At 49.9% G+C, this 100,219-nt stretch carries 79 protein-coding genes and 2 tRNA genes; 41 read left to right on the forward strand and 40 right to left on the reverse strand.

Annotated elements, in window-relative coordinates; all coding sequences use genetic code 11:
• Window positions 1–443: 443 nt before the first annotated feature.
• Entirely contained in the window at window positions 444–584 is a 141-nt protein-coding gene (locus tag C7379_RS12710) for a hypothetical protein (RefSeq protein ID WP_165815037.1), read from the reverse strand.
• A gap of 336 nt (window positions 585–920) precedes the next feature.
• On the opposite strand from C7379_RS12710, the gene C7379_RS06655 reads away from it, so the two are divergent.
• The 13 genes from C7379_RS06655 to C7379_RS06715 all read left to right on the forward strand — a co-directional run bounded on the left by C7379_RS06655 (window position 921) and on the right by C7379_RS06715 (window position 17,168).
• Entirely contained in the window at window positions 921–3,662 is a 2,742-nt protein-coding gene (locus C7379_RS06655) for an AAA domain-containing protein (RefSeq protein ID WP_116616583.1), read from the forward strand.
• Window positions 3,663–4,261: 599 nt separating this feature from the next.
• Window positions 4,262–4,972 carry a DUF169 domain-containing protein gene (locus C7379_RS06660; protein ID WP_116616651.1) on the forward strand — a complete coding sequence of 237 codons (711 nt, stop codon included), beginning with the start codon at window positions 4,262–4,264 and terminating at the stop codon, window positions 4,970–4,972.
• A 190-nt stretch (window positions 4,973–5,162) separates the two neighbouring features.
• Window positions 5,163–5,477: a hypothetical protein gene (locus C7379_RS06665; RefSeq protein ID WP_116616584.1), complete on the forward strand. Its 315-nt coding sequence runs from the start codon at window positions 5,163–5,165 to the stop codon at window positions 5,475–5,477.
• A 36-nt stretch (window positions 5,478–5,513) separates the two neighbouring features.
• Window positions 5,514–5,915: a hypothetical protein gene (locus C7379_RS06670; protein ID WP_133241879.1), complete on the forward strand. Its 402-nt coding sequence runs from the start codon at window positions 5,514–5,516 to the stop codon at window positions 5,913–5,915.
• A gap of 199 nt (window positions 5,916–6,114) precedes the next feature.
• Window positions 6,115–6,423: an IS66 family insertion sequence element accessory protein TnpB gene (gene tnpB / locus C7379_RS06675; RefSeq protein WP_116616586.1), complete on the forward strand. Its 309-nt coding sequence runs from the start codon at window positions 6,115–6,117 to the stop codon at window positions 6,421–6,423.
• A gap of 187 nt (window positions 6,424–6,610) precedes the next feature.
• Window positions 6,611–7,996, forward strand: coding sequence for a transposase (locus C7379_RS06680; RefSeq protein ID WP_473234642.1), 1,386 nt, complete (start codon window positions 6,611–6,613; stop codon window positions 7,994–7,996).
• Between the two features lie 622 nt (window positions 7,997–8,618).
• Window positions 8,619–8,912 (forward strand): hypothetical protein, encoded by a 294-nt coding sequence (locus C7379_RS06685; RefSeq protein WP_116616588.1) that lies wholly within the window; start codon window positions 8,619–8,621, stop codon window positions 8,910–8,912.
• Between the two features lie 9 nt (window positions 8,913–8,921).
• Window positions 8,922–9,242, forward strand: coding sequence for a cell division protein ZapA (locus C7379_RS06690; RefSeq protein ID WP_116616589.1), 321 nt, complete (start codon window positions 8,922–8,924; stop codon window positions 9,240–9,242).
• A 20-nt stretch (window positions 9,243–9,262) separates the two neighbouring features.
• Window positions 9,263–10,798: a ribonuclease Y gene (rny, locus tag C7379_RS06695; protein ID WP_116616590.1), complete on the forward strand. Its 1,536-nt coding sequence runs from the start codon at window positions 9,263–9,265 to the stop codon at window positions 10,796–10,798.
• 319 nt (window positions 10,799–11,117) lie between these two features.
• Window positions 11,118–12,539: an NAD-dependent epimerase/dehydratase family protein gene (locus tag C7379_RS06700; protein ID WP_116616591.1), complete on the forward strand. Its 1,422-nt coding sequence runs from the start codon at window positions 11,118–11,120 to the stop codon at window positions 12,537–12,539.
• Window positions 12,540–13,045: 506 nt separating this feature from the next.
• Window positions 13,046–15,277 (forward strand): anaerobic ribonucleoside triphosphate reductase, encoded by a 2,232-nt coding sequence (locus tag C7379_RS06705; protein WP_116616592.1) that lies wholly within the window; start codon window positions 13,046–13,048, stop codon window positions 15,275–15,277.
• A 167-nt stretch (window positions 15,278–15,444) separates the two neighbouring features.
• Window positions 15,445–15,939, forward strand: coding sequence for an anaerobic ribonucleoside-triphosphate reductase activating protein (nrdG, locus tag C7379_RS06710; protein ID WP_116616593.1), 495 nt, complete (start codon window positions 15,445–15,447; stop codon window positions 15,937–15,939).
• A gap of 671 nt (window positions 15,940–16,610) precedes the next feature.
• Window positions 16,611–17,168: a hypothetical protein gene (locus C7379_RS06715; RefSeq protein ID WP_116616594.1), complete on the forward strand. Its 558-nt coding sequence runs from the start codon at window positions 16,611–16,613 to the stop codon at window positions 17,166–17,168.
• A 24-nt stretch (window positions 17,169–17,192) separates the two neighbouring features.
• Here the strand turns inward: C7379_RS06715 and C7379_RS06720 are convergent, their stop codons facing one another.
• The 3 genes from C7379_RS06720 to C7379_RS06730 all read right to left on the reverse strand — a co-directional run bounded on the left by C7379_RS06720 (window position 17,193) and on the right by C7379_RS06730 (window position 21,731).
• Window positions 17,193–18,590, reverse strand: a complete 1,398-nt coding sequence (locus C7379_RS06720) for an MATE family efflux transporter (protein ID WP_116616595.1) — start codon at window positions 18,588–18,590, stop codon at window positions 17,193–17,195.
• A gap of 794 nt (window positions 18,591–19,384) precedes the next feature.
• Window positions 19,385–20,065 carry a BamJ family beta-barrel-assembly machinery protein gene (locus C7379_RS06725; RefSeq protein WP_116616596.1) on the reverse strand — a complete coding sequence of 227 codons (681 nt, stop codon included), beginning with the start codon at window positions 20,063–20,065 and terminating at the stop codon, window positions 19,385–19,387.
• Between the two features lie 97 nt (window positions 20,066–20,162).
• Window positions 20,163–21,731 (reverse strand): glycine--tRNA ligase, encoded by a 1,569-nt coding sequence (locus tag C7379_RS06730; RefSeq protein WP_116616597.1) that lies wholly within the window; start codon window positions 21,729–21,731, stop codon window positions 20,163–20,165.
• A gap of 875 nt (window positions 21,732–22,606) precedes the next feature.
• Here C7379_RS06730 and C7379_RS12715 point away from each other — a divergent pair.
• The gene (locus C7379_RS12715; RefSeq protein ID WP_165815038.1) at window positions 22,607–22,777 is read left to right on the forward strand and encodes a hypothetical protein; all 171 of its coding nucleotides are present in this window, start codon (window positions 22,607–22,609) and stop codon (window positions 22,775–22,777) included.
• Between the two features lie 41 nt (window positions 22,778–22,818).
• On the opposite strand, the gene C7379_RS06745 is transcribed toward C7379_RS12715, so the two are convergent.
• The 5 genes from C7379_RS06745 to C7379_RS06765 form a co-directional block, all read right to left on the reverse strand.
• Window positions 22,819–23,094, reverse strand: a complete 276-nt coding sequence (locus tag C7379_RS06745; protein ID WP_116616600.1) for a type II toxin-antitoxin system YoeB family toxin — start codon at window positions 23,092–23,094, stop codon at window positions 22,819–22,821.
• Window positions 23,091–23,351 carry a hypothetical protein gene (locus tag C7379_RS06750; RefSeq protein WP_116616652.1) on the reverse strand — a complete coding sequence of 87 codons (261 nt, stop codon included), beginning with the start codon at window positions 23,349–23,351 and terminating at the stop codon, window positions 23,091–23,093. The genes C7379_RS06745 and C7379_RS06750 overlap by 4 nt, the downstream gene beginning before the upstream one ends.
• Before the next feature lie 650 nt (window positions 23,352–24,001).
• Complete coding sequence (yfcE, locus tag C7379_RS06755) at window positions 24,002–24,556, reverse strand: phosphodiesterase (RefSeq protein WP_116616601.1); 555 nt, start codon at window positions 24,554–24,556, stop codon at window positions 24,002–24,004.
• 4 nt (window positions 24,557–24,560) lie between these two features.
• The gene (locus C7379_RS06760) at window positions 24,561–25,286 is read right to left on the reverse strand and encodes a sigma-70 family RNA polymerase sigma factor (RefSeq protein ID WP_116616602.1); all 726 of its coding nucleotides are present in this window, start codon (window positions 25,284–25,286) and stop codon (window positions 24,561–24,563) included.
• 8 nt (window positions 25,287–25,294) lie between these two features.
• On the reverse strand, window positions 25,295–25,492 hold the full coding sequence (locus C7379_RS06765) for a hypothetical protein (protein WP_116616603.1): 198 nt from the start codon (window positions 25,490–25,492) through the stop codon (window positions 25,295–25,297).
• Between the two features lie 214 nt (window positions 25,493–25,706).
• Here C7379_RS06765 and C7379_RS06770 point away from each other — a divergent pair, with 214 nt between their 5' ends.
• The 4 genes from C7379_RS06770 to C7379_RS12720 all read left to right on the forward strand — a co-directional run bounded on the left by C7379_RS06770 (window position 25,707) and on the right by C7379_RS12720 (window position 26,695).
• Entirely contained in the window at window positions 25,707–25,952 is a 246-nt protein-coding gene (locus C7379_RS06770; protein WP_116616604.1) for a hypothetical protein, read from the forward strand.
• A 55-nt stretch (window positions 25,953–26,007) separates the two neighbouring features.
• A complete protein-coding gene (locus tag C7379_RS06775) occupies window positions 26,008–26,289 on the forward strand; it encodes a hypothetical protein (protein WP_116616605.1) in 282 nt (93 codons plus the stop codon).
• Window positions 26,290–26,393: 104 nt separating this feature from the next.
• A tRNA-Tyr gene (locus C7379_RS06780) sits at window positions 26,394–26,476 on the forward strand.
• 78 nt (window positions 26,477–26,554) lie between these two features.
• Window positions 26,555–26,695, forward strand: a complete 141-nt coding sequence (locus C7379_RS12720; RefSeq protein WP_165815039.1) for a hypothetical protein — start codon at window positions 26,555–26,557, stop codon at window positions 26,693–26,695.
• 132 nt (window positions 26,696–26,827) lie between these two features.
• Here the strand turns inward: C7379_RS12720 and C7379_RS06785 are convergent, their stop codons facing one another.
• On the reverse strand, window positions 26,828–27,703 hold the full coding sequence (locus C7379_RS06785; protein WP_116616606.1) for a sigma-70 family RNA polymerase sigma factor: 876 nt from the start codon (window positions 27,701–27,703) through the stop codon (window positions 26,828–26,830).
• Between the two features lie 209 nt (window positions 27,704–27,912).
• Window positions 27,913–28,989, reverse strand: a complete 1,077-nt coding sequence (locus C7379_RS06790) for a hypothetical protein (protein ID WP_133241880.1) — start codon at window positions 28,987–28,989, stop codon at window positions 27,913–27,915.
• A gap of 254 nt (window positions 28,990–29,243) precedes the next feature.
• Here C7379_RS06790 and C7379_RS06795 point away from each other — a divergent pair, with 254 nt between their 5' ends.
• From C7379_RS06795 to C7379_RS06820, 6 genes are all read left to right on the forward strand, one after another.
• Window positions 29,244–30,431, forward strand: coding sequence for an ATP-binding protein (locus C7379_RS06795; protein WP_116616608.1), 1,188 nt, complete (start codon window positions 29,244–29,246; stop codon window positions 30,429–30,431).
• A gap of 113 nt (window positions 30,432–30,544) precedes the next feature.
• On the forward strand, window positions 30,545–34,150 hold the full coding sequence (gene nifJ / locus C7379_RS06800; RefSeq protein WP_116616609.1) for a pyruvate:ferredoxin (flavodoxin) oxidoreductase: 3,606 nt from the start codon (window positions 30,545–30,547) through the stop codon (window positions 34,148–34,150).
• 244 nt (window positions 34,151–34,394) lie between these two features.
• Window positions 34,395–35,180, forward strand: a complete 786-nt coding sequence (locus C7379_RS06805; RefSeq protein ID WP_116616610.1) for a hypothetical protein — start codon at window positions 34,395–34,397, stop codon at window positions 35,178–35,180.
• A 413-nt stretch (window positions 35,181–35,593) separates the two neighbouring features.
• Window positions 35,594–38,677: a SusC/RagA family TonB-linked outer membrane protein gene (locus C7379_RS06810; RefSeq protein ID WP_116616611.1), complete on the forward strand. Its 3,084-nt coding sequence runs from the start codon at window positions 35,594–35,596 to the stop codon at window positions 38,675–38,677.
• A 43-nt stretch (window positions 38,678–38,720) separates the two neighbouring features.
• Complete coding sequence (locus C7379_RS06815) at window positions 38,721–40,466, forward strand: RagB/SusD family nutrient uptake outer membrane protein (protein WP_116616612.1); 1,746 nt, start codon at window positions 38,721–38,723, stop codon at window positions 40,464–40,466.
• Between the two features lie 57 nt (window positions 40,467–40,523).
• A complete protein-coding gene (locus C7379_RS06820; RefSeq protein ID WP_116616613.1) occupies window positions 40,524–41,399 on the forward strand; it encodes a T9SS C-terminal target domain-containing protein in 876 nt (291 codons plus the stop codon).
• 117 nt (window positions 41,400–41,516) lie between these two features.
• Here C7379_RS06820 and C7379_RS06825 read toward each other — a convergent pair whose 3' ends face one another.
• The 5 genes from C7379_RS06825 to C7379_RS06845 all read right to left on the reverse strand — a co-directional run bounded on the left by C7379_RS06825 (window position 41,517) and on the right by C7379_RS06845 (window position 45,783).
• Window positions 41,517–42,476 (reverse strand): C10 family peptidase, encoded by a 960-nt coding sequence (locus C7379_RS06825; RefSeq protein WP_116616614.1) that lies wholly within the window; start codon window positions 42,474–42,476, stop codon window positions 41,517–41,519.
• 26 nt (window positions 42,477–42,502) lie between these two features.
• Window positions 42,503–43,807, reverse strand: coding sequence for a leucine-rich repeat domain-containing protein (locus tag C7379_RS06830; RefSeq protein WP_133241881.1), 1,305 nt, complete (start codon window positions 43,805–43,807; stop codon window positions 42,503–42,505).
• A gap of 290 nt (window positions 43,808–44,097) precedes the next feature.
• Window positions 44,098–44,547 (reverse strand): DUF4293 domain-containing protein, encoded by a 450-nt coding sequence (locus C7379_RS06835; RefSeq protein WP_116616616.1) that lies wholly within the window; start codon window positions 44,545–44,547, stop codon window positions 44,098–44,100.
• Between the two features lie 20 nt (window positions 44,548–44,567).
• On the reverse strand, window positions 44,568–44,888 hold the full coding sequence (locus tag C7379_RS06840) for a DNA-directed RNA polymerase subunit omega (protein WP_116616617.1): 321 nt from the start codon (window positions 44,886–44,888) through the stop codon (window positions 44,568–44,570).
• A gap of 61 nt (window positions 44,889–44,949) precedes the next feature.
• Window positions 44,950–45,783: an outer membrane protein assembly factor BamD gene (locus C7379_RS06845; RefSeq protein ID WP_116616618.1), complete on the reverse strand. Its 834-nt coding sequence runs from the start codon at window positions 45,781–45,783 to the stop codon at window positions 44,950–44,952.
• Window positions 45,784–45,897: 114 nt separating this feature from the next.
• Between C7379_RS06845 and uvrB the strand changes: the two genes are divergently transcribed.
• From uvrB to rodA, 7 genes are all read left to right on the forward strand, one after another.
• Window positions 45,898–47,949: an excinuclease ABC subunit UvrB gene (gene uvrB, locus C7379_RS06850; protein ID WP_116616619.1), complete on the forward strand. Its 2,052-nt coding sequence runs from the start codon at window positions 45,898–45,900 to the stop codon at window positions 47,947–47,949.
• Between the two features lie 478 nt (window positions 47,950–48,427).
• Complete coding sequence (locus C7379_RS06855; protein WP_116616653.1) at window positions 48,428–49,024, forward strand: IMP cyclohydrolase; 597 nt, start codon at window positions 48,428–48,430, stop codon at window positions 49,022–49,024.
• Window positions 49,025–49,168: 144 nt separating this feature from the next.
• Window positions 49,169–50,191, forward strand: coding sequence for a rod shape-determining protein (locus C7379_RS06860; protein ID WP_036891564.1), 1,023 nt, complete (start codon window positions 49,169–49,171; stop codon window positions 50,189–50,191).
• A gap of 146 nt (window positions 50,192–50,337) precedes the next feature.
• On the forward strand, window positions 50,338–51,204 hold the full coding sequence (gene mreC / locus C7379_RS06865) for a rod shape-determining protein MreC (protein WP_116616620.1): 867 nt from the start codon (window positions 50,338–50,340) through the stop codon (window positions 51,202–51,204).
• 2 nt (window positions 51,205–51,206) lie between these two features.
• The gene (gene mreD, locus C7379_RS06870; protein ID WP_116616621.1) at window positions 51,207–51,710 is read left to right on the forward strand and encodes a rod shape-determining protein MreD; all 504 of its coding nucleotides are present in this window, start codon (window positions 51,207–51,209) and stop codon (window positions 51,708–51,710) included.
• A complete protein-coding gene (locus C7379_RS06875; RefSeq protein WP_116616622.1) occupies window positions 51,707–53,557 on the forward strand; it encodes a penicillin-binding transpeptidase domain-containing protein in 1,851 nt (616 codons plus the stop codon). The genes mreD and C7379_RS06875 overlap by 4 nt, the downstream gene beginning before the upstream one ends.
• Complete coding sequence (gene rodA / locus C7379_RS06880) at window positions 53,538–55,007, forward strand: rod shape-determining protein RodA (protein WP_116616623.1); 1,470 nt, start codon at window positions 53,538–53,540, stop codon at window positions 55,005–55,007. Before C7379_RS06875 ends, rodA begins: the two co-directional genes overlap by 20 nt.
• Window positions 55,008–55,119: 112 nt before the next feature.
• Here the strand turns inward: rodA and C7379_RS06885 are convergent, their stop codons facing one another.
• Genes C7379_RS06885 through C7379_RS06895 form a run of 3 tightly spaced genes read right to left on the reverse strand, consistent with a single transcriptional unit; the run spans window position 55,120 to window position 58,029 of the window.
• A complete protein-coding gene (locus C7379_RS06885) occupies window positions 55,120–55,584 on the reverse strand; it encodes a gliding motility lipoprotein GldH (protein WP_116616624.1) in 465 nt (154 codons plus the stop codon).
• Entirely contained in the window at window positions 55,581–56,882 is a 1,302-nt protein-coding gene (locus tag C7379_RS06890) for a PSP1 domain-containing protein (protein ID WP_116616625.1), read from the reverse strand. Before C7379_RS06890 ends, C7379_RS06885 begins: the two co-directional genes overlap by 4 nt.
• A gap of 1 nt (window position 56,883) precedes the next feature.
• Window positions 56,884–58,029, reverse strand: a complete 1,146-nt coding sequence (locus C7379_RS06895; RefSeq protein WP_116616626.1) for a DNA polymerase III subunit — start codon at window positions 58,027–58,029, stop codon at window positions 56,884–56,886.
• 809 nt (window positions 58,030–58,838) lie between these two features.
• Here C7379_RS06895 and C7379_RS06905 point away from each other — a divergent pair.
• The 5 genes from C7379_RS06905 (at window position 58,839) to C7379_RS06925 (ending at window position 62,936) form a co-directional block, all read left to right on the forward strand.
• Window positions 58,839–59,183: a type II toxin-antitoxin system RelE/ParE family toxin gene (locus tag C7379_RS06905; protein WP_165815040.1), complete on the forward strand. Its 345-nt coding sequence runs from the start codon at window positions 58,839–58,841 to the stop codon at window positions 59,181–59,183.
• Between the two features lie 4 nt (window positions 59,184–59,187).
• Window positions 59,188–59,520: a helix-turn-helix domain-containing protein gene (locus tag C7379_RS06910; protein WP_036891555.1), complete on the forward strand. Its 333-nt coding sequence runs from the start codon at window positions 59,188–59,190 to the stop codon at window positions 59,518–59,520.
• Between the two features lie 107 nt (window positions 59,521–59,627).
• Window positions 59,628–60,155: a sugar O-acetyltransferase gene (locus C7379_RS06915; protein WP_336469920.1), complete on the forward strand. Its 528-nt coding sequence runs from the start codon at window positions 59,628–59,630 to the stop codon at window positions 60,153–60,155.
• A 219-nt stretch (window positions 60,156–60,374) separates the two neighbouring features.
• Window positions 60,375–62,066, forward strand: coding sequence for a sigma-70 family RNA polymerase sigma factor (locus C7379_RS06920; RefSeq protein WP_116616629.1), 1,692 nt, complete (start codon window positions 60,375–60,377; stop codon window positions 62,064–62,066).
• Window positions 62,067–62,141: 75 nt separating this feature from the next.
• Window positions 62,142–62,936 (forward strand): class I SAM-dependent methyltransferase, encoded by a 795-nt coding sequence (locus C7379_RS06925; RefSeq protein ID WP_116616654.1) that lies wholly within the window; start codon window positions 62,142–62,144, stop codon window positions 62,934–62,936.
• Window positions 62,937–63,888: 952 nt separating this feature from the next.
• On the opposite strand, the gene C7379_RS06935 is transcribed toward C7379_RS06925, so the two are convergent.
• Window positions 63,889–64,437, reverse strand: a complete 549-nt coding sequence (locus tag C7379_RS06935) for a glutathione peroxidase (protein ID WP_116616631.1) — start codon at window positions 64,435–64,437, stop codon at window positions 63,889–63,891.
• A gap of 440 nt (window positions 64,438–64,877) precedes the next feature.
• Here C7379_RS06935 and C7379_RS06940 point away from each other — a divergent pair, with 440 nt between their 5' ends.
• Window positions 64,878–66,302, forward strand: a complete 1,425-nt coding sequence (locus C7379_RS06940) for an amidophosphoribosyltransferase (RefSeq protein ID WP_116616632.1) — start codon at window positions 64,878–64,880, stop codon at window positions 66,300–66,302.
• 247 nt (window positions 66,303–66,549) lie between these two features.
• On the opposite strand, the gene C7379_RS06945 is transcribed toward C7379_RS06940, so the two are convergent.
• The 8 genes from C7379_RS06945 to C7379_RS06980 form a co-directional block, all read right to left on the reverse strand.
• Complete coding sequence (locus C7379_RS06945; RefSeq protein ID WP_116616633.1) at window positions 66,550–67,641, reverse strand: UDP-N-acetyl glucosamine 2-epimerase; 1,092 nt, start codon at window positions 67,639–67,641, stop codon at window positions 66,550–66,552.
• A 110-nt stretch (window positions 67,642–67,751) separates the two neighbouring features.
• Window positions 67,752–68,708: an SPFH domain-containing protein gene (locus C7379_RS06950; RefSeq protein WP_116616634.1), complete on the reverse strand. Its 957-nt coding sequence runs from the start codon at window positions 68,706–68,708 to the stop codon at window positions 67,752–67,754.
• 10 nt (window positions 68,709–68,718) lie between these two features.
• Complete coding sequence (locus tag C7379_RS06955; RefSeq protein ID WP_165815041.1) at window positions 68,719–69,171, reverse strand: NfeD family protein; 453 nt, start codon at window positions 69,169–69,171, stop codon at window positions 68,719–68,721.
• 246 nt (window positions 69,172–69,417) lie between these two features.
• A complete protein-coding gene (porX, locus tag C7379_RS06960) occupies window positions 69,418–70,992 on the reverse strand; it encodes a T9SS response regulator signal transducer PorX (protein WP_116616635.1) in 1,575 nt (524 codons plus the stop codon).
• A 2-nt stretch (window positions 70,993–70,994) separates the two neighbouring features.
• Window positions 70,995–74,222 (reverse strand): type IX secretion system periplasmic lipoprotein PorW/SprE, encoded by a 3,228-nt coding sequence (gene porW / locus C7379_RS06965; protein WP_116616636.1) that lies wholly within the window; start codon window positions 74,220–74,222, stop codon window positions 70,995–70,997.
• A gap of 115 nt (window positions 74,223–74,337) precedes the next feature.
• Window positions 74,338–74,724 carry a hypothetical protein gene (locus C7379_RS06970; protein WP_116616637.1) on the reverse strand — a complete coding sequence of 129 codons (387 nt, stop codon included), beginning with the start codon at window positions 74,722–74,724 and terminating at the stop codon, window positions 74,338–74,340.
• A 97-nt stretch (window positions 74,725–74,821) separates the two neighbouring features.
• On the reverse strand, window positions 74,822–76,069 hold the full coding sequence (locus C7379_RS06975; RefSeq protein ID WP_116616638.1) for a 3-phosphoshikimate 1-carboxyvinyltransferase: 1,248 nt from the start codon (window positions 76,067–76,069) through the stop codon (window positions 74,822–74,824).
• 47 nt (window positions 76,070–76,116) lie between these two features.
• Window positions 76,117–77,325: a zinc-dependent metalloproteinase lipoprotein gene (locus C7379_RS06980; RefSeq protein WP_116616639.1), complete on the reverse strand. Its 1,209-nt coding sequence runs from the start codon at window positions 77,323–77,325 to the stop codon at window positions 76,117–76,119.
• A gap of 255 nt (window positions 77,326–77,580) precedes the next feature.
• Here C7379_RS06980 and C7379_RS06985 point away from each other — a divergent pair.
• Window positions 77,581–77,653: transfer RNA gene (locus C7379_RS06985), tRNA-Pro, on the forward strand.
• Window positions 77,654–77,808: 155 nt separating this feature from the next.
• Here the strand turns inward: C7379_RS06985 and C7379_RS06990 are convergent.
• A complete protein-coding gene (locus C7379_RS06990) occupies window positions 77,809–78,627 on the reverse strand; it encodes a M48 family metallopeptidase (protein WP_116616656.1) in 819 nt (272 codons plus the stop codon).
• Between the two features lie 278 nt (window positions 78,628–78,905).
• Here C7379_RS06990 and C7379_RS07000 point away from each other — a divergent pair, with 278 nt between their 5' ends.
• Both C7379_RS07000 and C7379_RS07010 read left to right on the forward strand, forming a co-directional pair.
• Window positions 78,906–79,667, forward strand: a complete 762-nt coding sequence (locus C7379_RS07000) for an amidohydrolase (RefSeq protein WP_116616641.1) — start codon at window positions 78,906–78,908, stop codon at window positions 79,665–79,667.
• Between the two features lie 560 nt (window positions 79,668–80,227).
• Window positions 80,228–80,950: an HAD family hydrolase gene (locus tag C7379_RS07010; RefSeq protein WP_116616643.1), complete on the forward strand. Its 723-nt coding sequence runs from the start codon at window positions 80,228–80,230 to the stop codon at window positions 80,948–80,950.
• A gap of 59 nt (window positions 80,951–81,009) precedes the next feature.
• On the opposite strand, the gene C7379_RS07015 is transcribed toward C7379_RS07010, so the two are convergent.
• The 10 genes from C7379_RS07015 to C7379_RS12725 form a co-directional block, all read right to left on the reverse strand.
• Window positions 81,010–81,360 carry a DUF488 domain-containing protein gene (locus C7379_RS07015; RefSeq protein ID WP_116616657.1) on the reverse strand — a complete coding sequence of 117 codons (351 nt, stop codon included), beginning with the start codon at window positions 81,358–81,360 and terminating at the stop codon, window positions 81,010–81,012.
• A 175-nt stretch (window positions 81,361–81,535) separates the two neighbouring features.
• Window positions 81,536–84,760 carry a S41 family peptidase gene (locus tag C7379_RS07020; protein WP_116616644.1) on the reverse strand — a complete coding sequence of 1,075 codons (3,225 nt, stop codon included), beginning with the start codon at window positions 84,758–84,760 and terminating at the stop codon, window positions 81,536–81,538.
• Between the two features lie 412 nt (window positions 84,761–85,172).
• Window positions 85,173–86,150 carry a bifunctional methionine sulfoxide reductase B/A protein gene (locus C7379_RS07025; protein WP_243406740.1) on the reverse strand — a complete coding sequence of 326 codons (978 nt, stop codon included), beginning with the start codon at window positions 86,148–86,150 and terminating at the stop codon, window positions 85,173–85,175.
• Between the two features lie 137 nt (window positions 86,151–86,287).
• On the reverse strand, window positions 86,288–89,137 hold the full coding sequence (locus tag C7379_RS07030; protein ID WP_116616645.1) for a M16 family metallopeptidase: 2,850 nt from the start codon (window positions 89,135–89,137) through the stop codon (window positions 86,288–86,290).
• 61 nt (window positions 89,138–89,198) lie between these two features.
• Window positions 89,199–90,509 carry a thioredoxin family protein gene (locus C7379_RS07035; protein WP_116616646.1) on the reverse strand — a complete coding sequence of 437 codons (1,311 nt, stop codon included), beginning with the start codon at window positions 90,507–90,509 and terminating at the stop codon, window positions 89,199–89,201.
• A 105-nt stretch (window positions 90,510–90,614) separates the two neighbouring features.
• Window positions 90,615–91,079: a hypothetical protein gene (locus tag C7379_RS07040; protein ID WP_116616647.1), complete on the reverse strand. Its 465-nt coding sequence runs from the start codon at window positions 91,077–91,079 to the stop codon at window positions 90,615–90,617.
• A 2-nt stretch (window positions 91,080–91,081) separates the two neighbouring features.
• The gene (locus tag C7379_RS07045; protein WP_116616659.1) at window positions 91,082–91,711 is read right to left on the reverse strand and encodes a fasciclin; all 630 of its coding nucleotides are present in this window, start codon (window positions 91,709–91,711) and stop codon (window positions 91,082–91,084) included.
• A 32-nt stretch (window positions 91,712–91,743) separates the two neighbouring features.
• Complete coding sequence (locus C7379_RS07050) at window positions 91,744–93,291, reverse strand: RagB/SusD family nutrient uptake outer membrane protein (RefSeq protein WP_116616648.1); 1,548 nt, start codon at window positions 93,289–93,291, stop codon at window positions 91,744–91,746.
• 6 nt (window positions 93,292–93,297) lie between these two features.
• A complete protein-coding gene (locus tag C7379_RS07055) occupies window positions 93,298–96,783 on the reverse strand; it encodes a SusC/RagA family TonB-linked outer membrane protein (RefSeq protein ID WP_419185308.1) in 3,486 nt (1,161 codons plus the stop codon).
• A 433-nt stretch (window positions 96,784–97,216) separates the two neighbouring features.
• Entirely contained in the window at window positions 97,217–97,384 is a 168-nt protein-coding gene (locus tag C7379_RS12725; RefSeq protein WP_165815042.1) for a hypothetical protein, read from the reverse strand.
• A gap of 141 nt (window positions 97,385–97,525) precedes the next feature.
• Here C7379_RS12725 and C7379_RS07065 point away from each other — a divergent pair, with 141 nt between their 5' ends.
• Entirely contained in the window at window positions 97,526–98,911 is a 1,386-nt protein-coding gene (locus tag C7379_RS07065; RefSeq protein WP_243406739.1) for a leucine-rich repeat domain-containing protein, read from the forward strand.
• Here the strand turns inward: C7379_RS07065 and C7379_RS07070 are convergent.
• Window positions 98,829–99,776, reverse strand: a complete 948-nt coding sequence (locus C7379_RS07070) for an IS30 family transposase (RefSeq protein WP_103003484.1) — start codon at window positions 99,774–99,776, stop codon at window positions 98,829–98,831. The two genes, C7379_RS07065 and C7379_RS07070, sit on opposite strands and share 83 nt — an antisense overlap.
• Window positions 99,777–100,219 lie beyond the last annotated feature (443 nt).

Consider the following 100,219-nt stretch of genomic DNA (forward strand, 5'->3'; position numbering starts at 1 on the left):
TAGGGGAGTAACGGACATTCCTTTCTTCCTTTACAGGCTTATGAAATTATGTGCCTGAGAGGAGAAGGCTTGCAACTGGGTTTTACGACTGACCCCTATTAACTTTCGCTTCGGCACGCTCCGGTACCTATCGAAAATTAATTTTGCGATGTTTGTGCTTGCCATAAGCTCCTTGAAAGAAGCCATGGAGCATGGTAGCGCGTTTTCCCTCATCATCACTTCCGCTACGCGAATGACGCGCCGCGGGAGAGTTCCAGCTGATTTTTGTGCCTTGCCTGGCAACGCGCGAGCTTGTTATACCACTTGACATCACGAAAGCGAAACTCAATTTGGAAACATGAGTGGTATGCGCGCAACACATCCTCACCCCAACATGGATGTCTTTGTGGAGAAGACACGCGGAGTCTTCTTGCCTTACTTGCTGATGTAGCTCGGGGCAATGGCTATATAGCCAGCAGCCCGCCCATGCTCAGACAACGCTGGGAATGGGAAAGGTTGAGCCTAACCCTGTTGATGCACTTAGCTCGCATGCGGTTGAAATTCATCATGTAGGTCCGCTCGCAATGGGTGTCGCAACGCTCCATCTGAGTGAGATTTATCTTTTTTTGTCGCCATATACAAAAAGAGTATTTCCAAGAGTAGGCTCTCAAAAGTTTCGCCTAATTTCGCAGATGAGCTTTTGATGGCATCTCCGCAGATTTCCATATTTTGGTTGAGTGGTACTGATATCATTTACTTGATGTTTATTCCACAATAAAATTACTGATAATCAGCCACATGGTCAAACTTTATTAGTTGTATATAGTTAATTAACTCACTCTCTAATTTCCAAACGATTACATTAGAATTAACGGAGTGTTGGATTAATAATATTGACAATAATTCCTTTTGGCTTACCGTAATATTATAATAGAAATAGCATGGACTTATCAAAATACTTCATTTTACTCAATGGTGAACCAAAGACGTTACAGATTGATGTCATACAAAGGAATGGTACCAATGGTTATAGCGTGCGTTTTAAAAATAACAAGCGAACCTACAACTATGGCCGTGACAAGGTTGTTTGGCTCAACAATCCAGAATGGAAAGACCCTGCTCAATGTAAAGTCTTTGTGGATAGCAAACTGCAGAGTGGCATTCGCGAAATTTGGAGATTTGATAATAATGGACAATCCTGTTGGAGAATCATCAACCACAATGGTATTATACAGGATGATATAACAGGTAGAATTGCTGTTACGCAATCTTGTCTTCAAGAGGTTGTCAGCAAGGATGTGTTCGTTTATATGAAAAATGTGGCAACTGTCAACAATTTGGGCAAGGATGAAAATAATTCAGATGGTACCTTGTCTAAGATATATAATATGGTAGATTTCGTTGCCGATGATTTGGCTGCTGCCTGTTATCTCAATCCTGCAAAAAACAAACCAAAGAAGTTGAGCCACTCTGACTTGATATATCCTTTCGGTTGCAATGCTAGCCAGAAAGTAGCCGTTGCTAAAGCTTTTGAGCATCAAATAAGCGTTATTCAAGGACCTCCGGGTACGGGCAAGACGCAAACCATCTTGAACATCATTGCAAATATCGTAAGGCAAGGAAAGACTGTCATGGTCGTGTCAAACAACAATTCTGCTACAGCAAATGTACAAGAGAAGTTAGACAAATATGGTATAGGTTTTATAGTCGCATCCTTGGGCAGCAAGGATAACAAGGACCATTTCATTGCCAATCAGCCAACATTACCTACAATGTTGAAGCAATGGAACTTATCGCTGCAGGACAGTTTCAAGACCAAGCGTATGCTGCATGACTCACTCAACCAACTTGACAGAGTGTATGCCTTACAAAACAATCTGGCAGAACTAAGTCAAGAGAAGCAAGCGGTAGAATTGGAATGGAAACACTTCAAGTTGGAACAAGGCATCTCACAAAATGAGGTCTCCTTTCCCAATGCCAACTCTGCTCATGTCATTTGGCTTTGGTTGAAACTGCAGTCCATAGCCGAGACCGCGGGCGCGAAGCAGTTGAGTATATTCCAACGCGTCAAATTATGGTGGCTGAAACTTGTGTGCAAATACAAATGGCACATACAGCATAGCTTCGATGCAGCGAACTTGCAATCACTGATTGTAGAGTTACATACTCTATATTATGTCAATCGTCGCAAGGAACTTGATGCCAAAATAACAGACTATGAACAACAATTACGTTCATACGATGCGAAAAGTTTAACAAAAACGCTCACGGACTGTTCGCTGACCTTGTTGAGAGCAGCCTTGAATGACAAATATAAGAATGGCAGAACATCCTTTGTGGATACGAAGGATATGTGGCGACAAGCGGAAGAGCTCCATAAGCAATACCCCGTTGTACTCAGTACCACATTCTCAGCAAGGTCGTGTATGTTGGGAGATACGCCCTACGACTATCTAATCATGGACGAAGCATCCCAAGTGTCGTCATATACGGGAATATTGGCTCTTACCTGTGCCAAGAATGCGGTGATTGTAGGTGATACAAAACAATTACCAAATGTGGAGACAGAAGAAGACCGAATGAAACTCCGAGAGATAGCGAAGCCATACAACATCGCTGATGGTTATGACTGTGCTGAATATAGTTTCTTGGAGTCGGTGCTGAAAGTTATACCAAACGTGACGGAAACTATGCTACGCGAACATTACCGTTGCCATCCGCGTATAATCAATTTCTGTAACCAGAAGTTTTATGGCGGCAATCTGTTGGTTATGACGGAAGACAATGGTGAAGAGAATGTACTGTCGGCTTATAAGACTGTCAAGGGAAACCACGCGGTTGAGCATTTCAACCAACGTGAGATTGACGTGGTGAAGACAGAAGTGTTACCAACATTGCAAAATACCGGTTGCGTTGGCATTGTCACACCCTTCAACAACCAAGTGGATGCTTTAAACCGACAATTAAAAGATATTAAGGTCGGCACAATACATAAGTATCAAGGTCGCGAAGAAGATGCTATTATAATGAGTGTTGTGGATAACCAGATTTCGGAATTTGCCGATGATGCCAGAATGCTGAATGTAGCAGTGTCAAGAGCGCGAAAGCGCTTTTGCCTTGTTGTCACTGGCAACGAACAAGAGAAACACAGCAATATCATGGACTTGCTTGACTATATTGCTTACAATAACTGCATCGTGACGGATAGCAAGTTGGCTTCCATTTTTGACTATCTCTATGAACAATACACGGAGCAACGCATAGCGTTTCTCGAAAGTCATGCGCATATATCGGAGTTTGCATCTGAAAACCTGACGTATGCTTTAATAAATGAAGTGTTAGCATCCGACTCCGCGTACAGTTGCTTGAAAGCGCTATGCCACATTCCGCTTCGTCAAGTTGTGAAAAACACTTCCATGATGTCGGCAGAAGAACTGAAATATGCCTCCAACTATAACACGCATCTGGATTTCCTCATCATTAACAAAGTTAGCAAGCAACCGGTGCTTGCCATTGAAACGGATGGATATTCCTATCATAATGATAAAACCGAACAACACAAACGTGACATGATGAAAGACCATATTCTCTCAAACTATGGCCTTCCTCTTTTGCGCCTTTCTACAAAATGCAGCGGCGAACGAGAGAAAATCATCAGTTCTTTAAATATGGCTGTCTGTTGAGTTATTACCAATGGATTGATACAATCAATACTCCGTTAAAATTTAAGATAATGGCTACGCAACTTGCCGCTGCCCGCCATGGAGTTCCTTGATGGTATGACTAATCAGGGGTATTCCACGAATTTCTAACTAATTGTTTGTCAGCGTGATATATTACTTGTACCTTTACATAGAAAATTTCAACTTATTCCCTAATTAATTATCTCATTTTCAACGATTATATCAAAATTAACAGAGTCTTGATAAATTAGTGTTTACTGAATAAATTATAATCTCTTGATATACAAAAAATATATCTTTTTTATCTTTGGTTGTTTAACATAAAACTCGTACATTTACAGTGTTAAATCATAAGTGAGATGAAGTATACTTCATCCTTGGAACAGTTATCGGTCGATATGTTCCGTTCATCTTTTGATGAGCTGGACAGGAATGTGCTACTTTGTCAAGAACGTGATGAGGTTCCTCAGGGAACTTTGTCTTACCCTTTTCGAAATTAAGCTCAATTTATGGGCAAATGCAATTGCAAAGTTTAGAGTCCGCTGCTTTGCAGCCATGGCAATTTATTAATTCAGCGAGTACGAAATAAAATAATGATTATGGAAGTAAAGGAATTTATTCAGAATTACAAGAAGGCTTTTGGTAGTAATGCTCCATTGCCCTTGCTGTTTGGCTATAGCGAAAAACCGATAGCTGCAACAAAGAAGATAGGTGGTTGCTTTTTCAAAGGGCTTCAAGATGCGAGGGATGGGCAGCCCGTCAGCCTGAGTATCAATGTCATTGGATGTGGCGGCGGCAAACACTACACCGGTTTTACTGATATGCCAGAACGAGTGCCAGGCTTCGTGTCGTTGAAAGAGAAATACAAGAAAACACCTGAAATGGTTATTGACTTCGTTCAGGGACTTGGGATCAAACGACCTGTGAAGCCTTATCTCAATTTCATCAGGATAGACAAAACCGAATCTTTCGATGGGACGGAAGGTGTACTGTTCTATGCAACTCCCGATTTGCTATCTGGACTGTGTGGTTGGGCATTCTTCGACAATAACGCTCCTGATGCAGTTTTATCTCAATTTGGTTCGGGTTGTAGTACGGTCGTTTCGAGGACTGTCGTAGAGAATGAAAGGAAAGGCCAAAGCTGCTTTATCGGCTTGTTTGATCCTTCTGTTCGTCCTATGGTCGGCAAGAATGAGTTGAGCTTTACCATTCCATTCAGTCGATTTTTATCGATGATGGAGACAATGAGAGACTGTTTCCTATTCGATTCACATGCTTGGGATAGAATTAGGGCAAGAATGGAAGAATAATAGGCCCAAAACAGAATATACATAGGGGGGCATAAGTGACAAGAAGCGACCTTAAACAGCTTGTATTTCCTTTATCTATGGTCTACTAAATAAGTATAACCCACTGACATTCAATAATATATACCTTATATTATTTGTGTAATTCACGAAAAATGACTACCTTTTGGTGTTAAAACATAAACGAAGCAAAATGAAATACTACTCACAATATCGCAGTCACGACCTGTTTGAACTTCAGGAGTTGCTTTCGGGATTGAGCAAATCCAACCGTTGGGTCAAGCTGGCCGACCACCTTCCCTGGGACAGGATAGAGAAGGAATACAACAAACGTCTGAGGAACAGTCACAATGGTGCCGGCAACGATCACGGCGGTACGATGAAGATTGACGCCACATGCTGCAACGCCGAGGTACGCTATCCAACGGATTCCAACCTGTTGGAGGACGGCAGCAGGCTGATAGACCGTCTGCTTGACAAGTTCTGCGCACGCCACAAGGTTGTATGAAAGAAATAAATTAGCAGACCCTAAATAATATAAAATATGATAGATTTTTATTATATCACACACTACATAGTGTATCGCTATTACAGAAGGCATAAAGAGAGCTATACTATGTCGATGTTATATGCTTGCGGTTTGCATATGATTTTATCATTTACATTAATAGGAAATATTGATTATTTCGTGTGTTTATTACTTGGAACTCCACTTCGTGTTGACAAACTTGTTGCTTGGGGATATATTGTCTTCTGGGTGATTTTTGAATACATGATATTCTTTCGAAATGATATATATAGAGAGATTTTTGATGAATACAACAAGCAAAGCAATACTCAAGAAATGAAATCGAAATGTAAGAAAGCAAAAATATTCAACTTTAGCTTACTTGCTATCAACTTATTATTGCTTATAATAGCAGATTATTTAAATCATCACAAATAACAAGTGTCTGTTTCTTTGGGAAAAGCATGTAGGAATATAATGATTTTGGCGTAATGGACATTTGGTAAGCCGAAAAGCTCCAGATGTCCATTATTTATTACCTATGTGGTATTTGAAAACTTATGAATAAAAAAGTAAGATCCAATATTAGCCGCCTTTGTGTAGCTTTCTTGCTTTACTACCTTTGCCCGAAAAACTTATGTTTGTACTCAACGAAACAAATGTTTTTCGGGTTTGTTGCACTCCTGTGGACATGCGTCAGGGCATCCTTCGCCTGTCCCAATTGGTACGCAGCAATGACTTCAATCCTTCTGATGGTGCTGTCTACGTTTTCTACAATCGATCCCGTAACCGAATCAAGTTGCTTCACTGGGAGCGCTGTGTTTTTGTCGTCTATCACAAGCAGATGGCACAGGGCTGCTTGAGTCCTAAAATCAAACGGGCGAGAACTGGATTTTATGAACTTCGCTGGGACGAATTGGTACTCTATATAGGGTCTGCTAATTAACTATAACTATCTGACAATTAACTATTTATGTTGTATAAAATTTGGTCAATTCGCCCAAAAGGACTGCCTTTGGATGTTAAAACATTCAAGAATCGAGATGAAATACTACTCACAATATCGCAGTCACGACCTGTTTGAACTTCAGGAGTCATTTTCGGGATTGAGCAAATCCAACCGTTGAGTCAAGCTGGCCGACCACCTTCCCTGGGACAGGATAGAGAAGGAATACAACAAACGTCTGAGGAACAGTCACAATGGTGCCGGCAACAAGCCCGCCCGCATGGTGGTGGAAGCGCTAATCGTGAAGCATGTGGAAAAACTGAGCGATGAGAAAACCATTCAAGCCATTCAGGAGAACCCCTACATGCAGTACCTGCTTGGGCTTGAGAAGTTTACGGAAAAGCCGGTATTCGTTCCAGAGTTGTTCGTCCTTGTCCGCAAGCGACTCGATCATGACTTCTTCAACATGCTGACCCTGATGCTGGCGGAAACAGACGGGAGCAAGCCGAAGAAGGAACACACCGACGAGGACGGCAACGATCACGGCGGTACGATGAAGATTGACGCCACATGCTGCGACGCCGAGGTACGCTATCCAACGGATTCCAACCTGTTGGAGGACGGCAGCAGGCTGATAGACCGCCTGCTTGACAAGTTCTGTGCACGTCACAAGGTGAAGAAGCCGCAGACCCACCGCACGGAAGCCCGCCAGGCCTTCATCGGACTGATTAAGAAGAAACGCAAGGGAAAGAAATTCATTGACAAGACAAAACTGATCCAGATACGATGCCTGCAGGCAGACTTCCAGCTGTTTCTTGACTTCCTGGGCAAACAGTCAAGCACACTTCTTGCTTGCTTCAGCCGCCATGACTACAAATGTCTTCAGGCTGCGTTCAAGATGTATGAACAGCAAAAGATGATGTTCGAGCAGAACGTCCGCAGATGTGCCGACCGCATCATCAGCATCTACCAGCCGCATCTCCGTCCCATTGTCAGGGGCAAGGCGAAGGCCACGGTTGAGTTCGGGGCTAAAATCGGTGCCAGCATCGTGAGCGGTTACACCTACGTGGATCATGTCAGCTGGGATGCCTATAACGAATCATCCGACCTCGGCATGCAGCTGGAACTCTACAAAAAGCGTTTCGGCATGCTCCCGCGGGAGGTTCAGGCCGACAAGCTCTATCTGGGGAAAGAGAATAGGAAGCACATCAAGTCCTGCCATGTCAATTGCTACAACCGTCCATTGGGCAGACCTCCCAAGGAAGAGAACGACACACACGCAGAGGATAAGAAGAGAGACATCGGCAAGCGAAATGAGATAGAAGGCACATTTGGAACAACCAAGAGAGTTTACCGAGCCAACGACATCCGAGCGAAACTTGACCAAACGGCTGACACTTGGATAGGAGCTTGCTTCTTCGCTAAGAACATCATGAAGTTCCTAAGGGGATTTCTTTGTCTCATTTTCGAAAAATCGGGCTTAGAAACCTTCCAAAAGAGGATAATGAGCATTTTTGACAGCATGGAGGCTGTATTACCCACACCACAAGGTTGTATGAAAGAAATAAATTAGCAGACCCAAATTAGCCTTGTTTTTTGTTTATGTTCGAACTCAAAATGCTAAGCGAGAGAGGGAATATGGCTATCCAGCGTGACATTCGCGACGACCCTACAACATCACAGGAACGCCATACACTCAATGCTGAAAAAACCCGACAAACATCCTCTGAAAAATCGCATATTTGCAAAAGACTGGCTCGCCGCTCGCAAATACGCGATTTTTCAGCGTTATTCATAACCTGCTTTCAACAAGCCATTTACAAAGTTTCACGACCATTTCGATCAAAACAAATCGCCTCACATCACACCTTTAAGTACTATTCGCATGCCGGTTAGGCACTATTCACACGCCGCTTGGGCCTTAATCACGATATGAATAAGACCTAAACGCCACGCCATTAGATAGCAATCGCCCAGAGAAAATGACACAAGCGATGCTCAGAACGCCAGAAAACATGACTCCTACCCATTAAAATCACCGTAGAACAGTCTACCGTCAGGGGGCCAATTTTATGACTTTCTTTGGACAAAAAAACGCCCTCCATACCCTCCGAGACGTGGGCTGAACAAAGAATTAAGCAAAAATACTTGCATTTGTCAAGTAAAATCTTTAAATTTGCAGAAAATGTATCGTCATGGACGCAACCGAACAAACCATCAATACCTTTGCCACTCGCGTCAGGCAGATGATCCTCCAATATAACGAATTGAAACAGGAGAACGACCGTCTGTATGCTATGGTAGACGAAAAAGACGCTCAAGTGAGACAATTGGAGGTACGGTTAGCGCAGCTCAAAAACGACTACGATATGTTAAAACTGGCCAAAATGCTCACCGTGACCGACGGAGACTTGGAGGTTGCCAAGAAGCGCGTGGCCGGACTTGTCAGAGACGTTAACAAATGTATCACTCTGCTGAGTGAGAAATAAACGGGCGCGATGGCAGAAGATAATGCAAACAAGATAAACATAAGGCTACACGTCTACGACACAGACATTATGGTTCGGGTTCCAAGAGAAGACGAGCACCTGTATCGTAAAGGCAATGAACTCATCAATGAGCTTATGAACGCTTACAACGCTAACTTCAAAGGCAGCAAGAGCGATCGTGAGATTACATATTTTGCTATGATTGACTTGGCGCTAAGATTGCAACGACAACTCGAGCGCAACGATACCAAGCCTTACAAGGATATTCTTTCGACGTTAACTTCTGAGATCGAGGCTATGCTCACCGACAAAAACGCTAAAGAATATTAACCCAAAAACGTATATTTTTAATGATAAGTATTATAATCGCGGTAATTGTAGCCATGCTCATAGGCGGCATGGCCGGATACGCCATATTCCGATACGTAGCTACCGGAAAATACAAACAGATTATTGACACGGCCAACAAAGAGGCCGAGGTGATCAAAGAGAAGAAGCTCTTGGAAGTAAAAGAGAAGTTCCTTAATCAAAAAAGCGAGCTTGAAAAAGAGGCCCAGCAGCGAAACCAAAAACTGCAACAAAATGAGAATAGACTGAAACAACGAGAAATGTCGCTAAACCAACGACTGGAAGAAATGGGCCGAAAAAAGCAAGAGTTGGACCAAAACATAGCCTATGTGGACAAAGAGCGCAAGGGCATTGCCACAAGGCAAGCCGAGCTCGAGAAAATGAAAGAGCAAGAACGCGTCAAGTTAGAGGAGCTCTCTGGCTTGTCAGCCGAGGAGGCTAAAGAGCGATTGGTGCAAAGCATGAAAGACAAAGCGCACATGGACGCTGCCGGATATATCAACGAGGTGATGGACCAAGCCAAACTCGACGCTAACCAAAAGGCTCGCAAGATAGTGATACAAACCATCCAACGCGTGGCGACGGAGACCGCCATCGAAAACTCGGTGAGCGTGTTCCACATTGACAACGACGAGGTGAAAGGACGTATCATCGGGCGAGAAGGCCGCAGCATCAGAGCCTTAGAGGCCGCCACGGGTGTGGAAATAGTGGTGGACGACACGCCAGAGTCTATCGTTATATCAGCCTTCGACCCTGTGCGCCGTGAAGTATGCCGCTTAGCCCTGCACCAATTGGTGGCCGACGGCCGCATCCATCCAGCGCGTATCGAAGAAGTGGTGGGCAAAGTGAAAAAACAATTGGATAACGAGATACTCGAGACTGGCAAACGAACAGCCATCGACTTGGGCATCCATGGGCTGCATCCAGACCTCGTGCGCATCGTGGGCAAGATGAAATACCGTTCGTCTTACGGCCAAAACCTGCTGCAACACGCACGTGAGACAGCCAATCTTTGTGGAGTGATGGCAGCCGAGTTGGGGCTGAACCCCAAGAAAGCCAAACGCGCCGGACTGCTGCACGATATAGGCAAGGTGCCCGACGAGGAAAGCGAGATGCCCCACGCCCTGCTTGGTGGCAAGATGGCCGAGCGATATAAGGAGAAGCCCGAGATCGTGAACGCCATCGCCGCACACCACGATGAGGTGGAAATGGAAACACTCTTGGCACCTATCGTACAAGTGTGCGATGCCATCTCTGGAGCCCGGCCGGGAGCCCGCAGGGAGATAGTCGAGGCATACATCAAACGCCTTAACGACTTGGAAGCGCTGGCTATGAGCTATCCCGGTGTAACCAAGACCTACGCCATACAGGCTGGACGCGAGCTGCGCGTCATCGTCGGGGCCGACAAGATGACCGACGACGAGAGCACAAGCCTGAGCAACGAAATTGCCGAGAAAATACAAAACGAGATGACATATCCCGGTCAAGTCAAGATTACGGTTATCAGGGAGACTCGGTCGGTGGCTTACGCCAAATAGCACGCAAGTACCACCATACGTCTACAAACGGTCGCGGCACGCCAACAAGGCATGTCGCGACCGTTTGTTTTGCACAAGTGGCAGAGAGAAACATACCCCTCCACGGGCGCGAACAAGGCTCCAAGAGTGATCGCTCGTGGCAAATAGGACAAAAGAACAAAACCACAGAATGTGAAAAAACAATATTTTTAAAATACAAAACAATAGCATAAATCTTTTTTTTCGTATCTTTGTCATAAAGCGAGGCATGCCATACCAGTGCCACGCGAAATATGAACGGCTATCAAATAACACACAGCAAAACATATAAAAAAACACGATGAGACACACTATCTTCTTGACAGGGGCCACTGGGCACATGGGCAGCGAGACGCTCAAGCAACTGCTTGAGAAGCCGGAACGCTTTTTTGTAAAAATATTAGTGATGCCCACAGAAAAAGACAAGAAGGTGGTTCGCGCCTGCAAAGATTACGACAACGTGGAAATTATCTATGGAGACCTGACAAACTACATTGACGTGGAGCAAGGTGTAAAAGGCGCAGACTACGTGTTGCACGTGGGAGGGATGGTGTCGCCAGTTGCCGACTATATGCCTGAAAAGACTATGGAAGTGAACGTGGGTGGCGTGAAAAATATCATCAAGGCCATCAAGGCACAACCAGAACCCGACAACACGCGACTGGTCTACATTGGAACAGTGGCACAGACTGGCGACAGGCGCATGCCACTGCATTGGGGGCGCACAGGCGACCCTATCAAAGTGAGCAAGTTTGACTATTACGCAGTTTCTAAATGCAGGGCGGAGTTGGCGGTCATAGAGTCTGGATTGAAACACTGGGTGTCATTGAGGCAGACGGGGATGCTACATCCCGACTTGTTCAAAACATCAGACCCTATCATGTTTCACGTGCCAATTAACGAGGTGCTGGAATGGTCGTCTGACGTGGACTCGGGCAGGCTGTTGGTCAATCTCTGCTCATCCGATCCAGATGAGCATTTCTGGAGACACATATATAATATAGGTGGCGGCGAGGACTACCGCGTAACCAATTGGGAATTTCTCAAGATCTCATTCGCGGTGATGGGCATTAAAGACTTCACCAAATACACAGACAGCAGGTGGTTCTGCACACGTAACTTCCACGGACAATGGTTTTCAGACTCAGATAAATTAGAAGACTTGTTCCACTTTCGCAGCGCATCGCTCCGCGAATACGTGGAACAATGCAAGAAACAAGCACCGTGGTATACGTCATTGGTCAAAATAATGCCTGCCAAATTAGTCAAAACATTTTATTTCGAGAGATTGGCCTACAAAGAGCTGGGACCAATGCATTGGATCAAAACAAACAACCAAGAACGCATCAAAGCAGCATTCGGCTCTAAAGAAAAATGGCAAAAACTGTCAGAGTGGGAAAACTTTGAGCTCCAAAAACCCTCAAAAAAACCTATAACGCTCAACCACGGATACGATGAAAGCAAACCTGCGCACGAACTTAACATCAACGACATGAGGCAAGCAGCCGAGTTCAGAGGTGGAAAATGCTTATCACCATCCATGGAGAAAGGCGACCTCACAACACCTTTGGAATGGGAAAACTGCCTCAAAAAACGATTTAAGCTGTCGCCAAGGGCCGTACTCTTAGGCGGATATTTCTGCCCACAAAACATGCCCGAACCTTGGGAGTATGAGCAGGAGACAGCGCACAACAAGTTTTTGGCGCAAGTGTGCCAGCCCTGAAAAGCTCGACACCCAACTCTACCAGTGCCCAAATAGCCCCCAACCCACTATGGATACTCCATGCTAAAACAACATGGACAACGACATTGCATGACGGAAAAAAAACGTCTAATACAGCATGGAGCAATGGCTCGGATCAGAAACATTGCACCTTAAATCGAACTGCCTACGAATATCGACCTGAAACGTAACTATCAAACTATGAAATGGATAAAGCACCTAACCCAAAAATAGGATTGAAAGGAAAGCGCACAACTATCTAAATGGTAAAGAAATAGACATGGCGAGACCCAAAATGTTAACCAAAAACAACAACTACAATTTATATAAAATAGCCAAAGTTTTCTATTTTATTTTACAACTGTTTATAAATCAACCGTTTAACATTTATTAATACGACAAAAGTTGTCCAAAAAGAACAACGTATAGATTATTTTAGTATATTTGCATCACAATTCAACCAAAGATTATTTACTACAATAATTACACCTAATTAAATTAATGAAATGATACAAACAGTTGTCAAACGCGACGGCAGAATCGTGGGTTTCAACGACCAAAAGATACAAGCCGCCATTAGAAAAGCCATGCTTCACACCGAGAAGGGCGAAGACGAAAGGCTCATCGTTCGCATCAGCGATCACATCTCGACCAAAGGCAAATCCCAAATGTCAGTGGAAGACATACAAGATGCCGTGGAAGTGGAACTGATGAAGAGCGCCCGCAAAGACGTGGCGCAGAAATATATCGCGTATCGTAACCAGCGCTCCATAGCCCGAAAAGCCAAGACGCGCGACATATTCATGGAGATAGTGAACATCAAGAAGAACGATGTGACACGCGAAAACGCCAACATGAACGCTGACACGCCAGCCGGCATGATGATGAAATTCGCCTCGGAAAGCACCAAACCGTTCGTAGACGACTATCTTTTGTCCGAAGATGCGCGCGATGCTGTCAAGCACAATCTTATCCATGTGCACGACAAAGACTACTATCCCACCAAGTCGCTCACCTGCGTACAGCATCCGTTGGATAACATATTGCAATACGGTTTCGTGGCTGGTCACGGATCGTCAAGGCCCGCCAAGCGCATTGAAACAGCAGCGGTCTTGGCATGCATATCACTCGAAACATGCCAAAACGAGATGCACGGCGGACAAGCCATACCTGCTTTCGATTTTTATTTGGCACCTTATGTGCGCTCCTCATATATAGAAGAGGTGGAGACTTTAGAGCGTCTTACCGGCAAAGATTTGACACAATTGAAGCATGCGGAGATAGACGACTTCGTAGAAAAAGACTTGCAAGGCATGGAGGGCGACGAGCGGTTGTTGCAGCATGCCATCAACAAGACAGTGAACAGGGTACACCAAGCTATGGAGGCTTTTATCCATAACATGAACACCATACACTCGCGCGGCGGCAATCAGGTGGTATTTTCATCCATCAACTACGGCACGGACACCTCTGCCGAGGGACGATGCGTGATGCGCGAGCTGCTCAAATCCACCTACGAAGGGGTGGGAAATGGCGAGACCGCGATATTCCCCATACAAATTTGGAAAAAGAAACGAGGCGTAAACTATCTACCAGAAGATCGCAACTATGACCTATACTGCTACGCTTGCAAGGTGACTGCCAGACGCTTCTTCCCAAATTTCCTCAACCTTGACGCCACATTCAACCAAAATGAGAAATGGAAAGCCGACGATCCCGAGCGTTATAAGTGGGAGATTGCGACGATGGGTTGCCGCACTCGCGTGTTTGAAGACCGCTTCGGCGAGAAAACATCAGTGGCGCGTGGAAACCTGAGTTTCACCACGATTAATATCGTGAAATTGGCCATCGAGTGCATGAGCGTAACCGATAAAGACGAGCGTATCAACCTCTTTTTTGCCAAATTGGATCATCTTTTGGAGCTAACCGCCAAACAACTGGACAACAGATTTCAATTTCAAAAGACCGCCTTCGCCAAACAATTCCCATTGCTCATGACCAAGTTATGGACTGGGTGCGAGAAGCTCGGACCAGACGACACGATAGAAAGCGTTATCAATCACGGCACGCTGGGCATCGGATTTATCGGCCTCGCGGAGTGTCTCGTGGCTCTGACAGGCAAGCATCACGGCGAGAGCGAGGAGTCGCAGGCATTGGGATTGAGAATAGTGACTTACATGCGAGACCGCGCTGGCGACTTCTCGGAGCGCTACCACCACAACTACTCTATACTCGCCACACCGGCAGAAGGCCTGAGTGGCAAGTTCACCATGGTAGATCGCAAGGAGTTTGGCATCATCCCGGGCGTGACAGACCGCGATTATTACACCAACTCTAACCATGTTCCCGTTTATTATAAGTGCTCAGCGCGCCACAAAGCCGAAGTGGAGGCGCCCTATCACGACCTCACTCGCGGTGGCCATATATTCTACGTGGAGATTGATGGAGACGCCACGCACAACCCCGACGTAATCAAAGGCGTGGTGGACATGATGGACAAGTTGAACATGGGCTATGGCTCCGTAAACCATAACCGCAACCGTTGCATGGAATGTGGGTACGAGAACGCCGACACAAACCTTGAGACTTGCCCCAAATGTGGCAGCCATCACATAGACCGCCTGCAACGAATAACGGGCTATCTCGTGGGAACGACAGACCGATGGAACCATGGCAAGCTGGCCGAACTGAACGACAGGGTGCAGCACGTGAACCGAGACTTAAACTCACAAGTGTAACAAGCGCCACCGAAGACTACACTATGTGGCGTGGTGGAACACCTCATGCGCAAGCCACAAGCTGGCATGCCGGACATATTTAGAATGTCCGACATGCCGGATTTCACCTCACCACCCCACCCTTTTTTGTTTTTTATTTTCTATTTCTCAATTTCAAACTCTCACAGATGCTCTCCATTTTAGACATCGTAGAAGACACCATGGTGGACGGTCCGGGCTTCCGCACCTCGATATACTGTGCCGGATGCCCGAACGAATGCCCCGGATGCCACAATCCGCAGTCGTGGAACATCGCCAACGGGCACACTGTCACCACTGAAGAGATTATGCGAGTGATAGAGGCCGACCCCTTTGCCAACGTCACTTTCTCGGGTGGCGACCCGATGTTTCAGCCCGAAGGCTTCGCCGAATTGGCCGAAGCCATTCGCGCGAGAACAAACAAAGACATCTGGTGCTTTTCCGGATTCAAGTACGAGGCCTTGCTCAACAATCCGAGACAACGCAGGCTTTTAGAGCTAATCGATGTCTTGGTGGATGGCCCTTACGTACAAACATTACGCGACGAAAGCCTTATTTTTCGTGGCTCGAGCAACCAACGCATCATCGACGTGCGGCAATCGCTGCGCAAAGGAACCGTGGTGTTGCAACAACTATCAGCTTAAAAAGAAAAACAAAACCTTTTTACCTTATTTTTTTACCCCAATTAAAGAAGCCGAGAACATTCGCGGCCAGCACGGAAAACACCATTGTCTCATCCCCTCAAGTTTGACCTACATCAAAGAAAATTGATTTTACGACACATTTCAACATTTATTTTTGTATATATGGGGTAAGCGTCCTTATCTTTGTCAGCGGATAATATTTAAGGTAAAAAGAACATTATGGACAAGTTGACAATCATGAACGCACAGGCAGACTTGCAAACTTACAGTCGCCTTGAGAAGATTCTTGCCGACCGTCGCGCCACTTTGGCTTGCAAAGAAGACAAGAAAGTATAATATCAAACGCCCCACTCGCGATAACAATCAGAGTGGGGCGTTTGATTTTATGGGCATCATTCATCATTGACAACTTCCCAATCTCACCATATCAGCGCCATAACATGCTGGCCATGACTATGTCAACACTACATCTCCATGACCAGTTTGCCCATACACACCTTACTCATCCATGACCTGTCAGCGTCAAAACAAACGTATCCCCTATCAGTTTTAGGGGAAACCTACGCTGCAAATAGGGGTTTACCCTTGCTCAAAAGCGACCTGATGGCTATCTTTGCCTTATATCAAAACAAATCTAAAGCAAAGAGTGCAACCATTTAAACCCTAATAAAATGAAAAAGATAATGATGATTTTGGCCATGATATTGGTCACCGTGACAGACTCCACCGCCATGCCATACCATCAAGCCAAACGTGAGGCACTGTTCTTAGCTGATAAAATGGCATATGAACTTAACCTCACCGAAGACCAATACGAGGCTGTGTACGAAATCAATTTAGACTACCTTATGACAGTCAGCCATCAGTCTCGGTCATACAGACGCCCATGGATTAGGCGCGACAACATGCTGCGATACGTGCTCTCGCCATGGCAATACCGTGCCTATAGGCGCGCGGATTATTTTTACAAGCCCATTCGATGGATAGGCAACAACTGGAGATGGGGTGTTTATAGCAGATATGATCGGGGCAGGTTTTACCGTGGTCGACCCTCTGCATTCATCTATTACAGAGGCGGGCGCCCATCACGCTATTATCAAGATCGCGTCTGGTACCAACGCCCAAGAACCAACAACCGATGGGACGACGATGTATACATGGATAAAAAGTCAAAGCACCGTGGCAACAGCCGCCACGATTGGCATGAACACAAGCATGACAGACGTTAGGAAAAAAATTAGGTAAACCCTTGTTTAGGATTTGACAACTTTGGAAACCTTCATCGTTTTCATCCATCCGCCTCGCCATATACGTGTCAAGAAGATGGTGCCACGAAACGTAAGCTCGCACGCCATAGCCACCCACACGCCACGCAAGCCATGGCTTTGGGCCAACCAATAAGCCAAAGACAAGCGCACGCACCACATGGACAGCAAGTTCATCATGGCTGGCTTGAGCGTGTCTCCCGCACCCACGCACACACTATAGCTCACTATCGACGCCGCAAAGAACGGCTCGGCAAAAGCCTCAATGCGCAACACGTCGGCGCCCAAAGACCTTATTTCGTCTACAGGAGATAAAAAACCTATCATCTCGGGGGCAAATATATACATCACCAAACCCATGAAAGCCATCACGACCATGCCCATACCGATGGTCATATGGGCAAAACTTTTGCACAAATCATTGCGCCCCGCACCGTGCGTCTGCCCCACAAGCGTGGTGGCGGCGTCGCCAATGCCATAGCCGGGCATATAGCACAGGCTCTCGGCGGTGATGGCAAACGAGTTGGCAGCGATGGCAAAATTGCCCAGCGGGGCCACAATGAGGGTGCTCACCACTTGCGCACCACTCATAAGCACACTCTGGACCGCCATTGGCAAACTAATTCTCAAAGCTTTATAAACATAGTCCCACACCCACACAAAGCGTTCTTGATCCAAGCGCAAAGCCAATATTTTGTTCCGGTGCATGGCCATGTACGACATCGGCACCACTGTCACCACGTACGCGCACATTGTTCCGAGAGCCGCTCCCATCACCCCAAGATGTAGCATGTAAATATAAAAATAGTTGAAAGCCACGTCGAGTGTGCACAGCACAATGCTCAACACGCTGGGCATCCGCATGTCGCCCGAGCTTTTTTGCATGCCAGCCATCAGATGATAGAGCAGCACCACAGGCAGCGTCATGGCGTAAATGAGAAAATAAGTGGATGCGTTGCCAGCGATGTCAGCTCCACCACCGAGCCAATACGGCAGCGGACGGTGTATGGCAACGCCCACGGCGCACATCAACAACCCAAAAGACAAACCGAAGACGATGGCGTGCCTAAACACCGCGCGAGCCTTGACAAAATCGTTCGCGCCAATAAAGTGAGCCACCTGAACCGTGAACCCTATGCCCATTGCCGCCATCACCGATCCCATGAGCCACGTGGTGGTCTCTATAAGTCCGATACTTGCCGATGCCTCCGCGCCGAGATGCCCCACCATGGAGGCATCGATGAAAAACATCATCACGGTGGTAATCTGGGCCAACATGGAGGGAATGCTCAACTCCACGATGAGATTGAACTTTTCCCTGCCGCTCAGAGGCAGCTGGTCGCGTATCTTGGCCAAAAGTAGTTCGCTTCGTTTATTGCTTAACATATATATTATTTGCGGATGTAAAGTTACGTCGTTTTCACCGTTCGACAAAACAATCACGATATAAACAGGGCGATTTCCCATTGAGAAATCGCCCTGCCATTATAATTTAACACTTCGATTGTCTATCGCGACAACCTGAAGTGGCGTTATCTAAAAACACCTTCCTTCTACCTCTCCTCACATTCTCGACCTATCGTCGTGTTTTTGTTATCCCATGAGACGGGCCTTGATAGTGGCCGTCCCCACAACCTTTCTTCCTTTACTAATACCTTATTTATTTCTCTGCTATCTTGATAGCTATCTATATACTTGCTATTTTCGTTTACCTATCGAGTGTTTTGTGCATTTTCTATCTTTCTCTCTGAATAGTATTTATATCCTGAACCATCTTTGCCTATGGGCTATTTTTACAGTTTTCCTATTGATCATACTAAACGTAGCGGGACATTCGCATGCGCCCAAATGTCTTCTAAAGACAATGCAAAGATAGAATGAAAAGCATGAACAACCAATGCTTTGGGTATGTTTTCCACCTGAAGATACTCAATTCTTGATTTATATCAAAACGCCGTGTGCGCAAACAAATAGCCAAAAAGATGGAAAATAAAGGCGATAATACCAATTGCCAACGCTTCCAAACAGCTGCTTAACGAAGGCACTAAGCAGAAAATAAAAAGGGGTAACAAGTAAGAAAGAGTGGCAAACGATAACCGGAAAAAGAACAAGGGAATATGGAGGATACACCAAGGCTTTCACCCTAAACCATATATAGAGTGGAAGCCTTTTGTTTATGATTATTCAACAAGCCATCCTCGCTTGGCCTTGAAATCCGGAACCGGCGTGCCAGGTCGATAATAAGACACTAACTTGATGTTGAAAATCAGCATGGAATAGGCGGGTATAGTGCCGCTCCCCTCCGCGCCATAAGCCAAGGTCCAAGGCATGTACACCTCCCACTCATCGCCAACGTGCATGTGCTGCAACGCCGTGGCAAAGCCTTCCTTGAGCGCACTCACCGCGAATTTGGCTGGAACAGCCATATCCATGGAGTTGGCATGTTTCCAACTTGAGTCAAACTCATAGCCCTTGGGGTAGGATGCCGACGGCAGGAGCCTGCCCGCGTAGTGCACACGCACACTGTCCGTATAGAGTGGGCAGCCAGCCCCTGTTCCCTCCTTGAGCACATGAGCCACGATATATTGTGTGTTGTCGCCATGCTGCGTCTCCTCATAGTTCCAACTTCGTATCACTTTCCACGCTGGGTCTCCAGCGGCAGCGCGCTCTTTGGCCTGCGCGTAAACCCTGTTCCATTCTTTCAGGTTGGTTTCTTGCCAATGGGGAAATTCGTCTTCCTTGTCCGCGTTCTCCGCACACGACGCAAAAAGCAGCAGCGACGCGAATGTCAATGTCGAGGCAACGGCCCACGATCTTATGCGAGCAGCGCTGTTTGTAATGATATTTTGTATTCGAGACATTTGTTGTTATGCTTTATTAAAGTTGATGGTTGACGGGGCATGGCAGACACGCCACAATGGTTTGGCAAGTTGGGCACACTGCCCCATTCTCCTCGTGCTATTTATCCCAACCAGCTATTTGCGCGCCAAGCCTCTTGAGCAGCGATGTCACGCTCACACGGTTTTCTATCAGCGAGCGCAGATCGGCTATGTCCACACGCTGCTGCTCCATGGTGTCACGGTATCGCAACGTCACCTTGCGGTCCTTTGGCGTGTCGTGGTCCACGGTCACGCAGAACGGCGTGCCGATGGCGTCTTGGCGGCGGTAACGCTTGCCGATGGAGTCTTTGGGGTCTCCATAGTGGGTGTTGAAGTGGAATTTCAGCTCGTCCACCACCTCGTGGGCTATCTCGGGCAGCCCGTCTTTCTTGTCCAACGGGAACACGGCGCACTTCACCGGGGCCAAGGCCTCGGGCAGTTTGAGCACCACGCGCGTCTCGCCGTTTTCCAAAGTCTCCTCGGTGTAAGCGTGGCACATCACGCTGAGGAACATGCGGTCCACGCCGATGGATGTCTCCACATCATAGGGCGTGTAGCTCTCTTGTGTGTCGGGGTCGAAGTATTTGATGCTACGGCCGCAGTATTTCTCGTGCTGCGAAAGGTCATAGTCGGTGCGACTGTGTATGCCCTCCACCTCCTTGAAGCCAAACGGCATCTTGAACTCAATGTCGGTGGCTGCGTTGGCATAGTGGGCCAACTTCTCGTGGTCATGGTAACGATAGTTCTCGTCGCCCATGCCCAATGCCTCGTGCCAAGCCAAGCGCACCCGCTTCCAGTACTCAAACCACTTCATCTCGGTGCCGGGCTGGCAGAAGAACTGCATCTCCATCTGCTCGAACTCGCGCATGCGAAACACGAACTGGCGCGCCACTATCTCGTTGCGGAACGCCTTGCCTATCTGGGCAATACCAAAAGGCAGCTTCATGCGCCCCGTCTTCTGCACGTTGAGATAGTTCACAAAGATGCCTTGCGCCGTCTCAGGCCGCAGGTATATCTTGTTAGTGGCGTCGGAGAGCGAACCCATTTCGGTGGAGAACATCAGGTTGAACTGACGCACGTCGGTCCAATTCTTGGAGCCACTAACGGGGTCGGCTATGCCCTCGTCCTCGATTATCTGCCTCAAAGCCACGAGGTCCGGTCCTTGCATGGCCTCGGCGTAGCGAGCGTGCAGCTCGTCACGCTTTTGCTGGTTGGCTATCACGCGGGGGTTGGTGGCCCTGAACTGAGCTTCGTCAAAACGCTCGCCAAACTTCTTGGCGCCCTTTTTCACCTCCTTGTCTATCTTTTCCTCGTACTTGCCGATTTGGTCTTCTATAAGGTTGTCAGCCCGATAGCGTTTCTTCGAGTCGCGATTGTCTATGAGGGGGTCGTTGAAAGCGTCCACGTGGCCGCTGGCCTTCCACACCGTGGGGTGCATAAAGATGGCCGCGTCTATACCCACTATATTCTCGTGCAGCAGCACCATTGACTGCCACCAATATTGCTTGATGTTGTTTTTCAGCTCCACGCCGTTCTGTCCGTAGTCGTAAACGGCGGCCAGCCCGTCATAGATGTCGGAACTTGGAAAAACGAAGCCATATTCCTTGCAATGGCTCACTATCTTCTTGAAAACATCGTCTTGTGCCATGTTTGTGTCTTGTTGTTTTATGTTCTAACCTTGCAAAGGTAGCGTTTTTTCTGGTATTAAAGGAACAAAACGCCATTAATTTAATGTCACTTGCCACATAACGTTGGCCGAAAACTTATGGATGGCGCCATGCGAAAGTCTTACGGCCACCAATAAGCAGGACGAAAAATACGAAATAATCATACCAAATTTAACATTTATGATTAGAGACAGCGTGTACAAGATAGCGCTAACCTTGTTCGGTCGGGAGAAAACCATGCCTACTGCAAATATACTTCGTAAACCATATTGGGCACGTCATCAACGTCATCAAGAGGTAAAACGCCAAGATCCGAACAAGACTATTTACAAAGACAATTTCAAAATAGCTAACACAATTTTATAACAGCTTTATAAAAAGGATGTTTTTTTGCTTTTATCAAAAAATTACTTTATTTTGCAAAATGTCACAACCCCGAACACATATAACATCAAGCGCGCACAAAACAACTATATTTGAACATACAAAAAATTACAGAGTTTGTTCAATTTGTACCCAAAACGTCATAAAGAATTTCTTCAAGCCTTTAATGAAACCAGTGCAGAAAGACCATCTTTTATTATGCACCATGATAATAGTTGGTATATTGCCGTTAGGAATTGCGTCTATTTTTAATTCAGTAACCATCATCACCCTGCTTTCTTTATTAGGATTCTTTGCATGTATCCTCACTTATTGTTATACCAAAGATTATATCAGCAAGCATCAATAGTTCGCTTAAAATTTGGGATAATGGCTACGCGCTATCCGTTGCCAGCCAAAGAATTCTTTGATAGTATAACTAATTAATTTTCGGTTCGGTATGCCCCGATACCTGTCGAAAATTATTATTGCGATGGATAAACGCCCTTTCTCTTTCGTCATTGAGGGCGATGCAGGCGATGCCGAGAAACTGAAACATGCAACCTATTACAGGCGCGGCGTTATAGAGCAGTTTCAATACGGCTTGAGATGGGAACCGGGCAGAAAGGGATTTGAGAAATACGGGCAGCAAAGTAATGGATGAAGAATAGCAGCAACGAAGCAAAGGGACCAAGAAGTACCCCCCTACTTATCGTTATAATGTCCCTCCACCTCCAGCACATAGACCTCAACGACATTATCGTATATGTCATAGATTATTCGATCGTGGGCAGTGATATGCCGAGACCACGTGATATCCCCACCGCCCTTTAACGCTTCTGGATGGCCAATGCCAGTTCTTGGATGTTCCAAAAGCTCATCGTAGATTTTCCTATACTTCTTGAACAAGTTGAAATTTGACTTCTTCCATTTAGAAATCACCTTGTCCGCACCATCGGAAACTCTAATCGTGTATATCATAGACTGTTGAAATAAGCGTCAATGTCCGCATGGCTTTTGAGAGTTTTGCAATTCCCTGCCTTGATTTCCGCCCTTGCTTTGTCTATTCTTGCTTGCAGTTCGGGGGTGATGCCTAAATCGTCTTCCTCAATGGGAACAAGCGTGTAAGCCTGCTTTTTGTTCCTGTGAATAATGATTTTCTCGCCCTTGTCTGCCAGGTCGAACACGTGTGCCTGCTGGCTCCGAAATTCTCTCGATGTGAAATTTAATACTGCCATAATTCTATTTTTCGACAAAGTTAAATGGTTTTCTTCAAATTTCCAAAAATAAATGTACCAAATTTGGTACACGTAAAAGACTTGCTCCACAAAAAAATTACGTCCTTCCCCACAAAGGAAATTGTTTTTGTCTTTTTTCATTTTGTTTCCTTTCCATTTTTCGGGAAAACAAATCGATAAAGGCTTTATTTCTGTTATAGACAACGTCTGTTATGCCCATTCTCGCGCGCCAAACGCGACCAAGCTTGCCTCGTGCCTGCCACACGGTGCGATTAAGGGTTATTCAGCGCGCGATTAGGCCCTAAACACAGTGCGATTAGGCTCTAAACACGGTGCGATTAAGCATTAAACGCAGTACGATTAGGCCCTAAACGCAGTGAGCGAAAAAAGAAAACGAAACAGCAGAAAAACAAAATCACCATAACTGACCGTTGCAAAGCGAGTTACTCCAAACATAAAATTGAACGCATATTCACGGCCAAAGGCTTGCCAAAATCGTACAGGCTCGGTATTAGGAGACGTTTGTCAAAATAATTCAGCAATGTGATGACAAATCCAAAAGAAAGAATGACAACGAGCGTCACTCGCCTTTTGATAAAAAGCGACCGCCAAATCAGAATATGAAAAAGGGGGCAAGTCCTACTCTTGCTCTAAGCGTGCTTCCCCATATCGGTTTGTGCGAGCGTCTCGCCGTCAAGCGTACGTATGGTGACGACACCATGCTCCATCATGCCAAAGGTGGGCGGATTGCCGCCTTTGGGGAAGGTGATGGAGCCAAGGTTGCAGAAAAGAGTGCCCGTGTCGGCCGCGCGCAGCTCCCACAAATGGGTGTGGCCAGTAATCACCGCGTCAAAATGGCCGGGTGGCAATTTCTCCTTATTATATATATGGCCATGCGTGAGCAGCACGCGCCGCCCCTCATCCACCAACAGTGAGTAGGTGGAGAGCATGGGAAAATCGAGCAGTTGCTGGTCCACCTCCGAGTCGCAGTTGCCCCGAATGGCCACGATGTCGGCGGCCATAGCGTTGAGCGTATCGGCCACGCCGCGCCCGTCAAGCCCCTCGGGCACACGGTTGCGCGGCCCATAGTTGATAATGTCGCCCATGACGAGCAGCATATCGCACCGCTCGTCGCGGTAAAACTGGAGCGCGGCACGCAATCGTGGCAGAGAGCCATGAATGTCGGAAATCATCATGTACTTCATGGTTTCAGCCCCTTAGATAGTCTTTGAGAGAAGAGTTCTTGGTCATTTTGCCAATCCTCCTGATGGCCTTGTCACGTATTTGGCGCACGCGCTCGCGCTTGATGCCCATGTCTCGCGCCGTTTCCGCCATCGTCTTTGGAGAGCCGCCGAGCCCATAGAGCGAGCCCACAACCCGTTGGTCGCGCTCGTCCAAACGGGCCACCAACGATCGTAACTCTTCCATCAGTCCCGCCCGCTCGACAGCCTCATTTGGGATGGGAGCGTCACGGTCTGGGATAACACGGCCAAGACTCAACTCTGCACTACCGCCTATGGGTTGGTCTATGGACAGGGCGTGGCGGCGTTTGTTCTCCAATGCCACGTCCTCCGCGTTGCGCGGCACACGGTAGAGCCCGCCCTGCTGGCGCACGGCATCCTCCATAGCCTCACGTATATAAGGTGCCGCGAAAGCCACGAAGCGCTTGCCGCTGTCGGCGGTGTATTTGGTGGCGGCGCGAAGCATGCCTATATTACCCTCGCTGACAAGATCCTCAAACGCCAATCCACGGTTGGTGTACTGGCGAGCCAAAGACACCACGTAGGTGAGATTGGCTTTGGTGAGACGGTCTATGGCACGGCTGTCGCCAAGCTGTATGCGCTGGGCGAGCTGCCGCTCCTCGTCATCGGTGAGGAGGTCAGGACGGTCTATCTCGTCCATGTAACGGTCAAAAGCGTTTCTGTCTTTGTTCATAGTGCTGATTATAAACCGGAATCTAAGAGCAACTCGGCCACCTCCTCGGGCGTATTGAACGGCATACCGTCAGACAGCTCGTTGTCAGACAGCTCCGCCACCAACGCCTCAGCCTCGGCTTTGGTGAGCTTGGGCGTGCCGTCGGCGTCGCTGGCTTGCATCAACGCCCGCAATATGGCAGCGCGATATTCTTCCAAATCTTTCACGGTTCGCAATTTTTATTTGCGGTAAAGTTACGCATAAATTATCAAACAACAAATGATTTTAAGTACCAATCATGAGCCAGACTCACTTTTTTTGTATAATTTTGCGCATTGACAACCAAAAAGGCCGCGCGTACGAGCATACCAAAGCGCAAGGCGACGGGCCACGCCCGCACCGGCGGTACATTGTGACGATGCGCGCGATGAGGCATAGGATATGATTAGCAAAGACAGCATAGAGCAGGCTTACGCATTCTTTCACCAGAAAGAGCGCGTGTACTCGCGGGCCACAGACCCCACGCAGAGAGACGAGATAGAGTATGCCATAGACATGTACGTGCAACAAATGAGTGCCGAGCTGTACGCGCTGCTGTCCGACGGGCACCGTGAGTACCTGCTCACCCACGCCACGTTCGGCCGCGACCTCGCGCAAGCCGTGGAACGGCTGGAGAGCATGCTGTGAGCAACAAGTCAACGACAAACACCAAACCACCTTGACACATTACACCAAGAAAACCATGAGGACGATTGCGAGCAACATCAAAGCGCGGCTGGGCCGACTGTCATATCGCACAGGCGTGACTGTGCTCGCGATGTGCATACCTTTTTATATATTGTCGTTCGCGCAGATGGCGTTGCCCATCCCCACCGCCGCCAAAGGCGCATTGTGGGTGGCACTGTTCGGGATGGCCAAGACGTGCCAATACTGCGGCATCACCATCGTGGGTGCCAAGGGCATCAAGGCATGGTGGCAGAAACGCAAAAAGACGACGCGAGACTCCGGGCGACAGGAAGCGTAAACCACGATGCGAACACTTAAAAAATGTAAAACATCGTGCGTTCCTTCGCTTTTTCGCTTGAAAGACATTATCTTTGCACTCGCTTTCAAATTTTAAAAGCAACTGGGTGGTTACCAGAGTGGCCAAATGGGGCAGACTGTAAATCTGCTGGCTCTTGCCTACGGTGGTTCGAATCCATCACCACCCACATCCGAAACGAGAAAGCCGCGCGCCATGACCGAAATGGGCAACACGAGCGAGACGGCTATCCCAACATCTCCCCAACATGAATTTATACATACTGATAGCGGTCTTTGCGCTGCTCACTATTATCATGGTGTGGCTCGCAGCAAAGACATGGATAGACTTTTACCGACGTAAACACGGCCGCAAGAATGGCAGACGACGGTCCAGCAATGAGATTTAGACCGAGAGCGCAAGGGTCTCACGACGAATAAGCGACAGCCCCCTTGACAACCATCTGTGGTTGTCAAGGGGGCTGTCGCTATGGGTGATGGGCAAGGTAAAGGACAGAGAGGGCACGCCTTCTTATGGCCGCTTATCCCAAATATTGGCGCAGTGTGTTGGCATACTTACTGAAACGTATCTTGCGAATGGCTTTCTCGCGCAACTGGCGGATACGCTCGCGCGTCATTCCCATATCGGTGGCTATCTCCTCAAGGCTTTTTTCCATCACGCCGATGCCAAAAGATTCTCTGACAATCTTTTGCTCACGATCACTGAGCACCTCTCGCAGCAAGTCGTTGACAAACTGCACCATCGATTCCTTTTCGAGCGAACTGTCTGACTTCAGGTCGTTATCGTCTGACAATAACATGTCGGCCATAGACCCGTCATCGTCATCTCCAAAAGGGGCGTCAATGCTTGTGGTATGCGTGTTGGCACTGACGGCCGTGCGTATCTGCGCCTCATCCACATCAATCAGCTCTGCCAATTCGTGCAGCGATGGCATGCGGCCGTGCTCTTGCAAGAACTGTTCGGTCACCCTGTTTACCTTGCCAGAGATGCCCACCTGATTGAGCGGCATGCGCACAATGCGACTTTTCACAGCCAAGGCCTCCATGATGCTCTGCCTAATCCACCAAACAGCATAAGAGATAAATTTGAAACCCCGCGTCTCGTCAAACTTCTCGGCAGCCTTGACCAACCCCATGTTGCCCTCGTTGATAAGGTCTATGAGCGAGATGCCTTGGTGCTGATACTGCTTGGCTACCGAAACGACAAACCGCAGGTTGGCATTGACCAATCGATCACGCGCCCGGTCTCCCTCGGGGCCTCCCTTATGAATGGCTTGCGCCAACGCAGCCTCCTCGTCAGGGGTAAGCATAGGCTCGCGCGCTATCTCCGAGAGATAACGGTCAAGAGACTCACTATTGCGAGTGGTAATGTTCTTGGATATCTTCAGTTGCCTCATTTCTTACAAGTTGTAAAGGTGGGTTAGTCTTTTATAGATGTAGTGACAAAAGTACAAATAAATATTAAACGAACAAAAGATATTGAAGAAAATACGCCCTAATGGGCAATTATATTAAGATTGTAAGATGCGTTTCAAAACAAGGAGCGTGCCAACATATCGACTCGATAGGATGGCAAGACGAGAACGACAAGATGTGGCGCCAAACTCTATGACAACTCAAGATGGTACGAGCGTTCGTAAGCCACTCGCATGACGGCGGGCAAAGGCCTTCGCAGTTGGGCTAACGCGAGTGCCACATGCCCCATCGTGGTGCGCAAATTGAGTTCCACACAGGGATGCAGCCTTAGGCCGCTCTCGGTTCTCACAACCATCATGTCCACGCCGAAACGCTCGCAACACGTGCCATCGAGCAGGGGTTCCATAACCGCGCAAACAGTCTGCCGCACCCTCGCAAGCAGCGACGAACTGACGTATTGAGCCAAAAAATCACCTTTGGCCTCCTCTGTGTCAACCACATTGCCCATATACGCCCCATTGACTGTTTGAAACACCGACAACCCCTCGAACATAACGCCTACTCCATCACGATGGGCGAACTCCATACCGAAGTCGACTACCTTGTCGTACCAAGGTTCCACCATCACCCCACCCTGTCGCTCGATGACATGCTTAGCCCAATTGAGCAAAGGACTGGCGACGGCAAAATCGTCATGACCATCATGGCAGCGCATACGTCGCACGCCTCGGCCGCTGCTGCTCCACGGCGCTTTCAACATGAGGTCGCGGTGCGTGCGGCACATGGCAGACACCTCCTCCAAGCACGTGGCGAGACGCGCTTGCCCAACCGTGCCCATTTGACGGGTCAGCGTGGGCAACAAATGTTGGGCCGCCCAAGCGCGATGGCTCATGGTACGCACACGAGCTATCTGGTCGGCTGAGGGCAAACTATCCGCAGGCACACCGCAATCCAAAAGCTCTTGGCGTATGGCCGCGTCCCATCCCCATGGCGACACATGAACAGGCTGCCCCGAATGCGCTCTCATCAGAGCCGATAACGCGCGCTTGTCGAGCAGGCGAGCGTCGGTGTCAAGCGCAAGCGCCCTTAACTTTCGGTGCGCGTCCGCGGGACTTTCCACCAACACTACATCACCACGCTTGGCCCAAAGCGATGGCAAGAAGTCCAAGTCGCGACGCAACCACCGTCCGGCGCGAGGAGCCGTGAAACGGGCACACCCCACAGCTAATGCAATATCGTGTTCGGGATTGAAAATATGAATTGTCATCTTAACGACGGAATAATGCGCAAAAATAACTATTTTTTCAACAAAAAACATACGAATGACCACTAAAAACGCCATTAAGCGACAAGGCATAGTGAGATGATAACAAAAAGACACCCCTGCGTACACATAGGGATAAAACAAATGTGGATATAAAAAATGATAAAAATAGAAAGTTTTGCAATGTGTAGTTTGCAAATATAAAATAAATGAGTATCTTTGCATATGTCAAAGACAGTAAAACAAGTACACTGTAGATGGAAGCTTTTTATCGCACCCACACTTATCTTGTAGAGCACACCAATGCTCCCGTTCGTCGCACCTTGATGGACGAGATAGATTGGGGAGACCGCATGATAGGCATCAAAGGGACGCGGGGCGTAGGCAAAACTACTTTCCTGCTACAATATGCCAAAGAAAAGTTTGGCAAGGACGATCGCAGGTGCCTGTATGTAAACATGAATAATTTTTACTTTCAGGGAGTGGGGATAGCCGACTTCGCGCGCGATTTCGTGGCGCAAGGTGGCAGAACATTACTCATTGACCAAGTGTTCAAACAGCCCCACTGGAGTGCCGAGCTTCGCAAATGCTACAACGAGTTTCCCAATCTCAACATTGTGTTTACTGGCTCAAGCGTGATGAGACTAAAAGAAGAGAATCCTGAGCTGAATGGCATCGTGAAGAGCTACAACCTGCGAGGCTTGTCGTTCAGAGAGTTTGTCAACCTGAAGTCGGGACAAAATTTCACCCCTTTTTCACTATACGACATACTGCACGACCATGAGCGCATCGAAAAAAGCATATTGCCACACGTGAGCCCAACGACATATTTTCAAGACTATCTGCATCATGGTTTCTACCCTTTGTTCATGGAGCAAAGCAATTTCTCTGAAAACCTGCTCAAAACCATGAACATGACTACCGAGGTGGACATTCTGCTCATCAAACAAATAGACCTGAAATACCTCAACAAGATAAAAAAACTGTTCTACCTGTTGGCCGTGGAGGGCATCCACTCACCCAACATCAGCAAGCTGGCCGAACAGATAGACACCAGTCGGGCCACCGTGATGAACTATATAAAATATCTCGCAGACGCTCGCTTGATAAACATGATCTACGCCCAAGGGAAAAAGTTTCCGAAAAAACCATCAAAGGTCATGTTGCACAATCCCAACTTGATGTACGCCATATATCCCATAACGGTACAGCCACAAGATGTCATGGAGACATTCTTTGTGAACAGCTTATGGAAAGATCACAAGGTGAACGAAGGAAACTGCGCGCACAGTTACACCATTGACGGAAACCTGCACTTTCGCGTTTGCGACGCACACGCCAAAGCCAAACAGCGTTTTAACGATGAAACCATATACGCACCATACAATACCGAGATAGGACACGCCAACCATATACCATTGTGGCTGTTCGGTTTTTTGTACTAAGGCAATCTCGGCATAGCGTTCAATCATGGCGACGCCAAGTGGAAACCACATGGACAGGATAAGCCAATTTTTAACATTACAACAACATTATAAACTTTATTATCTATTTTAAAATGGCAAAAGAAAAGAAATTTATGACTTGTGACGGTAATACCGCAGCAGCCCACGTGAGCTATATGTTCAGCGAGGTGGCCGCGATTTACCCCATCACGCCATCTTCTACCATGGCTGAGCACGTAGACGAATGGTCCGCAAGAGGACGCAAGAACATTTTCGGCCAAACGGTAGCCGTACAGGAAATGCAGTCGGAGGGTGGTGCCGCAGGTGCGGTGCACGGATCTTTGCAAGCTGGTGCGCTAACCACGACATTTACAGCATCGCAGGGTTTGCTGCTGATGATACCAAACATGTACAAGATTGCCGGTGAGTTGCTTCCTTGCGTCTTCGACGTATCGGCCCGCACGCTCGCTAGTCACGCCCTATGTATCTTCGGAGATCACCAAGACGTAATGGCGTGCAGACAGACAGGCTTCGCCATGTTTTGCTCTGGCTCAGTGCAAGAAGTGATGGACCTTACAGCCGTTCCCCACTTGGCCACACTCAAGACATCGGTACCTTTCGTCAATTTCTTTGACGGTTTCCGCACATCGCACGAATATCACAAGATTGAGGCCATTGACCAAGAAGACTTGGAAAAACTCATTGACCGCGACGCTCTGAAGAAATTCCGTGACCGCGCGCTCACACCCGCGCACCCTGTAACACGCGGCACTGCTGAGAACCCAGAGACATTCTTCACTCATCGCGAGGCTTCCAACGAGTATTACAACCGCGTACCCGAAGTGGTGGAGGAATACTTAGCCAAGATTTCCGCTATCACCGGTCGCGAATACCACCTCTTCAATTACTATGGCGCCAAGGATGCCGAGAATATCATCGTGCTCATGGGATCGGCCACGGAAGCCGCTCGTGAGGCCATCGATTACTTGGCGAAACAAGGCAAGAAAGTGGGCATGGTGTCCGTACACCTCTATCGCCCATTCTCGGTGGAGGCCATTCGCAAGGCCATACCCGACAGCGTGAAGCGTATCGCCGTCTTGGACCGCACCAAAGAGCCGGGCGCAGAGGGAGAGCCTCTGTATCTCGACGTGAAATCCGCGCTCTACGACGACCCACGCAAACCGCTCATCGTAGGTGGACGCTATGGATTGGGCTCACGTGACACCACGCCTGCTCACATCATCGGCGTATTCAACAACCTTGAGATGCCCGAGCCCAAGAACCATTTCACCGTAGGAATCGTGGACGACGTGACCTTCACTTCGCTGCCAGAGGTGCCTGAAATACCAATGGGTGGCGACACGATGTTTGAGGCTAAGTTCTTCGGTCTGGGATCTGACGGTACGGTAGGAGCCAACAAGAACTCCGTACAAATCATTGGTAACAACACCGACAAATATTGCCAAGCATATTTCGCATACGACTCCAAGAAGTCGGGCGGTTTCACTTGTTCTCACCTCCGCTTCGGCGACGAGCCCATTCGCTCCACCTACTTGGTGAACACACCTAACTTTGTGGCTTGCCACGTACAGGTTTACCTGCACATGTACGATGTGACCCGTGGTCTTCGCGATAATGGCACTTTCTTGCTCAACACCATTTTTGAGGGTCAAGAATTGGTTGATTTTATACCTAACAAGGTGAAACGTTATTTCGCCAAGCACAATATCACCATCTATTATATCAACGCAACGAAGATAGGCCGCGAGATTGGATTGGGCAATCGCACCAACACCATCCTGCAATCGGCATTCTTCCGCATTACAAAGGTGATACCAATCGACCTCGCCGTGGAGCAGATGAAAGCTTTCATCGTGAAGTCTTACGGCAAGAAGGGTGAGGATGTCGTTAACAAGAACTATGCTGCCGTGGATCGCGGAGACGAGTACAAACAGCTGGAGGTAGACCCAGCATGGGCCAATCTACCAGACGACGAGGACAAGAACGCCAACGAGCCGGCTTTCATCAAAGAACTCGTACGCCCCATCAACGCGCAGGCTGGCGACTTGCTGAAGGTTTCAGACTTCGTGAAGCATGGCACCGTGGACGGTACTTGGCAAAACGGCACATCCGCTTATGAGAAGCGTGGCGTAGAAGCCATCGTGCCAGAGTGGCATCCCGAAAATTGTATTCAATGTAACAAGTGTGCTTATTCTTGCCCACACGCTACCATTCGCCCATTTGTTCTTGACGAGAACGAGGCAAAAGATTGCGACTTGACGACCATTGACGTGAACGCTCCAAAACAGCTCAAGGGCATGCAGTTCCGCATACAGGTGGCTGTCATGGACTGCTTGGGTTGTGGCAACTGTGCCGACGTTTGTCCTGACAAAAAGAACAGAGAAACTGGCGAGGTGGAGAAGGCTCTTAAGATGATCCCATTCAATGTGGATTCTGACGAGATGCAACAAGAAGCCAAAAACTGGGAGTACATGATTAAGAACGTATCTTCTAAGCAACACTTGGTAGACATCAAACAATCGCCCAAGAACTCACAGTTCGCCACACCGTTGTTTGAATTCTCTGGAGCATGCGCAGGATGCGGTGAGACTCCTTACGTGAAGCTCATCTCACAACTTTTTGGTGACCGTGAGATGGTAGCCAACGCCACAGGATGCTCTTCTATTTACTCCGCTTCTATTCCTTCAACTCCTTACACCACCAATCCCGAGGGTCATGGACCAGCTTGGAACAACTCGTTGTTTGAGGATTTCTGCGAGTTTGGATTGGGTATGGTACTTGGAAACAAGAAGATGAAAGAGCGTATCATGGTGCTCTTGAACGAGAAAATGGCCAACGAGGGCACATCAGAAGCCTTTAAGGCCGCTGCCCAGAAGTGGATTGAGAATAAAGACGACGCCGATGCCTCCAAGGAAGCAGCCGCAGAATTGAAACCTCTCATCGCGAAAGAGGCCGAGAGCGGATGCGCCATCGCAGAAGAACTGAAGACGCTCGACCACTATTTGGTGAAACGTAGCCAGTGGATTATCGGTGGCGACGGTGCTTCTTATGATATTGGTTACGGTGGTCTTGACCACGTGTTGGCCACGGGCGAGGACGTGAACATTCTCGTGCTCGACACCGAGGTGTACTCCAACACCGGCGGACAGTCGTCCAAAGCTACACCATTAGGCGCCATCGCACAGTTCGCAGCTTCGGGCAAGCGTATTCGTAAGAAAGATCTTGGACTCATGCAGACCACATACGGTTACATCTACGTGGCACAGATTGCCATGGGCGCAGACAACGCCCAAACGCTGAAAGCTATTCGTGAGGCTGAGGCTTATCCAGGCCCGTCACTCATTATAGCTTATGCGCCATGTATCAACCACGGCATTAAAGGCACCAAGAACATGAAACGCAACATGGGCACTTCTCAGCGCGAGGAAGCACTGGCTGTGGAATGTGGATATTGGCACTTGTGGCGTTACAACCCACTGTTGGCTGAGGAGGGCAAAAACCCATTCCAGCTTGACAGCAAGGAGCCTAAGTGGGAGAATTTCCACGAGTTCCTTATGGGTGAGGTACGCTACTCATCAGTGGCTAAAGCCTACCCACACGAGGCCGAGGAACTCTTCGATGCCGCCGAGAAAATGGCTAAATTGCGCTATCAATCATACGTGCGCAAAACCAAAGAAGATTGGAGTGAAGAAGCATAACGACTCTTCTTACCTATTTATATAAATAAGTCCGGGGCCCCCAAGCCTCGGACTTATTTTATAAACTTAAATAGACAACGTGATAGAAGCAAATAAAAAAAAATTATATCAATACAAACAAAAGGTTAAATCGTATAAAAAAAAGAACCGTTTCTGATAATATTTCATTACCTTTAAACGACAAAAATATATGGGATGTTACTAAATAACATGCTTTTTGTGTTTAACTAAAATAAAAAAGAAGATGAAAAAACTATTTTTTTCGATTATTGCAGTAACTGCATTAACCCTGACAGGGTGTGGAAACAAAGCTAAAAACAATGCCAATGCGCCAGCTGGCAATACCAATGAGACAGAGGTTGTCGATGCTTCTACCCTCTCCGCAGAAGCAAGGGAAAGTATGGACGCTGTCACCAAAGAACTGACCAATGTGTTGAACACCAATAACACAGAGGCTCTTCCCACCGCCCTGGCAAACATTGCCGCCACTTATAAGGCTTTTGTCAATGCTGGACAACTTGAGAATGCAAAGACCTATGGCGCTTTGATCAAGAACTTTGTTAATCAAAACGTTGAGAAAATAAAAAAACTTGCGCCAAACAATGCCACTATCAACAATCTGCTTACAAATATTAACAATTTGCCAACAGCCACTGCCACAACGCTTGAAGAAGCAAAAAATGCAGTGTCTAATGATATAGTGAACTTAGCCTCAGATGGCGTTCGCAAGGCCGCTGGCGCTGGCGTTAGCGCAGAAGAAGCTGCCGAAGCCATCAAAAGCATGCCCGCCGCTGTGGCAACAGAGACAGCAGGCAATGCCATCCAGAATGCTAAAGAAGCTGTAGACGAAGCCGCCAACAAAGTGACCGATGACGCTAAGCGCAAGGCCAACGACGCTGCCAAACAAATGGAGCAAAAAGTAGACGAAGCCAAACAAAAGGCTAACAAAGCTGGCGAAAAAGCCAAAGCAGAGGCTGGAAAAGCCATTGACAACGCCGCTGCTAAAGCCAAGAAAGGCTTAGGACTATAAAATACTGATAAAATACATGCCGTAAGCAGGATGTAATATTCCTGATAAAGTGAGCATCATTAAATCAACCTTGACTGATTTCAAAAACGTTTAAAATTCAAAGTGAAAGTAAACCGTAGAATATAGCAAACTACATGACCGAGTTTACTTACCCTTTGCATGATGAACCAAACGAAATCAGGCAAGGTTGATTTAATATTATACACATACAAATTGCTCGATGAGAAAATAATTATGCCGTGGCCATTAGACAAACTCAAAAAACACACAAGCGCGTTAGAAAATATTAAATACAGAAGCACAAAACAAACATTTCTCAAACTAATTGTTTAAATTTGCAAACGATAATTTACACACGCTCTATTATACACTGAAAATATAGCACAATATTCAAGTAACAATATCAAAAAATAATGAAAATCAATCATTACATACTTTTAGTGGCAATGATCTTACTGCCGTTTGTATCATATGCCCAACAGCCAAACACCAATCAACCGACACTCTCGGGGCGGATCGTAGATGCGGGTGGTGAGCCATTGGTGGGCGCGCAGGTCAGGTGGAAAGACACCAAGACGGTCACGGTGACCGACGCGGACGGAAATTTCCACATTCCACAAATACAAGGAGGGCGCTCCATCGTGGTGTCATACATAGGCTACAAGTCTAAAACCATCACTGTGAAAAACGCCCAGCAAGCCATAAACGTCATCATGGACGACGACGCACAAAACTTAGACGAGTTGGTCGTGGTGGGCTACGGCATACAAAAAAAATCGGCTCTCACTGGCTCCGTGGAGACTATCAAGCAAGACGAGTTGCTGATGATGCCCACCGTTAACATAGACAAAGCCCTGACCGGACAGGTGGCGGGCTTGCAAGTGATGCAAGCCACGGGCGACCCAAGCTCGGCCAAGGAGAGCAACATGAGCATTCGGGGCATTAACGCCGCGCCATTGTTGGTCATTGACGGCGTGCCAAGGTTTGGAACCAACACCTCGGATGGCGAGACGAGGCTCTCAGACCTCAACCCTGACGACATAGAGAGCATATCCATTCTCAAGGACGCGGCAGCGGCCGCCGTCTATGGAGCGCGCGCGGCCAACGGCGTGATATTGGTCAAGACCAAGGGAGCCAATGGGGACAGAAAAAACCGTGTGAACTATCGCGGACAATACAACATGGTGATGGCCACCCAAATGCCACAATTCTTGGACGCATACCAGTTCGCGTTGCTCAGGAACAGGGCCGTGGAGAACTCACCCGCCACCACCATCAAACCGTTTACCAACGAGCAACTCGAACAAATAAGGAACCACTCCAACCCCAACGTTTATGGCAACGAGGACTACATGAGCTATCTCAACAACACGGGATGGAGCACCTCGCACAGCGTATCGGCCAACGGCGGGGGCAAGACCATGAGCTATTATCTCTCATTTGGTTATGCTGACAGCAAGGGGTTGTATAGCGGCGTAGGTCGCAAACGCCTCAACTACATGGCCAAGATAGATGTAAACGTGGCGCGCGGGTTGGCTCTGTCGGTTTCGTTTGACGGTTCAAAAACACGCGCCAAGAACAGCAGTTATTTCACCATAGACAACGCTTACGCCTTCTCGCCGCTGCAAGTGGCGCGTTTCGACAATGGCATGTTGGCGAGTATCGACGGCACCAATCCCCTGATTAGCGTCCAAGGATTGGGTGGATATATCAAGGACAATGGCAGCATGAGTTCCATTGCCGTGAACCTCAACTACACGGCATCATGGCTTAAAGGGCTCACGGCTTACGTCAGAGGCGTGTTTGACGATAACAAGCGTGTCAAATCCACCGTCGACAACCCCGTGACGCTCTACACCTACGACGCTGACAAAGGGAGTTACGATGTTGATTCCAAGACCGTTTACCCCACGGCCAAAGCCACACAGGGGCAGGACGACTTTTTCTTTGACAGCCAACTGTACGAGGCGGGCGTCAACTTCAACCGCACATTCGTCGAGAAACACGACGTGGAAGGAATGTTAGTGGCCAACTACCAGCGCACGCACACACATTATATGAATGGTATAAACCTCGACAAAAGCGTCTACCCGGAGGTTATCGGCACAGCACAAAAAGCCAGACTGAACGGCAATGAGATTTACAACCAGCGCGCCTCGCTCATTGGCCGCGCCAAATATGGCTTCGCGAACAAGTATTTTTACGAGTTCAGCTTCCGTCTTGACGGCAGCAACAACTTTCACCCTGACCGCCGATGGGGTTTCTTCCCGTCAATGTCAGCGGCTTGGGTCATCTCCAATGAAGAGTTTTTCCGCAATTGGAAACAAGGCATCCTATCCAACGCCAAGCTCAGAGCCTCTACAGGATGGCTCGGCAACGACGGTCTTGTGGGCGCTTACTCATACCTGCGCACGTACACAGAGACCGTCAACAGCGGCTACAACGTCGGCGGAAACTTCACGCCCGGACTGATGATGTCAAGCAATCCAAATATCTTCCTCACTTGGGGCAAGAGTCACGACTACAACGTGGCGGCCGACTTGGGTTTTTGGGGTGGACGATTTGGGCTGTCGTTCGAGTACTACCTGCGCTACGAGACTGACAAAATCACAGCCGTGCCAGACTATCTATACCCACCATCGACTGGCGTGGACGGCATGGTGCCCAACAAGAACTTCAGCAAATTGAAAGCGTGGGGATGGGACTTGACGCTCAACCACCGCAACACCATCGGCAAACTGAAATACAGCTTGGCGATCACCTTGGCCAAAAACAACGACAAATACATTGATTTCGGCGACGAGTCGACACAGCTCCCCAACCTCAGACGTAAGGGACGGAGCAGCATGGTATGGACCATGTACCAAGCAGACGGACTTTTCAAGAGCCAAGAGGAAATAGAATCGTATGGCGTAGACCAAGATGGCATGGGCAACGCGACGCTCGCACCCGGCGACATCAAATACGTGGACCAAAACGGCGACCACAAAATCGATGCCAACGACCGTGTTTATGTAAGAAACTCCTCACGTCCGGACCTCGACATGGGGCTTCGCGTCAACCTGCAATACAAGGGATTTTTCATCAACGCCATGTTCCAAGGCGAATGGGGATACAAGCAGAACATCAGCGAGCTGTACACGCTCGACAACGGAACGTTACAGAAATTTCAAAAATACCACCTCACCGACACGTGGACACCCGACAACCCCAACGCACGCTATCCACGAATCAAGTTCGCCACCAAGAACGACAACAATCGACGTCAATCCACGTTCTGGATTAGCGATTGCAATTTCATGCGCCTCAAACTGCTCAGCTTGGGCTATCAATTGCCGTCCACTTTGGTTCGCAAGCTAAAGATAAGCTCGGCCAGCGTGGCATTGCAGGGCAGCAATATCTTCACGATTACCAATCTGAAGAACATGGACCCAGAGTCTTTGCGAGGCTATCCCGTACAAAAAACCTATGGCATAACGCTGAGCCTTGGCTTCTAAAAAAGCCATACTTAATTTTCACACAATCACAATAGCATATCAAATGTTTAGCTTCAAATATAAGTTTTACACCGCACTCGCCACCATCGCAATCTCTTTGACAGCCTGCGACAATCTCTTTGACGACGCGCCAAACGACAAAATATCAGACAACAAGGTGTGGCAAAACAACCAACTGTTAGACGAATACGTCAACGGCTGGTATCGCAACATGAGCGACGGCTTCAAGACATTGGTTCCCTCCAATGCCTTGCTAAAGGGCATGTCGCGCTATTACATGCCATGGTTCACCGATCAGCTCTCCGTGGGCAAAGCCGATTGGCTCAACGCGGGCTATGGCGACATTCTCCAAGGCAACCAAGAGACCATCACAAACTGGGCCAAAAGCCTATGGACCAAGGACTACAGCCAACTGCAATACATCAATTCATTCCTTGCCAACGCAGACAAGGTGACCAACGCGGAGCGGCGCAAGCGCATAGAGGGCGAGGCCCATTTCTTTCGTGGCTATTATTATTACATGCTCTGGCGGCAGTTTGGCGGCGTGTTGCTCATAGACCATCCTTTCGATCCGCTCAACCACCCGGAACAATTCCCACGCGCAAGCTACCGGCAGATGGTGGATTTTATCGTGGCAGAGGCTGACAAGGCTGCCGAATCGCTCCCCGAGAAACACGAAAAGACGCAAGCGGGGCGCGTGACCAAGGTGGCCGCGCTCATGCTCAAGGCCAAAACCTACCTGTGGGCGTCAAGCCCCGTGTACCAAAACAAGACGCAAGAATATCTCGGGTTCAAGGACGACCAAAGCAAGGCAATGCTCCAAAAGGCCAAACAGGTCTACGAGCAACTGCTGGCTCTCAACGCCGTGTCGCTCGTGCCCATCGACGCCAACACCGAGGAGGACATCGCGAAAGCCTACCGCAAGATTTTCTTGACCAAGAACTCGCAGGAGTCTATCCTTGAGTTGCAACACGCCGATGACGGCAACTACGCCACCAACTTCGGGCACAAGCTCGACCGCGACGCCGCCCCACCATCGGCGACAGGCACCGTAGCCGCCTACACGCCCACCCAAAACCACGTGGACGAATACGGCATGCGAGCGGGAGCCACCTATGATCGCGCCAACCCCTACGCCAACCGGGATTACCGTTTCTACGCCAACATCGTGTACAATGGCGCCATGTTCCGCGGCAAAAAGATTGACGTGGCCACCACCGACGGCAAAAAGGGCGTGGACCTCAAGCCCTACGGCACCTCAGAGTCGGCCGCGGCAACCCGCACGGGCTACTATTTGGGCAAGTTCGTGGACGAGGACCAAACCATAGATTATAACGACACCTATGCCAGCAAACAAAATTACATCATCTGGCGATTGGCCGAGGCCATGCTCGACTATGCCGAGGTGTGTTACCGACTTGGCGACGAGGGCACGGCGTTGAAGATGGTCAACGCCATCAGGCAGCGCGCGCACATGGACCAACACAGCCACATCACATGGCAACGCATCGTGAACGAGCGGCGCGTGGAATTGGCTTTCGAGGAAACCACCTATTGGGACCTGTTCAGGTGGGGCATCGCCGAAGAGCGTCTTAACGGCAAGCAGACACCGCTCAAGAAAATGGTTATCACCGTAAAAGGTGGCAAAACAAAATACAAAGTGGAAAACTGCAACCGTTTCCCGGGTCGCGTGCGCAAATTTCAAAGCATGCAATATTACCTGCCCATCCCATGGAGTGAAATCAAATACCACCACATAGCACAAAATCCTGAATGGAGCGAGGTGTAAACGATGCCATCAACAAGTTTTAAACAATTATTCATAACATACAAAAAACAATAGATTATGAAGAAAAAAATAACGCTATGCTTAGCACTCTTGGCCTTGCTGCCCATCGGCGCATCGGCTCAAACCACCTACAACCTGTTCCCCAAGTCGGACGTGGACGCTGATGGATGGCTATGGCTCGACTCAGAAGAGAAGATAGAAAAATATGTAGGCCTTATCAACGAGGATGACTACCGGGTGGACCCCAAAGGTAAAGTGATACAAATGGTGTACGCCAATCAGCAGCCCGACTATCCACCTACCGAGGCAGATGCCAACATTCAGGGAGCGGGCACTGACGGCGAGACTGGCTCAGCGGGCTGCCGCACAGGAGCTTTGGTACTGCAACCAGCCAAGGGTTTTGCGTTAGTCAATGGTGGCGGTTTCGTGGTGTGCTTGCCATCATGCGCCACTTACGCCATCTGCTATTCGTCCAACAGCAAGATGACTGCCCGTATTGTGGCCACGAACAACGCTAACGCGGACATGACAAAAACGAGTAACAACGAGACACCGATGGATACCGATGAGGGATGGCACGTGATTTCCGCCAAATATGTCTCGGTTTTCAATACCATGCCCAAGGGTATCAACAATTGGGATGGTATCGAAAAACTCAACAATAACGACAATATAACCATTGCCGGTGACAAACCGGTGTACGTTTGGTTTCAAAGTTCCACGCGCGACACCGTGTACATACACGGCATCAAGGTGACGACCCCGAAAGAGCAAACATTGGGAATAGATCGCCACGCATGGCTGCCAAACGGCCATGCTCCACAAGCCGTCTATAAAATTGACGGCCGTCGTATGGACAACAAAGCCGCGCTCCAACCGGGTCTCTATATCGTGACCACGAACAAAGGCAACCGTAAGGTGGTCGTGAGGTAATCCACCATCAAACGCCATCGAACAATCCCCGACACACACCGCATAAGGCGTGGGCCGGGGATTGTCATTAACGCTGGGTGACACATACGACATGCACCGCGAAAAAATCTTCAGTAATTATCGCACCACTACCTTTCGCGTGGTGCCATCCATGTACTTCACAATATTTACACCCTTTCGCATTCGGGGCAAAACGCGCCCATCCAATCCATAAATGGCTTTGACACGTCGTGGAGACGTTGTAGTGTTCAAGCCCATACTGTTTTTGGGCGGCATGATACCTATCACCATCGACTGCTGTTGCGAGTAGTTATTCTCGCCCATGGACAAGTCTATGTCGAAATAGTCATCGCTTTTTCCGCGCCATCCCCAGTTGATGTGCACTTCGCCCATGGCGTTGTAGCCATCCACCACCCAAGCGTGGCCACCCTGCGCGGGACTGTTGCCCGAATAGAAGACAGGACGTCCCTCGGACAGCTCGGTGAAAATGAGATCCATCCATTGCTCCTTGGTGTAGTCCGCACGTTTCAGATAGCGTATCTTCTCACCGTCATAACGGAAATTCTCCACCATATCACGAGGGATATTGCCATAGGCAAAGGCCGAGCTGCCTGACAATTGGTACATCATGCCCACCGACACGCCAACGTGAAAACAGAGCGTCGACACCGCATCGGCCTCATCGTCGGAGTAGTTTCGGTAACTTGCCAAAGAAAAATAATTGTCGCGCATCTTATCCCAAAGATACTTTGTCTCACCAAAATTGGCCGAAAGCTCGCCGCCACCAAACAGTGGCTTGTAAGTCTTGGAGCCCTGCCCCATCTCAGGATAGTTGTAATACTTCATGATTTGGGCCAAAGCCAAGGCGACGCAGCCCACCGGACAATGACGCTCCACGCCGTCTTTGTCTTTCTTTGTGGGGCATTGCTCATTGAAAGGCTTGCCTTGCGCCCATGTCGTTTTTAGCAGCGGCGCCACCGAAGGCTTATGCCGCGAAGGGTTGGGAGCCACCAGTTGCGCTGCCGCCGTCAAGGCGGCGAGCAACAGCGTGGCCACGCACAGAGCGTATCTTCTCATCTGTCGTAGTTTAAAATACTTTTAGCTTACTTGACCACCTTCATTGTTTTGCCACCTTGGCGCACCACGTACACACCCGGTGTCAGGGTTTGCCATTCGGCGGCCACACGCTTGCCATCAAGCGTAAAGATATCAACCTTGCCTTCGCTTACAACGCTCGCGGCATTGATGCCTACTGTCCCGGTCACTTTGGTCAGCGTGGTGGTAAACGCATTCTTGCCACTGAATTTAGGCAACTTGGCGTTAGTCATCTCGCAGTAAACGCCCTCGGGATGGTCAGCGACGAACGTAAACACGCCGTTGGCCTCCGTATAGTCGGTACCCGCCACAAGCGCGGTGCCATCTTTCTTGTGCCAAGTGAACTTGGTGGCCTCGCCATCAACGCTGCTCTGGGCTGAGAGGTCTACAGTTTTCTTGCTGGTCTCGTCTATTTGCAACTTTTCTTGCGGCGCGTAAAAAAGCGTCTTGATATTCTTCGTGGGCAGCGTGGCAAGCGTGAAATAGTTGTTTGAGATGTTGGCCGTTTTTATCTCGGTGTATTTCAACTCCGTCAAACGGTTGTTCATGGCAAACAGTCGGCCGGTCTTCAAGCCTGTGTTGGCAGTCAAATCCAATGTCTTGAGGTTGTTGTTGTTGACGCTAACATAGAGGCCAGCCGTGGTATTGTTGCCCAAATTGAGTGTTTCCATCTCACAATTCAATGCGTAAATATCTCTCAGTTTGGTGTTATGGCTCAGATCAAGGTTCACAATCTTGTTTTGGGTAAGCATGAGCTTGGTCAGATTTGTGAGCGCGGAAGCGTCAAAACCATTCAACTTGTTGTTTTGCAAATTAAGTTTTGTCACCGATGATGGCAACTTAACAGATGTGAGCAAGTTGTTGCTCAGGTCCACATCGTTGAGTTTGGTGTTCTGGCTCAAATCCAGCTCCGTCAGTTTGTTGCCGTTGGCGTATAGCCATACCAACTCGGTGGCCTTGCTCACGTCGAGCGCCGTGACGCCAGTTCCTTTCACGTTGGAGGTGCACTCAAAATCGTTGAGTGGCTTGGTGGCGTATATTTTCACCTTGCCCTCGCCTTTGGGAGTGCCTGTTACGGCCTTGGCCTTAACGTCATAATTGTCATACACACCTACGAGCTTGGCAGCCTCCACAATAGTTCCGTCGCCCCAATCGATGGAGACGATATTTTCCTCGGCTACGGCACTGCCAAAATCGAGCTCGTGCTCTGTACCATCCGCGGTGTAAGTCAACGTGATGACCGGTTCTTGCTGTTGTGCGTTCGCAGACACTACCAACGCAAAAAGAATGAATAATGAGTAAAATTTCTTCATAAAAATAATGTTAATGGTGTTTGTAAAAAAAGTTATTAAGCGTTCTTTCAAGCATAATGCTTTGATAGTTGCAAATATATATATTTTTATTGACAATACAAACAATAAAAAAAACATTTTCAAACATAAACTCCCGTTTATCACCTTTAATTTCAGTTTTAACCAACATAAACGTTCTCAAAACAGGAGGAGGGAATTTCTGCGCATCAGAAATTCCCTCCTTATATTATTAGGACCATCTAAAAGCAGCGTCCAAAGACGCAAGCCGATCGTCCCATCCAAATGTTTTCTTATCTTATTCTGTCCATCGACCGCACCAATTTCTCGTCTGCCAAGATGCCACGACGAGCCAAGGCGAGCAACACCACCGTCACAAATGGCAAGCAAGCAGCAAACGACACGTGAAAAGTGCCGCCCGTTTGAAACTCGTTGAGCGCACAAAATGCGTAATACACATACCATGCGAAGCACAACACCATACTCACGGCGCAGAGCTTTGCTTGCGTCTTACGCCGCTTATACAGAAAAATAGTGACAAATGCCAACACACCCGTCACCACCAAATCAACGAATGGTAAAGGGTAGGCGCGAAACGTGCCGTCCGTATAGAGACCAAGGTTATACCATACCATCGACAGACCCATGCCTTTAGGCTCTATCTCGCCGATAGGCAAACATAGGCAAGCGATAAGTGCCATCAAGGCCAAAAGCAGGTATATGGTTTGCTTACGCTGTATCATTTACATGGCCTCCTATAGCATTATCCTTTCGAGGTGTCTCTGTAATAGATATTTCCCTCTATAAACTCTTGAGTGGCCAACATCGTGGGCTTAGGCAATTTTTCGTAGTAGCGGCTAATCTCTATCTGCTCGCGATTCTCAAACACCTCCTCGAGCGAATCGTTGTACGAAGCAAACTCCGCCAACTTCTTGCTCAAGTCTTGCTTGATTTCCACAGCTATCTGATTGGCGCGCTTGCCAATGATGGCCACACTCTCATAAATGTTTCCAGTCTCTTCACAAAGATCCATGACATTACGGGTCACGGTGTTAACTGGAGCGTTTGATTTTTTGTAATCCATTATATAATAATTGATATTTAGTTTTTATCTGTTGTTATCCACATCGCACACAGGCCAATCGTCAATCTTTGACAGTAGCCGTCACTTTCTTGCATTTTTGAATATACCGCTCAGCTTCATTGCGCAACTTAGAGTCAGGATATTCGTTGATAAACCCATAGCATTCGTCTTCTGCGTCTTGGTAACGCTCCAACTTCTTGGCCTCAACACTTTGCTCGGCCAACTCAAACTTGCTCTTCATCACCAACGAGGCAAAATCTTCCCGACGCGAGGAGTAAGGGTAATCTTTGAGTGCGTTTTGCGCCGTTACAATGCAAGCCTCGTAGTTGTTGCCGCCAAAACTGCAATTGCCAAAATAGGATCCAAGGTCGTAGTACAATCGGGCAGAGTACAATTCTTTCTCCACCAACTTGTCTTGCAACTTAAACAGTCTATGCTGCGCTTTATCTTTAAGTCGCGCTTCGGGATAAATATCAAGGTATTCTTGAAACGCTGTAATAGCCCTGATGGTCTGACTTTGATCCAAACGCGACTCGGGCGTGCACATGTAAAGACTCTCACCAACATAAAACTTGGCCATCTCCGCATACACCCCACGTGGGTACGACTTGACATAGCGACCAAACACCTCTGCGGCCGTCTCATAACTTTTGTCCATATATTGGGCCAAACCCAACAAATACAAGCTCTCCTGCGCATCAGAGGTGCCCTTTTCTTGCACGATCAACTCCTGCAACAACAATGCGGCACGGTTATACTTGCCCTTGGCAAAGCACTCCTTGGCATACTCATACTTGTAACGGTAGTCTTGCGACTTATATACTTGATTGAACTCTTTGGCACAACCGCTCAAGAGCAGAGTTGCGGCTACCAGCATCCAAACGATTTTTTTCATATCAAATCTTTTGACTTGCAAAAATACACATAATTAATTGATTCACAAAGAAGCGATTGTTATTTTTCGCAAAAAAAACGTTTATACAAAGTAAAATGACTAATTTTGTATCACATGGATTTCAAACTCACATCAAAATACAAGCCCACTGGCGACCAGCCACAAGCCATCGAGCAGCTCACCAACGGCGTGCTGCGCGGCGATCTGGCGCAAGTGCTGCTGGGCGTGACCGGCTCGGGCAAGACTTTCACCGTGGCCAACGTCATCGCCAACGTGAACAAACCCACCCTCGTGCTTAGCCACAACAAGACATTGGCGGCCCAACTCTACGAGGAGATGAAAGGATTTTTTCCCGATAACGCCGTGGACTATTATGTCTCTTATTACGATTATTACCAGCCCGAGGCCTACTTGCCTACCACAGACGTATATATCGAGAAAGACCTCGCTATCAACGACGAGATAGACAAACTGCGATTGGGCGCCGTGAGCGACCTGCTCTCGGGGCGAAACGACGTGGTGGTGGTGTCATCGGTGTCGTGCATATATGGCATGGGCGGACCCGTGGCCATGAAAGAGAGCGTCATCAGCATCAAGCGAGGGCAGCGATTGCGCCGCGACGAGTTTTTGCGCCGGTTGGTGGCAGCCCTCTACACGCGCAACGACATCGACCTGCAGCGCGGTTTTTTCTCCGTCAAGGGCGACACCGTGAGCGTTGCCATGGCCTATAGCGACCACATATTGCGCGTCACATGGTGGGATGACGAGATTGACACCATCGAGGAGGCCGACCCCGAGACCATGCGACGCATACAGAGTTTTGAGGAATACCACATCTATCCGGCCAATCTCTTCGTCACCACGCAAGCCCAAACCGACAGGGCCATACGCCAAATACAGGACGACTTGGTGGACCAAGTGGCTTATTTCAACGAGATGGGAGATGGCATTAAGGCGCAACGTATCAAGGAACGAGTGGAATATGACATGGAGATGATCAAGGAGCTGGGCCACTGCTCGGGCATAGAGAACTACTCGCGCTATTTCGACGGCCGGCAACCGGGCCAGCGCCCCTACTGCCTTTTAGACTTTTTCCCAAAGGATTATCTCATCGTCATAGACGAGAGCCACGTCAGCGTGCCACAAATCAACGCCATGTACGGCGGCGACCGCGCCCGCAAGCAGAACTTGGTGGAATATGGTTTTCGCCTGCCGGCTGCCTTCGACAACCGCCCGCTACGCTTCGAGGAGTTCCGGGAGATGGCCAAGCAGGTCATCTACGTGTCGGCCACACCCGCCAACTACGAGTTGCAAGAGGCCGAGGGCGTGGTGGTGGAGCAACTCATCAGGCCCACTGGGCTGCTGGACCCAGAGATAGACGTGCGCCCTTCTGAGAACCAGATAGACGACTTGCTCAACGAGATAGTGGACCGCACAGCCCGAAACGAGCGCGTGCTGGTAACCACGCTGACCAAGCGTATGGCCGAGGAGCTCACCGAGTATCTGCTAAACCACGACGTTCGGGCCAACTACATACACAGCGACGTGGCCACCTTGGACCGCGTGCAAATCATGAACGACCTGCGAGCCGGACTCTTCGACGTGCTCGTGGGCGTGAACTTGTTACGCGAGGGGCTGGATCTCCCCGAGGTGTCGTTGGTGGCCATACTCGACGCGGACAAGGAGGGCTTCTTGCGCAGCCACCGAAGTCTCACGCAGACGGCTGGCCGCGCCGCCCGAAACGTGAGTGGGAAAGTCATCATGTACGCCGACAACATAACCGAGAGCATGCGGCGCACCATCGAGGAGACGGCCCGTCGGCGAAGCGTGCAGATGAAATATAACGCCGACCACGGCATCACGCCGAAACAAATCGTGAAGGATATTAAGGGTATCCTACCCACAGCCAACGGAGAGGAGCGCGCCAAGCCAACTGCCGCCGGATACCAGCAGCCTTACTTCGAGCCCGACGGAGCCGCCTTTGCGGCAGACCCAATCGTGCTGAAGATGACAAGGCCCGAGATAGAGAGAAGCATAGCCAACACCAAGCGACTGATGGAGCAGGCGGCCAAGGACTTGGACTTCATCCAAGCGGCCCAATATCGCGACGAGATAGTGCGCTTGGAGGCACAGTTGGAATTGAGAGACTCGGCCAACAAAGAATGAGTTGGAAGCCTTACAAGCAATTTCAGGGAAAGGAGAACCGGCCACGAAGGCAATGCGCTTAGGCTCTAACAGCACTGTGTTTTAAGCCTAATCCTCATGCGAACAGGTGTTAATGGCAAGTCGTAAAAATGAAGGGCAGGCGGCAACAACGGCTTTGTCGTCAAAGAACGCCACATGACAGAAAGTTATAATCACCACTCAAATTCCGCATATTTGCGAGCGAAAGAGCCCCCATCTCTAAATATGCGAGGTTTGACTGGTGATTTGTTTGATATTTTCATAAGCTCGAACACATATCGTCCAATGTGGAGCCACAATAGACCAATATCACCAAAAGAGCACGAGCCAAGGGTGGAGATTTGTTATTTTTTAAGACTACATGCCATAAATTATGTATAAACGACATCAGCATTGCTAAAAAATTAGTAACTTTGCAGCACTTAAGTTGCAACTTATATTTATTAACGCACGTTATTTTATGGCTGAGACAAAAAAAATCAAGACAGCATTGGTGTCAGTATTCCACAAAGACGGATTGGAAGAACTGTTAGCCAAGCTAAACGAAGAAGGCGTTAAATTTCTGAGCACGGGCGGCACACAGGCTTTCATAGAGGGTTTAGGATACGATTGCCAAAAGGTGGAGGAAGTGACAACCTATCCGTCCATATTAGGCGGAAGAGTGAAAACGCTGCACCCCAAGATTTTTGGAGGCATTCTCGCGCGCCGCGACAACGACAGCGACAAGGAGCAGATGGCATCGTATGACATTCCCGCCATAGACCTTGTCATCGTCGATCTCTATCCCTTCGAGCAGACAGTAGCCGAAGGTGCGGTCGAGCAGGACATTATAGAGAAAATTGATATCGGCGGCATTTCGCTCATACGCGCCGGCGCTAAAAACTTCAACGACGTGGTCATCGTGCCAAGCAAGGCAGAGTATGGCATACTGTTAGACATACTTAAGAAAAACGGCGCCAAGACAACAAGGGATGAGCGCAAGATGTTCGCGGAGCGAGCCTTTGGTGTGAGCAGCCATTACGACACCGCCATACACCAATGGTTTGAGGGCAAGTAATGCTTGCAAAAGCGACAAAATTTGGTACAAGCATTTACACAAAAGTTTAAAATTCAACAAGTTTTATCCATATCCTGCGCCAGCTGACAGCCGAGACGCAATCGCGGCGAGGCACGGCGACAGGCAGATTGATTATTTGAGACAATGGGATTTTTTTCGTTTATACAAGAGATAGCCATGGACTTGGGCACCGCCAACACCATCATCATTAGTGGTGATAAGATTGTTGTTGACGAGCCTTCTGTTGTGGCGCTGGACCGTCGCACCGACAAGATGATCGCGGTGGGCGAGGCAGCCAAAATGATGTATGAGAAAACACACGACAACATCCGAACCATCAGGCCGTTGCGAGATGGTGTGATAGCCGACTTCACCGCTTGTGAGCAGATGATGCGCGGACTTATCAAGATGGTGCACACGGGCTCACGCCTGTTCTCGCCATCGTTACGCATGGTCATTGGCGTTCCATCTGGCTCCACAGAGGTGGAGCTTCGGGCCGTAAGAGACTCGGCCGAGCACGCCGACGGGCGCGACGTGTACCTCATATTCGAGCCTATGGCCGCAGCTATAGGAATTGGAATAGACGTAGAGGCGCCCGAGGGCAACATGATTGTTGACATCGGCGGCGGCTCCACAGAGATAGCAGTAATATCGCTTGGTGGCATCGTGAGCAACAATTCCATACGCGTGGCCGGCGACGACCTTACCGCAGACATTCAAGAATACATGAGCCGGCAGCACAATGTGAAAATTTCAGAGCGCATGGCCGAGCGCATCAAGATACACGTGGGGTCTGCCCTCACCGACCTTGGAGACGAGGCCCCTGAAGACTACGTGGTGCATGGACCAAACCGCATCACCGCATTGCCAATGGAAGTGCCCGTTTGCTATCAGGAGATAGCACACTGCCTTGACAAGACAGTCGCCAAGATCGAGAACGCTGTGCTCTCTGCCTTAGAGGCCACCCCACCCGAGCTCTATGCCGACATCGTGAAGAACGGCATCTACCTATCAGGCGGCGGCGCCTTGCTCAGGGGGCTTGACAAACGCTTGCAAGACAAAATCAACATTCCGTTTCACATCGCCGAAGACCCATTGCACAGCGTGGCCAAAGGCGCTGGCATCGCATTGAAAAACGTAAACCGCTTCTCTTTCTTGATGAGATAACACCAAGAAAGAGACAATATAAATGGACAGTATGTGCCCATACAACGCAATGGGCGCATGAGTGTTTTTTCCATGCACGATGTACAGACTATTTTTTAATTGAAAATCGTACATTGTGAATTGAAAATTGTGAATTGTGAATTGCCATGCGCAACCTTTTAGCGTTTCTTGCCAAATACAACCACTGGATGGTCTTCATACTTTTGGAGACCATCAGTGCGATATTGCTGTTCCAATACAACAGTTACCAAGGTAGCGTATGGTTCACATCGGCCAACGCCGTGGCAGGCAAGGCGCTTGGAGCAAAAGCCAAAATAGAGTCGTTCTTCTCATTGTCCAAAGTGAATGAGGAGCTTACGCTGCGAAACCTGTACTTGGAACAACAAGCCAAAACACTCGCTGAAAAGCTGACGGAGGCAACCAAAGACAGCGATTGGATGCGAAGCGGACAATTTGAGATACTCAAAGCCTACCAGCTTATACCCGCAAAGGTGGTAAGCAACTCCCTGAACAGCCCCGACAACCTTATCACTATCAACAAAGGCACGAGCGATGGCGTGGAGCAAGACATGGGCGTAGCCTGCGGAAGTGGCGTGGTAGGCGTTGTCTACATGGCCTCCGCGCACTACGCCGTGGTCATACCGGTACTGAATTTACAATCCAAAATCAGCTGTCGCATACGTGGACGGGAATACTTTGGCTATCTGAGCTGGGAAGGTGGCGACACCCAAACGGCGTTTGTGGACGACGTGCCACGCCACGCTCACTTCAAACTCAACGAATGGGTGGAGACCAACGGCTTCTCGTCGGTGTTTCCACCGGGTATCTCCGTGGGCAAGATTATGCACGTGTACAACTCACCAGACGGCTTGTCATACCGGTTGCAAGTGAGGCTTTCGACCGATTTCTCGCGTCTGCGCGACGTTTGTGTCATTGACAACAGACAGATAAAGGAACGATTGGAAGTTTTACGCGCTGCACAAGACTCATTGAAACTTAGGGAGGAACAATAGATATGAACATAGATTTCTCGCGTCGACTCTTGCTCTTTGTCATCTTGTTGCTGACCCAAGCGTTAGTGCTTAGCCACATACACTTGTTTGGCGTGGCCACGCCCATGCCCTATATCTATTTTGCCACCAGCTTCAAACGCAACTATCCCAAGTGGGCTATGTTGGTGTGGAGTTTCGCCTTGGGCCTCGGCGTGGACGTGTTTTCCAACACACCGGGCGTAGCTGCCGCCTCGATGACGCTCATAGCTCTGCTGCAACCATACGCGCTGAAACTTTTTATCCAACGCGACAGCGACGAGAACCTGCGGCCAAGCATCACCGAAATCACTCCCTCGGGTTACATTACTTATGTCACACTGCTCACCCTCACGTATTGCCTCGTGTTCTTCTCATTGGAGATGTTCACCTTTTTCAACTGGACGCAGTGGGCTCTCAACATCCTTGGCAGCACCGCACTTTCTGCCATTATCATCGTCGTGGTGGATAATTTGAGAGGCAAGGTATGAAAGATTTTGGACTTGAGAACAGAAAATACGTCATCGGAGGCACGGCTGTCGTTATCGTGGCCATCTATATCATACGCCTTTTCACACTCCAACTGCTCAGCGACGACTATCGGAAGAGCGCAGACTCCAACGCATTCCTGAAAAAAGTGGAGTTTCCCTCGCGTGGCGTCATACGTGACCGAAACGGCAAGCTACTCGTCTTCAACCAGCCATCGTACGACATCATGGTGGTGATGAACGAGGAAAAAGGCCGTATAGACACCGCCGACTTCTGCCAAACGTTAGGCATCTCAAAGGAGTTTTTTGCCCAACGCATGAACGACATCAAGGACAGAAACAAAAATCCAGGTTACTCACGGTTCACCCAACAACTGTTTTTGACACAAATAGACGATAAAAACTTCGGAGTTTTCAGGGAAAAAATGTACAGGTTCCCAGGTTTTTACACTCAAAAGAGAAGCGTGCGGCAATACCAATACCCATACGCCGCGCATGTGTTGGGAGACGTGGCAGAGGTGTCGCAAGGCGATATCGACAAAGACGACTATTACCAACCCGGCGACTATATCGGCAAATTGGGCGTCGAACGCACCTACGAAAAACAACTAAGAGGCGAGAAAGGCGTGCAAATATTGCTGCGAGACGCGCACGGCCGAATACAAGGCAAGTACCAAAACGGCAAATACGACCATCGGCCCAAAGCCGGCAAAGACCTTACGCTAAGCTTGGACATAGACCTGCAAGCATTGGGCGAACGACTCTTGGAGGGCAAAATCGGCGCCATCGTAGCCATAGACCCGCAAACCGGAGAGGTGCTCAGCTTGGTGTCGTCGCCCACTTACGACCCCCGGACACTCGAGGGGAAACAGCGTGGCAAGGTACTGCGCACGCTCTCGCGCAACCCATGGAAGCCGTTGCTTAATCGAGCCATCATGGGACAATACCCTCCCGGCTCCACCTTCAAGACCTCACAGGGCCTTACTTTCCTCAGTGAGGGCATCATAAACAGTCACACCCAATACCCCTGTCATCATGGTTTTTACTATCGCGGACTGCACGTGGGCTGTCATGGACACGCTTCACCAGTCTCCATCGTGCCCGCCATCAGCACCTCATGCAACGCCTTTTTCTGCTGGGGCCTGTACCACATGATGGGCAACAGACGCAAATACAAAAACGTGCAGGATGCCATGAACACGTGGCGAGACTACATGGTGAGCATGGGTTTTGGCTATAAGCTCGGCATTGATCTTTATGGCGAGAAACGTGGACTTATTCCTAACGCCACCTTTTATGACAAAGCCTACCGTGGCTCATGGAATGGACTCACCGTCATTAGTATCTCGATCGGGCAAGGAGAGGTAAACCTCACACCTTTGCAAATTGCCAATCTTGGTGCCACCATCGCCAATCGAGGGTACTACTATGTGCCACACGTAGTGAAAAAAGTGGAAGGCCAACGTTTGGACACCACCTTCACGCATCGCCATTACACACGGGCCAACCGTCGTGCCTATAACCTGACGGTGGCTGGCATGCGGTCGTCGGTATTAGGCGGAACGTGCCGTCATCTTGGCAGTTTGCCCTTTGAGATCTGCGGCAAGACCGGAACGGCGCAAAACCGGGGGCACGACCACTCGGTCTTCATGGGCTTCGCACCTATGAACAATCCCAAGATCGCCATTGCCGTTTATGTGGAAAATGGTGGCTTTGGCGCAGATTTCGCGGTGCCGATAGCTGGGGTGATGTTTGAGCAATACCTCAACGGAAAACTTTCGCCAGCCCGGGCGCGAGAGGCAGACATGTTACAGAAAAGGAGAATAGGATATGGTTCGAGCAACAGATAAACAACCAAGCATCATCGGCAGCATCGATTGGTGGACCATTGGCATTTATCTCACCCTGTTAATCTTCGGTTGGATTAGCGTGTGCGGGGCGAGTTACACCTACGGCGAGACCGATATTTTCAGTTTGAGCAGTCGTTCAGGCATGCAAATAGTGTGGATAGCGACATCTTTGATATTGGCTTTCGTGCTGCTGATGCTCGACGACAGGTACTACGACACCTTCGCCTACGTGTTCTATGGACTGATGCTTGTGCTGCTCTTCGCCACCATATTCAATCCACACGAGATCAAGGGCTCGCGCTCGTGGTTAGTCTTGGGGCCACTCAGGTTGCAACCAGCAGAATTTGCCAAGTTCGCCACGGCATTGGCTGTGGCCAAGCTGATGAGCACCTATGGATTTAACATTCACCAATGGAAACATTTCGCCGCCGCGCTTGGCGTGGTACTTTTGCCCATGCTACTTATCGTCGGGCAAAAAGAGACAGGCTCGGCCTTGGTGTATTTGGCGTTTTTCCTGATGCTCTACAGGGAGGGCATGCCCGGCAGCATCCTTTTCACGGGCGTGGCAATGATCGTCTATTTCGTGGTTGGCATCAAATATGAGGATACGCTTTTTTGGGCAACGCCCACGTCGTTGGGCAAGTTTGTGGTGCTCTTGTTGGTGCAATTATTCACCGTAGGCATGATGCTCTCCTATTGCGACGACAAGGGCAGAACCCTGCGCGTGGGCTTATGCTGCGTTGGCTGCACGCTGTTGGCGCTGCTATTCTCCAAGTTTGTTATCCCATTCGACATCGTCTGGGTGCAATTTCTCATTTGCTCCATCCTCATAGGCTACCTTGTTTTCCAAGGGTTGGCCACTCGCCTGCACAGCTATATGCTCATCGCATTCTTCGCTATGGGGTCTATCTTGTTTTTTTATAGCGCCGATTATGTGCTCAACGACGTGATGGAACCACACCAAAGGGTGCGTATCAACGTGCTGTTAGGGTTAGACGAGGACTTGGCTGGCGCTGGCTACAATGTGCACCAGAGCGAGATAGCCATTGGCTCCGGTGGCTTGCAAGGCAAAGGTTTCCTCAATGGCACGCAGACAAAACTGAAGTTCGTGCCTGAGCAAGACACCGATTTCATCTTTTGCACCGTGGGTGAGGAAGAGGGATTTGTAGGTTCGGCAGGCGTGTTGCTGCTATTCTTGGCGCTAATTTTGCGACTAATCCACTTGGCCGAGCGCCAGCCTTTCAAGTTTGGTAGGATTTATGGCTATTGCGTGCTGAGCATTTTCTTATTCCACCTATTTATCAACGTTGGCATGGTTTTGGGTCTGACACCCGTCATAGGCATTCCGCTACCATTTTTTAGCTATGGCGGATCGTCACTGTGGGGGTTCACCATATTGCTGTTTATCTTCATGCGCATAGACGCCGGAAGAAACTTTGTAAGGACGTGAAAAACAGTTTGGAGTGAAAAGTTTGGAGTGGCAAATGGGTAAAAGAATAGGTTTGGAATGACGAGTTTGCCATTAACATGTCGCGACAAACTCCACGTTTAATCCCAACAACCTACTTGTCAACTTTGTCCACTGCGATGCCGACATCAGCGATGCCAGGCAATATGTCTCGCTGCATGTTATGACGCACGACGATATGCAACGAGTCGGCCTTGTGCAGCTGTGTTTGAGAGACTGTGAAACGGTATTGGCAATAGCTCACACCGTTGCCCTTGGCATTGCCACGGCTGTCCACCAATGGGCACATCAGCGTATCCACACGCTGTTTCATGGACGGATACACCGTTTGTTCAACGATTAGAGCCAAGCTCATGTATGGGTAAGAATTGTTGGCGCGCAACTCCAAATTGGTGGCATACCGTCCCGCTTGCGCCAATGGAGGCACCTCAAAACTTAGTGCCTCCACTTTTTCCCATCCCTCAATTGGCGTGTGGCAATAATGGTGATAAACCCTATTCTCCTCGCAAGCCACGCAGAGAATGAGGGTTGTTAGTGTTACAACAATCTTGTGTTTCATTCTTTAGGCACAGGCGTTTCTGTCTGAGGGCGATTGTTGTATGTTTTGTTTCTGTCATTTTTATAGCCGTTCTGCCGATACTTACGGTGTTGACCGTCATTAGGGCGAGCAGGCACACCCACTGTGTCGGAACGATTAGCTGGGTCAGCGACAAGTTGCTCGCGTCCCTGAGCTGCCACCTTCTTGGGCATATCCTTTTTGTTACGGTTATGTCTCGTGTTGTTTTTTCTCTTTTTGGCCTTATCAAATCGGCTTAGATCCTCGTCGGCCAACAAGTCTTTAGACTTCTTTTTGGTTTGCGCCATGTCGTCTCGCATCAGTGATAGCGGTTTCTCACCCTGCTTGTTCATCGCCATTATTTCATGTGCTCGATCGGTATCTATGGTCTCCAAATTGGCGGCGAGGTTCTTATCCGTGGAATAAGTACACATACCGGTGAGAATATCCGTCTTGAACAAGTGGTACTCTGCTTCTTGTGTTTGCAGCGTCACATCCTTGGCCGGCAGTTTTCTCGAGGCCTCCACATATTGGTCCACCTCGTAGTTAAGACAACATTTGAGCTTGGCGCACATACCAGCCAGTTTCTGCGGGTTGAGAGATAGGTCTTGTATGCGTGCGGCGTTAGTGGAAACACTTGAGAACGATTTTACCCACGTGGCGCAACACAGCTCCCTGCCGCAAGGGCCAGTGCCGCCAATGCGCCCCGCCTCTTGTCGCGCCCCTATCTGTTTCATCTCTATACGCACGTGAAAAGTTTCGGCCAGCACCCTGATGAGCTGTCTGAAGTCCACCCGCTCGTCGGCTATGTAATAAAATATAGCCTTGTTGCCGTCGCCTTGATACTCCACGTCTCCTATTTTCATTTTCAGCTCCAGCTGCTTGGCTATCTGCCTACTCTGTATCATCGTGTCGTGCTCCAGAGCCTTGGCCTCATGATACTTGTCCATATCCACAGGTTTGGCCAAGCGATATACGCGCCTGATCTCATCTGGCGACTTAAGATTAGCCTTCTTAATCTGATGACAAACAAGCCGTCCCGTCAGTGTGACCACGCCGATGTCATGCCCCGGGTTGGCCTCAACGGCCACCACGTCACCTTTTTTCAGGTTCAAACCGTTTGTGTTGTGGAAATAGCCTTTGCGTGTATTTTTAAATTGCACCTCCACCAAGTCTGTCGATTTGGCGTTACCGGGCACGTCGGCCAACCAGTCGTACGTGTTGAGTTGTCGGTCTTGTCTGCCCACGCCTTTCGCGCTCAGCCCACGCCCACAACCAGTGCATATATCACATTCTCTCATATTATCGCTTTAAAAGTATTATCATGTCAGTGGCCAAATTGAAGAATTGTATCTTCGCGTTGGCGTTTTGCCCGATGTCTCGGATGGTGCGTTGAATCTTCTCCGCCATCTCAACCACATTGCGTTCGTTGACAAAACGGGCAAAGTTTTGGGCAAAGTTCTCCTCGCTATGGGTCATATAGTTCAAATCTGGCTGCCCGAAATTGTACACGAAGCTCTCACGTACCATGCGCAAAAAATAGGTGAGCATGCGTCGCTGTTGCTCCCGGCCATACCCTGCCACGGTCTCACTCCATTTCTTCAGCTCTTTCAAGTCACGCATATAAGCCTTGCGCATGAGCGTGACAAACAAGTCAAAAAACTGCTTGTTCTCGTTATTGGCATCAAATTCCTCTATGGCCTTAAGCCAATTGCCACCCGCGGCGCGAGCCATGCGGCCAGCCATTTCGGCATCTATTCCACGCCGCTCCACCAACGCGCGAGCTATGTCGGCACTGTCTATGCCACGCACCTCGAACCGCTGCACACGACTACGGATAGTCTCCAACAATCGAGACGGCTCCTCGCTAACCAACAAAAAGACTGTGTTCAAAGGCGGTTCTTCCAACAGCTTGAGCATTTTGTTGGCGCTCGAGAGATTCATACGCTCGGGCAGCCACACCACACAAACCTTGTATCCGCCTTGACTCGATTTGATACTAAGCTTGCGATTGAGCGCGTCGCTCTCGGCCTCATAGATCATGGCCTGCTGGTTCTCAGCCTCCATACGTCTCATCCATTGGTCCATGGTGAAATAAACGCTTTCTGAAAGCATTTGCCGCCACTCTTGCAAAAAATCGTCGCTGGTGACCTGACGGTCGCTCGACGTGCCCTTGGGCCTTATCACAGGAAACGTGAAATATAGGTCTGGATGCTGCCATTTGGCCAACATGGCCTCAGCATTGGCCACCGACGCAAGAGGCACGGTAGAGGGCAACTCGCCCATACGCTCACCCAACAGATAACATGCGAACGCCAATGCCAGCGCCATCTTGCCGCTACCCTTGGGACCGGTAAACATCATGGCGTGAGGCACACGCCCGTCTGCCGCCAACTGCAAAAGTCGGTCGCAAGCTTCTTGCTGTCCTATCACTTCACTGAATTGCATCTCCTGCGCTTATTTTTATGTTTCTACGTCGGTGCTTCGGGCTACAAAGTTACTAAAAAACTACCTCAATCCACCAAGAAACTCATCTTTTATAGGTAGTGTAACCGCATTGCGACCAGAAAGTTTGGCATGGTAGCTCCAAACGTTCTTGCTATAAACGTCAATGAGCCGCATACCAATGCAGCCACCTTATACGTCAATATACGACACTCTCGCACACATGTCGCATATCGCTATAGGGCAGCCACTTACAGTTTCACTTGGCGGTTCTAATGGGTGCGCTGACCAACTTACAAATTGGGACGGAACACAAAAAGTGGGATTGGGGAATTCTGTGAAAAGAAAAGAGCCAAGAGGCTTCTCACTATAAGTTAAAATAATGAGTATAAGAACTTGCTTTGTTTGAAATTAGACAAAGCAAGTTCTTATGATTGTTAATCAAGGAGGCATAAACGCATTAATCTCCTCCGAACAACACAAGATTGTGTTTAAGTACTTGAAAATCAATACATGATTGGTATAAAGACAAGTTTATGAACGAATGACGGTGAACGCATTTTAATAGTGGGCAACTCAAAAATGCAAGATATTACGGATGTTGTTCGTATTCTCCGCAACTTTTCACAGCCATATTTTTCTTCCCTATTTTTGAATTTCAAATTTAGGGAAATAAAAGAGTGAATAAATTGCGTATCTGATACTATCAAGTCGTGAGAGTGTTAAAAATGATGTCTGATTTGATGAAAAACCGAATTTTGTATCGTTATTTGGAAACAAAGCATTATCTTTGTACCATAATTCAAAACAAAATGGGCATCAACAAGCTAAAAGTGGTGTTGACAGAAGAAGCACAAGCCTTTTTGGATGCGCAGCCATTCAAAGCTCAGCAGAAGATATACTACAACATCTTCAAGGTTGAGGAAGGAGTGATGAAAGTTGACATCTTCAAGAAACTGGAGAATGCCGAGATATGGGAGTTTCGCACTCTCTACAACGGTATCTGTTACAGGCTTTTCTCCTTTTGGGACACTGAGCAAGAAACTTTGGTTATTGCCACGCATGGCATAGTCAAGAAAACACAAAAGACACCATTAAAGGAGATTGCCAAAGCAGAAGAGATAAGAAAAGAGTACTTTAACAATAAAAAGAAATAGCATTATGGCACAGATGAAATTGATACCAGCAGACAATATGAAAGACAAACTTTGGGGCAAAATAGGAACTCCAGAGCGTGACGCAATGGAAGCCAAGCTCAAAGAAGATGTGAACGCCTATATTGTAGGCAAAGCCATACGCAAGGCTCGATTGGCACAAAACCTCACACAAGAGCAACTTGGTGAGCGTATCGGCGTGCAGCGTGCTCAAATTTCAAAGTTGGAGAAAGGGACAAGTGTTATCACATTGCCAACAATGAGCCGTGTATTTCAAGCATTGGGCATTGCAACAGCTACCCTTGATTTGGGTATTGCAGGGAAAATTGCGCTGTGGTAATATTCTTGAATATGAACGATAATAAGACTTTGAATATGCCAGAATGGCAAAAGTTGCAAGCTGGTGAGATTTATAATGATTTCGATCAGGATTTGTTTAATTGAAGGATTGAGGCGAAACAACTGTTTCGTGCTTATAACCGCACAGAAGATAATTGGGTAGAAAAGCGTAAAGAAATTATGCAGAAACTCTTCAAATCTGTCGGTAAAAATGTATGGATAGAACCAGATTTTCGTTGTGAGTTCGGCAAGAATATCACGATTGGCAGTGATGTATATATCAATTTGGGCTGTGTTATACTCGACTGTGGTCAAGTCACGATTGGCAACAACACTCTTATTGGTCCGAATGTCGGTATCTACGATGCCAACCATGCACTCGATGCCGAGGAACGCATTGCTGGTGGACTAAAACCTGGCAATGTACATATCGGCAACCGTGTTTGGATTGGCGGAAATACCATCTTGCTACCAAATATTACTATCGGTGACGACACGGTAATTGGAGCTGGTAGCATCGTGACCCACGACATCCCTTCTGGAGTGGTGGCTGTGGGAAATCCTTGCCATGTGTTGCGTAAGATTACAGAAAAGGACAAAGTTGGTTACAAAAGAGAATCAAGGGGTAGAAAATAATCATGTGCAATCTTGGTAGGATTGTATAAGAGTGATGTTATTGCATTGGTACCCAATACTTGTTGCTTGGTGGTCACTTGAAATGTTCCCAAAATGAGAATGCAAGTATAACATTGCCTAAAAATAATACATATATTCATATTCTTTAACTAAACCTTGTGCAGTCATCAAGCCTTTGGCGAATCTATATCAAGATAGATAGTACGAAACAATTCGCTCATGGCTTCAAATATAACAACATTAGTAGAAAAAGCAAAACAAGGTGACGCTGACGCTTTCAGCGCATTATATCAAATGTATTATCCTAAGATGAAAGGGATATGCATCAATATTCTTGGAGAGGACAAGGCTGTCGTTGACGACCTTGTCCAAGATGCTTTTATACTTGCGTTTGTTTCGTTGAAAGACTTGAAGAATACTCATAGGTTTAGTCAATGGCTTACAAGTATCACTACTAACCTTGTATTGAAATATCAGGAGAAAGGGAAGAGATACGATTTCATTTCCTTGTCTGATATAGAGGATGAATTTAGTTCCGTATTGGAAGATGGCAACACTTCCAAGCAATCAATTCCGTATGAGGAAATCATGTCAGCAATAGACAGTTTGCCAAAAGGGTATAAGAAAATATTCAAGAAGTCTGTATTGGAAGGCTTGTCCCATCAAGAAATCAGCAAATTACTTGATATCGCTCCACATAGTTCTTCCTCGCAATTGGCAAGGGCAAAAGCATTGTTACGAAAAATATTGTCTTCAAGAGCAATGCTTCTCATCGCATTGGCGTTGATAGTTATCCCGATATATAGATATTTTACAGCAAAGAAGAAACTCGTTTCAGAAAATGATGTGAAAATTGTTCGAACTCGAAAGCCTAATAAAGACATTACGCCTATACAAAAGCGGCCTAACGTTTCTGTTAGCAGTGCGCAAAAAGCTGTTTTGGGCTATAGTCATCAAAGCGTTCAACAGGGAAAGAACATTGTAATAACTGTTGGTGATTCGATTAAGACAGGTCAAAATGTAATACTCGAAATATCCGATTCTTTGCAGGAGAACCAACATGTTTTGGCTGATAACAAGCGAGATAGTATCATCACAAAAGATTCTGTCTATACACCTATTCCTAACGAGGAAAGATGGATTGCGGATGATACAAGGCCGCACAAGAAAAGTAAATGGCAATTGCTCGCTGCAGGTTCTCTGGGTACTACCCTTGCGCAAAATGTTTGTAAGATTATAACAAGTAGCGCTGATGATATTACGAGTGATCAACCTTCGGAAAAGAGTTTTACTACATGGGAAGAGTATGCTAAATATCTACATCGCTTAACTCCAACTGACCCAACGGCGGAAAATGTTGCAATGATGGATATTGCCGATAACAACAATGGCAAAATAGAAGAGGCAGAACATCATGACAAACCAATAATATTAGGATTGGCTGTGAACATGAGCATAGGAAAGCATTGGAGTTTAGAAACAGGACTCCAATACTCTTACTTGAAGTCATATTTTACTTTGGGTACTGGCAATTACCGTGTTGACAAGGAACAAAAGTTGCATTACATTGGTTTCCCTGTCAAACTCTCGTACCAGTTCATGAAGTACAAGAGACTGTCTGCCTACGGTTCTGCAGGAGCAAGCATTCAGATACCATTGTCTGGAAAGACATATGCAGACTATGTAGTAGGAGGAAAGTCTGGCTATACAACGGATTGGAAGACAATACCTTCTATACAGTGGACTGTAAACACTAACATCGGAATACAATATCAATTTGCACCAAAGTTGACATTGTTTGTTGAGCCAACGCTGAATTGGTACATTCCGAATGGAAGCGAAGTCAAGAATGCTTGGACAGAACGCCCATTTACATTGACTTTGCCTTTCGGTATTAGGTTCTCTTGGTAAAAAAGTCTCATTTTGCGTGCAGTCTTTATGAATGATCTGTATCTATATATACAGAAAAGTCAAAAAATAAGATACATGCAAAAAAGACATACAGACAGGAAGGTTTATTTCCGTGAGTTGGAGATAACATCTAAGGAGTTTTACATCGGCTACTTGTCAGATTTTACAGAACTGACACCAAAGAGTAGAATCTTGGAGGTAGGCTGTGGTGAAGGAGGAAACTTAGTTCCCTTTGCACAGTTGGGCTGCAGAGTGACAGGTATAGATATTGCCGAATGCAGAATTAAAGATGCCAAAGCATACTTTTCTGAAATCAGCAATCATGCTACATTTGTATGTTGTGATTTCATGCAATATCCTGTTCCATGTAATGAAGAAGATAAATATGACGTAATACTATTACATGATGTGATAGAACACATTCCGATAAAAGAGCCATTTCTTGCACACCTAAGAAAGTTTATGAAACCAAAAGGCGTTCTGTTTGTCGGATTCCCCGCATGGCAAATGCCTTTTGGAGGACATCAACAGATTTGCAGAAGCAAACTTTGCTCACATCTGCCATTCATTCACTTGCTGCCAAACCCTTTATACAAGTTGTTGCTAAAAACATGCAATGAAGAGAAAGGAACAATAAATGAACTTATGAGCATAAAAGATTGTCGAACAAGTATAGAGCTGTTTGAAAGGCTCATACACCAATGTGGCTTCTCGGTAGCTGACCAAAAACTTTGGTTCATCAATCCTCATTACAAGCAGAAGTTCCACCTTACCCCACGACTCTTGCCACATTGGGTCTGGAAGATGAAATATATCAGAAATTTCTTCACCACTTCATGTTGGTATATATTGAACATAAGCCATAAATAGAACTTACGTTCTTTAGGCAACCATAAAATCTATGAAACAATAAATATACTTAACCATTTCGGAAAAGCAGACTCCAAAAATCAGTATTGGAATATGCTTTTCTACTTATATAAAAATGTAGGAAAACAGTATGATAGGCTACATTTCTATTGGTTCTTATAGAATAAAAGGGGATGATTGGCAATCACATCCTTTAAGGGAAGTCGTTTCACCCCTACCTCTCTAAAATATCATTTGATAACTTTTGTTTGTCACATTTTGAGTTCGGTTGAAACATTCCTATTCAAACACTATTTGGTAGTTTTTAATGTAATCGAAAGTTAAATACGTTAAATTATCACCCTTTCGTATCTAAACAGAATCCATATTGCCACTTTTCTATCGTTTAGAGCTTATAGTATTGATAATCAACTGATAATAAATACTTTGTGTGTTTTTAGCCCCAACCCTATTTTGAGGGGCTGGCATTAGTATCTATTCATGTTGTCATTAGGCCTTAATCGCAGGCCGAATAATACCTAATCGCAAGCTGAATAATACCTAATCGCAAGCTGAATAATGCCTAATCGCGACGCCAATAATGCCTAATCGCAAGATGGTGTCAAAACATGTGTGCCCCAACCGAAAAAGAAGCCGCTTTTATAGGCTTTTTTCTTTGTAAGACATTTGTTTGGCGATGGCCTTTTTTTAATGATTTTTTTGGCGCAACGGCATTGAGCCGGAAAAAGGGATTGGTCTATACGAACTGTCTGCTACACAAACGCGTAGCACTGTTTAAACACCGGGCCACAACACAAATTGGCGTGGCTACGCGGCCCAGAATGTCGAGAGGTGGCAAGATAGCGACACAACAACATTACCAGCAATGGCGCATGGCACACCCTCAAGAAGGCAAAAACATTAAAAAAGCCTACCCGAATTACTGTTCTCGGGTAGGCTTGATGGGATGAGCTTAGAGCAGTTCCTTGATGGAACGCTCAACCTCGGCCAAATCTTTGGTTGGCTCGAAACGAGCCACTACCTCGCCCTCGCGATTGATGAGGAACTTGGTGAAATTCCATTTGATATCACTGTTCTCGCGCCACTTGGGGTCTTGTTTGTCGTGCAAATCCTCGAGAATAGGGGTGAGCTTGTGGCCTTTGTCAAAACCCTTAAATGTCTTCTCGCCCTTGAGCCATGTGTAGAGTGGCAACTCGTTATCACCATTCACATCAGATTTCTTGAATTGTGGGAAATCGGTGCCAAATTTCATCTGGCAGAACTGTGTGATCTCCTCGTCGGTACCAGGAGCTTGGCCGCCAAATTGGTTGCAAGGGATATCCAATATCTCAAAACCTTGACCCTTAAGCCTGCCATACATGGCTTCCAATTCTTCATATTGTGGGGTGAAACCGCAAGCGGTGGCACTATTGACAATAAGCAATACCTTGCCCTTATATTCTGATAGTTTCACTTCGTTACCTTTCTTGTCGCTCAAACTGAAATCATAAACTGTTTTCATCTGTTTCTTAAATTTTGGGTTAATATTTGTGGCGCCATGCCCACGACAACTCGCTCGGTGGCTTGACGTGCCGCACTCGCGCCTTTTTTGATATAACAAAAATAGTGGAAAAAAAGCTAATCGGAAAATTTAAGAAGAAGTATTAACCATACTTAACCGTGCGGTTTGTAATTATTACATTATTTAATAGTGGCCTCTCACGCCACCATTCTTTCGGGCGAAAGCTATTGCCAAATGGCCATGTATGGGAGACAGCAGCACCTATGACACATTTTGCCGACATGGATGGATCTTTCTGAGACGGTTCAAACGACACATCGACACAAAGATGATAACAAAATTGAGAGCGATAAACACATTTTATGGTTCAAGGTAGATATGTTTTGGCTAATTTTAGTACCTTTGCCGGCACAAAATTGAAATAAAAAATTATCTACGTTATGGGCGGCATTTTCGGAACAATTTCCAAAAAAAGTTGTGTCAACGATTTATTCTACGGTACAGATTACAACTCTCATTTAGGCACCAAACGTGCCGGTATGGTAACCTTTGACAAAGAGCGCGGTTTCAACCGGTCCATCCACAGTTTGGAAAGAAGCTATTTCAGGTCGAAATTTGAGGACGAGCTTAACAATTTTTGCGGTAACCTTGGCATTGGTGTCATCAGCGATACCGATCCACAACCTATCATCGTAAACTCGCACCTTGGCCGATACGCAGTGGTAACGGTGGCCAAAATAAACAATTTGGACACCATCGCGGACGAGCTGCTCAAGCAACGCATGCACCTAAGTGAGCTTTCGGCCAATACGCTCAACCAGACCGAGTTGGTGGCATTGCTCATCAACATGGGAAACTCGTTCGTGGAAGGCATTAACAATGTGTTCAACCACATAGAGGGATCGTGCTCCATGTTGGTGCTCACAGAGCACAGTATCATCGCGGCACGCGACTTTCTTGGGCGCACGCCGCTCATCATCGGGCACAAAGAGGGTGCCTATGCCGTTTCGAGCGAGTCGGCGAGCTTCCCCAACTTGGACTACGAGATGATGCGCGACATTGGGCCCGGCGAAATCGTCGAGGTGCAAGCCGATGGCATAAAAGTGTTGCAACAACCGAGGAAACGTTCACAGGTGTGCTCTTTCTTATGGATTTATTATGGATTTCCAACCAGCACATATGAGGGTGTCAACGTCGAGGAGATGCGCGAGCGAAATGGGCGCATGCTCGGCAAGGCTGATGACACAGAGGCCGACTTCGTTTGTGGCATACCCGACTCGGGCGTTGGCATGGCCGTGGGGTACGCCCAAGGGCATGGCATACCCTACCGCCGCGCCGTATTGAAATACACGCCCACGTGGCCTCGTAGTTTCACACCCAGCGATCAAGCTCGACGCAACTTGGTGGCGAAGATGAAGCTCATACCCAACAAGGCGTTTCTGCTCAACCACCGCGTGGTGTTCTGCGATGACTCCATCGTACGCGGCACACAGCTTCGCGACAATGTGCGCATGTTCTACGAGGCGGGCGCCAAAGAGGTGCACGTCAGAATATCATGCCCACCACTGGTTTACGGCTGCCCTTTCATCGGCTTCACATCGTCTAAAAGCGACATGGAGCTTATCACGAGGCGCATCATACAGGACTTTGAGGGCGACGACAAGAAAAACCTTGACAAGTATGCCACGACGGGAACGCCTGAATATAAACGCATGGTAAACGAGATAGCCAACAGGCTGGGGCTTTCCTCATTACAGTTCTCAAGCGTGGAATCGCTCGTTGAGAGCATCGGGATGCCTAAATGCAAGCTCTGTACCCACTGCTTTGACGGCAGCAGCTACTGCCATGAGCACGACAAGGATTGATGCAAGAAAAGGAAACAAGGGATAATCACCAATTCAAAATTTAAAATACAAAATACAAAATCAAGGGTTGGCGATATTTTCAATTCAAAAATTTAGGCCTGCGGCATGTTATAACACATGCCGCAGGCCTTTTTTACAGATTAAACTCTACTTGTCAAATAGGGATTAACCTTTAGGACAGTTGTGCTTATCAGGGGTTTTTATCCATTTTGCCAGAGACCTGTCACTGTCTCGGCTTACTCCATACTCAACTTTCAAGCAATATCTTCACGATGCGCTCGGCCGACCTGCCGTCCCAACGCTCAGGCAATGCGCTTTCTTTCCATGTGCCGGCCACCATCTTGGCAAGTAGCATCCCAAGTTTGGACGGGTCCTCGTCCACGAGTTCGTTAGTTCCAACTTTCACCGTTTCCACGTGCTCCGTGTAGCTGTTCAGCGTGATGCACGGCACTTGGTTGAAAGTGGCTTCCTCGGCCACGTTGCCCGAGTCGGTAATCACGCCGGCGGCATGCGCGGCAAGATAGGAGAAGTCAAGGTACGCCAGCGGTTCCACGAAGATGAAATTCCGCTCGGCCTTGTCGCCCAAAACGTCCATGACGGCCTGCTTGGCAAGCCTGCGCAGCGGTGCCACCACAGGCATGCCGCCCCGCTCCCTGACGATGGTGTCAAGCATCTTGCCGAGGTTGTCGCGGTGCCCAATGAGAGCCTTGCGATTGAGCGTAAACAGCAGATAGCCCCTATCCGCAAGTGCCAGCTCATCGAAAATAGCCGGTTTATGTAGCGAGTTCCTGATGTATCGCATGTTGTCCATGAGCACATTGCCCACCATGTACACCTTGGACAGCTCCGCCCCTTCTCGGTTGGCTATGGAGTTGTTGCTCATGCCAGCGGTAAAAAGTATGTCCGACAAGCCGTCTATCACCAATCGATTAATCTCCTTGGGCATAGCTATGTCGAACGAGCGTGTGCCGGCGGCTATGTGCGCCAACCTGACTCCTTGTTTCTTGGCCACGATAGCCACGGCCAGGGTGGAGGCGAGGTCATCTACCACGACCACCGTGTCGGTGGCGTGTTTTTGCAGGTAGCGCTCAAAGGCTGCCATAACCCTACCCGTAAGCTCGTTGAGATTTTCGCACGTCACACCAAGATATACGTCTGGGCGGCGTATGCCCAAGTCGTCAAAGAGCGATCTCTCGAGCGTTGGGTCAGTCTCGTCTCCAGAGAATACCAAGTGGTAGTCTACCATCTCGCCACGCTCTTTTGCCGACTCCAATGCGCGGATCACCGGTGCCACCTTGATAAAATTGGGGCGGGCTCCGCATACTATGCAAACATTCATAATTCTTCTTTTATACGTTTATGGTGTCAAAAAATGATGGCGCGCCTCAAGCCCACCATCATCATGCCACGCCTTGCGGCACGTCGGGCATGCCGCGAGGCGAGGCGGAGTTATGAGTTCTTGAACAATTCTTTAATACCACCAAGGCTTCCCATCACGTTGGTGGCCTCGTAGGGCAAGAACACGGTCTTGTTCTGGTCGCCAGTGGCGAGCTCTTGCATCATCTGAATGTACTTTTGCGCTAACAGGTAGTTGGCCGGATTGGTAGAATTTCCCACGGCCTCCGTGATCTTGTCTATGGCAACGGCCTCGGCCTCGGCCTTGCGAATGCGCGCTTGCGCCTCGCCCTCGGCTCGCAGTATGGCTTGCTGCTTGTCGGCTTCGGCCCGGTTGATGATGGCGGCCTTCTCTCCCTCCGACTTCAGTATCTGCGACTGCTTGGTGCCCTCGGACGTCAGGATGATAGCACGTTTGTCGCGCTCGGCCTGCATCTGCTTCTCCATGGCCTGCAACACGCTCTGTGGCGGAATGATATCTTGCAGCTCCACGCGGTTCACCTTGATGCCCCACTTGTTGGTGGCGTCATCGAGCACGCCACGCAAGCGCGTGTTGATAATGTCGCGCGAGGTGAGCGTCTGGTCCAGCTCCATCTCGCCGATGATGTTACGCAGCGTGGTTTGCGTGAGCTTCTCAATGGCGTTGGGCAGGTTGTTGATTTCATAGACAGCCTTGAACGGGTCCACGATTTGGAAATAGAGCAGTGCGTTAATTTGCATCTGGATGTTATCCTTGGTGATAACATTCTGCTTGTCAAAGTCGTACACTTGCTCGCGCAGGTCTATGGAGTTACTGTACACATACCGTCCTCGGTTCATTGTGACAACAGTCTTGGCTCTGTCCACAAACGGGATGATAACATTGATACCCGGTTTTAATGTGGCGTAATACTTACCGAGACGCTCTATGATTTTGGTCTCACTCTGTGGAATGATGACAATGGCAGCCTTGGCAAAAATCAATACCAACACGACCAGTCCGATTAAAACATACGTTCCTATTGTTAACATAATATAATTATTAGTTTATACGTTCCACTGTAACAATGATACTCTCTCTGCCCACCACTCTTACCATCGCTCCTTTCTCGATGTCAGAGCCATCCGCGCTCACGGCTTTCCACTCGTCGCCATCCACTCGCACGTACCCGGCCGACTGCTCGGTGATGGGTTCAATCAGCAGGCCCTCCCTTCCTATCAGTGCGTCGGCGTTGCTCAGCCGGCCATCCTCATGGCTATGCAAGTATCTCAAGACAAATGGGCGCACCGCAAAAATGCTCAGTGTGGAGAAAACGATAAACACAACAACCTGCATCCAAAATGGAATGCACAAGGGCGAAGCGATGATGGCGCAGGCAGCGCCAATGGCAAAACACATCAAATAGAAAGTTCCGGTCGAGACCTCTAATATCAAAGCCAGCACGGTGATCAGCGTCCATACCAACCAAAAATGACTATTAAGGTAATCTATCATTGTTAATGTTGTTCGGATTAAAGTTTTACAGTTGTAAAGTTAAATAAAATATTTAATTTCGCCAACGATTTAACATGAAATAATCAACTAAATGTCATACGCCACGTTTATGGGCAGCCCCGGTGGGTTCGTGACATGTCATGACGTCACGACGTATTGAATGGCATTGCGTTAGACCTTAGTCAAAGTGCCTGCTCCAACACTTGGGTTCACTTCCTGCCCTAAAGATTGAGCGAGCAAGCGAGCCTATCGCCTGCGCGGGCGCAACGTGACAAGCGGTATGAGCATTTCCTCCATAGATATACCGCCGTGCTGGAAAGTGTCTTTGTAGTATGACACATAGTAGTTGTAGTTGTTGGGATAGGCGAAAAAGTTGTGTCCCGTGGCGAAAACATAGCTTGTGCTTACGTTGGGCGAGGGCAACCGTGCCATGCGCGGGTCATTGATGACAAAAACATCCTTGGCCGAGTAGCTCAGGTTTTTTCCGAGCTTGTATCGTAAGTTGGTGTTGGTGTTCCGGTCGCCTACAATCTTCGTGGGGGTGAAACAGCGTATGGAGCCGTGGTCTGTGGTGACGATGATTTTGTAATCACTCTCCGCCAAGCGCTGGAAGAGGTCCGCGATGACGGAGTGTCGCATCCAGCTCAGCGTGATGCTGCGGTAGGCACTCTCGTCGTTGGCCAACTCGCGGATCATCCTCGACTCTGTGCGAGAGTGCGATAGCATATCCACGAAATTGATCACCACAACGTTAAGGTCGTTCGTGGCAAGCGAGTTGTACTGCTGCAAGAATTTCTCGGCGGCGGCCGAGTCGTTTATTTTGCTGTAGCTGAACTTGTAGTGCCGTCTATAACGGTCTATCTGTGTCTGTATGAGTGGAGCCTCATTCAGGTTCTTGCCCTCCTCACTGTCCTCGTCTACCCACAAATTCGGAAACATTTTAGCTATATCACTGGGCATAAGTCCACTAAAAATAGCATTGCGCGCGTACTGCGTGGCGGTGGGCAATAAGCTCATGTACATGTCTTCGTCCATGTCAAACTGCCCCCCAAGGTCCATGGCGAGCAACCGCCATTGGTCCCAGCGGAAATTGTCTATCAGTATGAAAAAGACTTTCTCACCATTGTCAAGGGCCGGGAACACTCGCTCCCTGAATACGTCTTGGCTCATCAACGGCCTATCCGCTTGCTTGTGGCGCGCCACGGGCAATGATGGTTTCACCCAGTCTATATAGTGTTTTTTTATATATTTGGCAAAGCCAACGTCGGCGTCCGCCTTTTGCATTCGCAGCATTTCGGCCATGCCACTCTTGGCAGCGCTTAGCTCTATCTCCCATCGCACTATGCGCTTATATATGTCCATCCATCCGGCGTGGCTTTCGCACTGGTCTATTTGCATGGCTATTTGTTGGTATTCCTGCTGGTAGCCAGTCTGCGTCACCTCGGTGACTATCTCCTTTCGATGTATGTTTTTCTTTAGCGTCAGAAGAATTTGAGCAGGGTTGACAGGCTTGATGAGATAGTCGGCTATTTTCGACCCGATAGCTTGTTCCATGATATTCTCCTCTTCGCTCTTGGTCACCATTACCACAGGCGTTTGCGGCTGTATGTCCTTGACGCGCTGCAATGTCTCCAAGCCAGTGAGCCCGGGCATCATCTCGTCGAGTATAATAAGGTCGAACGTCTGCTTTTGACACCTGTCTATGGCGTCGCTGCCATTGCTCACGGTCATCACGGAGTAGCCCTTTTTCTCAAGGAAAATGGTGTAAGGCTTGAGCATATCCATCTCATCGTCCACCCAAAGTATAGTTCCGTTGTTCATCTTTAAAATCCTTCTAAATCATAATACTCATCTTCCAAGTCGTAATTTTCACGTCTCGGCTCTGTCTTTCTCGGCACATTCGTTTTTTTCTTCACGTCATTGCCCTTGGCATTTTGTTTCTTGTCCTTGGCGGATATTTTGTCACGAGTGTTCGCGGCACGCTTCCTTGCCGCTTTCGGGCGTGCCTTGCTTGGTGGAATGCTGTCCATATCGTCAAGGATAACGTCAGCCCCGTGGCTCAACATGGGAACTTTCTGTCGCGCGGTTGGTACCGTCTCAGCCGGTATGGTGGTGGCACGAGGACGGTCTCTTGTTGGTGTTGGCGCTGGGGTCTCGTTCATGGGAATGGTAGTGCCATTGGTGGGGGTTGATATTTGGGGCATTACAAACGTATCATTGAGAAAATTGTCTATCTCGGTTTCGCTAATAGGGGTCTGCGCCTTCTCACTTGGCCGTGTCGACACCTCTGCCGGCTCCGTGAGCAAACGATACGTGGATACCTTCAGCGGAGCGAAGTGTTTGGCATAAAAGGCGGCATAATCGTCATAGCTGTAGTTTGCGCCCAGCAATGGGAGATTTTCCTCGCTGATGATCACAGGGCGTGCCTTGCCGATAAGTTTGGCCATGTTTTTTTGCTTTAGTACCTCTCGCGCATATTGCAACGCTTCGTCATAATTGCGGAAACCGTTTACTTGCATGCGCCTCGCACCATTGTCCTCCACGACGCTGATATTAAAATCGCGAACCAAATAACTTGTAAAATTGTAACGAGCCAAGTCAAATAGCAACTTGTTTTGGTTAACGGAGTCTGGTTGATACACCAACATAAACACGAAGTTGGTGTTGCGCTCATTGCTCAATTTCTTGGCATTGATGGAGTCGCTGTCACTCAAGACCACATTGCGCCGAGCCCAAATTTCGCCTATGTCAAACCTGCCGCCATGCAATTTCCGCCCCTCGCTCACTCCGTTGAGGATCATGCCGGCCATCTCCGCCAATCCGCTTTGTGGATAGTCGGCCACCAATCGTCTCATGTCAGCCAAGCATCCGCTGGCATCGCCACCATCAAGTTTGGTCAGCGCACCTACAAATATGAATTTGTCACGGTTGGCCCCCATCGGAAATCTCGTCTCGGACAATTTGGCATTGACGCTCACCTCGCCATACCTGCCGGCCTTAAAAGCAGCGTAGGTAGCAGCGTAGATGGAGTCTTCGAGGTGCGTCCCTTCCTTGGCGTTTTGCGCAAAGTAAGGGTCTGACAGTATCTTTGTCCACTGACTTTTGGGGTATTCGGTCTTTAGTCGACTCACGTACCCCTCCGCCTGCGCCATGTGTCCCATGCGCGCGTAAAGCAAAAATAGGTGGTAGTAGGTCTCGTCATTTCGCTCGTAAGTGGGATATTGCGCCACCAATCGTGTCAACGCCCGCTCACACAATGGCAAATTGTCCAACTTGTCCTTAAAAATCACACCGCTGTTAAAAAGGCCGTCCATGATGATAAGGTCGCTGGCTGCCTTCTGGTCGGCATCGAAGGGTATCTGCGCCAAATAATACTCGCGACTGTATGGGTCGTTTTGCACGCTGTCGGGCGCCTCGCCGAGCGAGTCGGCCACAGCCTCAGCGCGAGCGATGGAGTCGCGGGCGGCATCGGTCATCTCGGGTGTCCCGTCATACGCGCCCATGCCAGCCACCACGGTGGTGTTGGCCCGCTGCCAGTTGTCCACGTTGTCGCGCTTGCCCCACAACCGCACGAATTGTTTTTTTCCTTGCTGCACAGCCATCGGGTTATAGAAATACCAAGCGCCATCCTGCTGTCGCGGGCTTGGCATGGGCCTCGTGAGTTCGTCGTCCACATCGCCCATCAGCTCGTTTTGTCGCATCACTTGCGCCGCCTCCTCTTCCTGTTGGCGCCGTCGCTCCTCTTTCTCTTTTTCTTTCAACGCCACGATCACCCGGTCTATGGCCATGTTGCGCTCGCGCTCGCCCATCTTGGCGAGCGCCTGCAACGAGTCTTGCAGGTGCACGGCCTCTGTGTATGGCACCAACTCGTCGAGAGCCTTGGACCGTTGCGCGAGCTGCTCATAGCCAGCCCGCTCCTTGTCGAGCAGTCCGATGGCTTGCCCATAGCAACGTTGGGCGTCGCTGTATCGTTCTTGCACCCAGTACAAGTCGCCCAATCTTTGCAGCAGCGTCCCTTTCTCAATGCCCTCGCGCTTGGCCTTGGCGGCTCCCCGCTCGTAGTGGGCTATGGCTTTGGCGGTGTCTCGCTGGGCCAGGTAGATATTGCCAATGGCATAGTAAACCTGATCGAGATAGTCCTTGTTTTTGTCAGAGGCGGCCATACGCTTGAGTCTCGACACCATCTTTTTGGTGTGGGTTTCTGCCATCACCTCCGTCTGGGCTATACGGGCGTTAAATTCCAATTCGTATGGCGGGTTTTGACGAATGGTCAGCTGATAGGCTTTGTACGCCTCAGCCTTGCGCCCCAAGGCAGCCTCCAACTGTCCGAGCAAGAAATACTCGCGAGCTTTTTGTTTCTTGCGCATCTCTCGCTTGATGACCCTTTTGAGACAAGGTATGGCCTTCTCGTATTGCTGCGTGTGGATGTAATAGTTGGTATAGGTGTAGTCCCATTCCTTGCGCGCCTGCCAGTGTATGGAGTCGCGCTCCATATCTCTTATCACGTCTTCGGCGTCGTAGAGCTGGTTGTTCTCTATGTAGCATTTGGCCAACCATGCCCTTGCCTTTCCATAGATGGCTGGTTGCGTGCGGTAAAGCCTGCTCATGTAATTGAACGTGGAGGCCGCCGCGTCGAAGTCGCCTTGGTGGAATTGTGCCCTCCCCATGAGCATCCAGGCCTTCCATAAGAATGGGTTGTACTCCTTCCGGCCCAGCCATTCCCTGTCTCGCTCGGTCTTTCGACGGTTTTTGTTCCATGTTGGCCTGCGCTTGATGCTGTGCAACTTGATGGCCTTTTCCGCCTTCACGATGGCTCGGTCAAAGTTTGCCTTGCCCAAATCTCTGCTCTGCTTGTTGCCCACAGCGTAGAGAGGTATGAGCTCCGTGTAGTTGTCCTTGTTGCCGTTTTCCTTTTCGAGTGAGCCGTCTATATAGGCCAAGTTGCCATTGTAGTACACGTTATACCGGGTATTGAACGAGTGCCACCACCGAGATCGGGCGGTGTTGTTCTCGGTGGAACATGCCATGAGGAGCGCCGTGAGGCTTGCCATGACAAGGATAAGCGTGTGTGGCTTGTTATTCAACTGATAAATGTTACTTTAATATGATGGTCTTTCCCTTTCTCGCGACGTTGGCGATGTTATCTTGATTTACCCCATGGCCTTGTCATTCGGCCAGTTGTATGTACTCACTTTTGATGCCGTCTGGCATGTTGATGCCCCGTAATGTGAGGCTTCGGCTCCATGCCCGCACCTCTTCTGGCCGGAGTGTCTCCAGCACCTCGGCAAACTCGTCGGTCTCCTCTTCCGTGTAGGCGTCAGACGAGCGGCCCTTGTAAGCGTCGAGCTCCTCGTCGTCAAAATATTCCACGGGTTTCGTGGCAGCTCTCATCAAGCACACCTGCTCGCATTCCGCGGTAGGGTCCGCGCAGGTGGCGCAGTTGCCGGTCTCCGCCTCGGCGATGGGTTCCTCGCCGTGTCGGTGGTAAGACACATATCCCATGATGGCAGTGACAAAGCCCAAAACGATAAGCGATAGCAAGAGATATAGCATGTGGCGCAGTGTTTGGTGATAAAAAGTATTGTGTTGTCGTTGCGATGAGCGCGTTTTCAATAAGCGTGGGCGAATGGGGCAAGCCCCGGCCTGTCGCTCATTCTTCCTCGATGTCGAAGCCGGCGAGCCTCAAGTGGTCCCAAAATCGAGGATATGACTTGGCCACCACGTTAGGGTTGTTCATGCGAAGGGTGTGATATTTCAACGCCAAGGGGGCGAAAGCCATCGCCATGCGATGGTCGTCATAGGTGTCGATAGGCTCGAACGACGCCTCGCAGCGCCCATGATCCCATACCAATTCAGAATCGTTCTCGCAATGAATGAGGAACCCTACCTTACGCAATTCGCGTTTGAGAGCCTCTATGCGGTCTGTTTCTTTAATTCTTAGGCTGCCCAATCCTTTGAAATGGAACGGTATGTCGAGCGCGCAACAGGTCACCACGGCTGTTTGGGCAAGATCCGGACAGTTCACGAAGTCAAAGTCCAACCGCTGCACACGCCTCATTCTCGGCGCGATTCGCGCGGCTGTGGGCCGTCCATTCGCTGCATCGACAAAGGTGGTTTTGATGCCCAATAACGAGTAGATGTATTTAACCGCCGAGTCGCCCTGCTTGGAGCCGTCGGCCAATCCGTTGAGAGTCAGCGTGGCGTTGGCATCCTCTGAGAGCGCGAGCATCTCGTACCAATAGCTGGCCGAGGTCCAGTCGCTCTCTATAACATAAGGTATAGGTTTGTATGGCACGGGCCTCACGGTGATAATGTCTCCCCCGGTCCAGTCGGCGTCGGCTCCAAACGCCTTCATCATGTACAGCGTCAGGTCTATGTATGGGCGCGACACGATGTCGTCCGTGAGCCGCAGTTCCAACCCGTTTTCCATCGTTGGTCCCACCATCAACAGGGCGGAGATGTACTGCGAGCTTACATCGGCCGGCATTTCCACGCGCCCGCCGGGCAGCCTTTTGCCCTTGATGCGCAGGGGTGGGAAACCCTCCTCGCCCTCATAGGCTATGTCAGCGCCGAGCTTTACCAACGCGTTGACAAGCTGGGCGATGGGGCGTTGCCTCATGCGCGGCGTGCCGGTAAGGACATGCTCGCCCTCGGTCACGGCGAGATAAGCCGTCATAAACCGCATGGCCGTGCCCGCCGCGTGGATGTCTATGACAGGCGGATTGGTTTTAAGCGCGTTGATCACCACCTGCGTGTCGTCACAGTCGGAGAGGTTTTGGGGCAAAACGGGCGCGCCAGCCTGCGCGTTAATGATGAGCGCACGATTGCTCACACTTTTTGAGGCGGGCAAATTGATAGTGGCTTCGAGCCGCTGTGGAGCTGTTATCTTATAGGTCATGGACAAGAGATAAGTTCAGTGCTGATGGGCCTCATGGCTTCGTGTTGTCATATTTTGACATGGGGCAACTTCTTGGAAGCTTGGTGCCTGATCATTCTTGGTTTGAGATTGAGTGTGCCCGCGCGCTCCTCGGAGCCTCGTGTGCGCTTGTTGGCGCCGTTGAGCTTGGGGCCGGGGATGAGCGGACTGTAGTAGAGCACATGGCGAACGCGCGCCTTTTGGTCGGCCGAAAATTTGTAGCCCAAAGTGAATGAGTAATCCATCACGTTGGCGCTAAGAAATTTAGACCCGTCGCAAGCGTGTCGCCCTATGAGGTAATTGGCGTCCATCTTTTGGCGAGGCGTAGTCAACATGTAATCTCTTAGGAAATTATTGTACTCCTTGCGATTGTACGAGGGCGTGTCCTTGCAGTGATCCGTGTCGGCGCAAGAGTCCACCACGTTGAATATCTCGCCCTTGGCGTCACGCCCCACATTCTCGGTAAAAATATGGAACAAGCCAAGATAGTGGCCCAGCTCGTGCGCCAAGGTAACCACGATGTCGGTGGGCACGAGCGTCATGGTGCGATGCTGGCCGTCAGTATACCTGTTGGATTGAAAATAGCCACCATCCGTTGACCGCCCGGCATATACGCTGTTGATAGACGAGCAGAGTATGTTGCCCAACTGTCGCTTGCTGATATATTTCCTGTCTACGGTCTGCAGGCCCTCCAACTGATGGTCTGCCTTGATGGTCAGGGGCATGTGCGACAGCCCCAGCACCTCACCGTCTCCGCCGGATTTGAAATGGTACATCATCACGTTAATGTACTCGTTGGGGTCCCACATATATTTCGTGTTCGCGCGATCGGACATGAACGCCTCCTCGTCAATGGGATACTCGCCCGTATAGCGCACGTACTCCACTCCCGGGGTAGGCAGCGCGCGCCCATTCTCGTCACGCTCAGCCAGCACAAACCGCAATCCCATGTTGGCGCTCTTGCCATATATGCCACCCCGATAAATCTCGTTGACATATTGCAGCAGGCTTCTCAACCGTGGCGCGGGTATATATTGCGTGGCATCGTCCTTGTCTTGGTAGAGCACATGAAATATCACAGGCAACTGGTATTCGTAGTTGTCGTCCACGGGGCTCTTGGTCTCATCCTGGTCTTGGTCCGCCACGTCGGTCGCCGTCGCCGGGCCCAAGCCGTCGTCGCCTCCACACGATGCCATCAACAAGAGCAATGTCGCCCAGATCGCCACTAAGTGTTTCATCCGCTTGTCATTTTATTGTTGTCATAGTTTTCGGGCCGCGCCATCCCCGCGTTGTTGACATTTGTCGCGACAACCGTTTCACAAAGATAGGGGCGCGGCCACACCGCCACACTTTATACCGCAAATTTACAAAATAATATGCCAACCCCACCACAAACCATTGACATAATAACATTAAATATTTAAAACGAATTAAAAACCTACACTAAAATTTGGCCATATCACGTTTAATGCCTATCTTTGCACCCACAAGTCCGGGATTTGGCGCAGTTGGTAGCGCACACGTCTGGGGGGCGCGAGGTCGCTGGTTCGAGTCCAGTAATCCCGACTTAACAAAAAGAGCTGACAATCGATTGATTGCAGCTCTTTTTTATTTTTCCCGCAAATTGCCTCATCCCATTCAAGTCGGCCGCTCTTGGCTTCGTCTCACATTGCGAGCGGCGACTATGGCGAATGGGGTATAACGTCAAGGCAAGCTACATGTCACCTCGCCTTGCTCGCGTTGTAGTACTGCATGGCCACGGGCATCTCTTTTTGCAGGGCCGCTATGCGCTTGGAATCTGTGGGGTGCGTGCTCAAGAAATCGCTGCCCCCACCCTTGCCACTTGACATACGCTCCCAGAATGGTATAGCTGTACGTGGATCGTAGCCTGCCATAGCCGCGAAAATAAGCCCGATATGGTCGGCCTCCAACTCGTTGTTACGGCTGTATTTCAGATTGGCGAAAGAAAAGCCCTGCTTGGCCAACGCCGAGGCGATGTCGCCCACGCCACTGCCCACGGCGTTGTTGAGCAACGTGCCCAATATGGCCGTGCCATATTGCTGGCGTATGGCTTTAGACATTTGCTCGGCAGAGTGTTTAGCCACGGCATGGGCTATCTCGTGACCCAAGACGATGGCAAGCGCGCTCTCGTTCTGCGTGTAGGGCAACAAGCCCTCGTACACGGCTATCTTGCCGCCCGGCATGCAGAAAGCGTTGGCCTCTTTGCCCTTGACAAGGTTAAACTCCCAAGCAAATTTGTTGGCCTCGTTGGCTGCGCCGTTGTTTCTGAGAAAGGTTTCCACAGACCTCGCCAACCGCTGTCCCACACGGCGCACCATGGCCGAGTTGGCCGCGTTGGAAGACAACACGCTCTTCTTGAGAAACTCGTTGTATTGCTGACTGCTCAGAGACATCAGTTGCTCATCGCTCACCAATATATTATGCTTGCGACCGGTGATTGGCACCGTGGAAGTGGTTCCGCACGCCGACACTAGCATGGAGGCCACCACCGTCATAAACCAAAATTTTAACTTTTTCATCTTGACTATATTATATGTTTTCATATATTTGCAAATATAGTGATTATTAACTATACTCGGCGTCAATCCCATCCACTTTTTATCTTTTTTAATGCTATGGGCGAGACCGTCAAGTTGGGGTTTCCAAATTTTCGACGCATCGTGGCTATATTCTCAAAATAATTGCATATTTTTGTCCCATCTTCACGCGCGCAAAGCCAGCCACACGCGCGCCAATGGTCGTTTGGCCCCAAAAGCCAGTGCGCGCGCACCTCATAACATGATGTAAAAACAATGGCATGAAAGTAAGTATCGTCCAAACAGACATAGCGTGGGCCAACCCGGAGGCCAACGCGACAGCCATCGGCCGCATGCTCGACACCCACACGGGCGCCGACCTGTATGTGCTGCCCGAGATGTTCTCGACGGGATTTGCCACCAATCCTGACGACATCGCCGAGAGCGACGGCCTGTCTATCAGATGGATGAGCGAGCAAGCTCGCTCGCGCCAATGCGCCATGATGGGCAGCGTGGCCACCAAGGAGGCGGGACGGTTTTTCAACCGCCTATATTTCGTATGGCCAGACGGCAACGTGGAGCACTACGACAAACGCCACCTCTTCAGCCATGGCGGAGAAGACAAGCGGTTCACGGCCGGGCGCCGACGCGTGGTGGTGGCCTATCGGGGCTTCAGAATATTGTTGCAGGTGTGCTACGACCTGCGCTTCCCGGTGTTCAGCCGCAACCGGCAAGACTATGACATGGCGGTGTACGTGGCCAATTGGCCCACATCGCGGCTATCCGCCTGGACTGCGCTGCTGCGCGCCCGCGCCATCGAGAACCAATGCTTCGTGGTGGGCGTCAACCGCGTGGGCCAAGACCCAACTTGCCAATACAGTGGCGGCAGCGAGATCATAGATTTCCAAGGGCGCACCATCGCCGGATGCCAGCACGGGATGCCCGGCGTGGCCACGGCCGACCTGAGCCTTGACGAGCTCGCAGAAGCGAGGAGACGCTTTGCCGTCCTGCCAGACGCGGACAATTTCACGCTGGCGGATTGACCACCAAGGCAACGCGGGCAACGCATATCGCCCACCTCCAAAAGACGTTGAAAGAAACCGACAAAAAATGTTTTAAAATCGCCGTATTTACCACCACCACGCACATTGGTCGCAAATACGCCACGCACGCGAGTTTTCCTCAAACGGCGACAAATCAATCACTTATAAAGAAAAACGCACTTCCTTGTCTTAAAAAGTTTTTCCCAGCCCTCGCCATTGGTAACTATTCATGCCGCCATCAAGGCCCAATGGGGGCGCGATAGCGGCTTATAGGGCACCCCATAGCTACCTTATCGACACATGATGGGATAGCAATGGGCCGAAAAACCTCTCCGAACGCCACCGGAAAGCGTGGTTTAACATGCAAAATCCGCAAAATTCGCGCTAAAAACAATGGTAGCGCAAGGCCTGTTTTCGTGATTTTTTATCAACATTTTACATGGGCGGCCGACCTGTCCATTATAAAATATTAACGGTTGGCATGCGCTCGCCCATTCTTATTTTTTTAAATTTGCGCTATTAAACAGACTTTCAAAAACAAACAAAAACAAACACACCACATGAACGAGAACCCTCGCCACACATCACCCACGCGCTCGGTGCGCCTCATCGCTTTTGACGCTGACGACACACTTTGGGACAACCAATCTCACTTCGCGCGCGTTGAGCGCGCCTATTGCGACATCCTCGCGCCCTTCGGCGACGCCCACGAGGTGTCGGCAGCCCTCTTCAGCACAGAGAGCGACAACATGCCCCTGTTGGGCTATGGTTGCAAGGCGTTCACCATATCGTTGGTCGAGACGGCCGTGAGAATTAGCGAGGGGCGCGTGCCCGCAACAGACATCCTGCGCATTGTGAACCTTGGCAAGGAGCTGCTCTCGTTGCCAGCCACGCCCCTGCCCCACGTGGCCGACACGCTGCGAGGGCTGCGAGACACAGGCAGGTACCAGTTGGCGGTCTTCACCAAGGGCGAGCTGTTAGACCAGCGAAACAAGTTGGAGCGGTCGGGCTTGGGCCCGCTGTTTGACGACATTGTGGTGGTGGCCGACAAGACGCAGGCCGAGTATCGCCGGTTGTGCCACTTCTTCGAGGTCGACGCCGGAGAGACGCTCATGGTGGGCAACTCATTCAAGTCTGACGTTGAGCCGATGCTGCGGCTTGGCGGATGGGCCGCGCACATTCCGTTTCACACCACTTGGCAGCATGAGGAGACCGAAGAGTACGACCATCAGCGCCTCTTCAAGCTGCATGATATCAAAGACGTGCTGACGTTGATGCGCTGACGTGGGGCGCCGCGCGCTCGCGCGGTCATCGCCCGGACACACTTACGGACGGCCCACGCTCACCCTTGCTTGGCCAACACCTTGGCCAACACCACGGCATTGTTGCGCGTCTCGTCTTTCGCGGCATAGAGCAGGGTTACCACGTCATGCGCTCGCAGTTCGGCCACGAATTGAGCGTAAGCCTCGCTCACGGCCAGCTCGGCCTCGTAACGGCGAGAGAACTCGTCAAAACGAGCCGGGTCGTGCCCGAACCATTTGCGCAGTTCCGTGGAGGGAGCTACCTCCTTGGCCCACCTGTCCAATCGCGCGCACTCTTTCTTGACACCCCGAGGCCAAACGCGATCCACCAAGACGCGAAAGCCATCGCCAGGCTCGGCGCCCTCGTAAACTCTTTTCAAGCAAATCTTCATTTTATCAATCGTTTTTGCGCTAAACATTATTTGGCGAAACGTTTGGGCAACGACGCCAAACGGTCGACGCTCAAGGCTCGCGCCAAGCGCAAAGATAGCCATTAGCCACGAACGAGACAAGAAACGGGGCCGAAATATTTTCGGCGCATGGCGCGCGAGGCCCGGCAACGCGTCGTCAATGTTTCATCATCTCCTCAACGGCTCGCTTGAGCTGGCGGTCGTTGCCCGAGAGATAGTCCTCAGGGGTGTTGTACACCTCTATGTCTGGCAGAAGCTCTTTGTTCTCGGCAAAGGTGCCGTCCATGAAGCGGCAGCCCACCTGCGGTATGCCAAAGACGACAGACGAGTCTATCAACCGCTCCCACCACACGGCCGTCATGGTACCAGCCACTGGTGTGCCCACCAACTTGCCTATACCGAGTGTCTTGTACACAGCCGGGAAGCCGTGTCCATTGCTGTAGTCGTCCTCGCACATGAGCACGCAAGAAGGTTTGGTCCACTTGTTCCATGGGTCCTTGCCCACCTCTTGTCCGTGGGGCACGAACGTTTGGTACTGCTTGCCTGAGAGCAGCGTGCACAGGTCGTCGTGCAACCATCCTCCGCCATTGTGGCGAATATCCACCACCACGGCGTCGCGGTTGCGGTTTTTGTCGCTCAGCAGCTCGCTGAACACCGTGCGGAAGCTCTCGCTGTCCATATCCCTGACGTGCACGTAGGCCACTCGCCCGTTGGAGATGCTGTCCACGAAGTGACGGTTTCTGTCCACCCATCGCTTGTACAGCAGGTCGTTTTGCGCCCATGGGGTAATGGCCTTGACAGTCACGTCAAAGCGTTTTTTCTTCGCGGGATCGAACACCGAGACGCGCACGCGCCTGCCAGCCTTGCCATCAAGCAGGTTGGTATAGTCTTGTCCTTTCAGGATGGGTTGGCCATCTATCTTCTCTATAACGCAGCCTTTGTCCACGCCTGTGTTTTTCACGGCGAATGGTCCGCGCTTGATCACCTCTTCCACCCTTAGTCCGTCGCCATCGTATTTGTTGTCGAAAAATAGTCCGAGGGCCGCCGTGACCATCGCGTTGCCACGGGCACTGTAGCGGGCGCCAGTGTGCGAGGCGTTCAACTCGCCAAGCATCTCACTGAGCATCTCACTGAAATCGTAGTTGTTGTTGATATAAGGCAAGAAGCGGCGGTAATTGTCGCGATAGCCAGCCCAATCCACGCCATGCAACTTGGGATCGTAAAATTTGTCTTTCACCTGTTGCCATACATGGTCGAACATGTAGGCGCGCTCCTGATATGGCTTGTAATTGAAACGCGACTCGAAAGGCACGTTCTTTATTTGGGAGCTGCCAAGGTCTACCTTTTTAATCATCCTGTCGGTGCATACGTACAGATTTTTGCAGTCTTTGTCGGGCATCATGTGTCCGCCACCAACGCCTTTCATGAGCAGCTTGGTGCTGTTGTCTTTGAAATCTTTCTTCCAAAGGTCGAAACCGTCCTCAAAAGCGGCTTGGTAATAGAGCGCGTCGCCGTCGTTGTCAAGCACCATGTCGCCCATGCGCGACGAGTTTGTGGTGAGGCGTAGCACGCGGTCGCGGCAGTTGTCGATGTCGAGCTTCACGGCCTTCACCTTTTTCACTACCACTTTGTCTTTGTTCTTGCCCTTGGCCTTGTCGTCAGAGTTATCTTTTTTGTCGTCTTCTTTCTGGGCCTCATCATAGATGGCGCGTTCCTCCTTGGTCATTTTGAATTTCTCGTACTCGTCAAGGTCGAAGAACATGATATAGGCGTCGTCTTCCGTTCCCCAACTGCCGTGGCTGCGAAAGCCAGCGCGGTCGCTTTGGAATATCATGGCCTTGCCGCCCAGTACCCACTTGCCGTTGCCGTCGTTGTAGCCGCTCTGCGTGAGGTTGTGTATCTCTCCGTTACCCTCGGCGTTCACGAGGGCGATGTCTTGGCTGTTCCATCCGCCATTGCCTATGTAGCTGCAGATGATCCATTTGCTGTCAGGACTCCACTCGAACCATACGTCGCCGTCCGAGTAAGAGTACATGTACTTGCCATCCATGAGCTTGCGTGGCTTTTTGTTTTTCAAGTCGATGGCGATGAGCGTGCCTCTGTTTTCCAGATAGGCGAGGCTTTTGCCGTCAGGACTGTACTGTGGCATCTGCGACGTGCGCTCCGTATTGACCACGCGTTCCTCTTCCAGCTCGGTGGCGTAGGCGAACTGGTTCTCTTTCTTGCTCTTGATGGTGGTCTGGTATATTTGCCACAAGCCGTCACGCTCGGCGGCGTAGGCTATGGAGCGGCCATCGGGCGCGATGGTGATGTCGCGCTCTTGCTGCGGGGTGTCGGTTATTTGCATGGTTGTCTTGTACTCTATGTTGGTCACGTATACGTCGCCGTGCAGCACGTAGGCTATCTCCTTGCCGTTGGGCGAGAGCTGTATCTCTGTGGCGCCTTGGGTCTTGACCTGTCGCTCCAAGTCCACGTCGTTGCGGTCTGCCGTGACGCTGACGCTGAGTTTTCGAGGTTGCCCACCCGAGGGCTGCACGTATATCTCGCCATTGTACCCATAGCACAGCGTGCCGTTGTTGGCCACGGTGAGAAATCGCACAGGATTGGTGTCAAAATGGGTTATCCGCGTGGCTGGGCCGCCGCTTACGGCTCGCTGGTATACGTTGAAGCTGCCATCGGCCTCGCTGAGATAGTAGAACGATCGGCCGTCGGGCGCCCATCGGGGCGTACGGTCCTCGCCCTTGAAATCCGTGAGCTTGGTGAAGGTGTCGCCCTTCTTGAGCCATACGTCTCGAGTGATGGCCGACTGGTGGTGCTTGCGAAAAGCATCCTCGTAGCCCTTGCTGTCGTGGTACAGGATGTCGCCACTCTTGTTCACGCTGATATCCTCCATCGTGACCGCGGAGAACATCTTGGGGCGACCGCCCTTCGTGTCAACTTCGTAGACCTGCGGAAACTGAGAGCTGGCGAAAAAAATAGACTGCGCCGTAGGCATGACTGCCGCGCTGAACAGCACTCGCTCGTTGTCGAGCCACGCCACGGGCGTCTCCTTGCCGCTGGCCGTGGTCAGGCGAGTGGGCTCGCCGCCGCGCACGCTCATCACATACACGTCCATGCTGCCCTCACGGTCTGATCCGAAGGCTATTCTCGTGCCGTCGGGGCTCCAAGTGGGATATGAGTCGTAAGCGGCGTTGGAGGTGAGCTGGAGGGCTTGTCCGCCAGTGACAGGCACCGAGAAGATGTCGCCTTTATAAGAAAAAGCCACGGTTTGTCCATCGGGAGAGATGGCACAGTGACGCATCCACAATGGGGTTTGCTGCGCATGGGCAGACAAAGAGGCTGACACCAAGGCCAGCGCTAACAATTTTTTTGATTTAAGCATGATGATAATACCGTTATGTCCATGACCACCCGTGTCTCAAGCCGAGTGGCGAGAGACTGCGCCTAAAGGCGCCGAGCGGACCATTCATAATATAGTCTCAAGGCTTTTTGCCCTTTAAGGTGTTTAGGTTAAACGAAAAACGATGTAAAAGTAGTATAGATTTTTTATACTTATGAAACCATATGCGTTAAAATATATTAACCACCCTTTCTTTTTACGGCATACAAGCCCATTTTTCGTGAACAAAGAGAAAAGTTGAACCTCAAAACAAAACTTTTAATATTCACACGACTCAATATTTACCGCAATAATGATAAAAAAGGTTCTGCTATTCGTTGCGATAAATATATCTCTACGAACTGCTCGTCACATCCATCATACTTTCCTTTTCTTTATATAAGCCCTGGCTGCGTTATGGCCGTGGCTTGGCCTTGCGGGCGTACTCGAAGAGCTGGGCAGGCAGGTGGCAGTAGCCGCCGGGGTTTTTGTTAAGATAGTCTTGGTGGTAGGCCTCGGCTTTGTAGAAATTGGCCAAAGGGCGCAACTCCACCACGATGGGGCACGCAATGTGTCGTTGTTGGTCGGCCATCACCTCACGCGCCACAGACTCGTCAGACTTATCCACATAGTAGATGCCCACGCGATACTGGGTGCCCCGGTCGTTACCCTGACGGTTGAGGCTCGTAGGGTCGATGGCTCGAAAATACATTTCCAACAGGAAACGCAGGCCCACCTTGTCGGGGTCATAGACCACACGCACGGTCTCGGCGGCACCGGTTGTCCCCGAGCACACCTCCTCGTAGGTGGGGTTGGGCACGTTGGCATTGGCATAACCCACCTCGGTGAGCGTCACGCCGTCTATCTGCCTGAAATAATGCTCCGTGCCCCAAAAGCATCCACCAGCGAGATAGATTTCCTTTCGCCGGGTATCGGCGAGCAACGGCAGGTATTCGCCATAGCCCTCGGCCTGCATGCGCTCCCGAGGCACGAAACGCAGCGAAGCACTGTTGACACAATAGCGCAGCCCACCCGTCTCGGTAGGTCCGTCCTCGAAGACGTGCCCCAAGTGGGTGCCACCCACATGGCTACGTACCTCCACACGCTCCATGCCGTGCGAGCGGTCGATGTGCTCGTCGATGAGGTTGTCGTTGATAGGCCGCGTGAAAGCAGGCCAGCCACATCCTGCATCGTACTTGTCGGTGGAGGAGAAGAGAGGCTGACCCGTGACGACGTCCACATAGATGCCCGGGCGGAACTCTTGGTCGTAAGCGTTGACATAGGGGCGCTCGGTGGCGGCACGCTGTGTAACCTCGTATTGCTCAGGAGTGAGGCGTTGGCGCAGTTGCTCATCGGTGGGCTTGGTGTAATGGGTGGTGTCTTGTATTGACATGGTGACAAATGTTAAAGGGGTTCGAGGAGTGCGGGCCGCACAGGCCACGCACAAAAAAACAAACAGTAAAACGGTCAGGAGGACGAGCGCACCATCGGTGCGGCGACGAGCGTCATGGGCACGACGATAGTCACGGGTCATTTTTCCCATTTTTGGCGGTTGGGTGGCAATGAGCGCACCACGATGTCGCGCTGGCGCGCGCCTTTCGTCACCTTGGCGGCCACGGCCGCTACAAGCTCGGGCGTGAGGCTCTCGTAGACGCTCTCGCCATGGTCGTCGGCGAGGTTTGGCACCTTGCCTTGCTCGGCGTACACGTTGAGCGCGCCCATCCAGAGCATGGGGTCGGACGGCATGGAGCCCTTGCCGGACGGCGCCATGTCGTCCACGGCCAGCGGCACCATGGCCGCCTTGAACTCATCCCGGCTGAAATCTCCCTTGGCTATGCGCCCAAGCTGTGCCAAGGCCTCCTCCTTCATAGGCAACGCCTTGTCGCGCGAGGTGGAGAAATGCACGCTTAGCGTCACGCTCGCGGCTGGCCGCTCGGCGTAATCGGCCTTGACACCCACGCTGTACACGGCGTGGTCGCGCTCGCGAAGCACAGAGAAGAGGCGGTTTTCCAATATGCCGCGCAGTGTCTCAAGGGCCGCTTGCTCCTTCTTGGAGAGACTCACGGCGTTGAGCCAAGTGAGTTCCACCTCGCCCGCGTCGCCCTCCATGTCAATGTCAAACACGCGCCTGATGAGCCGTTCGGGCGACGAGAAGTCCAACCCTCGCAACCGGCGCGGCTGGCTGCCGGGCTGCCCGGGCAGCGCGGCTATGTATCGCTCCACGAGCTTGCGCGCCTCGTCCTCGGGCACGTCGCCCACCAAGCAGAATTTGAACAAGGCCGCGTTGCCGAAGCTACGGTTGAAAAGCGGCTGCAAATCGGCGTAGCGCATACGGTCGTAGAAGGCCAAGTCGTGTCTGGGATTGTCCGCCGACACAGGATAGAGCAACGCTTGTATGGAGTCTTGCGCGGCTGCCATGCCGGTGGTGACACGCGTGTTGTAAATGTATTTGGAGCGCGCCACGTACTTGTCAAACACATCTCGGTCGAACCGTTGGTGGGTGAGCACGAGGTACAGGTAGCCGAAAAAGTCGTCGGCATGTGCCACGGCCGTATTGCCACCGATGCCATCGCTCTCGTCGGCAAGCGATATACTGAGGTCGAAATCCTTGTCCTTGACCCATTGGTAGAGCTGGTTGCGGTTGTACCGGTCCACCCCGCTCTGCATGACCAAGGCCTTCATGGCCGTGTACGAGGGTATGTCGTTGGTGTCGACAGCGGCTCTCCCTCCTGCGGCGGACCCCGCAAAGAACAGCCGTCCGGAGCCATCGGGCACTCGCTTGTAGTAAACGGTGGCGCCGTTGCTGAGCCTCCACTCCTCGGCGTCAAGCTCGGCTATCTTCTTGGCGTGCGTTATTTTTCCGGGGGTGGGGTTGCTCGCCAATATATTGGTTGGCGCCGGCTGGTCCATCGCGTCGCGGAGGCGTGCCGGCGAGGCGTCGGCGATGGCGTCGACCACCTGCTGGGCCGACACGTTCATCTCGTCTGCCGAGCGCGAGTAGGTCACGAAAGCGAGGTTGCCTCCATCCATCCACGAGCGCATCCATGCGTTCATGTCCTTGGCCTCAAGCTCCACGAGATGTTCCATGGACGTGGCTATCTGCTCCCTGAAAGGTATGATCGTGTCACCATAAAGAAAGTTTCGCCTGAAGAGGTCCATGAGATTGTCCGGCGTGCCAAGGCCTGCGTCGTCGGCAAGCACTTGCTTCATGCCTTTGTACATATCCGTGCAAGCGGCGTCAAACTCCTCGTCCTTGAAACCATTGACGCGCAAATCCTCGCGCACGTCGGCCAGCTGGCCCAACGCCGCGAGCTGCTGCCCCTCGTAAGGCACCATGTCCCAAGCCAGCTGCGAGTATCCGCGCGCCAACGGCGACAGGCTCACCGACGCGGCGATAAACCGTTCCTTGCCGGCATTGCGCAACGCGGCGAAACGGCGCGGGGCCAAACGGTTGAATATTTGGGTGAACAGATGCTCGTCCACGGCGCCTCCCTTGGCCTTCAGGCGTTGGTCCGACTTGCGCTCGTACAAGCCAAACGACGGCGACACATTGTCGGCGTCTATGAAACGAGCGTACCTCATGTCAGCGTTGTCGGCGATAAGGCGAGCGTCGGCGTGCCCCGGAACTTTCTTGGCCGGCAACTTGCCGAACAGTTCCTTCACGTCTTTTTCCACGGCGGCGGGGTCTATATCGCCAATGATGGCGATATATTGCAGCGACGGTCGGTACCAAGTGTCGTAAAAACGCCGCACGTCCTTGGCCTTGAACGAGCGCAACCGCTCCTCCCCACCGATCACGTTGCGACGCGCGTATCCCGCGTTGTTGTAGATGGCGGGCGCTATGAAGTCGCTCATGCGATGGTTCACGTCGTTGCGCTGTCGCCACTCTTCCATGATGATGGCGCGTTCCTTGTCCACGTCTTGTGGCGTTATGCGCACGCCGTGGCACCAGTCGTATAGCAGTTGCAGCATGCGTCGGTTGAGCCCCTTGTCATTGGCGGGCACGTCTCGCACGGCGTATCGCGTGTCGTCCAGACCCGTGTAGGCCGAGAACGCGTTCAGACCGTTGCCACGAAGAAATGTCATCACGCCCTCCGGGAAATGCTCGGTGGTGTTGAACGCGAGATGTTCCAACACGTGCGCCAATCCATTTTGCGCGTCGTCCTCAAGGATGGCGCCAACGTTTTGGTACATGTAATAATGCACGGAGCCGGGCGTCCCGCCCCCGTTGGCTATGTAATAGGTAAGCCCATTGGGCAACTTGCCCTGCTTAAGGTTCATTTCCCGGGCCATGCCGGTTGCCACGTGGGCTATCGCCAAGCCCACCACGAGGATGGCTTTGGCGACAAAAGTGCGATATGTTGTTGAGTGATAGGTCATAGTATGGTGATGTTTTTTGGAATGATAGCGACCTTGGTTGTCGCCCTTATGTATCGTGGGCCTATTTCTCCAACAGCTCAAGGGCCGACAGCTTGCGCTGGATGGTCATTTGGACAAGAGCCTGCGCGTCTTCCATGTTGGCCATTTGCAACGACTCGGCATAGCCTTGGTTGTAGTATTCGCGTGCCTTGGCGTACTCCTTGAGCTCTCTGTGCGAGTCGCCGAGCATCACGAGGTAGTTCACGCGGCTCATCACCACCTTCTCATCCTTGAGCGCGCGCTCCACCCACTCTATGGCTTGTCGGTGCTGCGCTGGCGTGAGCTTGGAGCCCGCGGCGTAGTATAGTTGCTGCGCTGCCTTTCCGTAATCGGCTGGCTGCGCCTTGTCGCCCAACTTTTGGAACAGCGTGGTCATAGCCGTGACATATCGCGGCACGTCCTTACTTTTGTAAAGGTGGTAGATGGCGTCAGCGTAGAGCTTGGCCCGGTCGTATGGCGCGATGGCGTCTGTGCCCACCATGTCATAGGCCGCCTTGTAGTCGGTTCGCACTTTCTCCACCCGCTCCGCGTACTTGGCGTCGCCATCCTTGGCCATTTGCTCCATGATGTCGTCGTTTCCCTCTACCACGTAGTAAGCGGCCGGCTTTCCCACAACCTTGACCCACGCGTCGAGGTTGGCGCTGATGAAATCGATTATCCGCAGTTTGTCATCGCGCGAGCCGCCACCGAGGTTGTACATAATGAGGTAATCGTCCTTGTTGATGAGCGCCGGTCCCATCTTCGCGGCTATATACTTGTTGTAAATCTTTGTTATGCGGGTTACCCATTTCTCGGCCTCCATGCCCTCTTGTGCCGCGAGAAAGGTGGGAGCCTTGAGCAATAGTCGCCGCTGTGTGTCAAGGTTGGTGTCATCGGCCTTGTACTGGTCGTACAATTGCTCGAAGCCCTCGGCCTCGCCGGCCGCTATGCGCGCCGCCTCCATGAGCGCCGCGGCGTCCATGGCGCCCACAGTGATGGATATGGCCTTGCCGTCTGGCTTGAGGAAGCCGAGTGTCGGAAAAGCCTGCACGTTGTATTGTTTGGCCACGTCGTCGGCCTTCTCGGCGTCCACCTGCACCGACACGAACCGCTCGTTGAAATAATCGCCCACGGAGTCGATGGTGAACACCTGCTTGGCCATGCGCTTGCACGGCACGCACCACACGGCGTAAAAGTCAACGAAGACAGGTTTGTTTTGTTTTTGGGCCAATGCCAAAGCCTCTTTCAAGGTGCCATCGAAGAATTTGATACCCTTGCCGGCGGTCTGCGCCCTGCCCGTCTGCGCCACGAGCACCGTGGCAAAAAGGAGCAAATATTTGATAGTTCTGTTCATTGTCTTGTTAGTCTTAAGTTTACAATTGTGGAAATTCGGATGTTCCCACTGTCACGAAACAACACGAATTTTGGAAATTGTGAATTGTAAGTTGTGATTTGTGAATTAAAATTCTTTTTCCGCCACCACGAAAGTGAAGATGTCTTGAAGCGTGGCCTCGTGGTCCTCGTTGCTCACGCGTATGGTGAGCGTGTACTTGCCATCGGGCAATTGGGCCGCGCCTTTTTGAAACAGCTGTATCAACCCGCCCTGAATGGTCACCAATCCATCTCTCACGATGGCATTGAACGCCTCGGCGTTGCCGCCGTCTGAGACCTTGACGCTCACATACGAATAGTTGATGGGGGCCGTACCCGACACGCCCTGAATGCGCGTGGATGTCCATGGAGACCCGTTGAGGGCACGCTCCGACGTGGGGTCGATGGAGCGATACACATAGACCGTGTCCGGACTGAACGAGGCGTCGGCCGTCTTGAGATAGCCCACGTCCATGCGGTGGCAGCCCGTCAGCGTGAGGGCCAAGGTGAGCAGGGCCACAAAAATGGAGATTTTGGTATTCTTGTTGTTCATTTTTAAAAGTCTTTAAGCGTGAAGTTGTAATCCAATGAGTGTACCACACCGGTGAGCGTCTTGATGTTAGACGAGGCCACCTGCGTGGTCTTGGTGGTCAATGGCGACACGATGAAGATGGCCACCGGCCCAGCCTCAGGCACGCCATTGTAAGAAGTCCTGAAATTGTAAATCCACAATTGCTTGCCCGATGCCATCCGGTACATTTTGCCACCGGTGCCTATCACCTTGTCAGCGTCTGCCGACGGGCGCCCCGGCACGAAGTCGTCGAGCATGGTGCGTTGTGGCAACACGCAGTCCAACAACATCTCCCGGCACTCGTCAACGGGTATATCGCTCACCCTCTTGAGCCCATTGGCCAAGAGATAACGCCTGATGCTGTGGTTGGTGGGACCAAAAAAGGTGATGTTTTTGCCATACTCCGACGTGCCCTCAAACACCGCGCGCAGGTTGGCGTGGTCTATCATCACGCGCGTGGAGTCCCAGTTGTAAGAGTCGAGCTTGAGGTAGTCCCACATGGTGGTTTGATGGTCGCCATTGGCAACACCTGTGTCTACCAGATTATAATCGGTGCAGCCCACTCCCGTGAGGGTGAGCGCGGCCACCGCGATGGCTGTCAATATATTTTTCATACGTTTACTTTTCATTTTGTGATTGCCGTTTTTTACATGTATTGCACCCAATAGGGCTTTTGCCTGATGACGGTGTTCGTGACCCTTCCGTTAGAATCTTTGTAGGCGCCATCTGGCACGGGCAGCGTCAGCGCGCCTCCACGGATGTCTTGTGGAGTGAGCGTGGTGAACTTGCCTTGCAGCTCGGACGCTATGTAATTGTTGCGCACGATGTCAAAATAGCGCGCGTCGGTCTCGTATAAAAACTCTTTTTCGCGCTCCCGAAACACGGCCTTGCGCAAGCCCTCGGTATCTCTTGCGGCGGGATATGGCTCTGCGCCGGCCCTGTGGCGTATGGCGTTCAGGTCGGCTATGGCAGCCGCGTCGCGACCCATCTTGGCGTTGCACTCGGCGCGGAGCAAATAGAAATCGGCCAATCGCCAGTAAGTGTAGTTGCAATTTACCGACCGGAAGCTCTTGCCGCTTGGCGCGTACTGGTCGGCAATGTACAGAGCGGCGCGGTATTTGTGCATCAGCGCGTAGTCCACGCCGTCCACCTCATGCGGCTCGTCTATATTGTAGAAGTAGGCCTCGCGTCGCATGTCGCCCTTGTCGTACATCTGGTCCACGGTTGATTTGTGCAGGCGATAGGTGGTATTGAAAGCCATGTCGCCCAAATTCTGCGTCTCGTCCAACGGCCAACTGCGGTAGTTCATGGCCACAAGGTTGGGCGTGCTGGAGAAATTGGAACGTGTGGCATCGAACGCGCACGAGAATATTTCCTCCGCATTGGGTCGTTCAGGGCTGGAGAGTGCCTCGCACAACTGCTCTGGCGACGGGCACAGGGCGTAAGCCCCCACCTTGCCATCAATGAGCATGGTGGCGTATTCCACGGCCTTGGCGTAGTCGGCGTTGGCATCTCCCCTCAGGCCATACAGCTCTATCACGCTGCCGCGCCATGCGTACAGGTGTGCCAGCAAGGCCGCACACGATCCTTTTGAGGCAAACTGCCGGTTGGTGATGGGCTGGCCGTTGATGTCCGTGAGCTTGTCGTAAGTGGGCAAAAGGTCCAAGCCCTTGCGCGCATGGGCTATGGCTTGGTCGAGCACGTCTATCTGCGGCGTGCATCCGTATGCCTTGATCGTTTTTGAATCAACGGTCAGCGGCACGTCACCATAGCGTTGCACAAGCGTGAGATAGCATATTCCGAGGGCAAACTCAGCTTGCCCTTGGTGAAAGGCGCGCCGCCCTTCGGTCAAGCCTTGGGTGCGGCCAATGTTGTCAAGAAGCAAGTTGGCCTCAAAGATGGTGCTGTAAAGGTCGGCCCAGTCTTGGCCAGTCTTCACGGTGTTGGGGTTCCATTGGCGTGTTTGGTCGCCAAAACTCATCTCGTCAAGCTTGAGCCCGGCAGCGCAAAAGGCGTTGTCATCGGATATGGCCTTGTTGAGAAAATAGTGTATGGACGAGGTGGTGGCGTTGAGCTCCCGCTCGGTGTCGAACGAGTTGGCATACGTGAGGCTGTTTTCTGGCTTCAGGTCCAAGTCGCAAGCCGACAGGGTGAGGGCGAGCGCCACAGGCAATATATATATAAGATGTTTCATGGTTGTTTAGAATTTGAGTTTTACGCCGAATGTTACCTTGCGGTTCAGGGGGTATTGATCGCCGGTGTCCTTGCCCGTATAGGGGTTCACGATCTCAGGGTCCAGCCCCGAGTAGTTGGTCAGCAAGAACAGGTTCTCACCCGATACGTAGAGGTTCATGCCCTTGACGAAGAGCTTTTTGAGCCATTTCTCGGGCACGTTGTAGCCCAAAACCACTTGCTTGAGCCGCAAGAAGCTCACGCGCTCGATGTTTGAGTCTATGTTGCCATCATACTGTCCGAGGTAGCTCTCGTCGGCAAATTCCATGGAAGGATAGTCGGCTTTCTCGCCGGGTTTCTTCCAGAAGGTGTACTTGCGATAGTCGTTCATGATGACGCCGAAATTCTTGTTCAGGGCGAAGGCGCTACCCTTGACCATGTTCATCATCTTGCGGTCTATCATGTAGCTGAACAGCACGTCGAGCGTCAAGCCCTTCCATGTCAAGCGGCTGTTCACGCCTCCATAGGCGGCGGGCAGCGTGCTGCCGGCGTAATACACGTCGTCGTTGTCTATACGGCCGTCCATGTTCTGGTCTTTGATTTTCCGGCCGCCCACCCGCAGGGGATTGTTTTCCGAGATAAAGTAGAGCGGCGTGCGCTTGCCCTGCTGGTTATAATAATAAGGTATCTGATCCTCGCTCTGCACGATGCCCTCGTCCTTGAAAGTGTAGATGCCGTACACGGGGCGTCCGAGCACCTTGTCGGAGAGATCCTCGCCGTTGAACGACTTGCGGAAGAGGTTGTGGTTGCGGCTAAGATTGAAACCCAACGTCCAGCGCAGGTCGTCGCGACGAATGACATCGGCCGACACCTCAAGCTCTATACCCTCGTTTGAGATGGCCGAGGCGTTGCTCCATATCTTGTTGGCGAAGAAGAAATTGCCCGGCAACGAGGTCTGCATGAGCAGCGCGTCAGAGTATTTGTAATAGTAGTCGAGCTTGACGTTCAACCTGTAATCAAACAGTTGCAAATCCAGTCCCAAGTCGTACTGGTCGCTCTTCTCCCACGTGAGCTTGTTGTTGGCCAGATACTCGGGCACAAGACCGAGGCTTCCCAAGAAGGTGTTGGCCTCTGACATGATACCCAGCGCGAGGTAGGCTTCTTGGAATTTCTGTCCCGACCGGCCCCACGAGGCGCGCAACTTGCCGAAGCTGAGCCACCAAAGCGGTTTCATGAATGGCTCTTCGCTGAAGGCCCATCCCAACCCTACGGATGGGAATGTGCCCCACCTGACGTCGCTGCCAAACACCGACGAACCGTCGGCGCGGATGGAGAACTCGCCAAGATAGCGTTTCTTGTAGTTGTAAGCCACACGCCCGAGAAAGCTGCTCATGGCCTGCTCCTCCTTGTTGGTGAGCAGCCGTTGCAGAGCCTCCACGGTGCCATACTCGTTGGTGCGCAACTGTGGCCAGCCCTCGCCAGCGTATTTTATACGATTGGTGGGACCGCCCTTGGCCTCGCCGCCCAACGATTGCAGCAGGTCTCGGTTGTAAGTGAAACCGCCGAGTAGCTCCACGTTGTGCCGCTTGGCTATGTCAAACTTGTAGGTGAGCAGGTTCTCGGTCTGCAGGTTGGTCATCATCACGTTGTTGGCGTTGATGTTGCTGAGCCGGTCATAGGTGAGGTAGTCGGGGGTGAAAGTGTATGCCCGGGTGGCGTAGTGGTCTATGGAGAACGACGTGGAGAAGCGCAAGCCCCTCACGATGTCGTAGTTCAGGCCAACGGCGGCGCGGATGTTATAGTTTGAGTTTTGCCTATCCACGTCGCGCAGGTTTCTCACGGCTTGCTCCTCGGCCACCGACCCCCTGCCCGGCATGAGGGTGTTGGTGTTCTTGGGGTCGAACGTTAGGCCCTGCACTTTGCCCATGTCGGCAGCATTCTGGTTGGCGTAAGCCATGTTGAGCCTGACATAAGCGTCTACCTTAGGGGTGAGCTTGGCGTCAAGGTTGGACAGCAAGCTCAAGCGTCTGAAACTGGAACTAATCATGATGCCGCGCTCGTCGTACACACCGGCGTTTACCATATAGCGCACGTTGTCGGTTCCGCCAGCGATCTGCGCGTCGGCCTTGGTGATACGTCCCACGCGAAAGGCGTAATCCCACCAGTTGGTGCGGTTGTTGTAAAAGGTGTTGAGCGAGTCTTGCACCACGCCGGGCAGGCGGCTCTCGTTTTCCAGCACTTTGCCGTTGCGCCAAAAATAGTCGAAAGACCCATCGTTGTTAACGTCCCATCCCCACGTGTCGTTATAACCCTTGGGCATGACGGTGCGACCCTCCATCCAATCATAATGGCCGGTACGCTGGCTCTTGGCCAAAAGCGTGGCAAAATCGCGCTCGCCCTTGCCCATAATCTGCGTAGGCGTGGCAGGCAGCCACGAGAGCGTCTGCGAGACGTTGATATTAAACTCGGCCCGGCCGCTCTTGCCCTTCTTGGTGGTGATGAGTATCACGCCATTGGAGGCTCGAGAGCCATATAGCGACGCCGAGGCCGCGTCTTTGAGCACCTCCACCGACTCGATGCTCGAGGGGTCGAGGCCCGCCAAGGTGTTGATGCCGCCAGTGTTCGCGCCCGACGTGGCCACCACGGGCACGCCGTCTATGACAAACAGTGGCGTGCCGTCGTTCACACCCTGCTGGTTGAGCGAGCTGAAACCACGTATGGTGATTTGCGAGCCACCGCCGCCGGGCGTGCCCGAGAGGTTGCTCACGCCCACACCAGCCATGCGCCCCTGCAACAATGTCTCAAGCGATGGGTTGGGCACGTTTTGCAATTGCTCAGCCTTCATGGACGACACGGCGCCCACCATCTCGCGGGTGTTGCGTTTGCCATAGGCTATGACCTGCACCTCGCCGATGGATTGCACCGACGTGCGCATGACGATAGCGAGGGGTTGGCCCACCGCGAAAGGCACAGCCTTGGTCTCGTAGCCCACGCATGTGGCCGTGAGGGTGCCGTTGTCGCGGTCTACCTTTAATGTGAATTTACCATCCACATCAGTCACCACGCCAATATTGGTGCCCTTGATTTGCAGCGTGGCAAAGGGCACGGACTCTCCGTTATTGTCCTTGACCGTGCCCGTCAGCTCTCGGCCATCGTCTTTTTTGACGTTCTCCATGCGGTAAACGCGCAGCACATTGCCCTCAATGCTATAAGCGAAAGGCGTGTGACTGAGCAACTGTTGCGCCGCTTGCGCGGCCGTCACGTTATCAAACGACACGGTGAGCGTGGTGGGATAGTTTCTCACCTCGTCGGTATAGCTCACCGTGTAGCCGCCCTGCTGACCGATAAAGTCGAGTATGGCAGGTACGCTCTTGTCTTTGAACGAGACCGAAAAATGATGGTCTGGGGTCTGGGCCAACGCTCCCGGCGAGCCTACACACACCAACGCCATCATCGTCAAAACCGTCAAAAACACATTAGTCACGGCACGTCTCACCATGACCAATTTTTGCATAAAAATGCTTGAAAGGTTGTTGTTCATGCGTTAAAGTAGATTAATCTAAAGTTTTAAATAATTCTCTAATTTTGCAAAATTAATATTTTCCGCCAAAAAAGCCACGCGTATGTGTTTTTTTAACATTTATCACGGTATACAGGGCGACAGCCCTTCCGCCCGACGAGCGTGGCAAGAGGGTTGGGGCGCGCCGGAAAGAACGCGCGGGGCCATTCAGGGCAAATGGGTTTTGTCATGGCCGCCAAATGTGTTTTGCCATGATAATCAAAGCGAAGATCGACAACAAAAACAGGCAAGCAATTTCGGCGAAAGACAATTAAGCCCTAATCACGACATGATTAAGCCCTAATCACGACACGATTAAGCCCTAATCACGACACGATTAAGCCCTAATCACGACACGATTGGGCCCTAATCACGACACGATTGGGCCCTAATCACGACACGGTGCGCTTTCTCCCACGCGGCCACTTGTTTTTTGGGGCGCGGCTTGCCCCGGGTTGGCCGCCAACACGCGACGCTTGGCATGGCACGGCGCGTTGGCGGCAAACGGCGCGCGCCCATTCGCCCGCGCTGCCAACGCACCCGGGGACATCCTCATAAATGAGGATATGAACGGCCAAAATTATATCCTCATTTATGAGGATGTCCCCATATGGCGAAATAAATCATAAAAAATAAGTATTGTGACATCCAAACCATTGCCCTAACTTTGCACTCGAAAACATTAATTTTTTTACAAATGAAAATCGTTAAGAATTTAGCCCTGCCAGTATTGGCATTTTTTGTGATGGGGCTTGCCTCATGCAGCAATGACGACGATGTAGTTAAGTACAGCGCGAACGCCCTAAAGAACACGGAGTTGATGAACATACTGAAGCAGAAAGGCTATCAGTTTGACAAAGACGGCAAGTTGGAACTCAACGACTTGGCGAACAACACCACCTCGCTCGACCTTAGTGGCACCAAGCTAAAAGATTTAAGCGGGCTTGACATCCTGCCCAATCTGAAGGACGTAAAACTCTCCAATAACGGGTATGGACCAGTATTTGACTTTGCCCTGCTGCCGGCACAAATTACCGGTGTAGATTTGACAGGCAATGACATTTATGACTTTGAAGGACTGGTGAATGTAAAGACGGAAGAGAATGGTGATGAAACCGTAACACAGCTGCACAAAATCACGAAATTGTACTTGCCACAGACGGCAAAGTTCAACATCAAAGACCTTGTGCGTTTCTATCGAAAGAAGAAGGCAGAGATTGAGTCTGGCAGTATAGACGTGAAGATGGAAACAGCAAAAGGCGACTTGCAGAAATACAATACCATTCGCGAGATACCTGATGAGAATATAAGGGCTAATTTCAAAAAATACTTTTCCAGCATCTTTGATGAAGACGGTATTCATATTGACATCAACAAGCGGTTAAACAACAATGATAGGTCGAATGCCTGTGTATTTAATAAGTGGTACGGAGTTGCCACTGCTGAAACACTGGAAGGGGTACAATATATTGTGAACAATCCTTATTGGGACGGCAAACTTCTTACTGTAAACCTGACAAACAAAGCGAAACTCCCGTACCTGAGACCCTGTAGCGGTCTCATGACCTTGTCATTGACAGACGTGGATGCCTCTGAAGGCATCAATCTTGAGGATGCTACAAACATGACAGGTTTCCTATGGGTAAAGGTTAGCGGTATTAGCGAAATAGATTTAAGCCATAGTGCTCTGTTTGGTCGGAGAGCGATTGAGCAGGAACAGGATGGTCCCGGTGGTTCCTCACTTGTTTTTGTAGAATGCCCGGATTTGAAAAAGATAGCTTTACCAGAAAAAAGCGGGTTGCGATCTTATATGATAACATTTGCGAATATGAAGAGTATAGAACAGGTAGATTTGTCCAAATTTAAGATGATATCCAATTTGGAACTTGGCGGTTTATCTGCGAATTGTCGTGTTACCTATCCGGAATTGACGGAATTTCATACCTACGATAAAAAAACTTCGGCGGTTTCAACATGCAAATGCACTAACGATTGCAAAGTTAAAAAATATTTTCATAAAAGCATTCAAATGGACAACGAAAATTCAATTTTTCTCTCGGACGACGATTTATTTTGTCTGTGACCTTAGTTACATACTGATGACTTATATCATCAAAAGAAGATGATTTTGGAATATATTGTCTTATAAGACCATTTTGATTTTCTATCAAACCTTTTTGCCATGATGAATACGGATCTGTGAAATAGACAGTAATGCCAAGTTTCTTTGTAATGTATTCATGACAGGCAAATTCTAATCCGTTATCAGTTGTTATAGTCTTGATAAATTTCTTATATGGCATCAATAACCGAACTACCGTTTTTGCCAGCTCTTTTGCCTCCTTTCCTTTATTAAGTTTCCTCATAAACAACATTCCTGTTTTCTTTTCCGTAATGGTCAATATGGCACCTCGATTCCCTTTGCCAAGAATAGTGTCCATTTCGAAATCTCCGAAGCGTCTGCCATCTGCTTCTTCTGGTCGATCTGTTATTTTTGTCCTGTTACAAATCATTGATCCATCAATACTTACGGGACGTGACCGGTGTTTGAGTTTATGGCGACAATATAGATATAAAGTCCCTCCATTTTTCTTATCCTTACGAATGATTTTATATATAGTTTCATGAGATATTATCATGCCACGTTCTTTTAGCACAGCAGAGATTTGTTGTGGAGACCATTGTTCTTCTATCAACAATCTTATTGCTTCATTTTTCACTTCATCCGAAATGGCACGGTTGCCTGGCTTTCGTTTCTTCCTTTGGTCCGCATTTTTCTGAGCCGTTTCCCAATTATAATTTCCACGGACACCGCTGTTCCGTTTGATTTCCCGGGAAATGGTAGAAGGATCAACACCTATTGATTGTGCAATTTTTGCCTTACTACATCCGTTTTTAGTAAGTACAGAAATCGCACATCTTTGCTGTGAGGTTAAATGGTTATACATGTATATAAAATTAGTTTATGAATGAGACAAGTCATCTTTATTGCGTGATTAAATGTTTTTAACACATACCTTGAAATGCCTATGTTTATGATATTTTAATATTTACATATAGACGTATTTATTATTCAAGAAGCTACTGCAAAAATACATTCAATCCATTTAATTGATGTATATCTATTCACCCATTCACATGGTCGTTTTCACCTTTAGGCAGGCCTTACAGGAAAAAGCTCCCGAAAAGCGGTATGACAGAGTCTTGCAGACACTGCCTCCATTGTTAAACAGGAAAGATTACTTCCCTTTCCCTATATAGCGGTATATACTTATTGTTATATGCTCATATTGCCTTATAGATGTATATATGTATATACGTCTATACGGCAATATAAATTCACGCTTACACAGATTACTTTGCAGACCTTATACTGATCATACACCTTTTC

Source organism: Hallella colorans, assembly GCF_003096815.1.
GTDB lineage: Bacteria > Bacteroidota > Bacteroidia > Bacteroidales > Bacteroidaceae > Prevotella > Prevotella colorans.

Excerpts from the sequence above, each read along its gene's own strand:
- C7379_RS12710 (WP_165815037.1), bottom strand. The coding sequence starts at position 584 with ATGGAGCGTTGCGACACCCATTGCGAGCGGACCTACATGATGAATTTC.
- C7379_RS06655 (WP_116616583.1), top strand. The coding sequence starts at position 921 with ATGGACTTATCAAAATACTTCATTTTACTCAATGGTGAACCAAAGACG.
- C7379_RS06660 (WP_116616651.1), top strand. The coding sequence starts at position 4,262 with ATGGAAGTAAAGGAATTTATTCAGAATTACAAGAAGGCTTTTGGTAGT.
- C7379_RS06665 (WP_116616584.1), top strand. The coding sequence starts at position 5,163 with ATGAAATACTACTCACAATATCGCAGTCACGACCTGTTTGAACTTCAG.
- C7379_RS06670 (WP_133241879.1), top strand. The coding sequence starts at position 5,514 with ATGATAGATTTTTATTATATCACACACTACATAGTGTATCGCTATTAC.
- tnpB (WP_116616586.1), top strand. The coding sequence starts at position 6,115 with ATGTTTGTACTCAACGAAACAAATGTTTTTCGGGTTTGTTGCACTCCT.
- C7379_RS06685 (WP_116616588.1), top strand. The coding sequence starts at position 8,619 with ATGGACGCAACCGAACAAACCATCAATACCTTTGCCACTCGCGTCAGG.
- C7379_RS06690 (WP_116616589.1), top strand. The coding sequence starts at position 8,922 with ATGGCAGAAGATAATGCAAACAAGATAAACATAAGGCTACACGTCTAC.
- rny (WP_116616590.1), top strand. The coding sequence starts at position 9,263 with ATGATAAGTATTATAATCGCGGTAATTGTAGCCATGCTCATAGGCGGC.
- C7379_RS06700 (WP_116616591.1), top strand. The coding sequence starts at position 11,118 with ATGAGACACACTATCTTCTTGACAGGGGCCACTGGGCACATGGGCAGC.
- C7379_RS06705 (WP_116616592.1), top strand. The coding sequence starts at position 13,046 with ATGATACAAACAGTTGTCAAACGCGACGGCAGAATCGTGGGTTTCAAC.
- nrdG (WP_116616593.1), top strand. The coding sequence starts at position 15,445 with ATGCTCTCCATTTTAGACATCGTAGAAGACACCATGGTGGACGGTCCG.
- C7379_RS06715 (WP_116616594.1), top strand. The coding sequence starts at position 16,611 with ATGAAAAAGATAATGATGATTTTGGCCATGATATTGGTCACCGTGACA.
- C7379_RS06720 (WP_116616595.1), bottom strand. The coding sequence starts at position 18,590 with ATGTTAAGCAATAAACGAAGCGAACTACTTTTGGCCAAGATACGCGAC.
- C7379_RS06725 (WP_116616596.1), bottom strand. The coding sequence starts at position 20,065 with ATGTCTCGAATACAAAATATCATTACAAACAGCGCTGCTCGCATAAGA.
- C7379_RS06730 (WP_116616597.1), bottom strand. The coding sequence starts at position 21,731 with ATGGCACAAGACGATGTTTTCAAGAAGATAGTGAGCCATTGCAAGGAA.
- C7379_RS12715 (WP_165815038.1), top strand. The coding sequence starts at position 22,607 with ATGGATAAACGCCCTTTCTCTTTCGTCATTGAGGGCGATGCAGGCGAT.
- C7379_RS06745 (WP_116616600.1), bottom strand. The coding sequence starts at position 23,094 with ATGATATACACGATTAGAGTTTCCGATGGTGCGGACAAGGTGATTTCT.
- C7379_RS06750 (WP_116616652.1), bottom strand. The coding sequence starts at position 23,351 with ATGGCAGTATTAAATTTCACATCGAGAGAATTTCGGAGCCAGCAGGCA.
- yfcE (WP_116616601.1), bottom strand. The coding sequence starts at position 24,556 with ATGAAGTACATGATGATTTCCGACATTCATGGCTCTCTGCCACGATTG.
- C7379_RS06760 (WP_116616602.1), bottom strand. The coding sequence starts at position 25,286 with ATGAACAAAGACAGAAACGCTTTTGACCGTTACATGGACGAGATAGAC.
- C7379_RS06770 (WP_116616604.1), top strand. The coding sequence starts at position 25,707 with ATGATTAGCAAAGACAGCATAGAGCAGGCTTACGCATTCTTTCACCAG.
- C7379_RS06775 (WP_116616605.1), top strand. The coding sequence starts at position 26,008 with ATGAGGACGATTGCGAGCAACATCAAAGCGCGGCTGGGCCGACTGTCA.
- C7379_RS12720 (WP_165815039.1), top strand. The coding sequence starts at position 26,555 with ATGAATTTATACATACTGATAGCGGTCTTTGCGCTGCTCACTATTATC.
- C7379_RS06785 (WP_116616606.1), bottom strand. The coding sequence starts at position 27,703 with ATGAGGCAACTGAAGATATCCAAGAACATTACCACTCGCAATAGTGAG.
- C7379_RS06790 (WP_133241880.1), bottom strand. The coding sequence starts at position 28,989 with ATGACAATTCATATTTTCAATCCCGAACACGATATTGCATTAGCTGTG.
- C7379_RS06795 (WP_116616608.1), top strand. The coding sequence starts at position 29,244 with ATGGAAGCTTTTTATCGCACCCACACTTATCTTGTAGAGCACACCAAT.
- nifJ (WP_116616609.1), top strand. The coding sequence starts at position 30,545 with ATGGCAAAAGAAAAGAAATTTATGACTTGTGACGGTAATACCGCAGCA.
- C7379_RS06805 (WP_116616610.1), top strand. The coding sequence starts at position 34,395 with ATGAAAAAACTATTTTTTTCGATTATTGCAGTAACTGCATTAACCCTG.
- C7379_RS06810 (WP_116616611.1), top strand. The coding sequence starts at position 35,594 with ATGAAAATCAATCATTACATACTTTTAGTGGCAATGATCTTACTGCCG.
- C7379_RS06815 (WP_116616612.1), top strand. The coding sequence starts at position 38,721 with ATGTTTAGCTTCAAATATAAGTTTTACACCGCACTCGCCACCATCGCA.
- C7379_RS06820 (WP_116616613.1), top strand. The coding sequence starts at position 40,524 with ATGAAGAAAAAAATAACGCTATGCTTAGCACTCTTGGCCTTGCTGCCC.
- C7379_RS06825 (WP_116616614.1), bottom strand. The coding sequence starts at position 42,476 with ATGAGAAGATACGCTCTGTGCGTGGCCACGCTGTTGCTCGCCGCCTTG.
- C7379_RS06830 (WP_133241881.1), bottom strand. The coding sequence starts at position 43,807 with ATGAAGAAATTTTACTCATTATTCATTCTTTTTGCGTTGGTAGTGTCT.
- C7379_RS06835 (WP_116616616.1), bottom strand. The coding sequence starts at position 44,547 with ATGATACAGCGTAAGCAAACCATATACCTGCTTTTGGCCTTGATGGCA.
- C7379_RS06840 (WP_116616617.1), bottom strand. The coding sequence starts at position 44,888 with ATGGATTACAAAAAATCAAACGCTCCAGTTAACACCGTGACCCGTAAT.
- C7379_RS06845 (WP_116616618.1), bottom strand. The coding sequence starts at position 45,783 with ATGAAAAAAATCGTTTGGATGCTGGTAGCCGCAACTCTGCTCTTGAGC.
- uvrB (WP_116616619.1), top strand. The coding sequence starts at position 45,898 with ATGGATTTCAAACTCACATCAAAATACAAGCCCACTGGCGACCAGCCA.
- C7379_RS06855 (WP_116616653.1), top strand. The coding sequence starts at position 48,428 with ATGGCTGAGACAAAAAAAATCAAGACAGCATTGGTGTCAGTATTCCAC.
- C7379_RS06860 (WP_036891564.1), top strand. The coding sequence starts at position 49,169 with ATGGGATTTTTTTCGTTTATACAAGAGATAGCCATGGACTTGGGCACC.
- mreC (WP_116616620.1), top strand. The coding sequence starts at position 50,338 with ATGCGCAACCTTTTAGCGTTTCTTGCCAAATACAACCACTGGATGGTC.
- mreD (WP_116616621.1), top strand. The coding sequence starts at position 51,207 with ATGAACATAGATTTCTCGCGTCGACTCTTGCTCTTTGTCATCTTGTTG.
- C7379_RS06875 (WP_116616622.1), top strand. The coding sequence starts at position 51,707 with ATGAAAGATTTTGGACTTGAGAACAGAAAATACGTCATCGGAGGCACG.
- rodA (WP_116616623.1), top strand. The coding sequence starts at position 53,538 with ATGGTTCGAGCAACAGATAAACAACCAAGCATCATCGGCAGCATCGAT.
- C7379_RS06885 (WP_116616624.1), bottom strand. The coding sequence starts at position 55,584 with ATGAAACACAAGATTGTTGTAACACTAACAACCCTCATTCTCTGCGTG.
- C7379_RS06890 (WP_116616625.1), bottom strand. The coding sequence starts at position 56,882 with ATGAGAGAATGTGATATATGCACTGGTTGTGGGCGTGGGCTGAGCGCG.
- C7379_RS06895 (WP_116616626.1), bottom strand. The coding sequence starts at position 58,029 with ATGCAATTCAGTGAAGTGATAGGACAGCAAGAAGCTTGCGACCGACTT.
- C7379_RS06905 (WP_165815040.1), top strand. The coding sequence starts at position 58,839 with ATGGGCATCAACAAGCTAAAAGTGGTGTTGACAGAAGAAGCACAAGCC.
- C7379_RS06910 (WP_036891555.1), top strand. The coding sequence starts at position 59,188 with ATGGCACAGATGAAATTGATACCAGCAGACAATATGAAAGACAAACTT.
- C7379_RS06920 (WP_116616629.1), top strand. The coding sequence starts at position 60,375 with ATGGCTTCAAATATAACAACATTAGTAGAAAAAGCAAAACAAGGTGAC.
- C7379_RS06925 (WP_116616654.1), top strand. The coding sequence starts at position 62,142 with ATGCAAAAAAGACATACAGACAGGAAGGTTTATTTCCGTGAGTTGGAG.
- C7379_RS06935 (WP_116616631.1), bottom strand. The coding sequence starts at position 64,437 with ATGAAAACAGTTTATGATTTCAGTTTGAGCGACAAGAAAGGTAACGAA.
- C7379_RS06940 (WP_116616632.1), top strand. The coding sequence starts at position 64,878 with ATGGGCGGCATTTTCGGAACAATTTCCAAAAAAAGTTGTGTCAACGAT.
- C7379_RS06945 (WP_116616633.1), bottom strand. The coding sequence starts at position 67,641 with ATGAATGTTTGCATAGTATGCGGAGCCCGCCCCAATTTTATCAAGGTG.
- C7379_RS06950 (WP_116616634.1), bottom strand. The coding sequence starts at position 68,708 with ATGTTAACAATAGGAACGTATGTTTTAATCGGACTGGTCGTGTTGGTA.
- C7379_RS06955 (WP_165815041.1), bottom strand. The coding sequence starts at position 69,171 with ATGATAGATTACCTTAATAGTCATTTTTGGTTGGTATGGACGCTGATC.
- porX (WP_116616635.1), bottom strand. The coding sequence starts at position 70,992 with ATGAACAACGGAACTATACTTTGGGTGGACGATGAGATGGATATGCTC.
- porW (WP_116616636.1), bottom strand. The coding sequence starts at position 74,222 with ATGGCAAGCCTCACGGCGCTCCTCATGGCATGTTCCACCGAGAACAAC.
- C7379_RS06970 (WP_116616637.1), bottom strand. The coding sequence starts at position 74,724 with ATGCTATATCTCTTGCTATCGCTTATCGTTTTGGGCTTTGTCACTGCC.
- C7379_RS06975 (WP_116616638.1), bottom strand. The coding sequence starts at position 76,069 with ATGACCTATAAGATAACAGCTCCACAGCGGCTCGAAGCCACTATCAAT.
- C7379_RS06980 (WP_116616639.1), bottom strand. The coding sequence starts at position 77,325 with ATGAAACACTTAGTGGCGATCTGGGCGACATTGCTCTTGTTGATGGCA.
- C7379_RS06990 (WP_116616656.1), bottom strand. The coding sequence starts at position 78,627 with ATGAAAAAGTTAAAATTTTGGTTTATGACGGTGGTGGCCTCCATGCTA.
- C7379_RS07000 (WP_116616641.1), top strand. The coding sequence starts at position 78,906 with ATGAAAGTAAGTATCGTCCAAACAGACATAGCGTGGGCCAACCCGGAG.
- C7379_RS07010 (WP_116616643.1), top strand. The coding sequence starts at position 80,228 with ATGAACGAGAACCCTCGCCACACATCACCCACGCGCTCGGTGCGCCTC.
- C7379_RS07015 (WP_116616657.1), bottom strand. The coding sequence starts at position 81,360 with ATGAAGATTTGCTTGAAAAGAGTTTACGAGGGCGCCGAGCCTGGCGAT.
- C7379_RS07020 (WP_116616644.1), bottom strand. The coding sequence starts at position 84,760 with ATGCTTAAATCAAAAAAATTGTTAGCGCTGGCCTTGGTGTCAGCCTCT.
- C7379_RS07025 (WP_243406740.1), bottom strand. The coding sequence starts at position 86,150 with ATGTCAATACAAGACACCACCCATTACACCAAGCCCACCGATGAGCAA.
- C7379_RS07030 (WP_116616645.1), bottom strand. The coding sequence starts at position 89,137 with ATGACCTATCACTCAACAACATATCGCACTTTTGTCGCCAAAGCCATC.
- C7379_RS07035 (WP_116616646.1), bottom strand. The coding sequence starts at position 90,509 with ATGAACAGAACTATCAAATATTTGCTCCTTTTTGCCACGGTGCTCGTG.
- C7379_RS07040 (WP_116616647.1), bottom strand. The coding sequence starts at position 91,079 with ATGAACAACAAGAATACCAAAATCTCCATTTTTGTGGCCCTGCTCACC.
- C7379_RS07045 (WP_116616659.1), bottom strand. The coding sequence starts at position 91,711 with ATGAAAAATATATTGACAGCCATCGCGGTGGCCGCGCTCACCCTCACG.
- C7379_RS07050 (WP_116616648.1), bottom strand. The coding sequence starts at position 93,291 with ATGAAACATCTTATATATATATTGCCTGTGGCGCTCGCCCTCACCCTG.
- C7379_RS07055 (WP_419185308.1), bottom strand. The coding sequence starts at position 96,783 with ATGCAAAAATTGGTCATGGTGAGACGTGCCGTGACTAATGTGTTTTTG.
- C7379_RS12725 (WP_165815042.1), bottom strand. The coding sequence starts at position 97,384 with ATGAGGATGTCCCCGGGTGCGTTGGCAGCGCGGGCGAATGGGCGCGCG.
- C7379_RS07065 (WP_243406739.1), top strand. The coding sequence starts at position 97,526 with ATGAAAATCGTTAAGAATTTAGCCCTGCCAGTATTGGCATTTTTTGTG.
- C7379_RS07070 (WP_103003484.1), bottom strand. The coding sequence starts at position 99,776 with ATGTATAACCATTTAACCTCACAGCAAAGATGTGCGATTTCTGTACTT.